The organism is Cutibacterium avidum ATCC 25577 (assembly GCF_000227295.1).
Taxonomy (GTDB): Bacteria; Actinomycetota; Actinomycetes; order Propionibacteriales; family Propionibacteriaceae; genus Cutibacterium; species Cutibacterium avidum.
The window spans coordinates 914,291-1,021,068 of sequence record NZ_JH165054.1 but is presented as its reverse complement, the minus strand read 5'-3'; the positions used below and the strand labels follow the sequence as shown (position 1 = coordinate 1,021,068).

Here is a 106,778-nt window from a genome sequence, read left to right as displayed (position 1 = left end):
GAACTTAACGGTATTGCCTCTAAACTGGATTTGATGACCGGCTCCGGAACCACCCCGACCCCGGAACCGCGCGCCGACTCTGGCCTCTGGCGCGGCGGTGGTTTCCTCGCTGCCCTGGTGGCAATGGTGTGCTTGGTCGCTGGCTGCGGATCATCCACGCCGGCAGTGACGACGTGTATCGATTCCGTTCCGGGCGCGGGTGATCTTCGTGCTCGTCATCGCTATCCCGTGACGTGCCCGACCGCTTCTCCCGAGTTGACGGCCAAGGCGTCCCCGAGTGAGGAGGCCCCGGACGGACCGACTGACAAGGACGGTGCCGACGAGCCCGAGGACTCCGCCAGTCCCCAGACCGACGAATCGAGGCCCTCGATTCCCGGCCCAACTCCACGTCCCGCATCCCTGGCGGTGGGTGAGAAATCCTCGGCAGGCGCTGGAACCTATGTGCTGTGGATCAAGGCGGAGAATCACGTCTACCTCGTTGAGGACGGTGTGGTGAAGCGCGCGATGCTCACCACCGCGGAGCCGTGGAAAACCCCGGTCGGGGACTATGAGATCGAGTACAAGGTTCAACATGCCGCATCAACCGAGGATGGCATTCGCTGGTACATCCCCAATTTTCTGGCTTTCTATCAACGCCCGGGAGCGATCGGCCACATTGGCTTCCACCAGATTCCGTGGGACGAGAAGACTAAGAAACCTGCTCAGCCTGTCTACACCCTGGGCATGCCGGGGTACTCGAGTCACGGCTGCGCGAGGTTGGCTCCGAAGGACTCGGAGGCCCTCTACTCCTTCGCTCACGAGGGTACGAAGGTGAAGGTGCGGTGAGCCGTCGGCGCGACGAGGAGAACACCCTCGACCTGAGAGCGCGGCTGGGCCACGACGTCGATCAGGGCGATCCAGACACCCTGGGGTCGACGACCGAATCTGCCCGGGTCGGTAGGTCTGCCGGTGCTTTTGTCGCGGTAATGGCCATCACCGGACTGGTGTGGGGTCTCAGCCTGGCGATATGGGCCGTCACACCTGGGGCCAATGGCACCAGCGGAACGATGCCGGTACGCGGCTGGTTCGGCAGCCTCCTCGTCGGTCTGCTCTACGCGATGGGCGTGGCAGTGATCCTCATCATCCCAGTCGTCCTGCAGGCAGCTTTGCTGGGTGCACGGCTGGAGCAGCGGAGGAGCCAGCGTCTTGCAGGTGGAATCGTCGGGGGAGCGACGGTCCTCCTGGGGGCAGCCGGTCTTTTCGCCTTGATACCGATGCTCTCAGCGGTGGCCGAGGTGACGTGGCCTGCCCTCCTGGTAGCGATCGGGCTGGGGGTCTGGTGGGGGCCGTGGGCCATAGAAGGGCACCGTTCGCGACGAGGTCGTGACGGCAGCGGTGGCCTACAGTGTGAGTCATGACACAGAACACCCCTGTCGTTCCCACCCCTCCCAAGGCCCTGACGATCTCTGCTTGGATCGCGGTCGCGTCCGTGATCATTCAGGCTGCGTTGGCCTGTTTCATGCTCTCCGGTGTTCACGGGCTCGGCGACGTGCACATGGGATTTGGAATTCTGACCTTGGTGGCCGCCATCGTGGCTGCGGTCCTCGCCGTCATGTGGAAGCGTCGCGGTGGGGCCTCGTCGATCGTTGGTCACGCGGTTGGTATGGCGGTGCTGATCCTTGTCCAGTACGGCCTCGGCGAGATGAGCAGCGGCGGTGCGGTCAAGTGGATCCACGTGATCCTGGGTGTCGTCATCGTCGTCGGGCTGCTCGCTCTGCCCCAGTCGATCGCCAAGTCTTCCCGGAAGTGACGCAGGCTGGCGTCAGCAGGTTATTCTCGCCGTCGAGGCCCCGGTGACAGCCATCAGGTCTGATGGTGACAATTCCACCGACAGCCCGCGACGCCCGCCTGACACCAGCACTCGCGGCTGCTCCATCACCGATTCATCGATGCACGTGGGCAGCCGCTTTTTCTGTCCAAGTGGCGAAATCCCCCCGACGATGTACCCCGTTGAGCGCTCGGCTGCCGCGGGGTCGGCCATGGCGGCTTTTTTCGCACCCATCGCGGATGCGAAGGCCTTGAGGTTGAGCTGGCCACTCACGGGGACGACGGCAACGGCGAGTTTTCCCGAGGGAGTGAGTTCGACGACCAAGGTCTTGAGCATGATGGCCGGGTCGAAGCCGAGCTTTGCTGCTCCCTCCTCGCCGAAGTGGTGGTTCGCAGGGTCGTGGTCATAGCTGTGCAGAACATGAGCCACCTTGGCCTTGACAAGGGCTTTGGTCGCGGGCGAGGCCGAGTCGGAGGCGGGCATCACTCCTCGAATCCGGCCCACACCCGCAACCGGTGGGTCATCTCGTCGTCCTGGGGAGCCGGGCGGCCGTCAATGCTCAGGATGGGGACGACGCCACGAATGGACGACAGCAGCCAGACCCCTTGGGAGCGCAGCACCTCGTCGCGCTTCATGAGACGGGTGGAAGTCTCGACCCCGTCGTCGTCAGCGGCTTCGAAGACGGTATTGACGGTGATGGAGCTGAGGATCCCAGTTGCGCCGGTGGGGGTTGTCCACAGTCCGTCGGCAGCCTCGACGACCAACCCAGAGGTGGCCCCTTCAAGCAGATAGCCCTCGGTCGAGGTGAAGATGACGTCGTCAGCGCCCTGGGACTTGGCATGACGCAGTGCCGCGACGTTGACGGCATAGGACAGGGTCTTGACACCGCCGAGAAGCCACGGTGCATCGGCGAAGGATTCGCTGGTGACCCCACGCGAAAGGCACAGCACGTCGATCCCTTCCCGCTCTTCCTTGTGGGTTTCGGAGAGGGGAACGATGATGAGGAACCCTCGTGGAGGTCCCGGGACCACCTCGCGACCGGTGGTGTAGACGAGTTTGAGGGCGGCCTCTCCGGGGATGCGCCAGCTGCGCGCAGCGTCCTCGATGAGGTGATTCCACGAGTCCATGTCGGGCGAGGGTCCGTCCACGCCGGAAATTGATCGAGCGAAGCGGGAAAGGTGTTCTTCGAGATGATCAATTCGGGACGTTCCATCCTGGGCGGTCACGATACGAGTCGTGTCGAAAACTCCGTCCCCACGTAGCAGTCCGAGATCGTCTCCATGGCACACCATGGTCGAGGGCGGTACGACCCCTTCGCCGAGTATGGCTAGTAGATATGGAACACTTGAACTCATGCGTTCAGCCTAGTTGAGTGGAAGTTGGGTGGTCACAGAGGTTGCCCTTCGCGACCACAGGAATGTCACGTATGGTTGGGCGTCGATATTCAGCCAGTTTGGCTGATGTCATATTACTAACGGACTGGGAGATCATTAATGACGGAGTCGTATCGCTCGTCGCAGACACGTCAGACCTACCATCACGGCCATCTGCGTGAGGCCCTTGTGGAAGAGGGCTTGGAGATGGCTCGCAGTGGTGGCGCCGAGGCGGTCGTGCTCCGTGAAGCGACTCGCCGAGCTGGCGTGTCACCCAACGCGGCGTACCGTCACTTCACGAACCGCGAGGCCCTTCTCGATGAGGTGGGCTTGGCGGCTGCCGACCAGATCGGCCGTAGGATGCGTGAAGCTGTGGCTGAAGCTCAGCCTGAAGACGATGAAGCTGAAGCAGTTGCCCAGCTGGTGGCTGCGTGCCGCGCGTACCTTGATTTCGCCCTGGCAGAGCCGGGATTTTTCGACGTCGCATACCGCATTTCGGATGCCGGCCTCGACATGATCGAAACGGATCGGTCGAAGGCACCGAATTTGCCCGACTCGGTCATCAGAGATGTTCTCGCCGACCCCGACATCAAGCTCTCGGAGCGAGTCGATGTGCGCGACCTCGCCATCCTGCTGTGGTCGTTGCTTCACGGGTTTGCCTCGCTGTCGACCTCCGGTCCGTTGCGTGGTGAGAAGGCCTCCGAGCGAGCCGAGAACGTCCTCAACATCATTCGTGCCTCCCTACGTGGTGCGATTGCTCGAGCCTGATGGCTCGAGCGAGTCGCAATACGGATTTCCAGGCTGAGACCGGGTATCGCCAGATCCTGAATCTGGCGATACCCGCTTTCTTGTCCTTGGTGGCTGAGCCGCTATTTCTCGTCGCGGATTCTGCGGTCGTCGGGCACCTGGGCACTGCCCAGTTGGCCGGCCTCGGTGTTGCGTCGGCAGCCCTGACGACGTTCACGGGTCTCTTCGTTTTCCTCGCCTATGCGACGACGGCCACCTCCTCGCGCCGGATGGGAGCGGGGGACCGCCATGGTGCGGCTCAGACCGGTGTTGACGGACTCTGGCTGTCCCTCATCATCGGAATCCTCGTCGCGATCATGCTGGTGGTCATTCCGACGACGGTTGCCGGGTGGTTCGGTGCCAGCGGCGTGGTCGCTGAACAGGCCGGACGGTATCTGCGCATTACTGGTTTTGGTGTGCCCGCCATGCTCGCAACGATGGCCGTCACCGGGGTACTGCGAGGATTCCAGGACACCCGGACGCCCCTGGTCGTCACCGTCATCACCTTCAGCCTCAACCTGGTGCTCAACCTGTGGTTCGTGCTCGGAATGGGTTGGGGGATCGAGGGATCAGCAATTGGCACCCTGATCTGCCAGATTGCCATGGCGGTGGCCCTGGTATGGGTGTTGTGGAGACGTACTCACGGTCTCGACCTGAGCCTCGTGCCTCATTGGGGCGGTATCGCCTCGAGCCTGCGCGATGGCATCCCGCTGCTCATTCGTACCCTCGCGCTGCGGGCTGCTCTCTACGTGACGACGTGGGTGGCGGCACGAGCGGGAGCTATCACCATGGCTGCCTACCAGGTGACGATGACGATCTGGAACCTGCTCCTCATGACGATGGACGCCCTCGGTATCGCTGGTCAGGCCCTGACGGGAGCGAGTTTGGGAGCTGGCGACATTCGCCGCACACGGTTGTTGACCGGCACCATGACTCGGTGGGGAGTGTGGGCCGGAGTTGTCATTGGGGCGCTTCTGGCGGCATCCCATCAGTTGGTTCCCGCCATCTACACGAATGATCCGGCAGTTCACCGGGCGGTGGCGGCTGGTCTTCTCGTCGTGGCCGTTGAGCAGGTCATCGCCGGGCCGGCTTTCATTCTCGACGGAGTGCTCATCGGAGCAGGTGACGGCCGCTGGTTGTCGAGAGCCCAGGTGGTGATGTTCCTGGTGTATCTGCCGATGGCATGGGCGGTTCATCTTTGGGCGCCAGCTGACCCGGCTGCTGCGGTCGTCTGGTTGTGGATCGCCTTTGGTGGGTTCATGGCCGTGCGCTGCGGGATTCTGGCCTGGCGGGCTCACGGGGATGCCTGGATGCGGACCGGGGCCTGAGCGAGCCTCGATTGGCTCGTTGGTCCGAGGTCGACGGGCTTCGGACCAGCCTCCCCACGCGACGGAACGGCTCAATCGAACCGAACCTGCTGGGCCCCAGGAACCGAGTCGTACCTCTCAGGAGCACTGGTGAGCACCACGATCTGACTCGTTCGAGCCCCTTGGGCAACCTCGGTGAGGATGTGCCTGACCCTCACTGGGTCCGAGTAGACCAAGGCATCGTCAAGGATTACGGGAACTCCGTCATCGGGGTCAATGAGGCGGGCCGCGGCCAGTCGGACCACCAGTCCCAGCTGTTCCCGGGCTCCCGATGACAGCTGATCCCACTCCAGGCGTGCGCCCCTCAGTTGGCGAGCCACCACCGTCAGAGTGGAGTCGATCTCGACGTGGAGGTCTTGACCAAACACGGCCCTGCCGATCCGGTCGATCTCGCTGGTGAACGGGGCCACGTAGGACTGACGCACTTGGTCGAGGTGACGGCTGAGGGTTTCGTACAGCAGCCTCGTCGATCGTGCTCGGCTTTCCAGCCCGGCGACACGTCGGGAGAGCTGGTGTTTCTTGCTGGCCAAGGTGTCGACGTCGGCCTGGCGTTCCTGGCGGCCCAGGCCAAGCAGCTGGCCCTTGAGCTCCAACTGACGGTCGGTGTCCTCCTTGAGACGAGAGGTTGCCTTGCTGAGGGCCAGCTGGCTTCCCTCTGCCTCGGCATGGACCTGGTCGGGGTTGCGTTCGGCAAGGGCAGCTGCGGCGCGTTCGGCGTCGGCCTTTGCGACGCGATCCTCCTCCTCGGCGATCGTGAGAGCCTCGGCCAGGTCGCCGTCCGGGATGGCCTCCCGTGCGGTGGCAAGCTCCTCGACGAGTCGGGCGACGGCCTTGGCCGCGCTGTCGAGGTCGATATTGGCGCGGAACGCCTTCTCATGGGTCTCGCCGCGACGTTTGTCCACCGCTTTGAGGCGGGCCTGGGCCTGGCGTTCAGAGTTGCGCGCTTCGTTGGCCTTGGCGACGGCGTCGTCCTCCAGCTTCTGGGCCTCTGCGGCCGTGAGGGTAACTTCCTCGCTGGCTTGATCGGCGAGCGCCTCGAGCTCCTGGATGGTGTTCTCGCCCTGCTCGCGCTCCAGCTGCTCTTTCCAGGAAGCGAGGTTCGACTGGAGGACCTTGCGCTCGGCCATGCGGGCCTCGGCCTGTTCCAGGCTGGCCACGCCGAGCTCCGCGAAGAGGGACACGACCGCTTGGTGCGCCGTCTCCGCGTCGCGTGCCAGGTTCATGACCTCGGAGGTGGGGGAGATTCTCAGTCGCCACGCATCGCCCATCTCCATGACGAGCTCACCGTCGATGCTGCGCTGGCTCGTCTGGCCGACAGGCAGATCAAGTGTGGCGCCGTCGATCCGTAGGGGATCTCCCTCGTCCCGATGCTCGATGATGAGCTGGGTGCTGGCCAGCGCCGCTGCTTCCTTGGCGATGGCGTCGGTTTTGGCGGCTTCCTTGAGTTTGGTCAGCAGCTGGCTCGTCACCTTCTCGGATTCGAGACGTTGCTGTCCGTCGGAGAGGCGCTCCCTGAGCTCGATGACGCGGTCCAGTTGCTTGCGCGCCTTTGCGGCCTCCTCACCGGCTCGTACAGCGGCGAGGGTACGTCGTGCTCCCTCCTCCGCAGTCTCGGCCTCGGCGACCTTGGACGCGGCGTCGTCGAGGGCGCTCTGGGTCTCCGCGAGTTCAGCGGCTAGCGCTCGGTCCTTCTCGGCATTCTCGACGGCCACCTGCTTGCACTGTTCATGCCTCTCGCGAGCCTCGGTGAGGCTCTCAACGAGTTTGACTCGCACCCCGTGAGCGGATGTGGCCTCGGCGTGATGCTGCGCCGCCTCCTTGGCAACGCGACTGGTGGTCTCAACCTCCTTCTCCAGCTCGGTGAGACTGTCGAGAGCAGCTTTGGTCTGCTGACACTCGGCCATCTTCGATGCCACGACGTCGTGGTCGTGGCTGATCTGCTCATTGATCCGAGTGAGAGCCTCGACGACCTCGTCAACCTCCTTGAGACGTGTCGAAGCCTCGTCGAGTGCATGGCTGACGGCCTCCAGCTGCTCCCGTTCCTGGAAAGCTCCCTTCCGTTCCTTGCCGGTGGTGGGTTGGTAGTACACCTCGTACTCGGCACGCACTCGGTCCATGAGACCGCCGATCGAACCCTCGTCGGGTTTCTGACTGCCTGTCTGCTCGAGCGCTGCTGTCAGAGCCTTGGAGGAGTCCAACCGCAGTGGCGACAGACTGCTGGCCTGCATGAGTCGCAGGGCATTCCACAGCGTCATGTCCGCTCCGGCCAGCAGGGTTTCCATCGTTTCGACGGCCTCGTCCCCGGTGACGATCTGTCCGGCCCGCGGACCTGAGATGAACCTCAACCAGGATTCCTTGTCCCTGAGGAAGCTCTTGCGGTGGGCAAAACGATGCTCACCGATCGTCATCTCGGCCTCGACGACCACCGGAAGTGAGGTTCCGTAGCGCTGGGCCTGTCGAACCTCCTGTGCCCGGGAGGAAGCCTTGTACTTGGTGCCGAGGACGAGGTCCAACGCTTCAACCATTGAGGTCTTTCCGACCTCGTTGGGGCCAGTCGCGACGACGATTCCAGTATCGGGCAGTTCAAGGGTGCGGTTCTCGATGGCCTTGAAGTTCTCGACGTGGATGCGATGCAGCTTCATCGTGTCACCTCCGCAGCGCGTGTCGACGGGTTCTTCGCGTTCACGAGCCGGTGCAGGAGGGTCAGGGCTGAGACGGCGTCCTCATTGGTGGCACACATGGCCGACAATTCCTCAGCAGCATCCCTCACCCAGCTCGGTAGGTCGGCATCGGCCAGGCTGGCGTCGTCTTCGACGACCGTGAGATCGTGGCGGTTCTCACTAGGCTCCAAACTGGCGAAGACCGTCTCGTGGTCGGCGATGATCTCGTCGAGCTCGGCCTTCTGGGAGATGGTGAGCTGGCCGTGCAGGTCATAGCGGATGATGGTGCGGTCCCGGTGATCGAAGGAATTGAACCGGTCCCTCAGAGCTTCCAGATCTGCCTCGCCTGCGACCTCCTGACTGACTCGCGCGTGCAACCAGGTGCCAACCTTGATCGTCTTGCAGGTGAGCGGGTCGTCGAGGTCTACGACGACTGCGGTGCCGACGGTGTCCTCGTTGAAGCTCGTCGTCTCCTGGGTGCCGCTGTAGCGAATTGCAGCGTGGTCATCGCCGACCGGCCATGCGATGTGGCGGTCTCCCAGAGCGACGTAGGTCAATGCGCCACGGGCAGTGGCATCGTCCAGGGGAGCCCGCGAGATGAGAGCCTCCCGGGTGTCACCGGACAATCCCTCCAGCTGGCCGTGGCCAACCAGGATGCGAGGGGTCTGAGTGGGCTCCAGGCTGGTGGCGAGTTCTGCCAGCGGATCCGTCGATGGATGCCGAGTTGTCAGGGGAGCGGCGACGATCTTCGCGATGACGGAGCCATTGGCGTCAGTGACGTCGACTTCTGACCGGTCACGCAGGACGCAGACATTGTCAGGGCAGCGACGGGTGAATTCCGTTCCATCCCACAGACATCCGGGCTCAAGGCTGTCGTGGTTTCCCGGTAGTAGATAAACAGGCAAGCCAATGGAGGCCATCGCCTCACAGCTGCGGGCGATGATTTGAGCAGAAACGTTCTGGGTCTCGAAGACGTCGCCGGCTACGACGACGAAATCGCACTCTTCCTGCCGGGCGACCTCGCCCAGCCTGCGCACCGTCTCGATGCGATCGGCAGTGAATCGTGCCTGCGGGTCATCATCGCCCCGCTTGGACAGGTAGTGCCGAGTCATCCCCAGCTGCCAGTCCGAGGTATGGAGGAATCTCGTCATGGCAACACGATAGGAGACGACCTGGACACTTCTGTGCGACGAATGTTCTGGCTTGTCAGGTGAGGATTTAGTGGAGTTCTGGCAATCAGTTCTGCTTGACAGCGTTGATGTCAGTCATGTGATTCTCCTTGTCCTCCATATGCTCCGGTTGATATGGCAACTCTCATGACACGAGAAAGGTGATACGTCAACACGGGACACTTTCGGTAGGCCCAAGGGTGCCTACCGGGCTCCTATACTCAGGAATGAAGGAGGCACAGTGACAGAGGATCGCACCGTTTGGCTGGATGACCACCAACAGCGGGTTTGGCGCCTGTGGTTGGAGGTGACGACCGCTCTGCCAGCCGTGCTCAATCGTCAACTGTCGCGCGACTCACAGCTGTCCGTGCAGGACTTTGAGGTCCTCGTCCGGCTGTCGGAGACCGACGACGAGGAGATGAGAGTCGTCGCACTGTCTGAGCACATGGGATGGGAACGGTCGAGGCTGTCCCATCACCTCACTCGTATGGAGAAGCGCGGTCTCGTCGAGCGTCGCATCTGCTGCTCCGACGGCCGAGGAGCCATCATCCACCTCACCGATCAGGGGAGGACAGCGCTGCAGCAGGCCGCTCCAGGTCATGCGGCCTTGGTGCGTCGGGTTGTCTTCGGTGGTTTGGATCATGGTCATCTCAACGACCTGGAGACCATTCTCAGCCGCATCTGCGACGGCCTCATCGAGGAGGAGAGGAACCAGCTGGCCGACCCCGAATGACCGCAGCAGATGTGTCGAGTCAGTCGTGCCCCGTCCCACCTACGGAAACAGCAATCTCCAGACAGTCGACCCGGCCTTAACATCAGCCCCACCCACACGTAGGTGAGGAGCGACCATGGCCACACAGATGACGGGCGTCACGCGGACGCCCACGGGCCCCGCAGAAGGCAAGCCCCGGATGAAGGGCCGTCATCTCGTGATGATGAGCCTGGGATCGGCTATCGGGACCGGGCTCTTCGTTGGCTCTGGCAAGGGGGTTGCGGCGGCCGGTCCGGCCACCTTGATGGCGTACGTCGTCGCCGGTCTGCTCGTGATCGCCATCATGTACATGCTCGGCGAGATGGTTGCGGCCCATCCCGATTCCGGTGCCTTCTCGGTCTACACCTCGCGAGCCATGGGCCCGGCCGCCGGATTCGCAATGGGCTGGGTCTGGTGGATCGAGTTGGTCATCGTCGTCGCGGCCGAGGCGATCGCAGCGGCGTCAACCCTCGTCGCGATGTGGCCGGTAGCACCGGTGTGGCTACTCACACTCATCTTCCTGGTCGTCCTGACGGCCGTCAACCTGCTCGGGGTCGACCGATTCGGGGAGTTTGAGTTCTGGTTCGCCCTGTTCAAGGTGGCCGCAGTCCTCGTGTTCCTCGTCGTCGGCGTACTGCTCATCTGTGGCGTATTGGCAGCCCCCGCGGCCGGAGCGTCCAACCTCGTCGGACACGGTGGATTCATGCCCAATGGGTGGTCCGGTGTCGCGGCCGCCCTCCTCATGGTGACCTTCAGCTTCGGTGGCATCGAGATCATGGCCGTGGCCGCCGCGGAGACCGAGGACCCGGCGCGCAATGTTTCCCGCGCGGTGCGGACCATCGTCTGGCGAATCCTGCTCTTCTACATGGGATCGGTGGCCGTCATGGTCATCGCAGTTCCCTGGGACGACCCCAAACTCGGCACCTCCCCCTTCGTCGCCGTGCTTGATCGCGCCGGTATCCCAGCTGCTTCCGAGATCATGACCCTGGTCATCGTGCTCGCCCTGCTCAGCTCCCTCAACGCCAACCTCTACGGCGCAGCCCGAATGCTCGGCTCCCTGGCTGAGCGAGGCATGGCTCCCCGCGCCGCGATGCGAACGAGGGGACGTTCGGTGCCTGCAACGGCCGTACTCGCCAGTGTGCTCTTCGGATTCTGCTGCGTGCTGGCGACCTTCAAGTGGGGTGACACCGTGCTCGACACCCTGCTCAACATCGTCGGCTCAACGATCATCGTCACCTACTTCTTCACCATTTGTTCCCAGTACGTGCTGCGTCGTCGGGTCGAGCGCGAGGGCACTCCGTTGCCGATGCGAATCAAGGGATTCCCAGTGGTGTCCTGGGTCTCGATGATTCTGTTGGCGGGCATCGTCGTGCTGGGGATGTTCGCTCCCGACGTGCGCGCCCAATTGCTGTCAACGGGGGCTCTCGTCGTCGTGCTGTACCTCGTCGGAATCGCCTGGTCGCGCCATGATGGACGCAGCCCGTTCCGCCCCACGACTGACTGAGATCAGACTGGCGTGCCGAGAACCGGCTTCTACGGCAGGGTGGTCGTCTTTCCGTCGGTTTTCTTGGTCGCCGGCTTCTTGATGGACGGCTTCGGGCTGGCCGCCTCGTCCTCGGACCTGGCTTCGGCCGGCTTCGTGACACGACCCATGGCGTGGACACGACGACCCTCCAGACGGTCCTTGAGCTGGGAGGTGTAGATCGAGGTGTCTCCGACGACCCGTCCAGCCACGGCGACGGCGATCATGCCGGGGGCCAGCATCGACAGGTTTCCGGTCATCTCGCCAACCATGAGAAGCATGCCGAGCGGGGCGTGGGCCACCGATCCGAAGCAGGCAATCATGCCGACGATGACGAAGCTCATCGGGGAGGAGGGAATGCCCGGAAGCCCCTCGAGAAGACGCCACAGCGCAGCTCCGGTAGCGCCGCCGATGACCATGCCGGGGCCGAAGACGCCACCCGAACCGCCTGAGCCGATCGACAGGGTCGTCGAGAGGACCTTGGCGAACGGGATGGCCAGCACCATGAGCAGGGGCATACGCATGAGGTTGTCGGCGAACATCTCCTGTTGTACCGATCCGTAACCGGTTCCCAGAGCAGCCGGAATGACCAGGCCGAGTAGGCCGACGCCGAGGCCACCGATGGCCGGGACGAGCCAGCCGGGAACCTTCTTGAGTCGGTCGAAGAACTTGGTGCCGCCGTAGAAGACGTTGACGTAGAACTTGCCCATGAGACCGGCAGCCAGACCGAGCAGGACGTACCAGATGAGCTGTAGGGGCTGGGAGAACTGCACCCCACTCAGCGATCCGAAGATTGGCTCGAATCCGTAGACCGATCCGAAGACGACGAAGGCGACGATCGAGGACACTAGGGACGGCATGATCGCGTCGGACTCCATGTCGTCGCGATAGAGCAGCTCAGCACCCAGCAGGGCGCCACCCAGAGGAGCGCGGAAGATCGCTCCGATACCCGAAGCGGTTGCTGCCGAGACGGCGATGCGGGCGTCCGGTGTGGCGATCTTGAGCTTCTTGCACAGCGAGGAGATGGCGGTCGCACTGATCTGGGCGGTGGGGCCCTCACGTCCACCAGAGCCTCCGGAACCGATCATGAGCGACGAGGCGATGATCTTGATGACCGCGACCTTGCCCCTGAGCGCCGTCGGGTCGTGATGGACAGCGTGAATGGCGTTGTCAGTGCCGTGGCCCTTGGCAGTGGGAGCGACGAAGTACACCAGGATGCTCGAGACCAGCGCGCCACCGGTGACGACCAGTGGGATGGCCCAGGGCCGGGTGAGGCCGGTTCCCGGATTACCGTCTCCCTCACCGAGGGTGCCCGGCGGGGTGTATCCGCCCAAGGTCTCCAGCAAGTAGTGGGTGCCGGTTTCCAGGCAGAAGAAGAAGATGATGGCACCGATGCCCGAGACGATGCCGATGACCGTGCCCATGAGCAGCCATCGGTTGAGGGAGTCTCGGAAGGCCTTGGGCCGGTGCGGGACGAGGGCACGGCGCAGACGTCTCAGACGCTTGGCCCACGCGGCCCGTGCCTCGGGATGGACGGCGGTCTCGGTCATTGCTGGCTGGAGTCCTCTGCACAGGAGCGGTTGGAAGTGGGAGTGCCGTGGCCACTGGCCTCGGCGGCGCGGGTGAACAGGGTGAACCCGGTGACGACGGTCTCGATCTCTCCCGGCTCCAGCTGGCTGAGCAGGTCAATGAGCTGACGTCGACGATGTTCGTTGACGTCTTGCACCAGCTTCGAGCCACGTGGGGTGAGGGAGAGCACGTTGGCGCGACGGTCATCAGGGTCGGGGGAGCGGTCGATGAGGTTCTTGGCGACGAGGCGTTCGACCATCCGCGCGATGGTCGAGGAGTGGACCTCCAGGTCGCGAGCCAGGTCGACCCCGCGTGTCACCCCTGCGTCGATGAGAACGAGAAGTCGGTACTGGGGGGCACTGACGTCCTCGGCAAGCTCGGCGAGGGACCGGGCCGCGACGTCGACGAGGGCCCATGACGCCTGCAGTGCCTTCTCGACATCGGCATGGTTGGGGTTCAGCCCCTCCGATTTCGTTGCACCCTGCGACATCTGCACAGCGGAATTGTTGCACACTGCATCAATTTGTGCGACGCCCTGTTTCGATGGGTCGTGTTCACCTACAGTGATGCCATGGCTCGCATCATCGTCACCGCACCGCAGCTCATGTCCGTTGTCAACGAGGAACTCCCCGGTCACGAGATCGTGGGCGGCGACCATTTCATGGATCGCCAGGAAATCGCCGACCAGATCGTCACCGCCGACGCACTCCTGACCAGCTTGTCCGACCCCCTCGACGCCGAGATGATCGGGAAGGGTGAGAAACTCAGGGTCATCGGACAGTGCGCCGCAGGGTTCAACAACATTGACCTTGACGCCGCCAGGCAAGCCGGAGTGGTCGTGACCTCAACCCCAGGTGTCCTCCATGAGGCCACTGCTGATCTTGCGTTCACCCTGCTGCTCGAGGTCACCCGCCGCACCGGCGAGGCGGAGCGTTGGGTGCGTGCCGGCAAGGCCTGGCGTTACGACCACACCTTCATGTTGGGCGCTGGTCTGCAAGGAGCCACCCTCGGCATCATCGGCCTGGGACAGATCGGCGAGGCGATGGCCCGACGCGCTGCTGCATTTGGCATGAACGTCATCTACAACGCCCGTCACGAGAAGGATGTCGCAGCGATCGACGCCGTCAATCCGAACACCCAGCCGACTCGTCGTGTCGAGCTCGACGAGCTCCTCGCCGCCTCTGACGCCGTCTCCCTGCACTGCCCGCTCACCGACCAGACCCGCCATGTCATCAATGCTGACGCCCTGGCCACCATGAAGGAGACCGCCTACCTCGTCAACACCGCACGTGGTGCCTGTGTCGACGAAGCTGCTCTCGTCCAGGCTCTCAAGGCTGGGTCGATCGCCGGTGCCGGCCTGGACGTGTTCGAGGACGAGCCGACGATCACTGGGGGTCTGATGACGATGGAGAACGTTGTGTTGTTGCCGCACATCGGATCAGCTGCCCTGCCGACCCGTGAGGTCATGAGCCGGCTGGCTGCGCGCAACATCGCAAAGGTGCTGTCGGGGGAGTCGGCCGAGACTCCGGTGGAGTGACCCGTTCGCTCACAGCGTTGCGGCAGCAAGCCCGATTTTCGGCGGCAGGACCCTGCTGTCGGGAGACCTGGCCCAACTCTGTCCCGTGACAGCGAGGAGACCACGTGATGACGCGGTAGGAATTGTCCCAAGGTGAGGATGGGTGGTTATTCACACAATTGTCCTTCTTGTCTTTCTGCTATTTAAACAAGTTATTTTTTGCCTAAATTGCGACGCTGGAGGCGAGGTGTAATCGGGTGAAAACCGCGCCATGAAGCCGTTTGCACGTCCGTTCCCAAGAGTCTGCGCGAACATGCACAAAAGCCGGTTCTGGTGGTTGTGGCCCATTGTTTTCCCTAACCTTGAGAAGTACCTGGCAACGGTGGCGGGGCACCGAGAACCCCTTGCGCCACACCCCACATGCCGGATGGTTTCGAAGGGAGCATTCAATGAGGACCATGGACGCAGACGTCGTCGTCATCGGTGGCGGTGCCACCGGTGCGGGCGTCGTGCGGGACGTCGCGATGCGTGGATACCGCGCCGTTCTGTTGGACAAGGCCGACCTCGGCCAAGGGACGACCGGTCGGTACCACGGCCTGCTCCACTCCGGTGGCCGTTACGTCGTGTCTGATCCCGGGTCGGCGACGGAGTGCGCCGAGGAGAACGCAATTGTCACTCGCATCCACGCCGACGCCGTGGAGAAGACCGGTGGACTCTTCGTGGTCACCCCGGAGGACGACCTGGAGTTCTCCGATCAGTGGATCGAGGGTGCCAGAAAGTCGAAGGTTCCCTTCGAGGAGATCTCCACTGCTGAGGCGCTGCGCCGCGAGCCCCGCGTGAACCCCGGCATCAAGCGTGCCTTCGCCGTTCAGGACGGTTCGGTCGACGGCTGGCAGATGGTCTGGGGAGCTGCTCACTCTGCCATCGAGTACGGCGCCAAGGTGATGACCTACACCGCCGTCACCGAGATCATCCGTGAGGGAGACCAGATCACCGCGGTCGTCGCACACGACCTCAAGCACGACGAGCAGATCCGCATCGACTGCAAATTCGTCATCAACACCGCCGGCCCGTGGGCCGGACGTATTGCCGAGCTCGTCGGCTGTCACGACGTCGATGTCGTCCCCGGCCGCGGCATCATGATCGCCATGAATCACCGTCTGGTGAACACGGTTGTCAACCGCTGCATCTACCCGACTGACGGCGACATCCTCGTACCGGTGCACACCGTGTCGATCATCGGCACCACTGACGTCAAGGCTGACGATCCAGAGCGTCTGTCCATCCCGCGCAACGAGGTGCAGCAGATGCTCGACTCCGGCGAGGCCCTGGTCCCCGGATTCCGCGAGGCCCGTGCCGTGCACGCCTGGGCCGGTGCCCGCCCGCTGTTCAAGGACAAGCGAGTTGCCGCTACCGATACCCGTCACATGTCCCGCGGTATGAGCATCCTCGACCACGGTTCCCGCGACGGTGTCAATGGCATCGTGTCGATCATTGGTGGCAAGCTCACCACCTACCGTCTGATGGCCCAGAACGTCGTCGACGTCATGTGTGAGCAGCTTGGTGACGACCGCCCCTGCCGTACCGCCGAGGAGGCCGTACCCGGTTCGACCGTCGGCAAGAACTACCTCATCACCCATCGTCTGGGTGAGAACGAGGAGCGTCGCGCCAGCACCGGCCTGGTTCGCGGTGGCGATCCCGAAGCCGTCCCGATGTCCGAGAAGCTCGACGACCAGATCATCTGTGAGTGTGAGCTGATGAGCCGCAAGATGTTCACCGACTTGCTGGCCGAGCAGCCCGACGCCACCTTCGACGACCTGCGTCGTCAGCTGCGTCTGGGCATGGGCCCCTGCCAGGGCGGCTTCTGCTCGATGCGCGCCACCGGCGTTGCCGTCGAGGAGGGTAACATCGACGCCGAGCGCGCCACCGGCCTGCTGCGTCTGTTCCTCAAGAACCGTTGGATTGGCCTGTGGCCGATCCTCTACGGCGAGCAGGTTCGTCAGACTGTCCTCGACGACTGGATCTTCCAGGGCACCTTCGACGTCGAGCACCTTCCCACCCCGCAGCAGGAGGTCGAGCTGTGAGCACCGCAACCGTTACCACCTCATCGCCGACCTCCGACCGCTTCAAGGCGCCGCACGTCGTCGTTGTCGGATCGGGCCTGGCCGGCCTGATCACCGCCCTGCGTCTTCGCCGTGGTGGCGCCCGTGTGACCCTCGTCACCAAGGGTGTCGGCGGCCTGCAGCTGGGCCAGGGCACCATTGACGTCCTCGGTTACACCCCTGAGCGCGTCGAGAAGCCTTACGAGGCCGTCAAGAAGTACGCCTCCGAGCACCCCGAGCACCCCTACGCCAAGATCGGCGTGGAGGCTGTCAAGGAGGGCATCGACTTCCTGCGGGAGGTCGTCGGTGAGTCCTTCCTGGTCGGCGACGCCGAGTCGACGATCAATTTGCCGACCGCTGTTGGCGCGATCCGTCCCACCGCCCTGGTCCCGCCGTCGATGATCAACGGCAACCTCAAGGACGGCGACAAGGTCGTCGTCATCGGTCTGGCCCAGTACAAGGACTTCCACGCAGGCCTCATCGCCCAGAACATCGATCGCACCGAGCTGCCCGGCGGTGGCCACGCCTCCGCCCGCGCCGTCGTCGTCGACTTCGAGCCCCGCAAGGGTGAGTATGACGCCACCGGCCTGAACATGGCGCGCTCCCTCGACAACGCTCGTGCCCGTCGGGTGCTGGCCGAGGGCGTCAAGGGATTCGTCAACCCCGGTGAGATCGTCGCCCTGCCGGCTGTCCTCGGCATCGACAACCACGCCGAGGTTCTTGCTGATTTCAGCAAGATCCTCGGAGCCAAGGTGTTCGAGATCGCGTCCCTGCCGCCCTGCGTGCCAGGCATGCGTCTCAACAACAAGCTCGTCGTGACCGCCAAGAACGAGCGCGTCGATTACGTGCTCGGCTCCAAGGTCACCGGTTGCAAGGTCGTCGACGGCAAGGTCGTTTCCGTGCATGTCGGCACTGCCGGCGCCGGCAAGGACATCAAGGCGGACGCCGTCGTCCTCGCTGGTGGTGGCTTCGAGTCCGGAGCCCTCAAGCTCGACTCCCACGGCAAGCTGCACGAGACCATCCTCGACCTCCCGGTCACCATGCCGGAGGGCGTCGAGGAGGAGGGCCTGGTCCACGGCGACTACTGGGGTTCCCCGCAGCCGCTCTTCTTGTGTGGCGTCGAGGTGGACGAGAACATGCTCGTCACCTACCAGGGCAAGCCCGTCCATTCCAATGTCTACGCTTCCGGTGGCGTGATCGCCGGCGCCACCAGGTGGCAGGAGAAGTCGGGTGAGGGCATCGCCCTCGGCTCGGCCATCAAGGCCGCCGATGCCATCCTGTCGTCGGTCGGGGCAGCTGCTGCGACCAAGGAAAGGAACTGATCATGGGTGTTATCGAGGAGACATTCGCCGGACACGAGGTCTCGCGCCAGTCGCTCGACGCCTGCGTCAAGTGCACGATCTGCGAGACGATGTGCCCGGTCGCCAAGGCCACCCCGCTCTACACCGGTCCGAAGTACAACGGCCCGCAGGGTGAGCGTTACCGTGACGGAGCGTCCGTTGACCACTCCCTGGAGTGGTGCAACTTCTGCGGCATCTGCACCCTGCACTGTCCGCAGGGCGTGAAGATCGCGGAGCTCAACGAGCAGGCCGCCATGAAGATGAAGCACCAGAATGGTGTTCCGCTGCGTGACCGCCTCATCCCGCTGACCACCCTTGAGGGACGCGTGCTGTCCCCGATCGCTCCGCTGGCCAACTGGGGCCTTAAGCAGAAGCCGATCCGTATCGCTGTCGAGAAGATCATCAAGGTCCATCGCGACGCCCCGATGCCGATCGCTCAGACCGAGACCCTCAGCAAGTGGATGCGCCACCACAAGCCGGCCAAGCCGGCCACCAAGGGTCCGATCGTCTTCTTCCAGGGCTGTGCCGGTGGCTACTTCGAGACCGAGACCTCCAAGAAGTCCATCGAGGTGCTCGAGCACCTGGGCTACGAGGTCCTCGTCCCGAAGCAGGGCTGCTGTGGTCTGGCGAAGCAGTCGAACGGCCTGTTCGAGGGTGCCACCAAGGACATCCTCAACCTGTGCGACAAGATCATCAGCCTCGGCAAGGGACTGACGATCGTGTCCTCGTCGGGTTCCTGCGTCGGCATGATGAAGCACGAGGCCCACGAGATCATGGGTGTTGACGATCCTCGTCTGCACGACGTGTCGGTGCGCTCCCGGGACTTCTCGGAGTTCCTCATGGACGAGTACCGCAATGGTGAGCTCGATGCCTCGCAGTTCCGTCCGATCGACATCACGGTTCCTTACCACCAGCCCTGCCAGGTCAAGAGCCAGGGCATGGGATTCCCGGCCGTGCAGCTCATGGAGCTCATCCCGGGTGTCAAGGTGCTGGAGTCCAACGAGCCGTGCTGTGGCATCGCCGGTACTTACGGTCTGAAGGCCGAGCGCTACGAGGTTGCTCAGAAGATCGGTGCAGGTGTGTTCAAGCACATGCAGGATCACAACGAGGGCATCGGCGTCTGCGACACCGAGACCTGCCGTTGGCAGATCTCGAAGTCCTCGGGAGTCAAGATCGTCCATCCGGTGTGGCTGCTTCACCATTCCCTCGGACTGTCGGACAACCTGCTCGACTGATCGAGACCTACTGAGTCGGACCGCTCTTCGATGGCGTGGGGCTCAGTTTCGCCGGACCTCCTGTGATCCGGAGTCGGCCGGGACCTGCTGTGGGGGCGGGTCCCGGCCTTTTACGTGCTCGTGGTGGTGACCTTGGTGTTTGGGATCGTGACTGGCGCGCTTCGTGCCCCTGGTGGGGCCGGTGTCCTTGACCCGCGTTTATACCCTGTGTCGAAAATTCCCGGCTCACGAAGGGTTCCATCACTCCAGTGATGAGGCCCCCGGTGGGTCGGGATTTTTGTCATCGTGACCGAGGACCGTGGGCTCGGGGTGGCCGACGGGCCCCGATCGCGGTAAGCCGCAGGCGGATTCCTACTTCCGAGGCCCAGAAACAGTGGGGTCCTCGGGGATCCACCACCGCCAGGGGGCGTCGACATTTCTGCTGATCCCCACCCGGGGGCCTTGACGAAATTCGACGGGGTGGTCCGCGGGTTGGAGCCGCCAGCCGGACGTCGATGTGGCGTCGGGGTCGATGAGTTCCACCGGATCCCCCGACTCCTCGAGGGTTGCTCCCAGGGCCGAGCCCATATTTCCCGGTCCGCAGGCGAGACGGTTCTCGGGGACCCCTCCGCGGCGAAGGCGAGCATCTTCCTCGCCGGCGATCACTCGTCCGCCGCGCAGCAGGACCGCCGAGGCCACACCGTCGGGGGAGCAGACGAGGTTCACGCAGCGATGCATACCATAGGACAGGTACACGTAGACGTGTGAAGGCGGTCCAAACATCACGCGGGCGCGTGGAGTCGGTCCACGGAAGGCATGGGACGCGGGATCGTCGAGCCCCGTGTACGCCTCGACCTCAGTGAGACGAACTGCCACCGGTCCGTGCCAGATCGTCGCCCCGAGGAGCAGCGGGGCAACGTCGGTGGCTGGGGCCGAGAGGTCGATCACTCCTTGGTGTCGCACAGGAAGTGGCAGGCGGTGCACGTGGCAGCAGTCACAGTGATGACGGCGGGCCATGCGCCGATCTTCTTCGCCAACCCGTGGGAGGCGCCAAAGGCACCCAGATAGGTCGCCCCCAGAACGCCGGCGATCGTCGGACCGCTCTTGGCGAGCCAGGTGCGTCCGGCCCAGCTACCGGCAGTTGCGAGCACCACTCCGCCGAGTCCTCGGACGCCGGTGGCGCGGGCGGTAAGCCAGCCTCCGACCAGTCCCAGGCAGGCGACCTCGGCGGTGTTGACGTCTTCAGCCTTGTTTAACTTCATAACCCGAGTCTAGGTACCGAACCGGGCGGTGCCACCCAGATGAAGATGAGAATGATATCCATCAAAATAGTTGTATATATAAATCTCCTGATATACAGTCGTGGACATGAGCAAGGACGTGGAATCGGGGGAATTCGACCCCGTCGTTCGGCTGTTCTCCGCCTTGGCGAATCCGATTCGGGCACGGATCGTCAATCGCCTCACTGATGGTGAGGCATCGGTTGGAGAACTGTCGGAGATCGTCGGCGTCAAGCAGCCGCTGGTCTCCCACCACCTCAAGGTGTTGCGAAGCGCGCATCTCGTATCTGCGCGTAAGGACGGGCAGAAAGCCATGTACTCGCTCATTGACGACCATGTGGCGTCCATCTTTCTGGACGCCTTCAACCACATGAAGGAGCACGACCATGACTGTCACCACTGAGCATCGTCCCGCTGAGACCCACCACCACACCCACGGCCCGAACTGCGGCCACGAGGCTGTCATCCACCACGATCACGTGGACTACATTCATGGCGGCCATGCTCACCATGAGCACGACGGCCACTACGACGAGTGCATCACCTGTCAGTGTGGTCACTGCGACGATTCCTGTGCCAACTGCACTTGTGAGGATTGCACCTGCCCGACCTGCGATCACAAGACGTGCGAGTGTGGCCATTGCAGCGATTCCTGCGCCAACTGCACCTGCGAGGATTGCACCTGCCCGACCTGTCAGCACGCTGCCTGAGTTCTTTTTCTCCAGTTACGCAAGTCAACTGAACCCCCGGTGAGCCGGGGGTTCAGTTGTGTTCTGAGCCATATGCAACGGTGCGAGTGACTCTCGCGGAGCGTCAGAGGGTGATGACGACCTTGCCGATCATGCCGCCGGACTCGACGATCTCGGTGGCCTCGCGGACGTGCTGAGCCGTCAGTCCCTCGATGTGGCGGGTCATCGTCGGGCGGATCTGGCCGTTCTCCACCAGCTGTGCGATACGAGCGAGAGCCTGGCCCTGCTTGGCGACGTCCGCGGTGCCGAACTGCGGACGGGTGAACATCGACTCGCTGGCCACCGACAGCGATTTCGGCTTGAAGGCCATGAGGTCGAAGGAATCGGTGCCGTCAATCATGACGAGGTGGCCGAAGGGGGCCATGATCTCGGCCAGGGCCGATGCCGGCGGCGTATAGGCCGACAGGATGCCGTCGAAACCGTCGATCCCGAGGTCCTTGACCTGCGGGGCCAGAGGCTCGCGGTGGTCGATGATCCCAGTGGCGCCCATGTCCTGACACCACTGGGCGGTTTCAGGACGCGAGGAGGTCGCGACGACCGGTCCGCTGGTGATGGCGCGGGCCAGCTGGATGGCCACGGACCCGACCCCGCCGGCCCCACCGATCATGAGAAAAGCCTTGTCGCTGCGCTGGTCAAGGGTCCCCAGGCCAATGTGATCGACGAGGGCCTCCCAGGACGTCAAGGAGGTCAGCGGCAGGGAGGCAGCCTCGGCGATCGTCAGGGACGACGGGCGCTTCGCGACGATCCGCGCATCCACCAGGGTGAACTGGGAGTAGGTGCCTGGAAGGTCTCGGTTCCCGGAGTGCCACACCTCGTCACCGACGGCGAAGTCGTGGACCTCGGAACCGACGGCACGCACGACGGAAGCGGCGTCGAAACCGAGCACCAGGGGCGTCGACGGGGTGCCAGCCCCCTTGCGCAGCTTGACGTCAATGGGGTTGACGGAGATCGCCTGCACCTCGACGAGGAGGTCGTGCGGGCCCGGTTCGGGCACCGGCAGGTCAATGTCAACGAAACACTCGGGATCGGTGACGGGGAGGGAGCGTGTGACGGCAACGGCATGCATGCTTTCCATGCCCCCACGGTAATGCCGAGCGGGTTGGCTGAGTACTGGGTTTCAACCGAGTCACGGTCTCAGCGCTGCATGTCGACGAAACGCGAGTAATGACCCTGGAAGACGACCGGAACCGTTCGCGTCGGTCCATTACGGTGCTTGGCGACGATGATGTCGGCCTCACCGGCGCGCGGGGACTCTTTGTCGTAGACGTCCTCGCGGTGCAGAAGGATGACGACGTCAGCGTCCTGCTCCAGCGAACCCGACTCACGCAGGTCGCTCATCATCGGCTTCTTGTCATTGCGCTGCTCAGGTCCACGGTTGAGCTGGGAGAGGGCGACGACCGGGATCTCCAACTCCTTGGCCAGTAGTTTGATCTGGCGTGAGAACTCGGAGACCTCGAGCTGACGAGACTCCACCTTCTTGCCGGAGGTCATGAGCTGCATGTAGTCGATGACGACGAGTTTGAGGTCGAACTTCTGCTTCATCCTACGGGCCTTGGCACGGATCTCCATCATCGTCAGGTTGGGCGAATCGTCGATGAAGAGCGGGGCCGACGAGATCTGCGTGGTCTTGTCGACCATGCGCTGCCAGTCCTCCTCGGAGAGACGTCCGGAGCGCATGCGCTGCAGCTCGATCCCGGCCTCGGCGGACAACAGCCTCATGACGATCTCGTTGCGCCCCATCTCGAGGCTGAAGATGGCTGCTGCCAGGTGGTTCCTGATCGCGGCGGCGCGGGCGAAGTCGAGGGCGAGGGTGGACTTACCCATGGCAGGACGGGCGGCGACGATGATCATCTGGCCGGGCATGAATCCATTGGTGAGCTCATCGAGGTCGGTGAATCCGGTGGGGATGCCGGCCATGGCGTCGCCACGGGCCTCGATGGCCTCCAGCTCGTCGAAGGTGTTCTCGAAGAGCTCCGAGAGCGGGTGATAGTCCTCGCTGGTCTTGCGGGTGGAGACGTCGTAGAGGGTCTGCTGGGCGGCGTCGACGATGTCAGCGACTTCTCCCTGGCCCTGGTAGCCCATCTGGGCGATTCGGATCGACGCCTCGACGAGGCGACGCAGCACGGCCTTGTCGGCGACGATCTTGGCGTAATAGGCGGCGTTGGCGGTGACGGTGACGTTGCTCAGCAGCTCGGCGAGGTACAGACGTCCGCCAGCGCGTTCGAGTTCCCCGCGCCGATCGAGCTCGTCGGCGGTGGTGACGGTGTCCGCCGGGTCGCCGCGACCGTAGAGGTCGGTGATGGTGTTGAAGATGAGCTCGTGTCCGGGCCGGTAGAAATCGACACCCTTGAGCTCCTCGACGACGTCGGCGATGGCGTCCTTGGAGGAGAGCATGGCCCCGAGGACGGATTTCTCGGCGTCGATGTCCTGGGGAGGGTTGCGGTCCAGGGATGGTCCGGGTTCGGCGGGTGCGCTGGACATGGTTGCTCCTTCAGGGTGACACGGCGTGACGGATGTGTCGACGTTCGTCGTCGGGATGGGGACAACGTTCCCACCACGGTCCGACACTTCCCCGAGCGGGAGTGTGCCACGATTCGAGATCGCCTGCAGAAGAGTTTTCCACAGCCCTTGTGGGTAAGGAGTGGATGTGTGGGGACTGCCTGGGGAGAACATGTGGATAACTCGGTGGATCTGGGGATACGGAGTGGAATATTCACCCAGAAACTGTGTTTGGCTAGGGGTTATGGGTGTGTTGTGAGGAATTGGACGAAAATTTTCGGCGTGTCGGGTTGGGGGATGGGTCACGTTACGGTTGTGAGTGACGGTGGTGTCACCCGCTCGGAAGTCCCCTCGAAGGTGAGTTATCCACAACGTCTGTGTGAATCGCCCCGGTGGGTCCGGGGACTCAGTGGTGTGACAGTTCCAGCTCCTTCTGGGGCTGGGTGTGGCCAGCGTAGTAAGTCTGTTCCAGTTCGGCGACCTTGACCATCGGGGGCCAATCTCTGTCATAGTTCGGGCGGGTTTCGTGATACATCCGCGCCGCCCGGGTCCTCAACTCGGCGGGGTAGCGCTTGTCTGTGTTGCCTGGCATGACTCCGCCCTTCCCCAAGTACGGAGTCTCCAGACATCTCGGGGCGATTCAGCGGATGGTGGACAGCGGTTTGTGGGGCCGGTCAGGGCGGCATTCGGGGCCACGGGGTAGTGGGCGTTGCCGTGTTGCGAAAACCCCTGATCCGGGAAATCGTGAGTCACGAGGGTGCCCCGGGGAAGGGCAGCCGACAAAAATGATCAGCTGGTGTTGAAGTGTCGTGGAGGCGGTCGACATCGTGTTATCCCTGGCGTCCTGAAATGGGAGGCTACCCTCTTGCCCCATATACCCCCAGAGGGTATATTTTCATGTGGAGGAGGACCTATGAACCACTCGGATGACTGCTGCCACGCCTCTGAGGCGCCCCCCGCTCATCCTGATGCCGAGAAGTCGGTGTCCAGCGAGGCGCGTGGAGCCTGCGGTTGCAATGACCATCCTCAACACGGGTATCTCGGTCACAAAGAGATGCACCTACGACGCCTCAAGCGGATCGAGGGGCAGGTGCGAGGCCTGGAGAGAATGGTCAATGAGGAAAAGTACTGCATCGACATCCTGACCCAGGTCTCGGCAGTCACCTCGGCCCTGAAGTCCGTCTCCCTGGAGCTGCTGGCCGAGCACATGAGTCACTGTGTGGTTCGTGCCGCACAGGCCGGCGGGCAGGAGGCCGAGGACAAGATCAGCGAGGCAAACCAGGCCATCGCCCGTCTCGTCAAGGCCTGATCCCAAGCACACTGGAGGAACAATGCACAAGACGTACACCATCAACGGAATGACCTGCGAGCACTGCGTCAAGGCCATCACCGAGGAGGTCTCGGTCATCGACGGTGTCGACAAGGTCACCGTCTCCCTGGAGTCCGGCTCCATGACGATTGACTCGGCCGAGGAGATCCCCTTCGGTCAAGTTGCCGACGCCGTTGACGAGGCCGGCGAGTACACCGTCGCCGAGGCTGCCTCCCTCGACACCGCCGGGCACCCCGGTGGTCAGTGCGGATGCGGTGGTCATGGACATGGCGCTCAGAAGGCCGAGGAGTCCGGTTGCGGCTGTGGAGGCCACAAGCACTCCGACGAGGCCGTCGCCAAGCATGCCCAGCACGCCGAGAAGGGCGGCTGCGGCTGCGGCGGACACCGGGCCTGAGATTGCTCGGCTCGTCGTCTCATTTGGGACGACATCCACTCGACCTCGGGCCCCGGGGTCTGATCGCACATCGCCGTCAGGTCCCGACCCCCGAGGCCGACCTCCCCCCCCACAGCCCGTCGGCCTCCGAAGCCACTCGAGCGGTCGGATGATCCCGCCTGCCCCCGACGCCCAGGACTCCGACGGGTGGTCCACGAAGGAAGAACATGTCCACCCTCACCCACTCGGGAACCACGCCTGAACCGGACGAGGAGACGGAGCCCACCTCCGTCGACCTCGACATCACCGGGATGAGTTGCGCTTCCTGCGCCGCCCGGATCACGAAGAAGCTCAACAAGGTTGACGGGGTTCAGGCCACCGTCAACTACGCCACTAGCAAGGCCCACGTCCTGACGACCGGGCCGGTCAGCGTCCACGACCTCATCGAGGTGGTCGAGGCAGCTGGATACGGCGCTGCCATGCCTGAGCCGGCAGCACCTCCCGAGGATCACGCGGCGAAAATCCGCAACAAATTGATCGTTGCCGTCATCCTTGCGGTGCCGGTGATGCTGCTGTCGATGATTCCCGCCCTGCAGTTCGACGGCTGGCAGTGGCTCGCGCTCGCGCTCACCCTTCCGGTCGTGTTCTGGTGCGGTGCCGGCTTCCATCGAGCGGCATGGACGAATCTGCGACACGGTGCCACCACGATGGACACTCTCATCAGCCTGGGGTCGTTGGCCTCTCTGGGATGGTCGGTGTGGGCCCTGGTGTGGGGCAACGCCGGCGCGATCGGCATGCGACATCACATGACGTGGGCACTGCAACGCCCCGATCCCTCGTCGGCCATCTACTTGGAGGCGTCAGTCGGCGTCATCACCTTCATCCTCGTGGGTCGTTGGATCGAGGCTCGGAATCGTGCCGAGGCCGGATCTGCCCTGCAGGCCCTGTTGCAGATGGGCGCGAAGTCGGTGCGTGTCGTCCGTGACGGCCAGGAGGTCACGGTTCCCATCGAGGCCCTCAAGGTCGGTGACCATTTCGTGGTGCGGCCGGGGGAGAAGGTGGCCACCGACGGCCGGGTGGTCGAGGGGAGCTCGGCCATCGACGCATCCCTGGTCACCGGCGAATCCCTGCCGGTGGAGGTGGCGCCTGAGGACGACGTCGTCGGTGCCACCGTCAACACGTCAGGGCGTCTTGTCGTGGAGGCCACTGCGGTTGGCACTGACACCGAGTTGTGCCGCATCGCTTCCCTGGTCGAGGCTGCTCAAACCAGCCGTTCCGAGACCCAGGACCTCGCCGATCAGGTCTCCTCGATCTTCGTGCCGACGGTTCTCGCCATCGCCGTGTTGACGATGATCGTGTGGGGTCTGTTGGGGCAGGGGGTCACTGCTGCATTCACCGCGGGTGTCGCAGTGCTCATCATCGCCTGCCCCTGTGCGCTGGGCCTGGCAACCCCGATGGCTCTGCTCGCCGGTACCGGTCGAGGAGCAAGGTTGGGCATCGTCATCAAGGGGGCCCGATCCCTGGAGAGGGCTCGCGACATTGACGCCGTTGCGATGGACAAGACCGGAACCCTCACCACCGGGCAGATGGCCGTCACCCAGGTGTGGGACGAGTCCGGACGCGCGGTGAGCATTTCCGACAACCCGCCCGTCCTCGGTGTCGCGGCTGCGCTGGAGGCTGGGTCGGAGCACCCGATTTCGCGGGCTGTCGTCGAGGCATGTCCCGGAATCGCCCCCGCAAAGGACTTCCGGGCCCTGCCAGGACTCGGTGTCAGCGGTGTTGTTGACGGGTTGCCGGCGAGAGCCGGCCGAGTGTCACTTTTCGACGCCATCCCCGACGAGCTGTCGAAAAATGTCGAGCAGGCCCAGGCGGAGGGTCGCACGGTGCTCGTCGTGGGCCGAGGTGACGACATTCTCGGCGCCATCGCGGTGAGCGACGAGATCAAGCCGGAGGCCGTCATCGCCGTCAAACGCCTCCTTGGTGCCGGTGTACGTCCGGTGCTGGTGACCGGTGACAATTCCGGCGCTGCCGCACGCGTGGCCTCAGAACTGGGTATCGACGAGGTCATCAGCGAGGTCATGCCCGAGGACAAGGTTGACGTCGTCAAGAGGCTGCAGGCTGACGAAACTCGCGTCGCGATGATGGGCGATGGCGTCAATGACGCCGCTGCCCTTCAGGCGGCAGATCTGGGGGTCTCCATGGGAACCGGGACCGACGTTGCCATCGCCGCCAGTGACATCATCTGCACCCGAGGAGACCCGAGGCTCGCCGTCGATGCCCTGTCCTTGGCACACGCCACGGACCGCACCATTCGGCAGAACTTGTTCTGGGCCTTCGCCTACAACGTGGTGGCCATCCCGGTTGCCGCCGTGGGCCTGTTGAGTCCCGTCATCGCTGCCGCGGCGATGGCCTTCAGCTCGATTTTTGTGGTGACGAACTCGATGAGGCTGGTGCGCTGGCACCCGGAAGTGAGCGATTCAAACTGAGAAGCTGAGACGGGTTGGCTGGGTGCGATCGCAGTGAGGCGGGGTCACAAAAACCGCTACATGACGCGGTTTTTCATGGGTATGCTTCGGCTCGTCGCCCCGCCTGGACCTTGCGAGACGCACGTGAGGAACGAGCGAATCTTAAGTTTCTCAGTAAATCTTTGGATTCTCCGGGGGAACTGTTCTAGGGTAAACCCCGTGCCTCCCACCGGTGGCACATTGGCGCATGTCAGATTTGGCTGACGCTGATCCCCGTACCGGGCCCTCGAGCCCCCGATACTGAAGTGGTCGAATGTCGAAAGTTGTAGCCTCCGCGATTGCCGGAGCCCTCAGCCTTACCTCGGCTGGCGGTCTCACGATGGTCCAGGCACTTGATCGAGACACCGTGACCTTCTCCGTGGACGGAGTCTCCGAGCAGGGCAAGGTCAAGCCGGGCACGGTCAAGCAGGCCCTCGCCCAGCATGGGATCACTGTTGGCCCCCATGACGATGTCCAACCCTCGCTGGACTCCGAGATCCACGACGGTCAGGTCATCACCGTCAACTACGGACGCCGTGTCGTCGTCACCATCGACGGCAAGAAGGTGGTCCGGTGGACCACCGCCAAGAACGTTTCCGAGGTGCTGGATCAGCTGAACCAGTCCGATCCGGACAACCTCGTCTCGGTGTCGCGCTCCTTGGACATTTCCCGCGCCGGTCTGTCCTTCTCCATGCAGACTGCCAAGGACGTCACCGTCACCGCTGGTGGCAAGACCCAGAAGGTCAGCGCGGTCGGGACTGTCGCCGATGCCCTCAAGGCGGCCAAGATTTCCGTCGACTCCAGTGACGTCAGCAAGCCGGGTCTCGGCACCCCGCTGGCCGATGGCATGAAGATCACCCTGACCATGGTTGATCAGAAGTCCCAGAAGCGCCGCGTGGCGGTTCCCTTCTCCACCAAGAGGGTTGAGACCCCCTCGATGGCCAAGGGTGCGACCGAGATCGCCACCAAGGGCGTCAAGGGCACCAACGAGGAGACCTGGATCGTCGTCTACAAGGACGGCAAGAAGGTTTCCGAGAAGAAGGTTTCCACCAAGGTCGTCAAGGCCCCGGTGACCCAGGTCGTCAAGGTTGGTACGAAGAAGGCTGAGTCCTCGTCCGCCTCTTCCCGTTCGAACGCTGGATCTCGTTCGAACTCCGGATCCACCTCGAATCCGGTGACCAGCGGTAGCACCTGTGTGGCCTCCACCTACGGCGAGGGAGACGGCACCGCCGGTGGCCCCACCGCTTCCGGTGAGACCTTCGATCCGTCGGCCCTGACCGCCGCTTCACGGACCCTCCCGCTGGGATCCACGATCCGCGTCACCAACGTCAACAACGGCCGTACCGTGACCGTGCGTATCAATGACCGCGGTCCCTACGTCGGTGGACGTTGCCTCGATCTCTCGACCGCTGCGATGAATGCCATCGCTCCCGGACAGGGTCTGGTGACCGTCCGCTACAGCTGATCCAAGGCTTCGTGCGAAAGGCCCCGTCATCTGACGGGGCCTTTCGCATTGGTTTTGGGCTCGGACGAGGATGCCCGTATCCGGGTGAGCCTCAGACGATGGGGAAGCAGACGTCGCAGACCGGATCTTCCATGCCGGTGGTGTCCCAATTGGCCCAGTAGACCTCGCGAGGGGCGTCAGTACGCACCATTCCGGCTTCCTCCAGCCAGGCGTCGAGGTCGTCGTAGATCTCGTCGATGTCGGGGTACTCGAGTTCGGCCTTGGTGACCGTCACCCAGGCCTCCCGATGGGTGTCCACGGTGCGTACGGTGACGTTCCCCGGCAGCACAGAGTCATCAATGGAGCCCTGAATCGGCTGGCACACCTCGACGGTGCCGTTTTTCTCGGCGGTGAGGCCGTCGTGGTAGATGACGAAGGGGGAGGCCTTGTCGAGAGTGGGATCGCCGGGGGCGAGACGTTCTAGAGCCTTGAAGGCCTCATCCATGAACGGATCGAGTTCGTCGATGGACACCACCCGGGTCATCGAGATGACCCGGCAGGCCTCGACCTCCCTGATCTTGACCGGTCGATCCATCATTGACCTTCATTCGGCTGAGATGACTCAGCCGTCGAGTCCTTGGTCTGGGACGTCGCGTGACCGCTCTCAGATGTTTGGCTCAAGGCGCGGTGGCGTCCGTACTCGTCGAGGGTGGGCATGCCGTAGGCGCGGGCGGTCTGGTCGTGCAGCTCAATGACCTGACGACGAATCCGCTCGGAGAACTCGTGAGCGATCTCCCCGGGGACGGGGTCCATCGGGTGTCCGATCGCGACGTGGACCGGGGGACGACCCTTGGGGAGGCCCGCCTGTTCGGAAGGCATGGCAGCCCAGGCGCCTACCAGGGCAATCGGGATGACGGGAACCCCGCGCGAAATCGCCAGCGCGGCAGCGCCCGGCTTGAAGGTACCCATCGCTCCGGTGCGCGACCTCGTCCCCTCCGGGAAGATCAGCAGTGGGACGCCGTCAGTCAGCAGGGAACCTGCCATGCCGCGATGGGAGCGTGGGTTGCGAGCCCCTTGTTTGGTCTTCCCCTTGCCTCGGTCGACCGGGAATGCGTTGAAGAAGAGCACTGGCGCGACGGCCTTCCACCATGCGGTGAAGAAGTAGTCGGCTGCGGCTCCGGTTGCCAGATACTTGGAGAGTCGCTTCGGCAGCGCCCCGAAGACCAGCGGGGCATCGAGGTGGGAGGAGTGGTTCGCGACGGCCACGTAGGCACCGTCGAGCCCGTCGAGATTGTCCGCACCGTGCACGGACACCTTGACCAATTTCCACACCAGTGGCCGCAGCAGGAGCATGTTCGCTGCCTGCCGCGTTACAGCGGAAAGATCGTTGGTGTACCGGCCTCGGTCCTTGGTGGGCTTGACGCTGGCCATCTCAGGCCTCGCCTCCCGACGTGTGCTGTGGGTGTTCGTCCTTGTCCCGCGATGAGGACAGGGTTCGTGACAGGAATCTCATGGCGGAGCGTGGGGTGTGAGTGGCGACTGCGATGAAGAACTTCCAGAGTGGGGTGGGGATGGACACCACCTTGCCATGATCGAGGTCATTGAGGGCTTCGCGCACCAGGGTCTCGGCGTCGATCCAGAAGAAGTCCGGCAGGTGGTTGGCGGTGACGTTGGCGCGGGAGTGGAACTCGGTGTGGACCCACCCTGGGCACAGGGCCATGGCCTTGACGCCGGTGCCGGCAAGTTCATTGGCGAGGCCCTCGGTGAAGGTGAGCACCCACGCCTTGACGGCCGAGTAATTGCCGGTGTTGATCCAGGCGCTCGAGGAGGAGACGTTGAGGATGGCTCCGTGGCCGCGGGACTTCATGGCTCGCCCGGCTGCGGCCGAGAGCACCAGAACCGCCCGAATCATGACCTCGAAGGCTCGGTCCTGCAGTTCGAGGGCGTCAGGATCGAGGATCTTGGCGTGTACCGCGAAGCCGGCGTTGTTGACGAGCAGATCGACGTGGTGGGCGGGATTCTCGAGACGTGCGGCTATCCGATCGACGTCCTCGCGCTGCGAGAGGTCCGCCTCGATCGTCTCGACGGACACCCCGTAACGGGCTTCGACGTCCGCCTTGATGGTGGCCATCCGCTCGGTGTCGCGGGCGACGATCACGATGTCGTCGCCACGGGCAGCCAGTTGGGTGACGAACTCGCGGCCAATACCTGATGTTCCACCCGTGACCATGCTCGTTGCCATACCTTCCAATCTACGGCACTCGGGGGACGGTCACCATCTTCAGATGGACTTTCGTTGGCGTTCCGCTAAAGCGAACAGCGTCAGTCACGGAACGGTCGGTTCCTCGTGGCACAGTGTTGGCATGACCAAGTGGATCATTGGCGGTCATGTCGACACCGCCGACGCCGTGGCACAGGCGGCAGCACGCGGAGCCGACATCGCCCAGATCAGCCTGGGGGACCCGCAGTCCTGGAAGAAGCCGGTCTGCGGCTTTCCCGGAGGTGCCCAAGCCCTCAAGGAGGCTGCTGAGGAAGCCGGGTTGAAGCTCGTGGTGCACTCGGCCTTCGTCATCAACGTTGCTTCCCTCAACAACCGCATCCGCATTCCCAGCCGCAAGCTGTTGCAGCAGACCCTTGACGCCGCCGCCGAGGTGGGGGCGACAGGCGTCGTCGTCCACGGTGGTCACGTACGCGCCGGGGAGCCGATCGAGAAGGGGCAGGACAACTGGCGCAAGGCCATCGACGGCTTCGAGTTCCCGGTGCCGCTCCTCGTCGAGAACACCGCTGGCGGGGACAACGCGATGGCTCGCTTCCTGGAGAGACTGTCAGGGACCTGGGAGGCCATCGGTGCCGCGTCAGGTCATGAGAATGTCGGGTTCTGTCTGGACACCTGTCACGCTTTCGCGGCTGGTCTCGACATGACGACGTTGGTTGATGACGTCCGTGGAATCACGGGTCGGATCGACCTCGTGCATGCCAATGACTCGCAAGGACCGGCTGGTTCCGGACGGGATCGCCACGCCAACCTGAGTGAGGGGGAGTGCGGGGCCGACGCCCTCGTCGACGTCATCCGTGCTGCGGACGCTCCGGTCGTCGTCGAGACACCGGGGGATGCCGAGGGTCAGGCGCGCGATATCGACTGGCTGCGGGAGCGCTTGTGAGGGCTACCTGCGTCGGACGATCAGAGAACATTACGATGGGGGTGTCAGGTCTACACCGGCGAGGGGGAACGGTCATGACATCGAGCACACATCAGTTCCACAAGGCTGAACGCGACCCAGCCGGGGAACTTCTCGGCCAGCCGACACCGGGCGAGAGTCTCGTCGAGAATCACCTTGCCCACATGTTCCGTGGCACGGTAGCGAACCATGGTTTTCGTCCCGCGACTCGGGTTCGTCAGGATGGCCAGTGGATCATTCGCACCTACGCTGAGACGGGTCGACGCGTTGCTGGTTTGGCGCGAGCATTCGTCACCCCCGGGGTGCTGACCGAGGATGGCTTGCAGCGGGGGGATCGTATTTCCCTGTTTGCCGGCAACTGCCCGGAGTGGATCGAGGCTGATCTTGCGGGCATGACGATCGGCGTCGTCCCGGTGCCGATCTACCCGACGTCAACTCCCGACCAGATCGTCCACATCGTCACTGATGCTGGAATTCGGGTCATCGTCACCGCTGGACCCAAGGAGCTTGATCGCATTCTCGAAGCACGGGACCAGATGCCCTGCCTGGAGACTGTCGTGCTGATCGACCCAGCTGATCGCGTTGGTGATCACGATGGGCTGACGGTGCTCTCCTTGGAACAGGTCCGCCAGGCTGGGGTCTCTGAGGAGATGCAGCCCGTCGTCGAGGAGCGCATGAGGCAATCATGCGCCGACGACGTCGCCGCCCTCATCTACACCTCGGGGACCACCGGGGAGCCCAAGGGAGTCATGATCAGCCATCGTGCAGCTCTGGCTGAGTTGCAGGCTCTTGACGCCTTCTTCGACTTCACCCCGGCCGACCACTCGCTGAGTTTCCTTCCCCTGTCGCACGCCCTGGAGTGGGGCTGGTCGATGGTGGTCATCCGACACGGCTGCCTCAACACCTTCGTGCCGAATCCCAAGACGATCTCGGAGATGCTGGCAGAGGTTCGTCCGACCCTCTTCGTCTCGGTGCCGAAACTCTATGAGCAGGTTATGAAGGTGGCGCGGGAGAAGGTCGCCGATTCGCCCGCCAAGCTCAAGATCTTCGAGTGGTCGCTCGAGGTCGGGCGCGAGTGGTGGCAGACCAAGCAGGACGGACGTCGTCCCAGCGTCTCGCTGGAAGCACGACACAAGGTGGCCGATCGTCTCGTCCTGAAGGCCATTCGTGACGCCGTCGGAGGGCCCAAGACCGTGCTGGCGGCCGGTGGTGCGCCATTACGCAAGGAGGTCGAGGAATTCTTCGCCGCGTGCGGTCTGCTGGTGTGCCAGGGTTATGGCCTGACTGAGGCATCCCCACTGGTGAGCTTCAATTCCCCTGGTGGGTGCAAGTTCGGCACTGCCGGTAGGCCGCTGGTGGGCAGCCGGATGTCGACGACTGACGACGGGGAGATCCTCTACCGCGGACCGAACATCATGAAGGGGTACTGGAAGGCCCCGGAGGAGACGGCTGCGGCGATCGAGGACGGTTGGCTGCACACCGGCGACATCGGGTACATCGACGACGACGGCTTCCTCGTCATCACCGATCGGCTTAAGGACATCATCGTCACCCTCAATGGCAAGAACATCTCTCCGCAGCCGATCGAGAACTCCCTCATGAAGGATCCGCTCTTCGAGCATGCGGTGCTGCTGGGCGACAATCGTCCGTGCCTGACCCTGCTCGTCAAGCCGTCTCTGCCTCAGGTGGAGGAGATCGCCGAGAGGCTGCACATCTCGTCGATGACCGGGCCGGAGATGCTGCGATCCGAGGAGCTGGCCGAGGAGATTCGGCGTCGTGTGGCCGAGATCACGGAGAAGCTGCCTCACCAGGAACAGATCCGTGACCTACGGGTGCTGTGGGACGAGTTCACGATGGACAATGGCCTGCTCACACCGACCCTCAAGGTGCGACGTCGTGAGGTGGAGAAGAGATTCACCGAGATCGTCGAGGAGATGTACAGCAGGATCGCGGTGCGTCGGAAGGCCGGTAAGGAGAACTCCAAGGACTGAGTTCTCCACAGCTCGCGTGGTAAATCGGTGTGACGAGCGGGCATGCTGTCCTGCCGGTGTTGGCGCGTGTGAAAAGACAGCGGAGGGAATAATGGCACCCCACGCATCGGCCAAGGGCAGCTCCAGGCCCTTCGTACGTCAGCGTCTGCCCTTGTCAGTGGTTGCAAAGTCGACAGGTGCAGCATGCAATCTGGACTGTGAGTACTGCTTCTTCCTGTCGAAGGAGTTGCTGTACGACGCGCCGCGTCAGCAGATGGACGACGACACCTTGCGCGATTACATCGTGGAGTTCCTGGCTGCCAGCAACGACGGTGAGGTCATGATGTTGTGGCAGGGCGGCGAGCCGACGTTGAGGGGGCTGCCGTTCTTCCGCCGGGTTGTTGAACTTGCTGACGAGTACAGGCGACCGCGTCAGAAGGTGACTCATGCCATTCAGACGAATGCCACCCTCATTGATGAAGAATGGGCGGCTTTCCTGGCTGAGCAAGATTTCTTGGTCGGTGTGTCCATCGATGGCCCGGCCCATCTCCATGATGCGTACCGCAAGAACCGTGGTGGACGTGGCACTTATGACATGGTTGCGCGCGGATACCGTCTTCTGCAGAGAGCGGGAGTTCTGACCAACATCTTGTGCACCGTCAATGCCGCCAATCAGCATTCAGGGGTCGAGATTTATCGGCATTTCCGTGATGATTTAGGGGCTCAGTACCTGCAGTTCATCCCCATCGTCGAGAGGGTGAACGACAAGGATCTTCCAGTTGCTGAGGCGGGATGGCGGACGGCGTCCGGCGAGCGGCTGCTCTATCGCCAGGAGGGGCCTATGGTCAGTTCCTCACCGAGATCTTCGAGGAATGGGTTCAGCATGACGTCGGGGCGGTGTTCATTCAGGATCTTGACGCTGCGCTGTCGGCCATGTTCGGCATTCACCCGGTGTGCGTTCATGCCCCGCAATGCGGCAACAACGTAGCCATGGAATTCAATGGAGACGTCTATGCATGCGATCACTGGGTTGAGCCTGATTGGCGTCTTGGGTCCATTCGAGAGAAGTCCTTCGCGGAGCTGGTCTCAACGGACACGATGCGAGAATTCTCCAAGAAGAAGAATCTTCAGCTGACCCAGCAATGTCGCAGGTGTCCGCACTTGAGAATGTGTCAGGGTGGGTGTCCCAAGAATCGTTTCATGACCTCGATTGATGGCGAAGAGGGGCAGAATTATCTTTGCCCTGGATACTTCCATTTCTACTCTTCAATTCGTCCTGACCTCGTTGTCATGGCGCGGCTGGTGCGCGCCAATCGAGCCCCCGCTGAGATTCTTGATCCGCAGGTGAGGAACAGGTTGCGCCCGTCGGCTCGGTGACCCTTTCATCGGGGCATATGTCACGATCATATTTCTGTGGGCCATTCGATTGCCGATTTTATCGCGTGATAATTTAGCTTGCGACGCGCAGCGCTGCGTATCTCTAGACGTGCGTATCTCGAGATGAAGGAGTCCATCCGCCACGAACCACAACTCGACCGGCGCGATCTATGTGGGTGAAGATCGCGCGAGATTCATCAAGAAGTGGTCGTCCCCTCTCATTGCATTCAGAGAGTTCATTGATGGCTATAACCTCTCCATTTTCAACGTGGCCATGGTGTTCCTCTCCGACACCTTTGCCCTTACCCCCAATGACAAGACCTCTCGTTGCCATCTCCTTCATCGGCGTCGCAATCGGCCTGGGCCTGTCAACCTCGTCGGTATTCCTGGCCCAGGACGCCCCAAGGCGCGCCGAGGACGTCTCGCGGGGTCCCTTCCCCACATCACCTTCATCCTTGGAGTGATTTTCTCCATCGTCCTGATGGTGAGAAAGGAGCTGCCAGAGTCGACGCGACATATGTCCAGAGGCCCGTGACCTCCGATCGCACCCGAAAGGGCTGAAGGTCACCAGCGGATCGGCAAGCCGTGATGGAGCCTGACCTATCCGTCGGTTCTCCTTGGCGTTTTTCGTCAGTACGGGCACGGACCAGGCACTCCAGTGCGTAGGTGCCTGGTGAGGCGGAGATTTTTGTCACCGGGAGGCTCTCACCGCGTGCTGGTGGGGTCCCGGGGGAACTCGGCTCGAGGACAGCTCAAGGTCGATGGGGATCGTGCAGGGGGCGGCAGGTAGCATGACCGAACGTGCCTGGTCTGGTGAGGAGATTCGTGGGAATCCGCTCGTTGTGGTGTGGAGAGCCCCAGTTGCCTGACGGATCTGATCACGTCGGACATTGGTGCCGACGACGATGTGTCATCCCAGTGCCCGACAAAGACGGGCGAGCGCACCCCCACATCAAGGAGAACGATGAAGAAATACATTGGAATCACAGCGTGTCCGACCGGTATTGCCCACACATACATGGCAGCCGAGAAATTGGAGGAGACGGCCAAGGAAGCCGGTGACCAGATCAAGGTCGAGACCCAGGGGTCGATCGGCGTCGAGAACGAGCTGACCGCCGAGGACATCCGTGAGGCCGATGCTGTCATCATCGCGGCTGACACCGAGGTCGACCTGTCCCGCTTCGACGGCAAGCGCGTCCTCGTCACCGGTGTTCAGGACGGCATCGCTCGTCCGGCCGAGCTCATGGAGAAGGCCCTGTCCGCCCCCGTTCGTGGCGGGGCCAAGGAGGACCTCGAAACCGAGCCCGCCGAGGTCTCCGCTGGAGTCACCCCTGCCAAGCCCGGCAAGGACGACAAGGGTTCCGTCGGGCATACCCTCTACGCCGCTTTGATGGCCGGGGTCTCCCACATGATCCCCTTCGTGGTCTGTGGCGGCATCATGATCGCCCTGGCCCTGGGCATCGGCGGCAAACCCACTGCTGGCGGCGTCGCCGTCCCCGAGGGCAGCTTCTGGCAGACCATCCTGCAGATTGGAACTCTGGCCTTTTCCCTCATGATTCCGGTGCTCGCCGGTTTCATCGCTCAGGCCATCGCTGACCGTCCCGGCCTCGTCGTCGGCATGGTGTCCGGTTTCATCGCCAACAGCGGCGACCAGTTCCCCTACCTGACGACGACTGCCCCTGACGGCGCCAAGACCGGCCTCAATACTGGTTTCATCGGCGCCATCATCATCGGCATCATCGCCGGTTACGTCGCCAAGTGGATGCGAAAGATCCCGTGGCATGAGTACGTCAAGCCAATCGTGCCGATTCTCATCATCCCGATCTTCGGCACCGCGGTCGTCTCGCTGCTCTACGTCTACGTGCTCGGCCGCCCGCTGGCGGCCCTGTTCAACGGCCTGACGAACTTCCTGGCCAGTATGACGACCTCCTCGATCGTCATCCTCGCCATCATCATCGGCCTCATGGTCAGCTTCGACATGGGCGGGCCGGTCAACAAGGTGGCCTTCCTCTTCGCCGGCGGCATGATCGCCGTCGACCAGGGCAAGGTCATGGGTCTGGCCGCAGCCGCCATCCCGGTCGCCCCGCTCGGCATGGGCCTGGCCACCCTCATTGATCGTCATCTATTCACCAAGCAGGAGCGTGACGCCGGTATTGCCGCTCTCTTCATGGGTCTGTTCGGCATCACCGAGGGTGCCATCCCGTTCGCCGCAGCTGACCCGGCCCGTGTCATCCCGTCGAACATGGTGGGTGGAGCCGTCGCCGCTGTGCTGGCCGGCATGTTCGGGGTGCACGACGTCGTCATGCACGGCGGACCGATCGTCGGCGTACTCGGCGCGTGCAGCCCCATCCTCGGCTTCTTCGCCGCGATCATCATCGGTGCCCTGGTGACGGCATTCATGTCCTTGGCCCTCAAGAAAGCAGCAGCTCGGAAGAAGGAACGTGCCGTCGCGGCGTGACCTTGACCCCACAACGACATCGTTAGGAGAAACAACATGGCAACGATTGCAGATCTGCTCGCCGAAGGATCGATTGATCTGTCCCTGAGTGCAGGGAACAAGAATGACACCATCGAGAGGATGGTTGACCTCATCGGTGCCAGCGGTGCGCTGGTCCACCGCGATGTGCTCCTCAAGGCCGTCCGCGCCCGTGAGGATGTCGGAACCACCGGTCTGGGTGACGGCATCGCGATTCCGCACGGCAAGTGTGATGGCGTCGATCGTCCGGCCCTGGCCTTTGCTCGCAGCGACGAGGGAGTGGACTGGGGAGCCCCGGACGGTTCCCTGGCCAACCTCGTCTTTCTCATCGCTGTTCCCGCGGCCGCAGCTGGTAACGAGCACCTGCGTATCCTGGCCTCCCTGGCACGGAATCTCGTCAAGGCTGATTTCCGCAACCGTCTGATGTCGGCTTCGACTCCGCAGGAGGTTCGCGCGGTACTGGAGGGCATCAACGCCTGAGCCACAGCCCGCTCGTCGACAGACAGCGTCGAGCAGAGAGTGACCATTTTCGTCAGCAGGCCCGGGGAACGCGCATTGACGCTTCCCGGGCCCTGCCATGCCGGGATTTTTCGCCATCGGGTGAGTCGCCACCCAGTACGAGACGGTGTGAATCACCGTTCGGTCACTTTTCCCTAGACTGTGCAGACATGGGACTGCGCGACCTGCTGATGAATCATGGAATGGCCGAGGGAGGCCTTGAGCTTCCCGACGTCCTCAACATCCTCGCCAAGGGAGGAGTTCTCGTCGACGTCAGGACTCCTCGCGAATATGAGGCCGGCCACGCCCCTGGGTCGCGGCTCGTCAGTCCCAAGGAGTTGATCGCCGACCCGTTCACCGCAGTCTATGGCGATGACCCGTTGGCTGAACCCGATCCGCAATTCGTCCTGGTGTGCGACACCGGTTTCCGATCCGGTCACCTGGTGGACCGGGTACGGGAGAAGGGCTACACCTGCGACTTCCTCGCATCGGGCCTGCGCGCATGGCGGGCTGGCGGGGAAATTCTCATTCCCGGCCCGCCGCGCGGCCGCTGACACGTCGCCGCTGCGGCGCACCGTCATCAAACCCCTGGCGGGACAGCCCCACGACAGGCCTCGATCTCAGCCCTTTCAATAACCCCCGCAACGAACGTCGCCCCCTCACCAACAGGTGAGGGGGCGACGTGTTGCCAGGCGTCAGCGACGCGACTTGCGAATGACTACAACTGCCATGCTGGCCAGCGCTCCCATCCCGACGAGTCCGGCGAGACCGGTCAGGCCAGTGGCGGGGTCACCACCGGTGGAGGGCAGCTGGTAATGGCGGTGTGGGGTCTTGGAACCGTTGTTACCCGGCCTGGTGCCATGACCCAGCTTGGTGTCGTGTCCCGGCTTCGTCCTGCCCGGGATGGTCGGCTGGGTGTCACCCGGGTCGGCCTTCGTGGCGACGAAGTTGAGAGTGATCTTCGACGGGGAGTTGAGGACGACCTTGCCGTCAACGATCTGACCCTTCGCGGTGCCGATGACCCTGCCATTCTCGAGAACGAGGATCTTGCGATCGGTCGGCACGTTCAGGGTGAGGGTTCCGGCGACGGCCGGTCCGGCGTTCTTCACGGTGACGATGACGTCTCCATTGTCGTCGGCGCGGCAGGTGATCGAGATCGAGTCACCCTTGGCGAAGCGGCCCCTCATCGTCCCGCACTCACCGGCCAGGGTCCGCTCCGGACGCTGCATGGTGATCTGCACGGTCTTGGTGACGACGTGGCCAGCCGAGTCGACCGCAGTGAGGACAACCGGGACGGCCTGGTCCATGACGAGCCCGCTCAGGTTGGCGTTGACAACGATGTTCTCGTCGAGATCGTCAACCACCTTGTAGGCGTCGCGGATCTGGTCGAGGACGTTTCCATCGGGGTTGACGACCAGGGCAGCCGGTCCCTCGATTCGAGGAGCAGCGTCCACCGTGAACGGCACGGCGACGTCGGTACGGCGGTCAGCGCGGTCGGTGGCGGTGACGGCCAGCTGGTGCGCGCCAGCAGACAGGTCCTTGGTCGATAGCTCGACCGTCAGCTGGGTGTAGCCCTCACCGGTCTTGGGCGGCTTGGCGTCACCCTTGGCGGCTTCCTCGTCGACAGTCTCCTGAGCAGCAGCGGCCTTGGCAGCGACCTTCTCAGCCTGAACAGCCGAGCCAGTGGTCGGAGCGCTGGCGGACGGAGCGGCGGAGGCCTCAGTCGACGGAGAGATCGACGGCGCGGTGGCACCGGTGTCGTCCGGCTCTCCCTCGAAGGCAACCTCGGCACCCTCGGCGGGAACCACCTTCGTGGCCTTGAAGGCGGCCTGCTTGCCGTCCAGAGTCACCTTCATGTTGTCAAGGTGAGCGTCAGAAGCCTTGACGGTGATCGTCGTCGGCTCGGACACCACGTCACCAGCTTTGACGCCAGCAACCTCGACGTCAGGGGCGTCGGCATCGCTGATCACCGGGATGATCTGCTCCAGGCGGTTGCCCATGAGGTCGTAGAGACCCAACAGGATGCGGTCGCCATCAGAGGCGGTGACATCCTCGGAGAATCCGCGCTTGTTGATGGTGGCGCCCGGATCCCAGATGTTGGTGAAGTTGCTGACGATGTTGCCGTTGATGGCCAGGTTGTAACCGAAGGCGTTGTCCCACACTCGGCCGGCGAAGGTGACGTCCTGCGACGGCTTGGTGACGTAGATGGCGCCGTCCTCGGCGATACGCGGACGATCAAGCTGGATACTGGGGATCCGGCTGTCGTAGAACACGCGCCATGCACTCTCGAGGGTCTTGGCTCCCCTGGTGGTGTCGGTGACGGTGTAGCCGATCTTGGTCAGACCCTGGTTGATCGGAACCTTGACGGAGAAGTGCAGTTTGGAATCGAGCTGGACTTCCTTGCCCTCGATGGTGAAGGACTTCGGAGCACGGTTGAAGGTGCCCGAGAGCGTGTAGGTACGAGGGCTCGTCTTGGTGCCAATGTTGGGGTCCTTGCCGTCCAGGAAGACGTTCTGCTGGCCGAACGGGGAGTTCGGATCAGCCATGGCCGGGTCGTCGAAGGTGATGTGCAAGGCGTTGTCCTCGGTGACCGGGCGGTCGAGAGGCAGGGCGACCGTGGTGACGTTCACCCCGTCATTGGCCGTCACGACGATCTGGGTGGCCGACTTGCCCGGTGTGACGGTCGCCTTGAAGGTGCCGTCGGCATTCGCCTGGACCTTCTTGCCGTCGATCATGACCGTCAGCGGGCGACGTTGGTCGCCAATCTTGGTCTGGTCGTCGGAGACGGCGCCGGAGACGTCGACGGTGCCGTCGTCCTTGACGGTGACGAGGCTCTGAGAATTGCGAGCGGCGTCAGCGGTCAGCTGCGGGCCCTTGAGGTCGACGTCGATCCACGTCGTGGAGCGGTCAAGGACTTTGCCGGCGGCGTCGTAGGCGACGATCTCGTAGGTGTTGTGACCCTCGGCCCATCCGACCATCGCGGTGAAGTGATGGTCGGCGTCGATCGTGGCGTCAATCTCGTTGACGGTCACCTTGGCGACCTCGGCCGAGACGACACCACGGACCGGCAGGGTCTTGTCCTTGCGCAGGAAGGGCTGGTTCTCGATCTGGAACAAGCTCGAGGAGTCGGGGGTCTCAGCGTTGACGACGGCTCCGTTGAGGATGGGGTCCGGGGTCGCCAGGGCCGTCTTGTCGAGCATGACGACGGAGGTCGTGGTGTTGAAGGCGCGGTCGACGCCAGTGATCTGCACGTACTTGGCCTCAGCCGGGTTCGAGACGGTGAGGACGGTCGAGCCGGGCACCGACGTGGTGTCGGCGGTCAGCATCGTGCCCGAGCCGTCGCGAGCGGCGACCGGGCCGGCGCCGGAACCGGCGTCAGTGACCTTGACGATGACCGAGGCGGTGCCGTCAGTGTTGCTGCGGACCGAGGTGGCCAGCTTCGGGGCAGTCACGTCGAGGACGAAGGGCATCTCGACTGTCTGCCAGCTGAAGTTCGGCGACAGACGGGCCTGCACCTTGAAGGTGTACTTACCCTCGGGGGCAGTGACGAAGGCACTCTTCTTGGCGTCCCACACCTTGCCGTCCCAACCCCGGTCGGGATCGCTGTCGGCGGCGTTGGTCGAGATGAGAGCGAGCTTGTTCAGCAGCATGTGCTGCAGGTCGCGGTCGGAATCAAGCTCGCGGACCGTCTTGCCGTTGGCATCGACGACGGAGAACTTGAGCTCCTGGGCGGAACGCAGTAGCAGGGTCTGGGCGAAAATGGTGTCGAGCATCCCATCGCCGTTGGGGGAGAAGAAGTTGTGCCCCACACCGCGCTCGACGGTCATCGAGCCGAGGGCCTTGCTGGCCAGCACGGTCTTGTGCGGGTTCTTCTCACCAAAGACCTGCGACATCACCGACGGGGTCTTGGAGTAGATCGGGGTGTCGATGATGCTCTCGGCGTTCCAATTGCCGACGAAGCCCATGTACGGCAGGGCCAGGTCAGGCTGCGACGGGTCGGTGGACGAGAACTTGAACCAGCCTTCGATCCAGTGGGAGTCACCGCTCTTCGGGGTGATGGTCCAGGAAACATTGGCGGTCCCGTGGGCAGGAACCGTCACGGTGCTGGTCTCGGCGGAGGCCTTCTCCCCGGTCGAGCACGAAGTCAGCGGGTTGTCGCCGCTGTGGTCTTCGTTGATGACGCAGGTCTGGCTGGTGGTGAAGGTCTGCGGCTTGTCACCGAGGTTGGTGAGTGCGATGTTGACCTTGCGGGCTGAGTTGACCTCCTTGAGAGCAGCGTTGGGTTTGCCGTCGACGGTCGCCAGCACATGGGTCTTGGTGGCGCGGTCAACCTGGGCGAGCCCAGCACCGATCTGACGCGGAGCCAGCGGTACACCGCTGGAGTACTTGAGGATCTCAGCGGTGTTCGACATCGCGGTGCGTAGGGTGGAATCCGCTGCGACGCGAGACAGGCCGGGGTTGGTCTTCCTGAGGGACTGCAGCATGAGGGCCGACAGTCCGGCGACGTTAGGGGTGGCCATCGAGGTACCCGACATGACGCCGTACTTGTTGTCGTTGAGGGTCGAGTAGACGGACCCGCCGACACCGGCGATCTCAGGCTTGAAGTTGAGGTCCGGGGTGGCTCCCCACGAGGTGAAGCTCGAGGCGAGCAGAGGGTCGGGGTTGTCGACCAGCTTGTTGGACGTGGTGAGCTGGATCGACACCTCCTTGCCGGATTGCATCACGTCGGCGAGCTTCTGTCCGTCGTCGTGGCCCATGCCGGAGACCGGAACCTTGGAGCCGTCGATGCCTGCCATGCCGGGGATGCCGTTCCCGCCATCGGCATTGTTGAAGATGATGACACCGGTCGCGCCCTTGGCGGTGGCGTTCTTCACCTTGTCGGCGAAGGAGATCTCACCGCGCTCGATGAGGGCCCAGTTGCCTTTGACCTCAGCCGGGACTTGGGCGGGCTTGCCGATGCCGGCAGGCCACAGCTTGTGGACCTCGAGGTCGGCGGGGCCAGCCTGCTGCTGATATCCGACCTCGGCCGAACCGCCCTCCCAGGTGGCTTTCGCAGCAGTGACGATCTTGTGGGCGTTGTTGATCGAGGCGACCGACCAGGCGGCCGGGGCAGCGGCGGAGCTGCCGAGGGCACCATTGTCGAGGAGCCCGAGGGCGTCGACCTCGTCACCCCGGGTGGAGGTCGACAGTCCGTCGTTACCAGCGGCCGCGATGACCTGAACCCCGGCATGCTGAGCGTTGGCAATGGCGAGGGCCTCACCCTGGTCGGCGGAGTCCACGCCGTCAGGAGAGCCGAGAGACATGTTGATGACGTCAGCCCCGCGTCGCACCGATTCCTCGATGGCAGCGACGATGTCATCGGTGTACGCCGATTCGGACTTGGCGGGATCGTTGGAGAACACCTTCATGGCGAGCAGCTGGGCCTCGGGGGCGGCGCCGTTGACGCGTCCATTGGTGACGGCGTCGGCGTCAGCCCCACCGTTGGCAGCCACGATGCCGGCAACGTGCATGCCGTGCTGGGAGGCAGTGGTGTCCTTGGCGTTGTTGTTGCGGTCGGCGAAGTTGTAGCCATAGGGCACCTTGTCGGTGAATCCGTCAGCAGCCTTGAGCTTGGCGGCGGCCTTGCCCTCGGCGTCGAGACGCATGTCCTGGTGCTTGATGTCGATACCGGTGTCGACGATGGAGACGACAGTGCCTCGTCCGTCGAGTCCGGTCTTGCGAGCTGCGGTGGCCCCGGTCTCCAGGTTGGCGTCGTCATCGACCGGCTTGTAAGCGCGCACCGGCTTGACGGAGGTGACGCCTGGCTGGGCCTCCAGAGTGGGGATGTCAGAGGTCTCCACCCAGGCCGAGAATCCCTTGAGGAGCATGCCGAATCGGCGGTCAACCTTGATCGGGGCCTTGGACTGAATGGCACTGATGGTGCGGCTCAGCTCGGCGAGATTGGTCTTCTCGACTCCGCGTCCGGAGGGCTGCCCCTTCAACAGCACCATGACCTTGACCTTCTCGGACTGTTTCTGAGCCGCGGGAGGGGAAGAGAGGGGCGGTGGTGTTGGACTCGGGGCGGCCATCGCGGCCGGAGTAGCTGCTAGCGCCAGCGCAACAATGCCTGCGAGCAGTCCTCCTCCTCGAGATGTACGCATGTGTGTGACCGTCTTTCCTTGACACTGCGGCCGGACCTCCCGGGCTCGCATACGTGGCAGACAGATTGTCCAAAGATCTGGCACAACAGACATGGTGCCCGTATGTCGGACCCTCGGGTGTAGTTCCGGCCGCTTTGGGGAGAACTCTGTCGGATCGCCCCGGTGGGCGCGAGACCTCGAAGAAGAAATTGATGAAATCGTTACCAACTACTTAGGGCAACCTAAGTGGCCTCGCGCTGCGCGGATCATGGATTTTGGGCGCCATGGGGGTAAGGCGGTCGGCGATGAGTCCCGAGGATTCGGAGAACGACGACCCAGCCGGTATGCTGTTTAATTGGCTGTCCACAGTGGCGGCTGGCCGGTCGGGCAGACCCCGACCGGTGGCATTCGCCCTCCTGCCACGGGATGTACTCGTGGCCGCTGAGACCAGAGGAGGTGGAGTCAGCGTATGCGTAAGTACGAGGTCATGATCATCATTGATCCGACCGTCGAGGAGCGTCAGGTCGATTCCCTCATGGAGAAGTACCTGAAGGTCATCACTGACGAGAAGGGCACCGTCGACAACGTCGACGTGTGGGGCAAGCGCCGCCTGGCCTACGACATTCAGAAGAAGTCGGAAGGCGTCTACGTCGTCATCAACGCGACCTGTGAGCCCGCGACCATCCAGGAGATGGATCGTCTTCTCGCCATCGACGAGAAGGTCATGCGCACCAAGGTCATGCGTCCCGAGATCCACTGAGGATCGAGGACCCGCGCTGTTCGCCTCAGTTCTTCGGGAGATTCCGAAGACTGTCCTAGGTGAGCGGCACACTGGAACCATTGATTCGCAAAACCCCGAACCGCGGAGAGTGACATGGCTGGCGAAACACCCATCACGGTGATTGGCAACTTGACTGCTGATCCTGAGCTGCGCTTCACCCCTAATGGGGTGCCTGTCGCGAATTTCACGGTGGCATCGACCCCGCGAACCTTTGACCGACAGACCAACGAGTGGCGCGACGGTGAGGCAATGTTCCTCAACTGTTCCGTGTGGCGCCAGTTCGCCGAGAATGTCGCCGAGTCCCTCTCCAAGGGCATGCGTGTCATCGTCAACGGCAACCTCAAGGCTCGCTCCTACGAGGACCGCGACGGCAACCGTCGCACCTCCTACGAGATCGACGTCAACGAGGTGGGCCCGTCGCTGAGGTTCGCCTCGGCCAAGGTGGCTCGCAACCAGTCCTCCGGCGGAGGCAACTGGGGTGGCAATGCTGGTGGCGGCCAGGGCGGCACCTGGGGCGGGAACCCCGGTGGCGGCCAGGGCAGCTGGTCCGGCGGCAATGGCGGCCAGAGTGGTAATTGGGGCGGAAACTCCGGTAACCAGGGGTCCTACAACAACGGTGATGCCAACCGCGGCGGCGGAGTCGATCCCTGGGCCTCGGCCCAGACCGATGAGCCCCCGTTCTGATCGGTAGGTCTCTGATCGGGAGATCCGATCCGCCGATCACCGGCATCATCGATACAAGAAACATCAGGTTCGGTGCCCCGCATGGGGCCACGGACAAGGCACATTCCGGCGAGAGCCGGGCTTTCACACGAAGGAGAGCACCACAATGGCCGGTCCACAGCGCAAGTCTGTGAACAAGAAGAAGGTCGTCCCCGTCAAGACCGTGCACATCGGCGCGGTTGACTACAAGGACACTGCCCTGCTGCGCAAGTTCATCTCTGAGCGAGGCAAGATCCGCGCTCGTCGCGTCACCGGGCTGTCGGTCCAGGATCAGCGCAAGGTCGCCATCGCGATCAAGAACGCCCGCGAGCTCGCACTGCTCCCGTACGCCTCGACGGCTCGCTGAGAAGGGAGAAAGACATGAAGCTCATTCTCACTGCTCCGGTGGCCAAGCTCGGTGTCCCCGGTGACATCGTTGAGGTCAAGGACGGTTACGGCCGTAACTTTCTGCTGCCGCAGAACTACGCCATCAAGTGGACACGCGGTGCTGAGGCCCAGATCAAGGACATCACCCGCGCCCGCGAGGCCAAGGAGATCAACTCCAAGGAGGAGGCCGAGCAGGTCCGCTCTCAGCTGGAGCACCTGGTCGTCCAGGTGACCGTCCAGGCCGGCGAGAGTGGTCGTCTGTTCGGTGCCGTCACCCCTGCCGACATCGCCCTGGCCGTCAAGAAGGCTGGTGGCCCCGCCCTCGACAAGCGGACCATCGAGATCAGCAAGCCGATCAAGACCATCGGCAAGCACACCGTCGGCGTCAAGCTGCATGACGCCATCAAGGGTCACGTCACGGTGGAGACCGTTCCTGCCGCGTGATCTGACGCACACGCAGACATGAGGGAGGGCACCCTGTGGGTGCCCTCCCTCATGTTGTGTCACCACCGGCGAAAGTCATGACGAAGCCTGACTCCATTGTGCGCCGCGCGGGGGCCACCGCATGGCCACTGGGGGTCAGCGGGCTGCCGGTGGGGGCGTTTCATCGTTGTGTGTCCAGGCGTGCCCCTGCTCGTGATCGAGATGGGTGGCCGTCTTGTTCTTGAGCCCGAAGACGTAGATCAAGGTCGAGATGAAGGTCAGGGTCGTCACGTAGACGATGAACCACGTCACGTTGCCATGTTCCTTGAAGGCCTCGTAGATGAGCGGGGCAGTGCCACCGAAGCAGGAGTTGGCGAGGCCATAGCCGAGGCCGACACCGAGGGCGCGAATCTTGGCCGGGAAGAGCTCGGACTTCACCAGGGCGTTGATCGAGGTGTAGCCGGTCAGGATGATGTAGCCGACGAACAGCAGGCCGAAGGCGCCGAAGGGATTGGTGGCCTTGGGGAGGAAGGTGATGAGCACCCACGTGTAGCAGATGGCGCCCACGCCGAAGAAGACCAACAGCGGTTTGCGGCCGATCTTGTCGGAGATGAGGCCGCCGACCGGCTGCAGGCACATGAGGAAGATCAGCGCGATGAGGTTGACGGTGGTCGCCGTCATTGCCTGCTCCTTGAAGGTGGACTTCACGATGGCGGGGGCATTCACCGAGTAGGTGTAGAAGCAGACGGTGCCGCCCATGGTGATGAGGAAGACCAGCAGCAGCGGCTGCCAGTGATCGACCAGCAGGGTGCGCATCGTGCCGGAATCGCGGTCCAGGCCGGTGCGGATGTTCTCCAGATGCTCCTCGGTGAGGGATTCGTCCATGGTGCGTCGCATCCAGAGCACGACGACGGCCGCGAGGCCACCGATACCGAAGGCGATACGCCAACCCCAGGTGGCGATCTGGTCGTGGGTCAATGTCGCGGTCTCGATGAGCAGGACGGCCTGGGCGATGACCTGGCCACCAACGAGGGTGACGTACTGGAAGGATGACAGGAAGCCGCGACGATTAGGAACAGCCGCTTCCGACATGTACGTCGCCGAGGTGCCGTACTCGCCACCGGTGGCGAATCCCTGGACAATGCGGCAGATGATGAGGAGCGCTGCGGCCCACATACCAATCTGGTCGCGAGAAGGAAGGATCGCCACAACCAATGAGGCGAAGGCCATCACCAGAACCGAGAAGGTGAGGGCGGAGCGACGTCCGTGCCGGTCGGCCCATCGTCCGAAGAACCAGGAACCCAGCGGACGCATGAGGAAGGTGATGGCGAACACGGCATAGACGTAGATGCGCGAGTTCTTGTCCTCAGGGCTGAAGAACTGGTTCTGGAAATATGTTGCGAAGACCGTGTAGGTGTAGACGTCGTACCACTCGACGAGGTTTCCCAGGCACCCTTTGAGGGTGTTGAGTGCAGCCCGTCCGAGACTGTGTTCTTCACGGACCAGTTGTGTTTCACTTGCCACCGTTGGCGCCTCCTTTGGCATCGTGATTGGAACTATGCCGTAAATGGATGAAAAGTGTGACATTGGTAACATATTTGTAACAAGATCGGGGTGAGGTATGACAGAAGATAGCGACTGGCAGCCCGGCGTTGTGTTCACTCACACGTTGTCCCTCACCCTCGATGACGAGGCCCAGGAGGTTCTTCGTGATGTTCGGAACCGGCTCATGGCAGCGGGGATTCCGGTGCTGCACGAGCCTGCCCACGTTACGGTGGCGGCGGTCTCGACCATGAACGGTGTCGATTCTGATCTCGTCGACGTCGGGTGGCCGGAGCGAGTGACGCTGACGACCTCGTGCCAATTACCGAATTCTGACGGTGTGGTGGCGCTGTGCCCTCACCACCCAACTCGCCCCGACGTCACCCGCCCTGAGGTCGCCTGGTCGGACACCAACGCCCCCGTCCCCGCCGCTGTCTCCGGCCCCCTCACCCCCACGACGATTTCTGACACCTCGCCGGGGGAAGGTGCCGAATCGTGCTCCTCTCCGGCGGCGGCTGACGTTTTTCGCGCCTCGCGGGTTCCGGAGGCGCTCCGGAGACCCCATGAGGCTCTGCATCGTCGGCTGGCCGAGGTGGGCGTCACCGCTTTCAACTATTACGGGCCACGGTGGTGGAATCCCCACGTCACGATGGGGTACCAGGTTCCGCCTGAGCTACGGGGCAGAGCAGTCGAGCTCCTGGCCGATGTCGTGCCTCTCGAGGTCGGGGTGATGGGGATTTCCGTCTGGTGCGTCGGGAATGGTCAGACGTACGCCCTGTGGTCTTGATCCGGCGGTGAAAATCGTCGAGGAGTGTCAGTCGTCGCCTTGGACGCCTTATCAGATGACATACCGGGGCAGGCCTCTCCCTGAGGGCTCTCACCGCCGAGAGCGGCAAGGGGGCCGGTCCAAGAGGCCGATTCATCCAGTCCGCGTGACCCGTGAGCACGAAAATTGTCGCGTCGGGTGGGGGAGATTCACAGCAGTGATGTCCCTTCATCTGGGGTGCCATTCTTCGTCACCCCGGAGTTTTTGGGTGCCCCTCGTAGGCTCGAGACATGAACATGTCCGATGACATCGTCAACGCCTTCAACGATCAGATCACCCTCGAACTCACCGCTGACATGAGTTACCGTCAGCTGGCCATCGAGGCCGACGCCCAGGACCTCTCCGGCGTGGCTACGTGGCTACGCCACCAAGCGGACGAAGAGATCGTTCACGCCAACAAGTTCATCGACCACGTCCTCGATCGCGGAAACCACCCGCGCATCGGCACCATCGAAGCTCCCGAGGTCGAGCCCGGTCTGTCCCCGCTCGAGATCTTCCAGACGGCCCTTGCCCATGAGGAGAAGGTCTCCGAGGCCATCCGTGAGCTCTACCGTTCCTGCACCTCAGCCGGCGACATCGACGCCATTCCGCTGCTCCACTGGTTCATTGACGAGCAGATCGAGGAGGAGTCGACCGTCGGCGAGATCGTCGGTCGGATCGAGCTCATCGGGGACGACGGCCCAGGCCTGCTTCGGCTGGACGCCGAGCTCGGCTCTCGCAATGTGGATTCCACCGAGAACGCTGAATGACGTCATGTCATACGGGGTTCGCCCGCATGACATGACGATGCGCGTGGGCCCATGCTGTTGCAGCTCATGGTCGCCACTGTGAGGGAGCTGTGCGCATGAGGACCGTGGTCGTAGTTGGGATGTCTCAGCCCCGACCACGGTCATTGATGTCAGGCGACCGGGTACTTGTACCGCAGAATTGTCGGTATCTCCGTCTATGGTGTGAGCCCGGATGCAGTGACGTGGATTAGCGCCTGCCGCATCCGCACGACCCCCAATCGAGAGGTTTTCATCCGTGAACTGGCTGCACGCCGTCATCCTTGGCATTGTCGAGGGCATTACCGAGTTCTTGCCTGTCTCCAGCACCGGCCATCTCCGTATCGTCGAGAAGCTGCTGGGGTACGACATTCAGGGCGCCGGGATCACTGCCTTCACCGCGATCATCCAGGTCGGCGCGATCATCGCCGCCATCATTTACTTCTGGTCTGACATCGTGCGTATCGTCGTCGCGTGGTGCAAAGGTCTGGCCCACAAGGAGGACCGCAGCGATCCGGATTACACTCTCGGTTGGGGCATCATCCTGGGTTCGATTCCGGTGGGCATCGTTGGCCTGTTGTTCAAGGACGCCATCGAGAACACCCTGAGCTCCCTGTGGGTGGTCGCCATTGCCCTCATCGTCTGGAGTGGCGTGATGTGGCTGGGTGACCGTCAGTCGGACCTCGACCGTGGCATGAAGAAAGTCGGCATCGTCGATGCCATCGTCATTGGCTGCTTCCAGGCACTGGCTCCGCTGTTCCCCGGTATCTCCCGATCGGGCGCGACGATTTCTGCCGGTCTGTTCCGCAAGTTCGATCGCGCGACCGCAACTCGCCTGTCGTTCTTCATGGGGATCCCGGTGCTCGTGGCTGCCGGCATCTACGAGACCATCTCGGCTGCCAGTGACATTTCCGCCGCTAGCGGAGGCGGCAATGCGATTGGTTGGGGGCCGACGATTCTGGCGACGGTGGTCTCCCTCATCGTGGCTTACGTCTCCATCGCATGGCTGCTGAAGTTCGTCTCCTCGAACAAGTTCACCGGCTTCATCTGGTATCGCATCGTCGTGGGTCTCGTCATGATTGGCCTCATTCTGACCAACGTGGTCACCGCCTGATCATCATCTGACGCATCGAGGGCCGGTCTGCTTCAAGCAGGCCGGCCCTCGACGCTGTGTGCGTAGATCACCCAGGTTGAACCTCCCTCAGTCTCCCGACTCAGCTTCCATCGAGCGGTTGAAGTCCTGCTTCATGGCGCGCCATCCGTCGGCGTCGTGCCCGGCGAACCAGTAGGCCGACAGCTGCACCCTCTCCCTGGGCAGTCCACGCTCGAGGCGCAGATGACGGCGCATGGGACGGACCATCGCGGCCTCTCCATGAACGAAGGTGTGGGCGTCGTCGGGTAGGGCAAGGCCTCGGACGGTGGCGACAATTCCCACGGGATCGCGGGGAGTCGGCACGATCGTGATGTGGTCGTTCTCGGGGAGGGGGTAATGGTGATGCCCGTCGACGAGGACGACGGTGGCGCGGGCCGATTCCGGCAGGGCAGCGAGGGTATTCGCCACTGCTGGGAGAGCGACCGCGTCGGCGACGGCGAGCAAGTGGGTGAGGTCCGAAGGCATCTGCCAGTGGCCTCCCGGTCCCCTCACTGCAACCTCGTCCCCGGGCTCGACGATTTTCGACCACTGGGATCCGGGGCCGTCATGGGCGTCCGCCTTGGTCTCGGGCCCGAACTGCAGGACATCTATGCCCCACGACCCGTCATCGGACCAGCGGCGGCGGGTATACGTGCGCAGCAGAGGATGGGAGTCGTTGCTGACAGGCGTGCGGAGGTCGGATCCATCGGACGGCAGAGCGATCTTGACGTGATCGTCGACCGAGGTGATGGGCGGCATGTCGCACGGCTCGAAGTCGATCGAGATGACGTTGGGAATGTCGTGGCGAACCTCGCGGACCCGCGCCAGACGCTGGACTTTGACCATGCGGCCAGGCTACATCAATTATGAAAATATGACGTTGCCAAATATGTGTGAGTTCGGTATCACGGAGTGAGAGGCCGTCATCGGGGGGTCCGACACCGGCATCCCCCGGGAGTTATCCACAGGTTTATCCACCAACTGGGGACAACTCACACAGGTGTAATTCGGCCAGTGTGGTTCGTCGTGGGCCTTGCCGAAGGTACGAAGACTGTCCTCCCGGACAAGGATCACAGCCCCGAGGCATCCCTTGCTTCCCAAAGCAGGCCCTTCGTTGCCAAGTGCGAAAAATGTCAGCCGAGATAGGGGAGGGAACACCGGAGTGCTTGGCCTGGACCCCGGCTGACAAAAATTACCGCGCAGTCAACGAGTGCAGGCAGTGGGCGTGACCACCTTGGGCAATTGACGCGCACGACGGGCTCGGGCAACCGACCCGTGTGACCAGCTCGTGCGAACAAACGGGCAACCGACAAGGATCGTCAGTCGCCCGGCGTGACGTCAGGACAGTACAGCGTCGGGGACCGTCTTGGTCGACACTGCCCGACTGTCGCGAGGATGAACCTCGGTCGGGGCTGGTTTCTTGGCCAGGGAACGCTGTCGAATGCGCGTCGCGATGTTCGTACCGGCCAGCACAACCAGGAACACCACACCGGAGACCGCCGACATCATGGACGAGGTCGCCAGGTCCCAGATCTTTGCCAGCTCGAATCCGACAACGGCCGAAACCACCGCCAGGACGATGGTCCACCCCACCATCCGACGCAGGGTCCTCGCCATCAAGAGTGCGGTGGCCGGCGGAGCAATCATGAGTGCGACGACGAGGATCGACCCCACCGCGTCGAAGCACACCACCACCGTGAGGGCGATGAGACACATGAGGATTCCGTTGGTCAGCCGGACCGGCAGGCCCATGGTGCGAGCCAGCTGCGGGTCGAAGGTCGCCACCGCGAGCACCCTCCGCATCGCGAAGAGGACGATCGTGGTGATGGCGCACACCACGATCTCCTTCCACATCGTGATGGGGCCGATGTCGATCGTCCCGAACACGATGTGATTCACCGATAGTGCCTGCAGGTTGATGTTGCCAGCGAGAATCGTCGACTCGTCGATGTGAACCTCTGCCAGCACCGTCGACAGCAGGATCACACCGATGGAGAACAGTACCGGGAAGATCAGCCCTTGGTTGGCATCGCCAGTGACCAGTCCGGTGCGGGCCAGGCACTCGGCACCAATGACGACCACCAACCCCATGAGGGTGGCGATGACAACCAGCAGAGGGGAGTTCAATGACCCTGAAAGCAGCGCCCCGATGGCGATACCCGGCAGCACCGCGTGGGACATCGCGTCGACGAGCATCGACTGGTGGCGCAGCACGAGAAAGATCCCGGGCACCGAGCAGGTGACAGCCGTGACGATGGCCAACAGTAAGATGGACGTGATGAGTGGCATGTCAGTTCCCCTCTGCCTGTGCTGCTAGTGCGCGGCGCCGCGACACCCGGATCTGGGTCAGCGACCGATGCGGAGAAAAGAGCATCGAGAAGGCGAACACGACGAACAGCACGACGACGATCACCGGTCCGGTCGGCACCCGGCCCATGCACACCGCCAGGTATGAGCCGGCAGCTCCGCAGACCGCTCCCAGGATCGCAGCGAGGACGATCATGGTGTGCATGTGTCGCACCCACAACCGAGCTGCGGCCGCCGGCATGATGGCGAAGGCGATCATGAGTACGAGTCCCACGGTCTTGACCCCGATGACGATGGATGTCGTCGTCACGAGGAACAGAATCGTCGAGACGGTCCGTCCGGAGTATCCGGACATCGTCGCGAAGACTGGATCGAAGATGAAAAGTGTCAGCCCACGCCAGGTGAATGCTGCCACTCCGACCGCGATGAGCCCGAAGACGAGGATGACGATGTTGTCCTCAGTCGTCAGAGTGGCTGCGTTGCCGAAGAGGTAGGTGTTGATCCCTTGGCGGTTGGGCAGAGTGGACTGGGCGATGATGCGCAGCCCGACCATGCCACCGCCGTAAAAAAGTGCCAGGCAGATTGCCATCGCCGCGTCGATACTCACCCGGGAGTGGGCGCTGATGACGTTGGCCAGCAGGGCTGCCAGGGCTGAGGAGATGACGGCGCCGATGGTCAAGGTGGCCATGGAGCGGCCGTTGACGTTGAACACCGCTGTCGACACGATGAAGGCTCCGACGACCCCGGCGATCGCGGAGTGGCCAATGACGTCGGCCAACAGGGACTGCTTGCGCTGGTAGAGCAGGCACCCCAGCCCGCCAGAGAACAATCCGATGAGGACCGTGCCGATGAGCATCGTCCGGTAGGTGTAGCTGCCGAAGAACTCCGAGGCAGGCACGATCTCGGCAAGAACGAGGGCGCTCATCGTGCCCCCGTGAAGATGTCGTCGCTGATGCCGTAGGCGGTGTGCACCGTCTCGGTGGTGAAGGCCTCGGCGAGAGGGCCGACCGAGACCACCTTCCCCTCGGCCAGCAGGCACGCCCAGGTACAGATGTCGGCCACACTGGCGAGATTGTGATGGACGATGACGAGTGTTTTCCCTTCCGAGACGAGCATGTCAAGAACTGACATCAGGGTGCGTTCGCTGGCGGCGTCGACCCCGGCGAAGGGCTCGTCCATGAACAAGAAGTCGGGATGCTGGGCCAGGATGCGTGCCATGAAGGTCCGCTGTTTCTGTCCACCGGAAAGTTCAGTGATGTGCCGGTCGGCATATTTCGCAATGCCGACGGTCTCCAGCGACTCCCGGACGATCTGCTTCTCTGCAGTTCCGGGACGTTTGAACCACCCGAGCCTCCCGAAGGTTCCTTGAGCCACGACGTCTCCCACCGTCGCCGGGTAATCCCAGTCGACGTCAGCGGCCTGCGGCATGTACCCGATGTGGCGACGCATCTGGTTGAGGGGCTTCCCAAAGATCTGGACGGATCCGGTGAGGGTGGGGATGAGTCCGAGAATGGCCTTCATGAGGGTGGACTTACCAGCCCCATTGGGGCCAAGGAGGGCCAAGGCCTCACCTGTGGGCAAGCTGAGGCTGGTGTGGGACAGAGCGATGTTGTCCTGGTATGCGACGGTGAGGTCGTCAACCTCGAGGGCTGCTGATTTGGGTGAGGACATTGGCTTCTCCTTGTGGACAGGTGCCGCCCACGTGCTCATGGGCGACACCGTTGCGCTCACTTGAGGGCGTTGGTGATGGTTTCGGCGTTGTACTGGAAGACGCCCAGGTAGGTGTCGACTGGGGCCTTCTCGCCGAGGGAGTCGGCGTACAGCGGCTTGTCGGAAACGGTCACGGATCCACCCTTGGCGGCAACGGCCTCCTTGAGGTGTTTGATGGCCTCAGGGTTCTTGAGGTTGTCCTGGAAGATTGTCTTGATCTTCTTGTCGGCGATGAGCTTGGCGAGGTTGTCCATCTGAGCAGCGCTCATCTCGGACTCCGAGGAGACGAAGTCGGTGGCGTGAATCTCGATGCCGTAGGTCTTGCCGAGGTAGTTGAAGGCGTCGTGACCGGTGACAAGGATGCGGCGATCCTTGGGGAGCTGGTTGAAGAGTTCGCCGGCCTTCTTCTTCCCCTCATCGATCTTCTTGTTGTAGGCCTCGCCGTTCTTCTTGTAGGTGTCAGCGTTGGTCTTGTCGATCTCGCCCAGTTTCTTGGCGGTGGCGGTCACGACGTACTTCCAGTTGTCGGGGGAGTTCCACACGTGGGGGTCGTGGCCCTCGATCTTGCCGTCCTCCTCCCAGGGGAGCAGATCAGACTTGGGGATGGATTCAGCGGCGGGGACCTGCTTGTTTCCGAGCTTGTCGAAGTGGTCCATCATGTGGTGTTCCATGTCATGGCCGGTCCAGACCACGGCGTCGGCCTTCTCGATGGCCTCGATGTCACCGGTGGAGAGCTCCTGGGTGTGGGGGTCGCCGCCGGGCTTGACGAGCACCTTGACCTTGGCGTCAGGGGCGATGTTGTGGACGGCGTCTCCGAGGTATCCGGTGGAGGCAACGACGTTGAGAGCCTTCTTGCTGGAATCGCCGGATCCAGAGTCGGACTTCTCGGTGGAACAGCCACCGATGCCGGCGGCCATGGTCAATGCTGCGACGACGGCAGCCGCCGATCGAAGGATGGAGGACTTCATGAGCCTGGCTCCTAGGTTGTGTGAGATATCTGCTCGTGCGTTTACATGAGCAGACGAGACTCTAGCAAAGGTAAGCCTTACCTAATAGCAGGGGGTGGGGGTTTCGTCAGGTAAGCCTCTGTTGTCGTTCGCGCTCGATGTCGTGGTGAGGGTGGACAATGGACCCGCGGCGACGACAGGAGGCCAGGTCAGTGACGGTTCCAGAGCTTTTCGGAGATCCGGATCAATGGCCTGACGATGACCTCATCGCGATCACCGGGGCTCTCAGTCCCCACCTGGTGCTGGCGGCACTCCATGAGGGTGTCTTTCCCATGCCCATCACTGACGAGGAGGTGCCCCCGGAGTTCCAGGGGGCGACAGCGTGGTGGTCTCCCATGTATCGAGGTGTTCTGATTCCCGGTCATCTCAAGGTCGCTCGCAGTTTGCGCAAGACGACCAAGCACCAGACGACGACCGTCGATCGCGCCTTTGGTGACGTCATCACACGATGCGCTGACCCGGATCGCCCCTACGCCTGGATCGATGACCGCGTCATCGAGGCGTATGGCTACCTCCATGAGCGAGGCTGGGCTCATTCGGTGGAAACCTGGGACGACAAGGGCCGCCTCGTGGGCGGGCTCTACGGCGTCAGTGTGGGCGGATTGTTCAGTGGGGAATCGATGTTCCACGACCCTCGACACGGGCGCGACGCCTCAAAGACTGCTCTGTTGAGGTTGGTGTGTGAACTCGGTTCGAGATTGCTGGACGTGCAATGGAGCACCCCGCACTTGGCCAGTCTCGGCGTCACCGAGGTTGACCGGGCGGAATACCTTGACCTTCTTGATGATGCCCTGGATCGTCCGGCTCCGCAGTGGACGAGTCCCGATGATCCGGCGTGGAATGGCGTCCAGCTCCTCGATCGGCTGCGAGAAATGCCCGCCTGACGGAGTCGGGGCCACTGTGACGACCACGTGGATAGTCTGACGGCGTGTACGGATATTTCGGCCCCGCAGGCACTTTCACCCATCAGGCCCTCAAGACTCTCGGCCGCGTCGACGCTCGCCCGTATGCGACGGTTGGCGCCGCATTGCAGGGCGTTGTCGATGGCGACGTCGAGGCGTCGTTGGTTCCCATTGAGAACTCCGTCGAGGGTGGTGTGAGTGCGACCTTGGACACTCTCGCTGCTCTGGGTGGTTTGCAAATCGTTCGCGAGGTCGTCATTCCGGTGCAATTCAATCTTTACGTTCGACCTGGGACGTCGTTGTCGTCGATCCGTCGCGTCGTGACCCACCCTCATGCCGCGAATCAGTGCCGGGACTGGCTTGCCGCCAACCTCCCGGAGCACGCCGAAATCACCCAGGGTGGGTCGACTGCCTCCGCGGCGAAGGAGGTGTCGGATCCACGGTCCCGTTTCGATGCCGCCGTCTGCGCCGAAGTTGCCGGAACGATGTACGGATTGACAGCTGTGGCACAGGGAATTGCGGACAATCCGGATGCCGTCACGAGATTCATTTTGGTTGCGAGAAGTGGGCAGATGATTGCTCGAACGGGGGATGATCGCACCACTGTTGTCGTCGTTCCCCCGAGCGATCACCCAGGTGCCTTGTTGGAGATCCTGCAGCAGTTCTCTTTCCGCAAAATTAATTTGTCGAGAATTGAATCGAGGCCAACCAAGGATCGTCTCGGTGAGTACTGCTTCTCCATTGATGCCATTGGCCACGTCGCGGATGGGAGGATGGCTGCTGCGCTCAAGGGATTGTACCGGATCAGCCGTCAGGTGATCTTCCTCGGGTCCTATCCAAACGGCTCTACAAGGGGTCTTGCGTCGCCTGAGGGCCCTGACGTCATCCGCGGCTTCAGCGATGAGGATTACGTGGCGGCGGAGAAGTGGTTCCAGGGGGTCATCGGGAAATGGTGACGTATGCGTCCTCGCCGCGGTCAGGGATCGTAACATACCTAGGTTGCCAGAACAAGAGTTTTGGTTAAAAGCGATTAACGCAACATGAGCCGGTTTGATTGTGGCCCTCAGGTTCGTATCGTTGAAGATATCAACCGATTCTGCTCGGCTCTCCGAATGGGATTTGGTAGAAATCTAAACGAAAGGAATTAAGAATGCCGACTGACAAGACGCCTACGAACGCCAATATCGACGCTCTTTACGACCGTACCGTTGTAGACCAGTCTGGTGACAAGATTGGCGAGATCGGCCAGGTCTACCTCGATGACGCCTCCGGCCAGCCGGCTTGGGTGACCGTCAAGACCGGTCTCTTCGGACGCAACGAGACCTTCGTCCCGTTCAAGGGCCTCGAGACCTCCGGTGACGAGATCCGCGCTCCTTACACCAAGGACAAGGTGAAGGACGCCCCGAATGTTGACCCGGACGGCCACCTCTCCGAGGATGAGACCGACGAGCTGTACCGCTACTACTCCGATGCCTTCGCCTCCGAGAAGGACACCACCAAGGACGCCAACCCGGGTTACGCGGGCAACGGTGTGTCCGGTGGAGCTGCTGGTGGCGTTGCCGGCCAGAAGGTCGTCGACAAGGAGGGCAACCCGGGCGTTGCTGGAAATGGTGTTTCTGGCGATCGTATTGCCGACGCCAAGACCGAGAAGGTCGCCGACACCACGCCGCAGACCACTGCTGACCAGAAGTCCCCGGTGGCCGAGGATGGCTCCGTCGTTCGCCACGAGGAGCGCCTCAACGTTGGCAAGGAGCGTGTCGAGACCGGTCGTGTGCGCATCCGCAAGCACATCGTCCATGACACCGAGACCGTCGAGGTCCCGGTCGAGCGCGAGGAGATCCACGTCGAGCGCGTTCCTCTCGACGAGAAGGTCGCCGGTGACGACGTCAAGCTCTCCGAGGGCGCCCAGGACATCGTGACCCACGAGGAGCGTCCGACCATCGACAAGGAGACCGTCGCCGCCGAGAAGATCAAGATCGGCAAGGAGACCACCCAGGACACCCAGACCGTGTCCGGCAAGGTCGCCAAGGAGCAGATCGACATCGATCAGGCCAAGCAGCCGAAGAACAAGTGACGTCGAGGACTCAGGCGATGGCGTGATCGCTTGACGACAACGTCGGCAGGGCCCGGGTGGAACCACCCAGGCCCTGCCGCGTCTCTTGGCCTCTGACTCCTCGCAGGCTCCCGACCGGTAGGATCGGCGACATGATCGATCCCAAGCTCCTGCGAACGGATCCGGATGCCGTTCGCCGCTCCCAGGTCGCCCGCGGCGAGGACCCCTCGGTCGTCGACGACATCGTCGCCGCTGACGAGGCTCGTCGTGAGGCCATCGCCGCCCACGAGAACCTGCGCGCTGAACAGAAGGGGCTGGGCAAACGCATTGCCAAGGCGTCCGGAGACGAGAAGACCGAGTTGCTGGCTCGCACCAAGTCGATTGCCAGTGAGGTCTCCGACCTCAAGAAGGCCGCTGACGAGGCTGACGCCAAATTCATCGAGCTCGCCAAGACCCTCGGCAACATCGTCATTGACGACGTTCCCGCTGGTGGCGAGGACGAGGGAGTCATCAAGGAGACCGTCAGCACCCCACGTGACTTCGTCGCGGAAGGATTCGAGCCCAAGGACCATCTCGAGATTGGCGAGGCCCTCGGCGCGATCGACATGGAGCGAGGCACCAAGATCGCCGGCTCTCGCTTCTATGTCCTCACCGGCGTCGGCGCCCAGTTGGAATTCGCCCTGCTGAACCTGGCGATGTCCAAGGCGGCGCAGTGGGGATTCACCCCGATGATCCCGCCGGCCCTCGTCAAGCCCTCGGCGATGGAGGGAACCGGGTTCCTCGGCCAGGCCGCCGACGACGTCTACTACCTGCCCAAGGACGACCAATACCTGGTGGGAACCTCCGAGGTTGCCCTGGCCGCGTTCCACTCCGACGAGATCCTTGACGACGCCGAGCTCCCGAAGCGCTACGTCGCCTTCTCCCCGTGCTACCGACGCGAGGCCGGCTCCTATGGCAAGGACACCCGCGGCATCTTCCGCGTCCACTGGTTCGACAAGGTCGAGATGTTCGTCTACTGCCTGCCCGATGAGGCGGAGGGCTGGCACGAGAAGCTGCTGAGCTTCGAGAAGGACTTCATCTCGGCCCTGGAAATCCCGTTCCAGGTGCTTGACGTTGCCTCCGGTGACCTGGGCCTCTCGGCTGCTCGCAAGTACGACTGCTACGGCTGGTTGCCGACTCAGAGCCGTTACCGCGAGATCACCTCGACCTCGAACTGCACCACCTTCCAGGCGCGTCGTCTCTCCATCCGCCATCGCGGACCTGACGGGGTCGAACCGCTGGCCACCCTCAACGGCACCCTGTGCGCGATGACCCGTATCATCATCATGCTGCTGGAGAACCACCAACAGGCTGACGGTTCGGTGCGCGTGCCCGAGGCGCTGCGTCCCTACCTTGGTGGGCGTGAGTTCATCGAGCCGCCGAAGTGAGCGACGAGCCGTACTACCGGGAACTGCCCGACGGCACCATCAAGCAGGTCAACCCGTTCACGGGTACGAAGGTGTGGACGGTGCCTGGTCGTGGGGCCCGCCCGCTGAGCAAACCGGCCACGCAGACCCGGGAGCTGACCGAGCACGATCGTCATGCGGCCTGCGCCTTCTGCCCGGACAACCTGCTGTCGACCCCTCCGGAGAAGACTCGGTTGGTGAAGCGGGAGGGCGGTCTGGTGCGGGGCCATGACCTCATGCGTCGTGTCTCGGCTGATCAGCTCGGTGACACCGTCCCGGAGTTCCGACGGATCCCCAATCTCTTCGAGATCCTGTCCTGGCAGTACTGGCAGCTCAACTGGGGAATGGACCTTCCACGGGCCTCGCGCGACTGGCAGGAGGAATACCTGTCAAACCCGGGGGGAGAGGCTCATGTCCGGTCGGTCCTCAACGCCGAGTTCAAGGCTGTGGGGTCGGACCAGCGCGGTGAGGACCTCGGCCCGAAAGAGCTGCGGGAGGCCTCTGCAGCCTTCTTCGCCGGGGGACACGACGTCATCGTCGCCAGGCGGCACTACACCGACGAGGGGACGACGACAGCCGACGTTGCCGGATCGGCGAGCCTGACCGTCGACGAACACCGGGCATTCATGGCCCTGACCGTCGACTCGATGGTCCAGCTGCACCGACACAACGAGCACGTCCGATACGTGGTGGCCTTCCAGAACTGGCTCAAGCCGGCCGGGGCGTCATTCGATCATCTGCACAAGCAGCTGGTGGCCATTGACGAAGTGGGAGCCGACAACGAGTCGGTGCTGCCCAAGGCCGTCCTAGACCCGGGCATCTTCAATCGCTGGGGGCCAGATTTCGCGGTCGAGCACGGACTGGTGCTGGCCCGTAACGAGGGCGCTGTCATGACCGTCGGTTTTGGTCATAGGTACCCCTCGGTCGAGGTGTGGTCGACGGGCCGCGCCGACCAGCCGTGGCGCGTCGACGATGACGGGATTGACGCCATGTCGGACCTGTTGCACGCTGCCCACGTCGCCGTCAGCGATGATGTGCCGGCCAATGAGGAGTGGCATTACCGTCCGATAGGGACCGGGGTACCGGTGCCGTGGCGGATCATCCTCAAGTTGCGCATCTCTACCCTGGCCGGGTTCGAGGGCGGGACGAAGATTTACGTCAACACCATCTCACCGACGACTCTGGCCGCGATGCTGTTGCCGAAGCTCTTCGAGGCGCGGGCGGCCGGACGGATTGCCCCGATGGACCTCGGGGCGGAGTGTCACGTCGAGCCGGGGGTGCTGCGGGCAGGGCGGATCGACTGAGGTCGGTTCCCGATGATCGAGGGCAGCCGGCCTGAGTGACCGGGAGACGATTTCAGAACCAGCGCTCCAGCTCAACCGCGGTGCCACCGTCGGCAAAGCAGGGAGCGACGTCATCGGCAATGGCCTTGACGGAGTCGGGCGCATCGCCGACAGCGACTCCGCGTCCGGCCCACTGCAACATCTCGACGTCGTTGTTACCATCGCCGATGGCCAGGACGTCCTTGGGATCGATGCCCTTGAGACGGCACAGGGTGTCAAGGGCAGAGGCCTTAGTCACACCCTCCGGAGTGATGTCGAGCCAGGCCGACCAGCCGATGACGTAGGAGACGCTGTGCAGGTCGAGGCTGTGGGCCAGGTCGCGGAAGGAGTCGGCATAACCGTTCGGATCGCGGATGATGACGCGCGGGGCCGGGCGGGAGCGCAACTCGTCAATGGTCTCAATGTGGAGTTCGCCCTGCAGTTCCCCGACGGGGAAGAGCTGGTTGAGGCGGTAACCGACGCCGACCTCCTCGACCGCGATGAGCGCCTGCGGGTAGACGTCCATGACGTGATCGATGATGGGTCGCGGATCAAAGGTGACTTGGGACTCGATCTCGACGGGGGACATCGTCGCGGTGACAGCTCCGTTGGACACCACCGCGTGTCCCCCCTGCAGACCGAGGGCTTCATGGACGGGGATCGCTCCGAAGAGCCCTCGCCCAGTCGCCAGGACGACAGGGACGTCGACCTTGGCGACCGCCTTACGGACCGAGTCCGGAAGTTCGCCCTCAAAATCGACGAGGGTCCCGTCGATGTCGAGGGCCACCATACGAGGATTGAATGTCATGTCAGCCAGCCTGCCACCGTGCGATGATCATGCGGTGAACAGAGCGTGACTTTTTCTCAGGCAGCCAACCTCGCGCGGCTCGGGTACGGGCGCCCGGTCACCGACTCGTATGCGGCGGCCAGGCTGGTTGTCTTGGCCTTCGCAGGAGTCTTGCGGCGCGGGGCCGAAGAGGTGTCGCGAGCCCGACGCAGGTGCCGCTTCACGGTGGACAGCGAGCAACCGAGACGGTCTGCGATGAAGCTCAGTGGCTGACCGGGGTGAGCCTGACGGAGGCTAACGACGTCCTGGGTGGCCACCTGATGCCCGCGAGCGATGACCCCGGCGAAGGATTCGAAGTCGTCGGGACGAACCCGAACTCCCAGGCAGGAGCGAATGCGAGAACGCTGACGCGGGGTTGTGCCAGCAGCGAATCCAGCGACGTCGTGGTCGAGGATGGCGTTCTCAAGGCACTGTTCGAAGAGAGGGCAGACGGAGCAAGCAGCTCGAGCGCGAGCCTGCAGAGTGCGTTCCAGGCGCTGTTCGTCGGGTGTGGCGGCAGTGCTGTCACCCTCGAGCAGGGGATGCTGGAAGACCGTTCTGAGGTTGGCGCAGGACGGGAGGGCGCAATCGTTCGTCCGATTCACGATGGCTCCTTTCCAATGGGCCAAGGCGGCGTGTTTCAACGTCAACTGGCTGTGATGTTACAAGTGCTTTTCAGGCCTCGATCTGACGTTGACGGTGACCAAATTGGACGTCAAAAAAGGCTTGTCAGGCGGATGTGCACGTACTCATTTCAGGGTTATTCGTCGTTGGGGATGGATCGCGGAGGAGATTTCCGGGACAGCCAGATCTGTACTTTCGGACAGCTTGTCGTCGATCCATTCGACTTTCGTCTACATCCCCACGGCATCCACGGAGTTGCTGGCCCCGGCGCTCAGTGCCCACGCTTCCCGCGTGGGAAAACCGGCACTGTGCCGGTTAGAGTGCCCGGGTGGATGCAGCAACATACATGGCGCTCGTACTCGCACTTGCGGTCGGTGCCCAGTGGCTCGGATGGCGTTTACGCCTACCCGCGCTGCTGTTCCTCCTGGTGATCGGTTTCGCACTTGGACAGTGGGTCACTCCCGATGAGATCTTCGGAAGGCAACTCCTGTTTGACGGTGTCAACCTCTCAGTCGCAATCATCCTCTTCGAAGGGTCACTCGGGCTCAAGCTCCGCGAAGTTCGTGACCTGGGACGGCCAATCCTTCGGCTGTGCACCGTCACCGCAGGGATCGCGTGGGTTCTCATCACCCTGGCTGCGATGGCATTGGGGTTCGACGGTCGAGTTTCCTTGCTGCTGGGCGCGATCCTCATCGTCACCGGTCCGACGGTCATCAACCCGATCCTGCGTCAGTTGAGGCCCACCCGACGGGTGAGCGCCCTGCTGAGGTGGGAGGGCATCGTCGTCGATCCGCTGGGCGCGATCCTGGCCCTGTTGGTCTACCAGGCCATCAGCAGCATCGGTGGGTCCTCGATCGGACGAGGTGTGCTGGACCTGGCGCTGACCCTATTGGTCGGGTTGCTGTTCGCAGCGCCGATCGGGTGGATCGTTACGGCCATGATGAGGCGTCACCTCATCCCGGACTTCCTGCAGGGCGTGATCTTCGTCGGGGTCGCCGTCGGTACCTGCGTCGGGGCGAACTTCCTGCGCGAGGAGTCCGGGCTGGTTGCCGTGACGATGTTGGGCATCTACCTGGCGAACCAGCGCAATCTCGAGCTCGAGCCCGTCATCGAGTTCAAAGAGCATCTGCAGGTGCTGCTCGTCGGGGTGCTGTTCATCATGCTGGCCGGACGAGTGACGCCATCCCAGATCGGCGACATCCTTCCCACTGGCTTGATCTTCGTCGCCCTGCTCGTGCTGGTCATTCGGCCGGTGTCGGTGATGTTGGGGCTGACGCGAACCGAGACGACCCGGCAGGAACGGATCCTGATGGCTTTCATGGCTCCGCGAGGAATCGTGGCTGCGTCGGTGGCGTCGATCTTTGCGATGGAGTTCAGCGAGTCCGCCAACCATGTGCGCGAGCAAGCCAAGGATATTGCTGGGTCCGACCCCGAGCGGGCCAAACAGTTGGCTTCGTTCGCCGACCAGATTGCGGGCATGGCGAGTCAGGTCGACCGGCTCGTGCCGCTGGTATTCCTCGTCATCGTCTGCACCGTGGCCATCTACGGCCTGGGCATTGGTCGGCTCGCCGAGAAGCTGGGGCTTGCGTCGGCAAGTCCGCGCGGCGTCATGTTTGCGGGGTCGCCGGCCTGGAGTATTGACACCGCGAAGACCCTGCGCGACTTGGACGTCCCCACCCTCATCGTCACCCGGAGGGCCTACGACCTCTACGCGGCCCGGAAAGCGGGGCTCCGGTGCGAGGCGGCGGACTTCTTGTCCGAGTACGCGACCGAGGACATGGACCTTGCGGGGATCGCGTCGATGGTGGCATGTACGCCTGACGACGACACGAACTCCATCGCGTCAGTGCATTACCGGCGCGCGTTGGGGCGGGCGAACGTCTTTCAGCTTGAGCGTCTGGATGAGGGTGACGCCGGGGACTCGACGACCGGCACCGCGCAGATCCTCAAGGCGAGGACCGCCTTCGATCCGCCGACAACCCACTCGGCGATGGACAAGATGTGGCGCAGCGGTAAGCGGGTGCGTCAGATTGAGTTGGACGAGAATCACCACACCTGGGAGCAGTTCCGTCAGGTCATGCCCGAGGCTGTCGTGATGTTCGTCGTCAGGCCGTCGTCGGTGAACGTCGCGAACGTTGACATGAACGAGCCGAAGGACGGCGACACGATCATTTACCTGGGCGACGAGTGGAAGGACACTCCGGAACCAGCTCCCGCCGAGGATGTGGAGCCGAAGCGCCAGACGATGTCTGTGCCGTCGTCGGAGGAAGCCGTCCGGGATCGCATCGACGCCGATCACAAGGCGGCCGTGGAGAAGGAGAAGGCGGCTTTGGGCGTGGACGAGGGCGTCCCTCGTCCTGCTGGTGCCGCAGCCGTTCATGCGGAGAGGGCTGGGCTCAAGCCAGAGGTGCGCGACGAGGAACCCGTTCGACCGCATTTCGACGAGCTGAGTCCGGGAAGGCCGTCGCCCATGTCGGCGGATTCGCCGAGCGAGTGGTAAGAGGAAGGGCCTGAAGGCGATGGTGTCGCTTTCGGGCCCTTCTTCGTTGTGGCGATTGCGTCAGCGAACCAAGCGATTACGCGGCCTGACGCTTCCGCACCATCCTGACCGTCGTCCACACGATCGCTCCGACGACGGCGCTGGCGATGCCAGCCACGAGGAACCCCCACTGCCACCCGTGAGAGTCCATGATGGCGCCGATCAACGGAGCGGCCATGGCCGTGCCGCCGTTGAGGCATGACCCCTGCCACCCGATGATGGTTCCTCGAGAATCCGCCGGCACCAGATCGGTCAGGGCGTCGATGGACGACGTGATCGTCGGGGCGCAGAAGACGCCGCCCAGGAACAGCAGGATGGCCGCCGAGCCGGGGCCGCTCGACAATGCCGGCAACGCGGTCAGCGCGCCAAGGAAGACGAGGAGAAGCGCCGTGGACGCCCCTCGCGGCAGGGCGCCGTACAGCACGCCACCGATGGCCGACCCCAAGCCGGAGGCTGCGAGCACCCATCCGATCATCTCGGGACGGCCCATCGACCTCATCGCGGCGACGGTCGTCAGCTCAATACCGCCCAGGCAGAATCCGGTCGCGATGACTGCTAACAGGATGGACGCCGACCGGGGAGACAGCCATGCCAGTTTCCGGTTGCGAGGGGCCTCGACGACCGGGGCCGCCGACGCTGGGGTATGTGTGGCGGGTGGCACCGGGTCGACTGCGGACGGCTCTGTGGTCGCCGGGTCCAGGATCATGAGCCCAGCCGCGCCGATGGCAGCGATGAACCCACACGCGGTGATGGTGATCCGGGTTCCGACGGTCGTCGCTGCGATGATGGCGACCGTCGGGCCGATCATGTAACAAATCTCCACGCTCACCGAGTCCAGTGACAGTGCGGCCCGACGTCGGGACGTGGGCACGGCGACCATCAAGACCTGACGTGGGATGGTGAAAATCGGGTAATTCCACAGGCCGCCTATGGCACACAGCACGAGCAGCGGGAAATACCCTAGCCAAGGCGATAATCCCCACGTTATCGTCGTAATGATCAGAGAGGGGAGCATGGTTCGCAGCAGCCCTTTGTGGTCGACCATGCTGCCTCGCCATGGCCCGGAAATCATGGTTGCGACGGTGACGACGGTCGTGACGGCTCCGGCTCGCACGTAGTCCAGATGCAGCGAACTGACGACGTGGACACTCATGACGATTCCGAGGCTGAAAATCGGAATCCGGATGAGAGCAGACAAGAGGAGGGTCGTCCACACCTCCCGGATGGCGATGACATCCCGGTAACCGCGCATTAGAGCAGTCTATAACGTCCTCGCTGGCTTGCAGCGGTTGCGAGTCCGGGCACGAAAAGGGCCGCATACCGTCAGCGATGTGCGGCCCGTCGAGGCTGAGTCAGCGGGTCAGCCTCTTGCGGAGGATGGAGGTGTTCTCACTGGTCTTGATGAGGGCGATGATGAACTCGATCTGCATCCTCACGCCAATGATGAACAGGAACGCCGGGATCCATCCCAGCAGGATTGCGAGCACGGCGAGCAATCCCTTGCCACCGGAATCGCCGCCGCCCAAACAACCAGCGATCATGCCTAGCCACATGACGGCGGCACAAATGATCGCGAGGATGTAGACGAACTTCGCAATCTTCGGCGTCACGTAGTAGTCGAAGGACATGTCAAAAAGGGATCCGAAGAATCCCTTCTTGTCGTCGTCGTACGGCGAGGGGCTGGAGTCGACAGACCCATAGGGGGACGTCGGCTCGTAGCTCTGAGGGTAGGACTGCGACGAGGGGCTCGTCGGCTGGTAGGGAGAGTCTCCGTCCGGGCTATTCCAGTCACTGGGCGGCGTCGTGTTGCTACTCATAGGAGCAGTGTGCCAGCACGCGAGGTCATTGTGAATAAGATCTCATTCTGCGCAACGGGTAACGGGAGGGGAACTCATTCGGGCCGCCCGGTGCATCCCGGGCGGCCCGAACTCAAGGACTGATGATCAGTCGACGCCGAACTCCATTGCGGCAGCGTCAAGAGCCTTCTGGCTGTCGTCATCGTCGTCATATCCACTCGACGCGATGGCCGCAGCACCGCCAGACTCCAACTGCCCGACGAGGTCGGCATGGCTGGTGAGCTGCCCCTGGTCGGAGTAGAGCTCCAACTTCTCGCGGGTGTCGGCGATGTCGAGGTTGCGCATGGTGAGCTGGCCGATGCGGTCGGTCGGGCCAAATGCGGCGCCTTCGACACGCTCCATCGACAGCTTCTCGGAGTGGTACGAGAAGTTCGGGCCGGTGGTGTCGAGGATGGAGTAATCCCAGCCGCGACGCAGCTTGAGGGTGACCGATCCGGTGACGGCGCTGGCGACCCAGTGGGTCAGCGACTCACGGATCATGAGGGACTGCGGGTCGAGCCAGCGGCCCTCGTAGAGCAGCCGTCCGAGACGACGCCCCTCGTTGTGGTAGGTCGCGATGGTGTCCTCGTTGTGAATGGCGTTGACGAGCCGCTCGTAGGCGATGTGGAGCAGGGCCATGCCGGGGGCCTCGTAGATGCCGCGGGACTTCGCCTCGATGATGCGGTTCTCGATCTGGTCGCTCATGCCGAGTCCGTGGCGGCCGCCGATGGCGTTGGCCTCCAGGACGAGGGCGACCTTGTCGTCGTATTCCTTGCCGTTGATGGCGACAGGCATGCCCTGCTCGAAGGAGATCGTCACTTCCTCGGTGTCGATCTTGACGTCGGGGTCCCAGAACTTGACGCCCATGATGGGCTCGACGGACTCCATCGAGACGTGCAGGGACTCGAGGGTTTTGGCCTCGTGAGTGGCGCCCCAGATGTTGGCGTCGGTTGAGTAGGCCTTCTCCTTGGAGTCGCGGTACGGCAGGTTGTGGGCGGTGAGCCAGGCGCTCATCTCGTCGCGGCCACCGAGCTCGGCTACGAACTTTTCGTCGAGCCAAGGCTTGTAGATGCGCAACTGCGGGTTGGCGAGCAGGCCGTAGCGGTAGAACCGCTCGATGTCGTTGCCCTTGTAGGTGGAACCGTCTCCCCAGATGGAGACGTCGTCGGTGTGCATGGCGCGCACCAGGAGGGTTCCGGTGACAGCGCGCCCGATCGGGGTGGTGTTGAAGTAGGGACGCCCGCCGGAACGGACGTTGAACGCACCGCATGCGATGGCGCTCAGGCCCTCCTCGACCAGGCCTGCCTTGCAGTCGACGAGACGCGAGATCTCGGCGCCGTAGTCGAGGGCGCGGCCCGGCACTGACGCGATGTCGGGCTCGTCGTACTGACCGATGTCGGCTGTGTAGGTGCACGGGATCGCGCCGTTCTCGCGCATCCACGCGACGGCTACCGAGGTGTCGAGACCCCCGGAGAATGCGATGCCGACGCGCTCGCCGACGGGAAGCTGAGTGATGACCTTGGACACGTCCTTCACTCTAGCGCATAGATATGCATGCGTACAAATGGATATTCGGTTCGGTGTGTGGTGGAGAGGTGCGTGGTGGAGATTCGGGTGCTGACGGTGGGTGGTGCCGCCCGAGATGGCAGGGCCCACACTCATGACCGCGATAACCACACGTGGAGTCGTTCGTCGGCAGGGGGGTGGATTGGGGTGGAGGCGGCACCACATGGCCGCGCGCAAGAACGACCTGCCGCGGCCGAAACCGAGACAGGTCGTTCTTGCGCCGAGGGGTCAGAGGGTCAGCGCGACCTTTCCGAGCACCTCACCGGACTCCAGGCGTGCGTGAGCCTTACCGGCATCGGGCATGGGGAAGGACTCGACGGGGGCGGGCTTGATACTGCCGTTGGTGTAGAGCGGCCAGGCGACCTCACGAACCCGCTGGCAGATCTTGGCCTTCTCCTCAAGAGGGCGGGGGCGGAGGCTCGTCGCGGTGACGAGGGCGCGTTTGGTGAGGAGCTTCCCGATGTTGAGCTCTCCCTTGACACCGCCCTGCATTCCAATGATGTCGAGGCGTCCACCGGTTGCGAGCACATCGACGTTGAGCCCGAGGTACTTCGCACCCATGACGTCGAGGATGATGTCGACGCCGCGGCCATCGGTGGCTTCCTTGGCGCCGGCAACCCAATCGTCGTGATAGTCGAGGGCGACGTCGGCGCCGAGGCTGCGGCAGAACTCCTGCTTCTCGGCGGTGCCGCAAGTCGTGATGACCGTGCAGCCGAGCGACTTGGCGTACTGGATTGCGAACTGTCCGATGCCGCCGGTGCCACCGTGGACGAGGAAGGTCTCGCCCTTGGCCAGGCCGACGTGATCCATATTGGAGATGACGGTCGCCGAGACCTCGATGAGGGTTGACGCCGTAACCGGGTCGATGCCGTCGGGGATGGGGAGAAGCTGGCCGGCTGGGACAATGACGTACTCGGCGTATCCGCCGCCGGCGAGCAGGGCGACGACCTCGTCACCTTCGGCCCAGCCATCGACGTCGGGGCCGAGGGAGGAAACGGTGCCGGTGACCTCGAGGCCCATGGTCTCGGAAACGCCCTTCGGCGGCGGATAAAGGCCCTGGCGCTGCAGGAGGTCGCCACGGTTGATGCCTGCTGCCTTCACCTTGACGAGGACCTCGCCCTGTCCGGGCTCGGGAGTGGGGATTTCGGTCCATTCGATGCACTCGGGACCGGGACGATGACGGCCCTTGGAGTCTGTCTTGTCGGTTGGGCGGACGGTGATCGCATGCATGCTTCAAGCCTGCCACAGGGCGGGAGTGATGCTGGGATTCCTCACATCACCCATGGGCCGTATCCACAGATTTTTGGGGTTATCCACAGATTTTGGATGCGGGGGTTCTCAACGGGTGCGCGGACCTTCAGGATGGTCGCCATGGTGATGAATGGTGAGCACGGCGGACGCTGTCGATGGTGTGTGGCGACAGCAACAGCCCTTGTTGTGGTGGTTTTAGGGGCGGCTGCGTGTGGCGGCGCTGGGGACACTTCTGGCTCGATGGGCGGAGTGACGCCAGCCCCGAGCGTGGTGACGACGAATTCGCCCGCGACTCCGAGTTCGGATGGGCCGAGGTTTGTGAAGGCGACGGCGACACCGGTCCCGGGGACGAAGGAGGATGCGTTGTTCCTGGAGGCGAAGAAGGTTTATGAGACGTACTTGGAGCAGTCGCTGCTTTTTGAGCAACAGGGTGGAGGGGAGGTTCTACCCGCGGGGCTGAAAGAAGTGATAGACGGTCTGTGGGAGGAAGTCCTGCAGGAGTACTACACCAAAGTCAAGAAGCGAGGCCACCATGTCACTCCGGAATCGGCTGGTTTTGGAGACGTGACTCTGTCTCGGATTAAGACCGAACCGGGGCACTTGATAACGATGAGGTCGTGTGCCGATCAGCGGCAGTTGGTCTTTGTCGATGACGCTGGCGAAGAGATGGCTGAAGGGACTATGCGTCGGAACATCGTTTCAATGGATCGAAAGAACGGCAGGCTTGTGATGACTGCCGCGAGTTCGAGGCGGGTCGACAAATGCGAAAAGTGATGTGTGCGTCTGTGGCCCTCGCACTTCTCCATGTTGGCTTCATGCCGATGCAGGCGTTCGCGGAGTCCGGGGCGGTTAACGATGACTGGGAACAAACTGGCAAGGTCACTGTGATCTATCACAGACAAGGCACCCACCGAAAACCCGGCATCAACCATCATCGGGGGCACAAGCACGGCACCCCAGGGCACAGGGGCTCCCATCACAAACACCGTCATTCCCATGCCGATCCGCACCGTGATCACGCGTCGCCAAGATCACCCGAACCGTCTAAGAGCCAGCCGGCTCCGGGTTTCAGTGATGCACCTGTACGGACCATCACCTGGTATCAGTACTTGCCGGGGCTTAATTCGCACGATCGCAAGTCGAAGCCCGCTCATCGAGCCCCACGCCCTGCACCGACGAAACCCGCCGGCCCCACACCTGAGCAAATTAGCGCTTGGTCCGTCGACATTGCGACGAGCATCCGATTGGCGAAACCCGTCGTCGACGTCCAACCGCGTCCCTCAGCCAACAAGTGGAACATCACGGCGGTAGGGCAGCCATTGTGGTTCCACAACCCGGGGGCTGGGCATCACACCGCGAGTGGATCTGCACATGGAATCGTCGTATCACTCGACGCACAGCGAGTGGATACCGTTTACGAAACCGGCGAGAAGACCATCCGCTGCACCCACTCGACCCCTCGTCCCGCAAACGCCGATCCGCGCGCCCAATCTCCACATTGCGGCTACATCTACCAGCATCCGGGCAATTACACCCTTCGCATGACTGAGGTCTGGAAGGTCGGATGGCAATCGGGTGACCAGTCAGGAGAGATCGTCACGACGCGGTCGTCCTCCAAGCCACTCAAGGTCAACGAACTCATTGGAGTGCTGACGAAACCGGGAGCGCAGTGAGGCCAGGACTCGGGGGCATGCGGCTTCGATCCTCGCGTGTTCCGATGGGTGGGTGCCGCCGGAGCTGGGCCTCACATCCCGCCCCTGGCCGAGACGGTGGATAATGCCGTTGAGTCATGGTCGAGAATCATGGCTAAGATGTGACCACCGGGCCGAGCCCGGTTGGCGAGATCGCATAGTGGACGAGTGCAGCCGCCTTGAAAGCGGCCGAGGGCAACCTCCGTGGGTTCGAATCCCACTCTCGCCGCCATGAGGTCAGCCCCTCAGGCCTGGCACCCGGGGGCCGAGCCCTCACAGATCAACCTTGCAGCGACGGGAGATGGGGATGGCCAAGAAGAACCTCACGGATCTTCCGCCTGGCACGACCCGGCACGTCATGTCGCCGGAGCCTCCGATCCGTGGCTTCGTCATCGCCGGCATCCTTTCGATCATTGGTGCTGTCCTCATGATCGTCAGCATCGCCAACAACTGGCATGAAGCCGTGACCATCCTCTTTATTGCCGTTCTCGCATGTGGCATTGCCCTCGCGGTGACGGCGGCCTGGTCGATGCTCCATATGAAGCTGTACGTCGACCTCGATGACACGGGCTACCACATCCATGGTGCTGGGCAGGATCGTCGCGGCACCTGGGACAAGGTCACCAAGGCAGCCCTCACGGAGTCGCGATCCCGTCTCACCCTCTACCACGGCCAAGTCGGGCGCACTCACATCGTTCGTCCCGGCGTCGGGAACCCTCAGGAAATGGATGATTTGGCCGTCGACGTCGCACACCGCCTCGACAACTCACGCGGTTACCGTCAAAGCGTCTGACCCCGATCACCGCCCAAGAAGGCCGTGGCATTCCAGAAGTAGTTCGGTATGCCGCGGCACTCTTGCGTGTTCAACGTGTATGTGGCGAGGAGGGGACGGGGACGTGCGATGCATGCCCCGGACCAGGACGGGGTCGGTGGTGTGCGAGGAAAGCGATGGTAAATGACGACGTGGCCGGACCGCGTCACCCACGGCCCGGCCACACCTCAGCACGAAGTTCAACCAGCTGGTGTCAGCTCTCCTCATGCTTGCCAGCATCTGCCTTGCTGAGATCCTCCGGCACCTCGATGGGGCGAACCTTCACCCACAACAAGAACGCTGCCCCGGCGATGAGCAGGCAGATCCCCGCCCAAACGTCAGCTCGAGCGTCTGCCCCCCTGACCAGACCAGTGATCGTCAGAATGGCTCCGTAGAGCGCAAGCAAGTCACCAATGACGGTACGAATATCCATCGCGCGGGCTACCTTGCGACGATTGCGACGGGCCGTGGAAGTTCCGTTCGGCATGACAACCTCCTCAGAAAATGATGTTGAGAACGACAGTGATGGCAAGCACGGTCATGCCGAGCGGAACCGTGCGTCGATACCACGGGAGGCTCTTCTCGTGCGGATCGACGAAGCTCTCCTTCGGCGTCTCCGAATACACCAGACCGACGAGTTCCGCAGCCGGCTTCGGCGTCGTGAACAGCGAAACCACAACACTGACGATGATGTCGGCGAGGAAGCCGACCGTGGCAGCAAGGAACGCGGTTCCCTGACCTGGCAAGGTGAACACACCAGTCAGGCTCATGACCCACACCGTCACGGCGCTGAGAGTACCGACGACGAGTCCCGACCAACCGGCGTGAGGTGTCGACTTCTTCCAGAACATGCCGAGGACGAACGTCGCGAACAGCGGAGCGTTGAAGAACCCGAAGAGGGTCTGGAGGTAGTCCATGATGTTGGAGAAGCCGGACGCCAGGAACGCGGTCCCAATCGCGACGACCGTGGCGACGACCGTGGCGATTCGGCCAACCTTGACGTAGTAGACGTCAGCCTTGTCCTTGATGACGTAGTGCTGCCAGATGTCCACGCTGAAGACGGTGTTGAACGCCGAGATGTTGGCGGCCATACCGGCCATGAACGCCGCCAGCAGGCCCGTGATCGCGACACCCGTCAGGCCGGTCGGCAACAGGTTGCGAATGAGGAACAACACCGAGTCGTTGTATTGGACGACGTTGCCCGACGCGCCACCGGCAATCTTCTCGCCCGCCTTCATCCGAGCGATCTCCGGCACGAGCACCGCAGCCAGCATGCCTGGCAGCACGGTGAGAAACGGCACCAGCATCTTCGGGAAAGCGCCGATGATCGGAGTCTTGCGCGCCGACGACAGCGAGTCGGACGCCATGGCGCGCTGCACCTCGACGAAGTTCGTCGTCCAGTAGCCGAAGGACAGCACGAATCCGAGGCCCAAGGTGATGCCGATGACCGACATCACCGGGTCGGTGAATCCCGACAGCGCCTGTCCAGGCCAGGAATGCAACTGTTGGGCAGCCGGGGTCACGGCGTCAGGATGGGCCTCCGCTGCGGCGGTGATCTTGGCCTTGAGTCCATTCCATCCGCCGACACGGTGCAGACCAATGATGACCAGCGGCAGCAGGGAGGCGACGATGACGAAGAACTGCAGCACCTCGTTGTAAATGGCTGCCGACAAGCCACCAAGGCTGATGTAAGCAAGTACGATCACCGCAGCAACGATGAGGGCGACCCACAGCGGCCATCCCAGTAGGGCGTGGACGATCGTCCCGAGCAGGTAGAGGTTGATACCGGCAATGAGCAACTGGGCTAGTGCAAAGGAGATCGCGTTGACCAAGTGCGCAGCCGGCCCGAATCGTTTGAGCATGAACTCCGGCACCGAGCGCACCCCAGAGCCGTAGTAGAAGGGCATCATGACGATGCCGAGGAAGACCATTGCCGGGATGGCTCCGATCCAGAAGTAGTGCACGGTCGGGATGCCGATCTGGGCTCCATTTGCCGACATACCCATGATCTCCACGGCACCGAGGTTGGCTGATACGAATGCCAACCCCGTTACCCACCCGGGCAGGCTTCGCCCGGACAAGAAGAAGTCAAGGGAGTCGGACACCTGGTGTCTGGCAGCCAGCCCGATTCCGAGAACGAACACGAAATAGATGAGCAGGATCAGGTAGTCAACGAATCCCGCGTTGATGAGCGTCTCCAACGGCATTGTGTGGGGTGGTCCTTTCTGTCATTACGAGGGCAGTGACGGCGTTGTGGGCACCGCCCCCTCGGGGAACCATAGGCTCCCGACGTGGCAGGGTCACACCCCGACCCGCTATTTTTGAGTACGTAAACATTATGAGTGAGCGAAGTGCCCACCGAGCCGTTGCCATCGTCGGCAGCGGCGGTACGGTCTTCCTCACTGACAACGGTTTTGACGGGCAAAGGAGCCACTTATGTCGCAGACAACTGACGCCTTCGCGGCGGATCCCGAGGCCACCACGATTGGCACGGCGTGGTCGACTGAGGATGGCGCAGGCCGCGCCCGTGACCTCTTCGCTGAGCACATCGGCGGCACTCCCGACGGCGTCTGGGCCGCTCCCGGACGTGTCAACGTCATCGGCGAGCACACTGACTACAACAATGGCTTCTGCCTGCCGATCGCCCTGCCTCACCGCACCTACGTCGCCGCCCGACGTCGAGACGACGACAAGGTTGTCCTCGTCTCCCAGCTTGCCGACTCCATCCTCTCCTGGGAGGGAACCCTCGACGAGATCGCTCCCGGGTCGGTCAATGGCTGGCAGGCCTACACCGCCGGCGTCGCATGGGCCCTGCGCGAGGCTGGCTACGGGATCGGCGGGTTCGAGGCTGCTCTCGTCACCTGCGTCCCGCTGGGGGCAGGTCTGTCCTCGTCGGCAGCTGTCGAGTGTGGTGTCGGGCTGGCTCTCGCGGATCTCTACGACCTCGGCCTGTCCGACTCTGACGCTGGCCGCACCGACCTCGTCAATGCCGCCCGCGCCGCGGAGAATGAGGTCGCCGGAGCTCCCACCGGGGGCCTCGACCAGACGGCGTCCCTGCGTACCACCGACGGCCACGCCCTCCTCCTTGACTGCGACGACTGGTCGGTTCGTCAGGTTCCCTTCGACCTCGACGCCGCCGGCCTGGAACTCCTCGTCATCGACACCCGAGCCTCCCACCGCCTCGTCGACGGTCAGTACGAGGCACGACGTCGCGCCTGCGAGAGCGCCTGCCGCATTCTTGGCGTCGCCAGCCTGCGTGAGGTCGGCGACCTCGGCGCCGCATTGTCAGCCCTCGACGACGAGGAGATGGCCAGCCGCGTCCGTCACGTCGTCACCGAAAATGACCGCGTCACTCAGTTCGCCAAGCTCGTCGACGCCGGACGCATCCGCGAGGTCGGACCGCTCATGGACGCCTCCCACGACTCCTTGCGTGACGACTACGAGGTCACTTGCCCCGAGCTGGACACCGCCGTTGACGCAGCCCGCGCTGCCGGGGTCCTCGGCGCGCGGATGACCGGTGGTGGATTCGGTGGTTGTGCCATCGCCCTGGTCGACCGCGACGTTTGCAACGACGCTGCCAGGCAGGTCGTCAAGGCCTTCCGTGACGCAGGATTCACCCACCCTGATCTCTATGTCGTCACCCCGGGTCCGGCCGCGCTCCGGGTGCAATGATGTGGGCCAGAATTCGCCAGTTCCACGCCCGTCCGACGGTGGACGCGGTGGCGAGCCGGATGCGGGCAGATGGCCCACTGTCGTGAAGGGTGTTGTGATGACCGAGCAACAGCGTCGTGGATCATCCCGACCCTCGATGGGCGATGTCGCCGCAGCTGCCGGAGTATCTCAGCAGACTGTGTCACGCGTCGTCAATCACTCTGACGCGGTCCGACCGAAGACCGTCGAGAAGGTTCTCCAGGCCATGGCCGAGGTGGGGTACTCGCCCAATTTCGCCGCTCGCAGCCTCCGCTCGGGGCGCACGAGTGCCATTGGCGTCCTTGCCACGGATCTTTCTCGCACCGGCGAGCTGCGCACTGTTCAGGCCATCGTCGACGCCACCCGGCGTAGTGATTTCGCCGTCGTCCTGGATCGCCTCGAGCCCACCGATGACCTCGTCGGGGCCTACGGGCACGCCATGAAGCGGATGTCGGGGCGGGTCGACGGTTTCATCATCGAGGGTCTTGAGCTCGATCGACTTGACGAGCTCGAGGTGCCGCCAGGCGCCCCGGTTGTCGTGGCCGGTCCGACGTGCAGCCGATTCTCGACCGTGGGGTGCGACCAAGCCGCTGGGGTGCGCGCTGCTGTCGACTACCTCCTGGCGTTGGGGCACCAAACCGTCCACCTCGTCAGCGGGCCGGCCTACTCCCGCCAGGCCGCGGTGCGTCGTCAAGCCTGGCACGAGTGTTTGGAGACCAACGACTGTGATGTTCCCGACGTCGTCGTCGGAGACTGGACTGCCTCGTCGGGATGCGAGGCCGCTCGCCACCTCAAGGCCGCCGGCGCGACCGCAGTGGTGGCCAGTAATGACGAGATGGCGGCAGGCCTCATCATCGGTCTGCTGGACATGGGGGTCCGGGTGCCTGAGGACGTGTCCGTGGTGGGATTCGATGACATCCTGGGCAATCTGGTGTGGCCGACGTTGACGACGGTGCGTCAGGATTTTGCCGCAATCGGTCAGCGTCTTGCCGAGGAACTCATGGCTCAATTGCAGGGGGCTCGTCATGAGCCCACCTCGGAGATGGTGTCGGCTCCGCTGGTCGTTCGAGGGAGTACTGCGGCCCCACACCACTGACGACGGCGGGCCTCACCTGCTCAGGTCACCCGCCTGCGAGGCTCTAGCCGACTCACCCGCCTGCACGGGGGCAGCCAGCGAGGTGTGCAACCCAGGGAGATCCTGCCCAAGCGCCGCTCGTCACGGCTCCTGAGGGTTGTAGGCGCAGGCGTCAGTCACCGACTGCGAGACGTCACGGTTGGTCGACGCGGAACTTGGGGTGGCGCTGTGCGAGGACTTCTTCGACTCGCTCCGGGTCGGTGTCGGTGTGGCCGTCTTGCTGGGCTTGGCTGCCGAGGCTCCCGTCACCGGCTTGTTCTTGTTCCTGGACTCTGAGACGCCGTGGATGGCGGCATCCACCTGCTTGCGGACGAGGTCGTAATCCGGATTGGCCGAGACGAACCCGTGCTTGCCATTGGTGAAGACGACGCGGTTGATGTTGGCGTCACGCATGTTGATGGCCAGGTCGACGAAGGCCGGCAACATGCCCTGCGGGATGTCGGAGACGACCATCTGACCGGAGGCGTCAGCAATCGACTCGAAGCGCGTCAGGACGGTCTGCGGGCTGGCCTGGTCGAGAACAGCCTTCATGAGGCAGGACTGACGTCCCATGCGGTCGTAGTCGGTGCTCTCCGACCGTGACCGGGCGTACCACATGGCGTGGTAACCGTCGAGGTGCTGGTCAGGGCCAACTTTGAGGTAGCCGTCGGGCTTCTTGCCCTCGGTGTTGCCAGCGATGGGCAGACGCTCGTTGACGTTGACGGTCACGCCGCCAAGGGCGTCAATGAGCTTCTGAAGGCCGTCGATGTCGAGCATGACGAAGTAGTCGATCTTGAGGCCGAGAGCCTCACCGGTGGCCAGCTTGAGGGCGTCAGCGCCGGGGTAGTCGGTCTCGCCCATGCGATCGACGTGGTGGGTCGACACCGTCGACCAAATCTCGTTGGCCATGTAGTCGGGGTTGCTGCCGTCGCCGTCCTTCCCGACAAAACCATCAGGGAAGTCCTGGTGGAGTGGCGAATCAGCCGGGAAGGGCATCTTCGCGGTGTTGCGGGGGATCTGGAAGATGGAGGTGTCACCGTTGGAGGTGTTGATCGACGCCACCATGATCGTGTCGGTGTTCATGGAATTATCGGCGCTGTAGTTGCGCGCCTTGGTGTCGTCAGCTCCGACGAGCAGAACGTTGACCCGTGGTTTGGAGGCCCAAATGGCCTTGACGTCCTGGTTGTAGTCGATGGAGGGACGAGTGCCGGAGCGCTGGTCGGTGAAGATCCGACCGAGCATGTGTGCCCCGTCGTAGGCATAGCGCCCGGCGACGGCCAAGGGGGTCGCGATGGTGGTACACAACGCGGTGACGAGGACGGTCGAGAGCCATCGCTGGCCCTGGGTGATACCGCGGGGGCGGAGGTCCAGGTGGGAGAAGGTGAGCAGAGCGACCAGGACGATGGCCAGGATCGGCAGGCCCCAGGTCAGCGCGGTCAGCAGCTTTGGACGTGCAACGACGGTTGCTGCGACCGTCGGGTTGGTCAGGATGAAGAAGACGGCGATGGTTAGCGCGATGAGGAGGAAGCCGGTAACCGTCAGTCCCGCGACCCGGCGACGTGGGGTGCGGCTGCGAGACAGGGTCAGGCCGGGAACGATCGCTCCGAGAACGGTCCATCCCAGACAGGTGCGGAAGGCATGATTGAGTCTGGCCTCCTCGTTCCACCGCAATGGGGTGTGCCGACCTCTACTCGCCGGTGATGACGACGCGGCGCGTCGGGCCGGGGTGGGACATGGTCTTGGCTCGCGGGGCGGCTGCGGGGCATTGATGGGGGGCTCGGTGGCTGAGCGACGTGGACGAGGAAAGGACACGGGTCCTCGCGCTGCGGCCTCGAGGTCCGCGCGACGCAGGACATGGGTGTCCTCGTTGGCCTCCGGGTCGTCCATCCAGTCCGGTCTGGCGGCGTGACGTGGAGACGGCGAGTTGGCGCCGTGTGACTCGTCAGCCATGCTCGTGCCTTTCCGCAAATGTCGATGGGGCGGACCCCATCGTAACCGCTGGCACCAATGGGACGTGGGACCGGCTGGCCAAGGGTCTGCAAATCGCGACACGCGGGGAGACAGCCGCGAGCGGCTGCTCTTGTCTGGGGCGCCGTGGTGTTGACGCGGATGCGAAAAGGGGCCGGAATTGGAGGGATGGGGGTTGAGACGGTAGGCTGACACGGCACTTGGAGGTGTCGCCTAGTCAGGTCTATGGCGCCCGCCTGCTAAGCGGGTTTGGGAGGTAATCCCATCGCGGGTTCAAATCCCGCCACCTCCGCGGATGCCCGGTGACTCCTTTTTGGAGGGCGCCGGGTGCGGTGCTTTCCTGGAGTGCTACTGCCAGGTGCCTATTGGGGCGCCAGACGGCAGTTCGGGTGCCGATGGCTCTCAGATCCGTTGTTTAAGCGGGTTGGATGGGGTTGGAGGTCCTCAAGTTTGCGTTGCAGGATCGAGCGTTGTAACGTTTAGCAACGCGCGCAGCGCCAAGCGCCCGTGGCTCAACGGATAGAGCATCTGACTACGGATCAGAAGGTTGGGGGTTCGAATCCCTCCGGGCGCGCAAGATCGAAACCCCGCCCTCGTGGCGGGGTTTCGTGGTTCTTGGAGGAGTGTGGCAAGGACGCCGGATCAATGCTCCACGGACGTCCATTGGCACGGCGTGTACACCATGTTCCCTGGTTGGGAACTCAGCTCAACGCCATGTTCTTCCCGGCGATGAACCACACGATCGGCCCGATGATCGGGAAACAGAAGCACACCACGATCCAGATCAGCTTCCCGGCTCCCGTCAGCATGTCCGAGCTGAGGATTGACAGCAGGGCGAGAATGAACAGCGCGAGTGGGACAGCGACGGCCAGGATGCACAGAATGGTGAACACGATACCGGTCATGACCATGCCATCCAGCGTACTGGCGCAGGCACCCTGGTCAATGCCCGTGGCATCATGACCACATGACCACCGTGTGGGCCCACCGCGGCTCGAGCATGCAGTTCCCGGAAAACACCCTTCCCGCCTTCCAGAACGCCATCGACCTCGACGCCGACGGCATTGAACTCGACGTCCAACTCACCAGCGACGGCCACGTCGTCGTCTGTCATGACGAAACCGTCGATCGCACCACCGACGGACACGGCCCCATCGTCTCCATGGCCCTTGACCAGGTCCGTTCCCTCAACGCGGCCGCCAACACCGACCACCCGCCCGCCCAGGTCCCCCTCCTCGACGAGGTCCTCGACCTGCTCGTCCCCACCACCCTCGGCCTCAACATCGAGCTCAAGAACAGCGTCGAGCGCTACCCGAGCCTCATCGAGGCCGTCGCCCGTGCCATCGACACCCACCACATGGCCGACCGCATCGTCATCTCCTCGTTCAACCACCGCTGCATGGCCGAAGTCGCCGAGCGCACTCACAACCGGGTCGAACGCGCCATCCTCTACGCCGACGACATCGTCGATCCCTGGGACTACGCCCGCCACCTCGACGTCCAGGCCGTCCATCCAGGAGCCCATCTCCTCGCCGACCGCGATGACGTCCCGACGTTCCACGACGCCGGCCTCACGGTGCGCACATGGACCCTGGACACCCCCGACCACCTGCGTGCTGCCCGGATCCTCGACGTCGACGCCGTCATCACCAATGACCCGGCAACTGCCCAGCGAGTCCTGGCGGAGGACTGACCCCAGCACCAGCGCGCCATAACCGAGAACCCCTCCGACACGTCACGATCCGCACACGGTTCGCAACAGCTCTGACACACGGCGGTGACAGAAAATCCGTAGTCTTTCCGCCATGACGCGGATCCTGGTCATCGTCCACGAGTCCTCCTGCAACCTCGGCAGGCTCGGACAGCTCTGGCGCGACGCCGACGCAGACGTCGTCGAGGTCAATGCCTGGGACCACCCGGTGCCACCCACCGTTGACGCCGACGCCCTCGTGGTGCTGGGCGGATCCATGGGCTGCCTGGATGACGTCCAGGCTCCTTGGCTCGCGCCCACCCGAGAACTCATCGTGCGCACCGTCCACGCGGGCATCCCCTTCCTGGGTGTCTGCCTGGGTCACCAGCTCGCCACCGTCGCCCTGGGAGGCCGGGTGTGCACCTCAGACCATCTCTGCCTCGGACCGGCCGAGATGCACCTCACCCCGGACGGGGAGAAGGACCCGTTGCTGTCGGTCTACTCCGGCCACCGTGGCATCCACTTCAACAATGACGTCGCCGTTGTCCTGCCCGAGGACGCCGTGCTGCTTGCCCGCGATCCCTCCGGACAGATCGAGGCGGTCCGATTCGCCGAACGCGTCTGGGGAGTCCAGTTCCACCCGGAATGCACCCCGGAGATTTTCGACGGCTGGACCATCGGCCACACCGAGAAGGAGTGGAAACAGCGTCTCCCCTGGTCAGAGGCCATCGCGGCTGCCGAAGCAGTGCGTCGTGACGAGGACGTCGTCACCGCCGAGAAGGCCTTCGCGGCGCGGTTCCTGGAACTCATCGCCCCCACAACGGCGTGATTCCCCTGGGGCCCTCGAGCCCCGGGAATCACACCGTCGTCAGCGCCGCCGGATCGTCACAGATCGACGGCCTCACCCATGACCACTGCACGGGTGCGCGGAATGCGGAACACTCGCGTCCGGTCGGCCTGGTTGCGTGCTAGACCCACGTAGAGCACCTTGCGCCAGGCGGTCATCTTGGCCCCCTGCTCCGACTCGGAGCGCTTCACGTCGACCAGCGACAGGTAATAGATCGCGTCGTCAAGGTGCTCCTTGAGCACCGGGCACTTGTCTGCCGCCAGGGCCAGTGCCTTCGGGACGTCCTGGGAGTCGGCGAATCCGACGTGGCAGGCGATGTAGACGATGCCGTCGGTCGGCTTGCCGAGATCGACCTTCTCGATGCGATTGACGTGACGCACGTGTGGGACGTTCTCCACCACCATCGAGATGATGACGTTGTGCTCGTGGAGCACATGATTGAACTTGAGGTTGTTCAGCATGGCCAACGGGGTCGTCGCCCGTCCCGGATGTGGGTAGATCGCCAGTCCGGGCACGCGGGTCGGCTCCGTCTCATGGACCCAGTCGAGGAAGTCGTCCAGCGGACCCTCGTCGTTCTGCCGCTGCTTGGCGATGTAGGCGGTACCGCGTCGCCAGGTCGTCATGATGGCGATGATGATGGCCGCGAAGACCAGCGGAATCCAGCCGCCGGACGCGATCTTCAGCAGGTTGGCGGCGAAGATCGACAGCTCGACGCCACCGACGACGACACCGAAGAGGATGAGAGCCCACATGGGCCAGTGCCACGCTCGGTGGGCCAGCACCAGGAACAGGCTCGTCGTCAGCAAGAAGGTGCCGGTGACGGCCAGGCCATAGGCGGTGGCCAGCTTCGTCGAGGTCTGGAAGATGAGGATGAGCGCCAGCACGCCGACGAAGAGGATCCAGTTGATCTCCGGGATGTAGATCTGGCCGCCCTCGGACTTCGAGGTGTGACGCACGCTCAGACGTGGCAACAGTCCCAGACGGGTCGCCTCCGAGCTCATCGAGAAGGCGCCGGAGATGACGGCTTGGGAGGCGATGACGGTAGCCATCGTGGCAATGACGACGAGCGGGATCGTCGCCCAGCCGGGTGCCAGCCGGAAAAAGGGATTGTCGATCCAGTCGGGATGCTCGAGGATCATCGCTCCCTGCCCCAGATAGTTGATGAGCAGACACGGCAGCACGACGGCGAACCAAGCCAGTCGGATCGACGGGGCGCCGACGTGACCCATGTCGGCGTAGAGGGCCTCGGCGCCCGTGATCGTCAAGACGACAGCGCCCATCGCGATGAAGGCCATCCCGGGTCGCTCGATGGCGAAGAGGATCGCCCAGTGCGGGGACAGGGCCGTGATGATGAAGGGCTTGCTGATGATCCACGGGATGCCCAGGGCGGCCAGGGTGAGGAACCAGATACCCATCACCGGCCCGAAGGCCTTGCCGATGACTGCCGTCCCTCGTCTCTGCACGATGAACAGGATCGTCAGGATGACGACCGAGGCTGGCAGAACGATCATCTCGGCGCCCGGATTGGCTACCGTGATGCCCTCCACCGAGCTCATCACCGAGATCGCTGGGGTGATGAGGGAATCTCCGTAGAACAGCCCGGCGCCGATGATGCCGAGCAACATTGCCGTCATGCCAGTGCCCTTGCGGCTGGCCATAAGACGACGCACCAAGGCCATAAGCGCGAGGATGCCGCCCTCACCGTCGTTGTCAGCACGCATCACGAAGATGACGTACTTGACGCACACCACCAGCAGGATCGACCAGAAGATCATCGAGATGATCCCCATGACGTCACCGTGGGTGGGGCGAACGGCATGGTTCTCCATCGAGAACATCGTTTGAAGGGAGTAGAGCACCGAGGTTCCGATGTCACCGAAGACGATTCCCAACGCAGCCAGGGCCAGCCCCGGCTTCATGGCTCGGATCGGTTCAGGATCACTGATCGGTTGGGTGGCCTTTGCCACTGCCTGCCGTCCATGTCTGCGACTCACTCCAAAAAGTATGGACCTCGTGGTCCCAACTACAAATCGAACAGAGAAGGAAGCTCGGACGCAAGAAGGGCAGGGAGAATCGTCGTGACGTCCCTCCGCCCCGGCGACGCTGTTGTCGTCGCACGTATCGGTGTGGTGACGGCCTTAATCGCGCGACAGGATGATCGCGCTGTACGGCGGCAGGACAAGGGTCGCCGAGGCCGGGTGGCCGTCGTAATCGTCCTCGACGGCGTCGAACCATTCGGGGACGTCGACCCCGTCGAAGGCGTCCGAGTACACCTTCGCGTCGGAATTGAACCTGGTCACCCAGCGGCCGGCAGCCGGCATCCCGATGGTGTACTCGCCCCAGGCCTTGGAGTCGAGGTTCACCGCCACCACGACGTCGTCGTGCGGACCACCGTCAGCCCAGCGGTGGAAGGCGTAGACGTGGTTGTCCGGGTGCAGGTGCAGGGTGTCGACGTTCTGTCCGGTGAGGCCCTTGGCGTGGCCCTCCTCGTTGAGACGCAGACTGACGAGATCGCGGTACATCCGGAAGATGCCCTTGAACTGAGCGCCCTGATCCCAATGCAGCGGGACGGTGTCGCGGAACCATTCGCCCTCCAGGAGCTCCTGGCCCTGGAAGATCATCGGCAGACCCGGCGAGGTCAGTACCAGGGCCGCTCCCAGGGTGGAGCGCTTCTGGGCGTAGTAGCCGGTCGGATCGTCGTCGTCGACCTCCTGGGGGACGCGGGCCGAACCGTTGGCGACCTCGTCGTGGGACTCGGTGTAGATGACGCGGGAGAAGGCGTCACCGTAGGAGAACTCGACGGCATCGCGCACGGCGTCCATGTCACGAGCCTCGTCGGAGGCGGTGATGACAGCAGCGCGGATCGGGTGGACGAAATGGTTGTCCCACTGGGCGTGGAAGGCGGCACCGTCGTCAGCGGTGGAGACGACCTTGGGCTCACCGTGCAGGTCCTCGGCGATGGTGATGGCGCGTGGGAACTTCTCGCGGATCTCGGTGTTGATCCAGTGGGTGAGGCTCCAACCGTCGGGGATGTTCATCTCACCGGCATCGACGCTGCGCATGTACGGGGTCATGTCGTAGCGCAGGCCGTCGGCGTGAAACTCTTCCAGCCACATCATGGCGTTGTCGCGAATGAACTCGCGGACCTCGCCGCGGCCGTAGTCGGGACGGGTGTCGCCCCACGGGGTCGAGGACTTCCAGTCGTTGTAGAAGTAGATGCCGCCCTTGTCGTTCTCGCTCCATCCGTCGAACTGCCACAGGTCGAGGTCCGAGGGGCCGAAGTGGTTGTAGACGACGTCGATGATGACCGCCAGGCCGTGCTTGTGGCAGGTCTTGACGAGGTCGCGCAGCTTTTCCGGGCCGCCGTAGGCGCTCTCGACGGCGAAGATGTGGGCCGGGTTGTAACCCCACGAGTAGTCCCCGGCGAACTCCATGAGAGGCATGAGCTCGACGGCGTTGACGCCCAGGTGGACGAGGTGGTCGATCTTCGACTCGACGTCGGCCAGGTCGGCGGGCTTGTCGTCGTCAGGATCCTTGTCGAAGAAGGTTCCGACGTGCATCTCGTAGATGACGAGCTCGTTCAGGGTCGGGGGAGTGAAGTCGTCACCCTCCCAGTCGTAGGCGCCGGGATCGGTGATGATGCCATTGCCGACCGAGCTCGTCACGTGGCGGGCGTAAGGGTCGATGCGGGAGATCACCTGGTCACCGTTGATGAGGACGAAACGGTACTCGTCGCCCACCGTGGCACCGGCGGCCTGGCCGTACCAGTAGCCGTTGTTCTCGCTGACGAGCTGGAACTTGGCCGAGCGAACCTTCTCGGCGTCGTCATTGTCTCCCCTGGGCTGGGCTGCCCAGTCGTCGAAGGTTCCGGTGACGGCGACTGTCTCGGCGTGCGGGGCCCACACGCGGAACGCGGCGCCACCGTCGATGAGCGAGACACCCATGCCCTTGGCACGGCCGGCGTAGTCGGTGGGAATTGGATCGTTGGCATTCGGGCGGGATTCGCCGGTCGCTTCCTTCGTATCGTCGGTCATCGTTCTCCTTGTCGTCGAAACAACCACGGTCAACGGTATCCGTCCGTGGTGTGAGAGGTGGTCCCATCGTGTGATCACGGTGACTACGGTGGGTCGCATGTACGACTCCGTTGAACACCTGCCTGCTGCCGATCACCCTGAGCTGCTGGCCGCGACGGTCGCCGGACGAGCCGCCGAGTTGCCCTCGGCAGTCGTCTTCAGCATTGATCCCGAGATCGCGGACACCGACGCCTTGTGCGAGGCCTTCGGTGAGGGTCCCGAGACGTGTGGCAACTGCGTCATCGTCAAGGGAAAGCGCGGTGACGTCGAGAAGTACGTCGCCTGCCTGGCCCTTGCCACGACGAGGGTTGACGTCAACAAGGTGGTGCGCAAGAAGCTCGACGTCCGCAAGGCGTCCTTCGCGCCCATGGACGAGGCCGTCAGCCTGTCCGGAATGGAGTACGGCGGGATCACCCCAGTGGGCCTGCCCGCTGAGTGGCCGATCTGGATTGATCCGCGCGTCGCCGAGGCCCAGGCCGTGTGCATCGGATCGGGGCTGCGCAGCTCAAAGCTCATCGTCAGTGGTGCTGATCTGGTGTCCCTGCCAGGAGCTGAGGTCGTCGAGGGACTGGCGAACTGAGTTCGCTCCCTGCCTCATGGGATTGCGGCCCAGGAAGTCCGAACGGGGCGTCTGGGTCAGAACTCCTCGAGGGCTGCTGTCGCGGTGACCGTACCGTCGGGGCGACGGACTTGGGTCTCGCCGTCCTCGATGCCGACCGTCAGTCGGGTCGGGGCGGTCACGGAGGCGCGGAAGCGGTAGGAGAACTCCTTCCCGACGAAGGTCTCGCATGGGAAGGCTTGCGCCATGAGGAGGGCCTGCAGCGGTCCGTGGACGACCAGTCCGTCGTGACCGTTGCGACGGCAGAAGTCGCGGTCCCAGTGGATGCGGTACGGGTTGGCCGTCAGGGCCGAGAAGGTCACCAACAGAGGCTCGGTGGCCAGGAACCCGTCGCCGTCGGTCTGCCCGGCACCCGCGGGTGAGGGATCGGAGGACTGGATTGGCAGGAAGACGTATTCCTGCTCGTCGACCAGGCAGTCTTGGCCGTCCTGTGCCCAGGTGGATCTCATCGTCACGAAGTGAAGAGGGCCGCGACGCCCCTGCCTGTCGGTGACCGAGGCGACCTCAGTGGTGCGGGTGGTCTCGCGGTTGAGGGCCAACGGGGCCGTGGTGCGCACCCGACCGCCGGCGAACATCCTCGTCATACCCGGTTTCGGGGTGATCGGGGAGCCGATGGTGTACCCGTCCTCGTCGAGGCTGGCGGGGTTGACCGGGTCGAGGAGGAGGACCCAGTGCCAGCACGGCGGGACGACCCTGTTGGGTTCGGGGGAACCCAGCAGGGTTGCCAGACCGCGCAGGTCGTCGGGGCGCAGTTGCGTCACTCGGCCAGGCCGTACAGACGGTCGCCGGCGTCACCGAGGCCGGGGACGATGTATCCGTGCTCGTCGAGGTGATCGTCGACGCCAGCCACGACGAGGTGGCAGGGGACTTCGAGATCGCTGACGAGCTTGCGGAAGTTCTCGATGCCCTCTGGGGCGGCCAGGATGCACAGACAGGTGATGTGGTCGGCGCCGCGGCGCACCAGGAACTCGACGGTGCCGCCCAGAGAACCACCGGTGGCCAGCATCGGGTCGAGGACGTAGCACTGACGGCCGGAGAGGTCCTTGGGAAGACGCTCGGCGTAGGTCATCGGCTGGAGGGTCTCCTCGTCACGGGTCATGCCGACGAAGCCGACCTCGGCCGACGGGACGAGGCGCATCATGCCCTCGAGCATTCCCAGGCCAGCGCGCAGGATCGGGACGACGAGCGGCTTGGGGCGGGCCAGGGCGACACCCTCGGTGGTGGTGAGCGGGGTGGTGACGGTGGTCGGCTCGATGCGCACCTCGCGGGTGCCCTCGTAAGCCATGAGGGTGACGAGCTCCTCGACGAGCTGGCGGAAGACCGGGCTGGGGGTGTCCACCGAGCGCAACAGGGTCAGCTTGTGGGAGACGAGGGGATGATCCATGACATTGAGTTCCACGAAACCAACCTTGGCACATGAGGAGTAACTGGCGGCACTCGGCCACCAGATTCGGGGGCCGAGGAGTGAATGGGTGGGGGATGTGTGGCGCCGGTGTACGGAAGCAGCTGCTGTCGGGGAGCCTGTCGGTAGGGGGTGACGCTGCCATGGCAAGATTCGGCCAATCCTCGGCGAATTTCGCCGATAACGGCAGGTACAACACCGTCCACACTGCCCCGGACCTTCCTTCCGTCGAGAAGTTCGCGCTCAAATCGGCCCTGCGACTGTTTCCGCGGCCAGATGTCTGCAACGATGGAGACGTTCGCCCCCAAGGAGGTCGTCATGTCCCGGTTCAGCGATGACGAGTTTGTTCCCGACGATGACGTCGATGACTACGACAATCTCGATGAGTACGACGAGTTGCCCGATGACGAGGACGACTACGACGACGATGATGACGATGACTATGACGACGATGATCTCGAGGACGCAGGCGAGGACGAGATCGACTTCGTCGTAGCTCTCTACAACGATGATGGCGAGCGGACCGCGGTCCCCATGGAGCCGATGCTCGCCAACGATCTCGACGAGCTCATCACCCAGCTGCGCCGTCTCCCTGGCGACGCAGGAGCCGTCGGCATGGTCTCGATCGACCACCAGTTCTACGTCATCGTCCGGGTTCGCGGCCGCAACGTGCAGGTCTTCCTGTCCGACTCCACCCAGGCCAATGACTGGCCGATTGCTCGCGACGTCGCTGACTTCTTGGGCGAGGACATTCCTGACCCCGACGACGACCCCGAGACGATGGGCGACGGCGACATGCTTGCCGACGCCGGAGTGGGTGAGTTCGACATGGAGGCCTTCGCCGAGGCCGACGAGGACTCCGACGAGATCCTGGCCGACATCGCCGCCCGGGTTCACTTCGGGCCGCAGTTCGAGCGGGCCTCCAACACCTCGGTGCGCTGACCCGTGGCTGGCCCGATGCCGGGTTGGCGTCAGGCCATGGCCCAGGCCCTCGCCGTGGCGCGTCGTGCGGCGCAGTGGGGTGACGTCCCCATTGGTGCGGTGATTCTCGGCCCTGACGGCGAGGTCCTCTCCGAGGCGGGCAACGAGCGTGAGCTCACCGGTGACCCGACCGCTCACGCCGAGGTGCTCGTCATCCGTCGAGCTGCGGAGGCCAGGGACGGGTGGCGTCTGGATGACTGCACCCTCGTCGTCACCCTGGAACCGTGCACCATGTGCGCCGGGACGATCATCGCCGCGCGGATCCCGAGGGTGGTGTTCGGAGCCTTCGATCCCAAGGCCGGAGCTGTCAGTTCCCTCTTCGACGTCATGCGCGATCCGAGGCTTCCGCACCGTCCCGAAGTGGTCTCCGGCGTCATGGCCGACGAGTCGTCCGCCCTGCTGCGCGAATTCTTCGGCGGTCATCGGGCCTGTACCGTGGACGGGTGACCAACACCCCAACGGAATCGACGCCGTCGGAATCCGGGGAGCAGACGCCTTCCGGAAATGCCGCGGCGGCCGAGGAGAAACGAGTGCGCTTCCCACGCGCTCACGCCTACATCCAGAGTCATGAGTTTCTCGCCTCGGTGACGAAGGTCATGAGCGGGACCGGCCTGGCCCAGTTGATTGCTGCCCTGGCTACCCTCTACGTCACCCATCACATTGACCCGTCTGACTGGGGCATTTATGGCGCCATCATGGCCGTCTCCCAGTTCGTCATCCCTGCTGCAGCCCTGCGCTACGAAATGGCCATCGTGCTGCCGCGGGACAACTCCGAGGCCAAACGGGTGCTCCGGTTGGCGACGCGGATCAATGCAGTCGTCTCGACGTTGGCGATGCTGTCGATGATTCCCCTGGGCGGATTCCTCAGTGGGCTGCTCGGCAAGCCGCAGGCCCGGTGGTGGTTGTTGGCGGTTGGCCCGATCGTCTTCGCCTACACGCAGGTCAACGTCGTCAATTACTGGGCGAACCGACGCAAGCAGTTCGGCATCATCGGCACCAACGCGCTGTGGTGCCAGTCGACGACGGCGGTCGGACGTATCACCTCGTGTGCCATCAATGCCGCCGCCTTCGGTCAGGTCATCGCGACCTTCCTAGGCAAGTGCTTGGCGCTCAACAACTTTCGACGCCGTTTGGGTCCTGACCTGCGCGCCATCGAGGAATCCGACATGCCGATGCGTGCGGTGATGCGCAAGTATCGGCAGCTCCCTCTGCTGACGGCTCCGAACGCCATCGTTGACGCCATCCGGCAGCAGGGCGTCAACATGATCATCATGGTGAAGTTCTCGACGGCTGGCTACGGTCGATTCAACATCGCCTGGACGTTGATGCAGATGCCGGCGTCCGTCATCAACCAGGCACTCTCCCAGGTGTTCTTCCAGAAGCTGTCGGTCTCCGACGCAGGGAAGTTCTACCAGACCGTCAAGAAGTCGGTGGTGAGGTCGTTCCTCGTCGGCATCGTGCCTTTCGGGTTGCTGTATGTGCTCATCCCGCCGGTGCTGCCGTGGCTGTTGGGCGCGAAGTTCCAGCAGTCGGCTGACATTGCGGTGGCTCTGGTGCCGTGGCTGTACGTCAACTTCGTCACATCGCCGATCTCGAACATGTTCATCGTGACCCGCAACAACGGGATCGCCTTGGTCTTCGCGATCATCTACGCGGTCGTGCCACTGACCTACCTGAACCTCAGCGACCTCTCGATGGTCGGGACGATCTACCAAATGTCCTTCATCATGGCTGGGCTGTTGGTGTTCTACATCGGGCTGGCACTCGTGGTCGCCAAGAGATTCGACAACAAGAACACGAAGGTGGACCCGGCGGTCGAGGCAGCCGAGGAGGCTGAGGTCAGCAGTGAGGACGAGGACAGCCGCCCCTGACACGCTCTGACACCTGATCGTCGTGTCCCCGACACTCGAATTTTGGCCAGAGGTGATGGATTCGCTACCCTTGCTCACGGTGACGTGTCTGAGCGGCCGAAAGTGCCCGCCTCGAAAGCGGGTGTAGCGAGAGCTACCGAGGGTTCAAATCCCTCCGTCACCGCCGAGAAGGTCCCGGGAGCTGGGAGGCTCCCGGGACCTTGTGTTTAGCGGGTTGGGGCATAGTCCGAAAGAGAGACCGCCCCGGTCGGCTTCGGGAGCAATCCAACACCGAGCAGTACCCTCCGGAGTTCACGACCGTCAACGGCCCCTCCGGATGTCCGCTTCTCGCGAGACGGCGTTCCCCATGGTGTCCAGATCCATGACGGACGTCGTCCTGCTGGAATAATGACCTCGTGCAACCCTCTGACCTCGCCCTGTTCATCGGCGCCGTCGTCGTGTTGCTGGCCGCCTTCGCGGCCCGGATCGGCACCCGTCTGGGACTGCCGGCGCTATTGCTGTTCCTCTTGGTCGGTATGCTGCTTGGCCCCATCGGTTTCGGCATTGACTTCAACGACCTGGGTGCCGCACACGCCATTGGTTTCGCTGCCCTCGTGCTCATCCTTGCCGATGGTGGATTATCGACCAACTGGAAAGACATCCGACCGGCCCTGGGCCCAGCTGCCTTGTTGGCGACCGCCGGGGTTGGCGTCTCCTTCGGCGTCATGGCTCTGCTGGGCCACTACGCGCTCGGCCTGCACTGGAGCGTTGCAGCCCTTCTCGGCGCGGCCACCGCCCCGACTGACTCTGCTGCCGTGTTCTCCGTGCTTCGGGGGGTCTCCCTGCCCAATCGGCTCAGATCCGTGCTCGAGGCTGAGTCGGGCCTCAACGACGCCCCGACTGTCCTCGTCGTCATCGCACTGACCGGGGTCGCAACTGGGGAGTCGACGATCGGCGTACTCCCTCTTCTTGGGTCCATTGCCCTTGAACTCATCGGTGGTATCTGCGTCGGTCTGGGCGTTGGGTGGGTGGCTGTCAGGATCGGGCGACGCATCAACCTGCCATCCGGAAACCTCTACGCCATCGCTGCGATGGCGTGGGCCGTGACCGCCTACGGTGTCGGTGTGTGGATCGGCGTGTCCGGATTCGCCGCGGTTTACGTCGCCTCCGTCATGATTGGCAATGGCGACCTGCCCTATCAGCACACCACCCGATCCTTCTCTGAGGGCATCGGCTGGATCTGTCAGATCGGCCTGTTCGTCATGCTCGGTCTGCTGGCCAACCCCGACCGTCTCACCTGGGTCTCCGTTGGCTCCGGTGTTGCTGCCGGCCTGCTGTTGACCTTTGTCGCGCGCCCCTTGGCAGTCCTCGCCTGTACGACATGGTTCGGGTTCCGCCGCAACGAGCGGTTCTTCCTGTCCTGGGCCGGTCTGCGCGGGGCTGTGCCGATCATTTTGGCGACGATCCCGATGGCGTCCCACATGGAGCGCGCCGACAAGTTCTTCGACGTCATCCTGGTGCTCGTCGTCGTCTTCACCTGTATCCAGGGCCCGACCCTGCCGGGCGCGGCGAAGCTCCTCGGCGTCGTCGATCCGCAGATGGCCAAGGACGTGACGATCGAGGTTGCGCCCCTTGACGAGATCGCTGCCGACCTCCTGCAGGCTGACGTTCCCGAGGGATCGAGACTGTCCGGGGTGACGGTCCGCGAGCTGCGGCTGCCGCGTAACTGCGTCGTCTCGCTCATCATCCGTGGCGACCGTTCCTTTGCTCCGCGCGCGGAGACCAAGCTGCAGCAAGGTGACGAGCTGCTCATCGTCGTCCCCCAGGGGCAACGGCGGTACGTTGTCGAGAGGCTGACCGAGATAGGCCGGGGAGGCCGGTTGGCGCGCTGGCACGGGCTACGCATTCAGGCCGAATAACCACGCGGACGGCGTCGCTGGACAAGCTGACCAGAACCCACTGAGAAGGCCACGGATGCACATGGATCCATGGCCTTGACAGGGTTGATGGTCAGGACTACTTTTCCCCCGGCGTCGCCAGCATCGATGGGGTCGGTGACGGTGACGGCAGGCACACGGGCCCACCAACCTTCACGAACTTCGGTGCATTCGTCTTGAAGTTCGGGTCACGATCGCCGAGCACCACTTCAACCTCATGGTCGACGCGTTTGGGATCCGACTTCAGCACTGCTGCCGGGAAGTAGCCGGCAACCAGCTTCACCTCAGGATCCTTGGCGTTGTGGCCGATGACCGTCACCCCCTTGACCATGGGCTCACGGTTGGCCACCGAATCAATGACGAACCCAACGTTGGCAAGCTGCTTCGACACGCTGCTCGCCAGCCCGCGGGTGTGGCCGGAATTGTACACCGAGACCGTGACATCCTTCGTCGTCAATGTGCCCTTGACGTCCTGATTGACGCAAGGGGTGATCGGTGGCGGGGGAACGGGGGCACTGACGGCCTTCCACCCGGCGCGGATGGCCACCGCGATGAGGATGACGAGGGCCAGCAGGGTGATCGGGGTGCCTGCCATCCTCAGATAGTGGCGACGTTCATCAGGAGTCATGACGGGGCATCAGTCCAGTTCGAGGACACGGGCATGGAGGGTTTGACGCTGCTGAAGGGCAGCACGAAGCGCGCGGTGCAGGCCGTCCTCAAGGTAGAGGTCGCCGTGCCAGGCCACGACGTGGGCGAAGAGGTCCCCGTAGAAGGTGGAGTCGTCTTCGAGAAGGTTGGCCAGGTCAAGGTTGCTCTTCGTCGTGACGAGCTGGTCCAAGCGCACCTGCACGGGCGCCAGCTGGGACCACTGCTTCTGCGTGTACCCGTGGTCAGGGTATGGGCGGGAGTCACCGACACGTTTGAAGATCACACGACGATCCTACAAGCTTCTCGACGGCAATCCCGGCAGACGTGCCCGGTGGTGTGTGACAAGCTGAGACGAAAGGGCATGTGGTTTCATGTCACCGACCTGCAGCCACATGCCCGGTGAACGGGCGTTGCACCGGGGCAACGCCCCGGTCGAGGACTATGGAAGGACGGCAATGACTGGTTTCGACTTCGACAGCCCTACTGTCGAGTGGTTGCGTTCACGCGGAACGGCCAGGTGGGAAGACGTCGCCGAGGGGGTCATCCCGCTGTGGGTGGCCGAGATGGACTTCCGGGTTGCCCCGCCCATCCAGCAGGCCATCGAGGACATGGTTGCGAAGCACGCCTACGGATATCCGCGCGACAACGGACTGCGGCACTCATGGGCGGCATGGGCGAAGAAGGTCCAGGGCCTGACGGTCGATCCGCTCAAGGTGCGTTATCTGCGCAATGTCCTGTCCGGAGTCCAGCTGGCCATCCGCACCTATAGCGCTCCCGGAAGCCCCGTGATCGTCCCTTCCCCGGCATACATGCCGTTCTGGAAGGTGCCGGGACTGGAAGGACGCGAGATCATCTCGGTGCCGATGGTCGACTCCGACCTGGGCTGGACCCTCGACCTTGACGGCATCGACGCGGCCTTCACCAAGGGTGCCGGGTCGATCATCCTCTGCCAGCCCTACAACCCGCTGGGTCGCGTCTTCACTGCGGACGAGCTGCGCGGACTGGCCGAGGTCGTCGAGCGTCACCACGGGTTCGTCATCTCCGACGAGATCCATGGACCTCTCGTCCCGGTCTGCGAGAAGCGCAAGGCCTCGGTGCCCTACGCCAGCATCAGCGAGCAAGCGGCCGCTCACTCGGTGCTGGTGTCCTCGGCGTCGAAGTCGTTTAATATCCCCGGGCTCATGACGGCCTTCATCTCCCTCTTCACCGATGAGCAGGCCAAGCTGTGGGATCAGAAGGTCCATCCGCTCGACGCCGAAGGGGCCACCACGATCGGCATGGCTGCCAACAAGGCCGCCTTCGACTCCGGTCAGGAATGGTTGGATGCCGCCAACTGCTACATCCATGACAACGCGGTGTGGCTGTCGGAAACCTTGGCCGATCAGCTGCCGGGAGTGTCCTACCGGATTCCGGAAGGCACCTACCTGGGCTGGCTCGACTTCTCCGCCTACGAGCTTCCGGCCTCGCCAGGGGAGTGGCTGCTGCGTCACGCCCGTATCCGTCTCAATGACGGTCCCACCTTCGGCCCCGGGGGTGAGGGGCACGCACGTATCAATTTCGCCACCCCACGCTATCTGCTCGAGGAGGCCGTCGACCGGATGGTCAGCGCGATCAACGACCGTTGACTCTCGGACTGCTGATCGTCAGACCATTGGCTTGACGAGCTCTGATCCTCAGGCCAAGGCATGTCGACCCGATCCGGCCAGGTGCTCAGTTCGAGACGCGCCCGGATGCATTGCGCCAGTTGGCGCCTGCACTGTGAAAAGCTGAAGCGAAGAGTGCGTGTATGCGCGTACGTTCCAGCCCCCTAGCGAGAGGTCGATACATGGACATCAGCGCCATGGATCCCAAGGACATCCCCGGACTGTTCGACGCCGAGGTCGTCGGACCGGATGGTGAGAAGGTCGGGACGATCCAGCAGATCTTTGCCGACGAGGTCACCGGTGCCGTGACTTTCGTGACCGTGCTTTCGGAGGGCCACGAGCACTTCATTCCGGTACGCGGCGCCGATTACTCCACGAGCCACGTCAGTGTGCCGTTCAACCGCGACATCATCGAGACCGCCCCTGAGGCGTCCGAGGAGGACGATCTCTCGCGTGACCGTGAGGCCGAGGTCTACGGCCACTACGGCATGGAGCCCGCTCGTCGTTCCGGACTGGAGATCGATGATGACGACATCATCATTGCCCAGCCAGGACGCGGTGCCGACAGCGATCCTGACATCGTCGACGCCGCAGAGGTTGACGACGACTCCCCCGAGGAGGTCGGCGAGACCCAGCCCGTCGACGATAACGAGGTCGGCAAGGACACCACCGTCACTCCGGTCATCGTTCCGGCGGCTCCCCGTGACGAGGACAACGTGGGCTTCCCGGTTGCTGAGGATGGCGAGGAGGACGACGAGAACCGTCCTGAGGCGCTCAGCGATGATCACTCCGAGGAACACTCTGATGATGAGGTTCTCCCGGTCGCCGAGCCCGTGCCCGCCATGGGTCTGCCGGCTGGTGCCAAGCTGCGCCGCTACGTCGTCACTGATCTGGTGACCGTGCAGATCCCGGTGCGCCGCGAGGTGGTGTGCTGGGAGGATGCCGAGGGCAATGTCCACGAGCTCGACAAGGTCGAGGCACCGGAGGAGGCCAAGAAGGCCGGAGTTCCCGGACAGGCCACCTGGTGGTTCAACGACGGCCCGGAGGCTCCTGCCGGTTGATTCCTGGGCCAGAGATCTTTGGCCTGGCCTGAGAAGTCTTGAACATGACGTCAGCCCCCGATCCGCAGTGGATCGGGGGCTGACGCTGTCATGATCGATGTCTGGTGAGCTCAGGAGACCTTCTCGTAGGTGACGTCGGCAACGCCAGCGCTGGGCGACGAGATCTGGTTGAAGGCGGCCGGAGTCAGGTCGAGGCAGCGACCGGAGACGTAGGGTCCACGGTCATTGATGCGCACGACGGTAGAGCGTCCGTTGGCCCTGTTGGTCACCTTGAGGCGGGTGCCGAAGGAGTAGGTCTTGGAGGCAGCCGTCATGGCCGAGGAGCTGAAGGGCTCACCGGAGGCGGTCTGCGAATCGGTGTAGAAGGAGGCCCCGCAGCTTCCGGCGACGCCACTGGTGGAGACGTCGGCGGCGCTACGGTCCGAGCGCTCGGAGGAACGGGAGGTGCGCGAGGACTCCTCGGAGTGACGCTGCGTCGGCTCCGGAGCGGCGGCCTTCTTCTGAGCTGCCTTCTCGGCCTCGGCGGCGCGCTTGTAGCTGGCCTTCGAGCGCAGCAGGCTCATGGTGACGGCGTCGGTGACGCCGGTCTGCTTGAGAGCATTGGCCTTCTGGAACACCTTGACGGCGTTGGTGGTGGATGGGCCGTAAGGCAGTCCGACCCACTTGCCCGGGAAGTAGCTGAGGGTCGAAAGGTCGCGCTGAACAGCCTTGGTGCGGGCATTGTGGTCGCCTCGCTGGGCGAAGATGCCGACCGGGCGGGTGACCTTGTTGATGTAGCGGGTGGCGACCCAGGAGGTCTTGCCGCGGTAGTTGACGGGGGTCCAGCCCTGGACGTCCTTGCCAACGATGAGGAGACGGTCGCCGGGGTGGATGAGACCGTGACGCTTGTACGCGGTGCCACGTCCAGAACGAACGTTGAGGTGGGCACGGGACTGCGCGAACTGGGTGGTGTACGGGGTGGCGCGCTTGGCCTGCTTGGTCGGCGCCTTCTTGGTCTGCTGGGTGGGAGCCTTCTCCGCATGGGCCCCAGGGGTACCGGTGGGGGCGGCGTGGGCCTCCTCGGCGATGGTGCCCATGACGGCGAGTCCGGCCGCAGCGGTCAGAGCGACGGTGCGCTTGAGAGCCGTCCCGGCGTTGGTCGAGGTGTTGGTCATGTGATGTTCCTTCCGAGCGTTGCCGCAGGTTCAGAGGCTCGTTGAACTGTACGTGTTCCTGAGAGATTCTCAAAATCTGTTCAGTATAGGTGAGTGGGTGTCACCTCGGGGATGCGCTGTTGATGGACCCCCAAATCTACGGGACAAGCCGTGACGATAGTTGCGGAGGATGGGGGAACATCATGGTAAGGCTGAGAAAATACTGAGGGTTCTGGATATGGCAAGCCTCGCGCCGCTGGGCGAGGAGTGACGGAGTCGACTCGGTTGGCGTCCGGACCTCGTAGGCTGATGCTATGACGTGGAACCGCAACATTCCTGGCCTGCTAACAGATGACATTCGCCTCAGGGTCCCGTTGGACCACAACAACCCCGAGGACCTGCGCACCATCGAGATTTATGCGCGTCTGGTTGCTGCTCCTGACGGCACCGACAAGCCGTACCTCGTCTTTTTGCAGGGCGGCCCGGGGTGTGAGTCTCCGCGGCCGACGCTGAGTGATCCCGGATTCCCGGGCTGGCTGGCCCGGGCCCTGCAGGACTACCAGCTCGTGCTGCTGGACCAGCGCGGCACTGGACTGTCCTCGCCAGTGAGCGAGCCGATGGGGGATCCGGCCAGCCAGGCGGAGTACCTCACTCACCTGCGTGCCGACGAGATCGTCGAGGACTGCGAGGACATCCGTCGTCACCTCGGTGTTCAGAGATGGGCGGTGCTGGGCCAGTCCTTCGGCGGATTCACCCTGCTGAGGTACCTGTCCACCTACCCGGAGTCGCTGTCGGCGGGTTACTTTACGGGTGGTCTGTCGGCGGTCGGACGTTCTGCTGACGAGGTCTACACCGCCTGTTACGACCAGCTGCGCGCAAAGTCGCTGGAGTACTACAAGCGATTCCCGGAGGATCGGGTGCGGCTCGCAGAGCTCATGGCGCTGGCCGAGAAGGGCGAGATCACCATTCCGAACGGTGACATCGTGACGCCGTCGCGGCTGCGGTCGTTGGGACACCTGCTGGGCGCCTCGGGTGGGGCTGAGAAGCTGCACTACCTGCTGGAGTATCCGCACACCTCACGGTCGTTCCGCCATGATCTTGCCGGGCTGCTGCCTTTTGGCGGACGTAACCCGCTGTACGCCGTCATCCACGAGTCATCCTATGCCGACGGTGTGGTCACCGACTGGTCGGCCGCGCGGATGCTGCCCGAGGACTTCCAGCAGGATCCGACCCTGTTGACCGGTGAGCACGTCATGCCAGAGTGGTTCGACACCGACCAGGAGCTGCGGCCGTGGAAGGAGGTTGCCAATCTCATTGCGAACCATCCGTGGCCGAAGCTGTATGACGCTGACGCCCTCCGGGCTGCCGAGGTGCCCTGTGCTGCGGCGGTGTACCACGACGACGCCTATGTGCCGCGCCAGTTTTCCGTCGAAACGGCGGCCTTACTGCCGCAGATGCATGCCTGGGTGACGACTGAGTACGAGCACAACGGGTCGAATGCCTCGGGTGGTGCGGTTCTCGACCGTCTCATCAAGCTCGTCAAGGGAGAGCTCGTCAGGTGAGGCTGAGGGGCGTCCGGGGTACCGGGCGCCCCTTCTTTCCGTGACCTTCATTGTCAGCTGTGCCAGCTGTGTCCCCCCTGTCAAGATCTCTGGCGCAGGGGACACAACTGGTACGGGTGGACGTGGCAGGGGCGGGGATTGGTCCAGGTGGCCCAACTGTGATCCCAGGGGCGCATTCCTCTCGCAGCCTTGCTGCACGGCCTCCACCACACGGAGCTGCCAAAAAACGCTCCGAAAACCCGATGGCAACGTCACCATCCCGGTTTTCTGGCAGCTCCGTGTAGTACTAGCCGGTATTCGAGGTTCAGGGGATGCCTTCATGCTCTCCCGATACCGTTGACCCCATGACTGACCACTTCGCAGGGGACCCCCGCACGAACCGGGAACGGATGCTCGCCGGGGACCTCTACATCGCCGACGACCCGGAGAACTCCCGGATAGCCGACCGCGGGGCCAGGCTGGCTGACGCCTACCACCGGGCCTTCCTCAACGATCCGGACAGCGCCAGTCCCCTGCTGGCCGAACTCCTCGGCGAACTCGGAGAGGATGCCGTCATCAAGCCGCCGCTGTACGTCGACTACGGTGAGAACATCCACTTCGGCGCGCGCAGCTTCGCCAACTACAACCTGACGGCTCTCGACGTCACCGAGATTCGCATCGGCACCGACTGCCAGATCGGCCCGAACGTCCAGTTGCTGACTCCCACCCACCCCATCGACCCGGACCTGCGTCGGGATCGCCTGGAGGCTGCCAAACCCATCACGATCGGCAACAATGTCTGGCTCGGCGGAGGTGCGATCGTCTGCCCCGGTGTCACCATCGGCGGGGACAGCGTCATCGGAGCCGGAGCGGTCGTCACCAAGGACATCCCGGCCGGATCCATCGCCGTCGGCAATCCGGCGCGCGTCATCGGATCGGTCTATGACAGGAAAGGCGAATGACCATGAACGACATCCCGGAGATCCCGGCCAACTGGTGCGATCCTGACTCTGTCGGCGCTGAGCTCCCGGAGGCCGACGACGTCGAGGCCGACCCGCAATCCGTGCAGATTCCGCCGGCCGAGTCCTTCGAGGTGTTGCGCCGGGCCAGCGAAGAGGAGCTGCGAGCCCAGGAGGGTGGTGAACAGATCGACCCACTCGAGTCCGGACGAGCCGCTATCGCCATCGCCCTCACCCCGCTCTGTCAGCTCGAGGGTGCGATCATGCTCGGTGTCAGCCTGCTCGACGCCGTGGTCAAGCGGGTCGAACAGGTCGACGACGACGCCGTCGAGGTGTACCTGCCCGACTGGCTCTTCGACCACAAGGGGCTCACCTCCGACGAGGTCCCCGGCCTGCTGGTTGAGCGGGTTCGTCGTGACATGGCCGACCCGGTCGTCGTCTCCACCATGGGGGAGGAGGCCGTTGAGCAGCTGCGCAGTGGTTTGTCGGCGATCCTGGCGGCCCAGCAGCACGACGCCGCCGAGTTCTCCCGTCACGTCAACCCGGGCGTCGACCCCGAGTGGATCATCGACGGCTGTCAGGAGATTTGCGTCGCCCTGGCCGCCCACGCCGCGACCATCGGCTGGCAGCGTCCCGAGGTGGATGTCTCCAACGTCTTCGCCACCCTTGACATGGCCGACGATCCCGACCGCGTCCGCACCCTGCTGAGGAAAGCTCGCCGATGACCGGGCCGCTGGCGACCGCCGCCCGGTGTGTGGAGGACCCGCCGGCAGACCTCACTCGGTGGCGATCGCCTTGAGGATGTTCGTGCGGGCGGCTCGGCGCGCCGGCCACAGCGCGGCGAGGACCCCGACGAGCGCCGCGGCCACGAGGAAGGCCACGAGTTGCAGCCACGGGATCGAGAGCTTGTCGATGCCCTGGTCGGCGAGTAGACGTTGCAGCACCATGCCGAAGACGGTTCCCAGACCGACCCCGACCACCGCACCAAGCAGGGCGATGACGACCGACTCCAGGGTGATCATCCGGCGCACCTGCGGGCGGGTGAGGGCGATGGCACGCAACAGGCCCAGTTCCCGGGTGCGCTCGATGATGCTCAGACCCAGGGTGTTGACGATGCCGAGCACGGCGATGACGATGCTGAGTCCCAGCAGTGCGTAGAGCAGCGCCATGGTCCGGTTGACGTTGACGAGGACCTGGTCGGTGTACTGGCCAACGTCCATGACGCTCACCAACGGCATGTCGGCCAATGCCGCGTCGAGGGCCCTGTGGGCCTGCTCGTGGTCGGTGCCCGCCTTGAGGTAGATCGACAGGAAGGCGTCCTTGTCGCCCAGACCGGCCGAGGTGAGGGTGCTCGTCGAGACCCACATGGTGGCGATGGGCTGTCCCTTGCCGGTCGTGTAGATGCCGACGACGGTGAGCGTCATGGGACGCTGGGCATCCACCGACCACAACCGGTAGGACGACCCCACCTTCAGGTGGTATTTCTCTGCCGTCTTCTCGTCGACGATCATCTCGCCGTTGGTGTGGAACATGCGTCCCTTCGTCACCTTCTGGGGGAACATCTTGTCCAGCGAGGTCGCCTCCATGCCTGCGATGGCGCGCATGTGACGTCCCATGGCGTCGGTGAAGTACTCCTTGGGCGGGGTCGCCTGACCGGCGGGGATCTCGAGCATCTGCGCCATCTTCATGGCGTGGACGTCCTTGACCTGCGGGACGGCGGCCACCTTGGTGCGGACCTGGTCGGGAAACCCCTCGAATCCCTGTCGGCCGACCATGAAGTCGCCACGGAGCGTGTCGGTGACTTGGCTGGTCACCGAGCGCGTCGAGGAGGCCCCGAAGACGGCCATGAGGGAGACCAGGGTGAGCCCGATCATGAGGGCCGATGCGGTCGCGGCGGTGCGTCGGGGCTGACGGATCGAGTTGAGTTCGGCCAATTTGCCGACCTCGCTGAAGATCGCTCGGTACACCTTGCCGACGATCCAGATGACCGGACGGCCGAGCAGGGGCGAGGCCAGGGCGACGCCGATCATCGTCAGGGCCATGCCGGCCCCGGCCCAGGCCACCGGCTTGGGAACGACGTCGAGCACCCCCACAACGATCCCCACGACGCCCACGGTGGCCATGACGGAGCCGATGACGGCCCGCTTGCCCAACCCGACCTCGGACTCGGTTCGGGCCGAGGTCATGGCCTGGACCGGAGAGATGCGGGTGGCCCGGGCTGCCGGCAGCAGGGCGGCGACGAGCGTGACGAGGATGCCGGTGATAAGTGAGGCCACGATGGCCTTGACGCCCAGGGTGAGGGTTGTCTGGCCGATGTCCCATCCGGTTGCGGCCATGATCGCCTTGATGGCCACGGCCAGACCGAGGCCGCCGAACAGCCCCAAGACTGACCCGACGGCGCCCACGACGAGGGCCTCGACCAGGACGGTCGCCCTGATCTGACCGCGGCTGGCTCCCATGGCCCTGTACAGCGCCAGCTCGGAGGATCGTTGGGCGACGAGGATGGTGAAGGTGTTGACGATGAGGAAGCTCGCGACGAGCAGGGAGATGCCCGCGAAGACGAGCAGGAAGATGTCGACGAAGCCGAGGGCCTTGCCGATGGCGCTCATCTGCTCATCGGCGACGACCTTGCCGTCCTTGGCCTGGTATCCCTTCGGCAGGACCTTCTGGACGGCCTTGGCGACGGTCGCCCGGTCGGCGCCCGGTTCGACGACCGTGGCCACACCGGTGAACGCGTCGTGGCCCTTGAGGAAGAGCTGCTGGGCGCGGTGCGTCGTGAAGAACACATAGCTGGCCCCGGCGGACCCACTCTGACCGACGGTGGCGGTGCCCACGAGCTTTGCCTGAACGGTGCCAGCTCGGCTCGTGATGACTTTGACCCTGTCGCCGACATGATGGCCGGATTTGTCGAGGGTTTGCGGATCGACGACCACCTCGTCGTCGGTACGCGGTTCGTGGCCCGACACGACGTGGACGCCCTGCTGGCCGCCGAGGGCCGGGGTCGTCTGCCAGCTGAAGCCCAACTGGGGCGGCCCGAAACTGGTGATGGCCTTGCCGTCGCGGTCGATGAGGACGGTTCCCGTCTCGGTGACGGTGCCCTGGGCGTCCTTGACACCGTCGACCGTGCGAATCCTGTCGACGACGGCCGGTGTCAACGGGTACGGTGTCGTCACGTCGCCCTGCACCGCGTCCTCGGTGTTCTTGGACACCTCGACGTCCGAGACGGACCCCGAGACGATGGAGTTGAAGGTGGACCGGAGCATGTCGCCGAAGACGAACGATCCCGAGACGAAGGCGACGCCCAGGACGATGGCCAAGGTGGACATGAACAGCCGCAGCTTGCGGCTCCACAGGGAGGTGAAGGTGGCCTTCCACATGGTGGTTCAGGGCCTTTCGACACGGCGGGCGGCCGGCACGTGCTCGCCATCGGTTGTCTTCGCCCGGCGCGGGTCCAGGCGGCTCATCGTCGTGAGCACGGCGTCATGGGTGGGGTGGCAGATGTCGTCGACGATGCGCCCGTCGGCAAGGAACAGCGCCCGGTCGGCATACGAGGCCGAGACGGGGTCGTGGGTGACCATGACGATGGTCTGGCCGAACTCGTCGACCGACCGGCGCAGGAAGCCGAGCACCTCGGTGGCACTCATGGAGTCCAGATTGCCGGTGGGCTCGTCGGCGAAGATGATCTCGGGCCGGCCCACGAGGGCGCGCGCACAGGCGACGCGCTGCTGCTGCCCACCTGACAGCTCGGAGGGCTTGTGGTCGAGCCGGTCGGCCAGGCCGACGACGTCGATGACGGTGTCCCACCACTGCGGGTCGGGCTTGCGTCCGGCGATGGCCAGGGGCAGAAGGATGTTCTCGCGGGCCGTGAGGGTTGGCACGAGGTTGAACTGCTGGAAGATGAATCCGACCCGTTCACGTCGCAGCAGCGTCAGCTTCCTGTCGGTGAGGGTGGCGACATCGGTCTGGCCGATGAAGGCGCGACCCGAAGTGGGGCGGTCGAGCCCGGCCATGCAGTGCATGAGCGTCGATTTACCCGATCCCGACGGACCCATGACCGCGGTGAGGGCACCGGCCTCGACGGTGACGCTCACCCCGTCGAGGGCCTTGACGACGGCATTTCCGGTTCCGTAAGTCTTGACGAGTTCATCGGCGGCAGCGGCGGTCGGCGCCATGACGGTCTCCTGTGACTGGATGAATGACGTGGAGTGACGTCAGGTCACAGTGTATACGTGTGTTACGATGAGCCCACGCATATCCGTGTTCACGCTCCCATCAACGCTGTTACTCTCGGCAAGAGCGGGGAGCGCAGTGGTTTCCAGCGTCAGGCCCAGGAGGGTCGTGGTGATTACTTGACGTCGCATGAGGGAACCTTTACTGAGTTGAATGCGATCATTTTGACGGTGCCTGCCTTGTCGCGGGTATACCAGCTATCGACATGGATGATGTGTCCATGGTCAGTCTTTCCGTGGCGGTCCACAGTCCGGATGGAGCTGTAGTCTTCGCACGATTCCAGGGCGATGGCAGCCTCAGGATGGGTGGTGTCACCCTTCTTCTCCCGCACCGCGGTAACGGAGGAGTTCCCTGATGTGATCTTGATGCCCAGCCCTGAGATCTTGTGGTTGAAGGTCATGTAGTCCTTGAGGGCTGACCCGCTGGCGTAGTTGGTGAGCATGAGCGGGGCCGGTTCGCCAGGGGCCAAACCTCCCATCTTCTCCAACTCGAAGTTATTTCTGTGGATGGTGCGGTAGACCTTTTCGGCTTCGGCGGCACTGACGGCCCCCGCCGATGGCGTTGGGGTTGCTGAGGGTGTTGACGAGGAGGAGGCGCTTACCGATGATGCCGATGTTGTGGTGGGGGTACTCGGTGTCGGCGTGGGTGCCGACGTTGATCCTGCTGAGTGGCAGCCGGTGAGGGCTGCTACGGCGGTGAGGGCAGCGATACCACGATGGTGCATAGGAACCTTCCTGACAGAGATGAGTGCAGAAGAGATCATGACGCTCTCCTGCCTGTATGGGTGACCGTATCGATGATCCGGGTGGTGTCCTCGTTGAGGTCGACGCCCAGCCGTCGCGCGGTAGTCGACAGGTGATCGACAGTTTGTAAACATGACAATCGAATGGTATATAGGAGTGGCCGAGTAGAACTATTTCGGGCATATGTAGTTGAACCTGAAAGGGCACACGGAGATGAATGGTGACCTCTTCCAGCGGGGGCAGCCCTCTCGGCGCTCTGTTGTCGCAGCATCGGCTTGGTCTGTGCCGGCGATCGTGGCGAGCAGCGCGCTATCAGCGTATGCGACCAGTGAGTGTGTAACCACTGTCGGCGTCTGGAGGCCGTCCTCGGCGCTCTCGGAAGGCGCTACCTACAACCTCGAGAAGACTCGAGATGTTGACACCTGGAAGGATAACAACGTCATAGCGGATTACTGGCACAAGATGCCGGACGACTATGACCTCACCCCAACCGATAAGGATACGCTCAAGTCCACATGGCTCAACCTTGCTCAGGCGGTCAGGGCCGATGACAAGGATGGCTTGGGGCAAACTCTGACCATTACTTTTTCAAGACCGGTGTACGGGCTTGCCTTTTACATCGGTCAGATAGATTCATCTCATGATGCTCCTGCATGGTATATCGATAAGGTGACCGTGACGGCCACTGGCGACGGAACGTCGCATCCTGTGTTCAAGACCCGTCATGACTACAAGTACGGAGCACTCAAGAATTCTCTGCAGGTTGATGGTGAGGGAACCAACAGGGTGACAGCGGTGTCAGATAGCCGCGTCGCACAGTTTACGGATAATGGAGGCAACCACCGTGGAACGATACGGTTCGAGACGTCCGCAACTGAAGCGGTGACGCAGATCACCGTCTTCTACGGGGATACCCAACCGGGTGGCAACGCATCCAAACATGGCATGGGTAGACAGTACGTCTCGATCAGCCCCATGCGTTGGAGCACCTGTCCTCAGTGAGCCTGGAATTCCATGTAGGCCACTCGAGTCGGCTTCATGTGACGTGTCAAGGCATAGGTGATTGATGGGACGATCAAGTTGTCGGGGTCTTTCCATGAGGGAGATTTTGTGTCGATCCTCATGGAAAGCCCCCCGATTTGTGTCACGCCACGATGAGGCTTGAACCTGATGAGCCTCCTTGCGGTATTACGGGGATCATCTGGTCGTTGACGCAGCGCGAGCCTGTG

General features: G+C 63.5%; 96 protein-coding genes, 4 tRNA genes and 2 pseudogenes. 60 read left to right on the top strand and 42 right to left on the bottom strand.

Features of this window, described 5'->3' with window-relative positions; translation table 11 throughout:
• The first annotated feature begins 33 nt into the window (after positions 1-33).
• From HMPREF9153_RS12690 to HMPREF9153_RS04595, 3 genes are read left to right on the top strand one after another with little or no spacing between them, the layout of a single operon-like run.
• Positions 34-825: a L,D-transpeptidase gene (locus HMPREF9153_RS12690; protein WP_023032096.1), complete on the top strand. Its 792-nt coding sequence runs from the start codon at positions 34-36 to the stop codon at positions 823-825.
• A complete protein-coding gene (locus tag HMPREF9153_RS04600) occupies positions 822-1,397 on the top strand; it encodes a hypothetical protein (protein WP_004809854.1) in 576 nt (191 codons plus the stop codon). The genes HMPREF9153_RS12690 and HMPREF9153_RS04600 overlap by 4 nt, the downstream gene beginning before the upstream one ends.
• Complete coding sequence (locus HMPREF9153_RS04595; protein WP_004809852.1) at positions 1,394-1,789, top strand: hypothetical protein; 396 nt, start codon at positions 1,394-1,396, stop codon at positions 1,787-1,789. The genes HMPREF9153_RS04600 and HMPREF9153_RS04595 overlap by 4 nt, the downstream gene beginning before the upstream one ends.
• Before the next feature lie 12 nt (positions 1,790-1,801).
• Here HMPREF9153_RS04595 and ybaK read toward each other — a convergent pair whose 3' ends face one another.
• Both ybaK and HMPREF9153_RS04585 read right to left on the bottom strand, forming a co-directional pair.
• On the bottom strand, positions 1,802-2,290 hold the full coding sequence (gene ybaK, locus HMPREF9153_RS04590) for a Cys-tRNA(Pro) deacylase (protein ID WP_004809850.1): 489 nt from the start codon (positions 2,288-2,290) through the stop codon (positions 1,802-1,804).
• Complete coding sequence (locus HMPREF9153_RS04585) at positions 2,290-3,162, bottom strand: aminodeoxychorismate lyase (RefSeq protein WP_080564859.1); 873 nt, start codon at positions 3,160-3,162, stop codon at positions 2,290-2,292. Before HMPREF9153_RS04585 ends, ybaK begins: the two co-directional genes overlap by 1 nt.
• Before the next feature lie 138 nt (positions 3,163-3,300).
• On the opposite strand from HMPREF9153_RS04585, the gene HMPREF9153_RS04580 reads away from it, so the two are divergent.
• Positions 3,301-3,948, top strand: coding sequence for a TetR/AcrR family transcriptional regulator (locus HMPREF9153_RS04580; RefSeq protein ID WP_004809847.1), 648 nt, complete (start codon positions 3,301-3,303; stop codon positions 3,946-3,948).
• On the top strand, positions 3,948-5,294 hold the full coding sequence (locus tag HMPREF9153_RS04575) for an MATE family efflux transporter (protein WP_004809845.1): 1,347 nt from the start codon (positions 3,948-3,950) through the stop codon (positions 5,292-5,294). The genes HMPREF9153_RS04580 and HMPREF9153_RS04575 overlap by 1 nt, the downstream gene beginning before the upstream one ends.
• A gap of 71 nt (positions 5,295-5,365) precedes the next feature.
• On the opposite strand, the gene HMPREF9153_RS04570 is transcribed toward HMPREF9153_RS04575, so the two are convergent.
• Entirely contained in the window at positions 5,366-7,975 is a 2,610-nt protein-coding gene (locus HMPREF9153_RS04570; RefSeq protein ID WP_004809843.1) for an ATP-binding protein, read from the bottom strand.
• Positions 7,972-9,144, bottom strand: a complete 1,173-nt coding sequence (locus tag HMPREF9153_RS04565) for a metallophosphoesterase family protein (protein WP_004809840.1) — start codon at positions 9,142-9,144, stop codon at positions 7,972-7,974. The genes HMPREF9153_RS04570 and HMPREF9153_RS04565 overlap by 4 nt, the downstream gene beginning before the upstream one ends.
• 259 nt (positions 9,145-9,403) lie before the next feature.
• On the opposite strand from HMPREF9153_RS04565, the gene HMPREF9153_RS04560 reads away from it, so the two are divergent.
• Together HMPREF9153_RS04560 and HMPREF9153_RS04555 are read left to right on the top strand one after the other, a co-directional pair.
• Positions 9,404-9,895, top strand: coding sequence for a MarR family winged helix-turn-helix transcriptional regulator (locus HMPREF9153_RS04560; protein WP_004809838.1), 492 nt, complete (start codon positions 9,404-9,406; stop codon positions 9,893-9,895).
• A 115-nt stretch (positions 9,896-10,010) separates the two neighbouring features.
• Positions 10,011-11,417, top strand: a complete 1,407-nt coding sequence (locus tag HMPREF9153_RS04555) for an amino acid permease (protein ID WP_004809837.1) — start codon at positions 10,011-10,013, stop codon at positions 11,415-11,417.
• A gap of 29 nt (positions 11,418-11,446) precedes the next feature.
• Here the strand turns inward: HMPREF9153_RS04555 and HMPREF9153_RS04550 are convergent, their stop codons facing one another.
• Positions 11,447-12,985, bottom strand: a complete 1,539-nt coding sequence (locus tag HMPREF9153_RS04550; RefSeq protein WP_004809835.1) for a chloride channel protein — start codon at positions 12,983-12,985, stop codon at positions 11,447-11,449.
• Positions 12,982-13,500, bottom strand: a complete 519-nt coding sequence (locus HMPREF9153_RS04545) for a MarR family winged helix-turn-helix transcriptional regulator (RefSeq protein ID WP_004809830.1) — start codon at positions 13,498-13,500, stop codon at positions 12,982-12,984. Before HMPREF9153_RS04545 ends, HMPREF9153_RS04550 begins: the two co-directional genes overlap by 4 nt.
• 75 nt (positions 13,501-13,575) lie before the next feature.
• Between HMPREF9153_RS04545 and HMPREF9153_RS04540 the strand changes: the two genes are divergently transcribed.
• The 4 genes from HMPREF9153_RS04540 to HMPREF9153_RS04525 all read left to right on the top strand — a co-directional run bounded on the left by HMPREF9153_RS04540 (position 13,576) and on the right by HMPREF9153_RS04525 (position 19,197).
• Positions 13,576-14,541, top strand: a complete 966-nt coding sequence (locus HMPREF9153_RS04540) for a 2-hydroxyacid dehydrogenase (protein WP_036902110.1) — start codon at positions 13,576-13,578, stop codon at positions 14,539-14,541.
• Between the two features lie 428 nt (positions 14,542-14,969).
• Positions 14,970-16,604: an anaerobic glycerol-3-phosphate dehydrogenase subunit GlpA gene (gene glpA / locus HMPREF9153_RS04535; protein WP_004809824.1), complete on the top strand. Its 1,635-nt coding sequence runs from the start codon at positions 14,970-14,972 to the stop codon at positions 16,602-16,604.
• Positions 16,601-17,944 carry a glycerol-3-phosphate dehydrogenase subunit GlpB gene (gene glpB, locus HMPREF9153_RS04530; RefSeq protein ID WP_004809823.1) on the top strand — a complete coding sequence of 448 codons (1,344 nt, stop codon included), beginning with the start codon at positions 16,601-16,603 and terminating at the stop codon, positions 17,942-17,944. Before glpA ends, glpB begins: the two co-directional genes overlap by 4 nt.
• A gap of 2 nt (positions 17,945-17,946) precedes the next feature.
• The gene (locus tag HMPREF9153_RS04525; RefSeq protein ID WP_004809821.1) at positions 17,947-19,197 is read left to right on the top strand and encodes an anaerobic glycerol-3-phosphate dehydrogenase subunit C; all 1,251 of its coding nucleotides are present in this window, start codon (positions 17,947-17,949) and stop codon (positions 19,195-19,197) included.
• A 351-nt stretch (positions 19,198-19,548) separates the two neighbouring features.
• On the opposite strand, the gene HMPREF9153_RS04520 is transcribed toward HMPREF9153_RS04525, so the two are convergent.
• Positions 19,549-20,124 (bottom strand): DNA-3-methyladenine glycosylase, encoded by a 576-nt coding sequence (locus tag HMPREF9153_RS04520; RefSeq protein ID WP_004809819.1) that lies wholly within the window; start codon positions 20,122-20,124, stop codon positions 19,549-19,551.
• Complete coding sequence (locus HMPREF9153_RS04515; RefSeq protein ID WP_004809818.1) at positions 20,121-20,438, bottom strand: hypothetical protein; 318 nt, start codon at positions 20,436-20,438, stop codon at positions 20,121-20,123. The genes HMPREF9153_RS04520 and HMPREF9153_RS04515 overlap by 4 nt, the downstream gene beginning before the upstream one ends.
• Positions 20,439-20,544: 106 nt before the next feature.
• Here HMPREF9153_RS04515 and HMPREF9153_RS04510 point away from each other — a divergent pair, with 106 nt between their 5' ends.
• Together HMPREF9153_RS04510 and HMPREF9153_RS04505 are read left to right on the top strand one after the other, a co-directional pair.
• The gene (locus tag HMPREF9153_RS04510) at positions 20,545-20,859 is read left to right on the top strand and encodes an ArsR/SmtB family transcription factor (RefSeq protein WP_036901520.1); all 315 of its coding nucleotides are present in this window, start codon (positions 20,545-20,547) and stop codon (positions 20,857-20,859) included.
• Positions 20,843-21,166: a hypothetical protein gene (locus HMPREF9153_RS04505; protein ID WP_021108079.1), complete on the top strand. Its 324-nt coding sequence runs from the start codon at positions 20,843-20,845 to the stop codon at positions 21,164-21,166. Before HMPREF9153_RS04510 ends, HMPREF9153_RS04505 begins: the two co-directional genes overlap by 17 nt.
• A 103-nt stretch (positions 21,167-21,269) precedes the next feature.
• Here the strand turns inward: HMPREF9153_RS04505 and HMPREF9153_RS04500 are convergent, their stop codons facing one another.
• The 3 genes from HMPREF9153_RS04500 to HMPREF9153_RS04490 form a co-directional block, all read right to left on the bottom strand.
• Positions 21,270-22,280 carry a zinc-binding alcohol dehydrogenase family protein gene (locus HMPREF9153_RS04500; protein ID WP_004809815.1) on the bottom strand — a complete coding sequence of 337 codons (1,011 nt, stop codon included), beginning with the start codon at positions 22,278-22,280 and terminating at the stop codon, positions 21,270-21,272.
• 59 nt (positions 22,281-22,339) lie between these two features.
• Complete coding sequence (gene dnaB / locus HMPREF9153_RS04495) at positions 22,340-23,686, bottom strand: replicative DNA helicase (RefSeq protein ID WP_004809813.1); 1,347 nt, start codon at positions 23,684-23,686, stop codon at positions 22,340-22,342.
• Between the two features lie 424 nt (positions 23,687-24,110).
• Entirely contained in the window at positions 24,111-24,296 is a 186-nt protein-coding gene (locus tag HMPREF9153_RS04490) for a hypothetical protein (RefSeq protein ID WP_036979600.1), read from the bottom strand.
• A 321-nt stretch (positions 24,297-24,617) separates the two neighbouring features.
• On the opposite strand from HMPREF9153_RS04490, the gene HMPREF9153_RS13025 reads away from it, so the two are divergent.
• The 4 genes from HMPREF9153_RS13025 to HMPREF9153_RS04470 all read left to right on the top strand — a co-directional run bounded on the left by HMPREF9153_RS13025 (position 24,618) and on the right by HMPREF9153_RS04470 (position 29,376).
• On the top strand, positions 24,618-25,013 hold the full coding sequence (locus tag HMPREF9153_RS13025) for a metal-sensitive transcriptional regulator (RefSeq protein WP_024049411.1): 396 nt from the start codon (positions 24,618-24,620) through the stop codon (positions 25,011-25,013).
• A 22-nt stretch (positions 25,014-25,035) separates the two neighbouring features.
• Positions 25,036-25,428 carry a heavy-metal-associated domain-containing protein gene (locus tag HMPREF9153_RS04480; RefSeq protein WP_004809808.1) on the top strand — a complete coding sequence of 131 codons (393 nt, stop codon included), beginning with the start codon at positions 25,036-25,038 and terminating at the stop codon, positions 25,426-25,428.
• Between the two features lie 206 nt (positions 25,429-25,634).
• Complete coding sequence (locus HMPREF9153_RS04475) at positions 25,635-27,893, top strand: heavy metal translocating P-type ATPase (protein ID WP_004809806.1); 2,259 nt, start codon at positions 25,635-25,637, stop codon at positions 27,891-27,893.
• A gap of 292 nt (positions 27,894-28,185) precedes the next feature.
• Complete coding sequence (locus tag HMPREF9153_RS04470; RefSeq protein ID WP_004809804.1) at positions 28,186-29,376, top strand: septal ring lytic transglycosylase RlpA family protein; 1,191 nt, start codon at positions 28,186-28,188, stop codon at positions 29,374-29,376.
• A gap of 91 nt (positions 29,377-29,467) precedes the next feature.
• Here HMPREF9153_RS04470 and HMPREF9153_RS04465 read toward each other — a convergent pair whose 3' ends face one another.
• From HMPREF9153_RS04465 to HMPREF9153_RS04455, 3 genes are read right to left on the bottom strand one after another with little or no spacing between them, the layout of a single operon-like run.
• Complete coding sequence (locus tag HMPREF9153_RS04465; RefSeq protein WP_015583627.1) at positions 29,468-29,950, bottom strand: GyrI-like domain-containing protein; 483 nt, start codon at positions 29,948-29,950, stop codon at positions 29,468-29,470.
• Complete coding sequence (locus HMPREF9153_RS04460) at positions 29,950-30,786, bottom strand: lysophospholipid acyltransferase family protein (protein WP_004809801.1); 837 nt, start codon at positions 30,784-30,786, stop codon at positions 29,950-29,952. Before HMPREF9153_RS04460 ends, HMPREF9153_RS04465 begins: the two co-directional genes overlap by 1 nt.
• Position 30,787: 1 nt before the next feature.
• A complete protein-coding gene (locus HMPREF9153_RS04455) occupies positions 30,788-31,597 on the bottom strand; it encodes an SDR family NAD(P)-dependent oxidoreductase (RefSeq protein ID WP_004809800.1) in 810 nt (269 codons plus the stop codon).
• A 121-nt stretch (positions 31,598-31,718) separates the two neighbouring features.
• Here HMPREF9153_RS04455 and HMPREF9153_RS04450 point away from each other — a divergent pair, with 121 nt between their 5' ends.
• The 8 genes and pseudogenes from HMPREF9153_RS04450 (at position 31,719) to HMPREF9153_RS04420 (ending at position 39,409) form a co-directional block, all read left to right on the top strand.
• A complete protein-coding gene (locus HMPREF9153_RS04450) occupies positions 31,719-32,516 on the top strand; it encodes a deoxyribonuclease IV (protein WP_004809799.1) in 798 nt (265 codons plus the stop codon).
• A gap of 74 nt (positions 32,517-32,590) precedes the next feature.
• Positions 32,591-34,525 carry an AMP-dependent synthetase/ligase gene (locus HMPREF9153_RS04445; RefSeq protein ID WP_004809798.1) on the top strand — a complete coding sequence of 645 codons (1,935 nt, stop codon included), beginning with the start codon at positions 32,591-32,593 and terminating at the stop codon, positions 34,523-34,525.
• A gap of 157 nt (positions 34,526-34,682) precedes the next feature.
• Entirely contained in the window at positions 34,683-35,492 is an 810-nt protein-coding gene (locus HMPREF9153_RS12685) for a radical SAM protein (protein WP_238993164.1), read from the top strand.
• Positions 35,438-35,686: pseudogene (locus HMPREF9153_RS12680) on the top strand (SPASM domain-containing protein); the annotation flags it as partial. The gene HMPREF9153_RS12685 and the pseudogene HMPREF9153_RS12680, both read left to right, overlap by 55 nt.
• Before the next feature lie 18 nt (positions 35,687-35,704).
• Positions 35,705-35,881 carry a hypothetical protein gene (locus tag HMPREF9153_RS12675; protein ID WP_238993165.1) on the top strand — a complete coding sequence of 59 codons (177 nt, stop codon included), beginning with the start codon at positions 35,705-35,707 and terminating at the stop codon, positions 35,879-35,881.
• Positions 35,882-36,845: 964 nt separating this feature from the next.
• Positions 36,846-38,339, top strand: a complete 1,494-nt coding sequence (locus HMPREF9153_RS04430) for a PTS fructose transporter subunit IIC (protein WP_004809789.1) — start codon at positions 36,846-36,848, stop codon at positions 38,337-38,339.
• A 36-nt stretch (positions 38,340-38,375) separates the two neighbouring features.
• Positions 38,376-38,837 carry a PTS sugar transporter subunit IIA gene (locus tag HMPREF9153_RS04425; protein ID WP_004809787.1) on the top strand — a complete coding sequence of 154 codons (462 nt, stop codon included), beginning with the start codon at positions 38,376-38,378 and terminating at the stop codon, positions 38,835-38,837.
• A 188-nt stretch (positions 38,838-39,025) separates the two neighbouring features.
• On the top strand, positions 39,026-39,409 hold the full coding sequence (locus tag HMPREF9153_RS04420) for a rhodanese-like domain-containing protein (protein WP_004809785.1): 384 nt from the start codon (positions 39,026-39,028) through the stop codon (positions 39,407-39,409).
• A gap of 141 nt (positions 39,410-39,550) precedes the next feature.
• On the opposite strand, the gene HMPREF9153_RS12940 is transcribed toward HMPREF9153_RS04420, so the two are convergent.
• Positions 39,551-44,995 carry a S8 family serine peptidase gene (locus HMPREF9153_RS12940; protein WP_370882826.1) on the bottom strand — a complete coding sequence of 1,815 codons (5,445 nt, stop codon included), beginning with the start codon at positions 44,993-44,995 and terminating at the stop codon, positions 39,551-39,553.
• Positions 44,996-45,443: 448 nt separating this feature from the next.
• On the opposite strand from HMPREF9153_RS12940, the gene rpsF reads away from it, so the two are divergent.
• From rpsF to rplI, 4 genes are all read left to right on the top strand, one after another.
• The gene (gene rpsF / locus HMPREF9153_RS04410; protein WP_004809781.1) at positions 45,444-45,734 is read left to right on the top strand and encodes a 30S ribosomal protein S6; all 291 of its coding nucleotides are present in this window, start codon (positions 45,444-45,446) and stop codon (positions 45,732-45,734) included.
• Between the two features lie 114 nt (positions 45,735-45,848).
• The gene (locus tag HMPREF9153_RS04405) at positions 45,849-46,439 is read left to right on the top strand and encodes a single-stranded DNA-binding protein (protein WP_004809779.1); all 591 of its coding nucleotides are present in this window, start codon (positions 45,849-45,851) and stop codon (positions 46,437-46,439) included.
• Positions 46,440-46,584: 145 nt separating this feature from the next.
• Positions 46,585-46,824 (top strand): 30S ribosomal protein S18, encoded by a 240-nt coding sequence (gene rpsR / locus HMPREF9153_RS04400; protein WP_004809778.1) that lies wholly within the window; start codon positions 46,585-46,587, stop codon positions 46,822-46,824.
• Between the two features lie 14 nt (positions 46,825-46,838).
• Positions 46,839-47,288 (top strand): 50S ribosomal protein L9, encoded by a 450-nt coding sequence (gene rplI, locus HMPREF9153_RS04395; protein WP_004809776.1) that lies wholly within the window; start codon positions 46,839-46,841, stop codon positions 47,286-47,288.
• Between the two features lie 135 nt (positions 47,289-47,423).
• Here rplI and HMPREF9153_RS04390 read toward each other — a convergent pair whose 3' ends face one another.
• Positions 47,424-48,791, bottom strand: coding sequence for an MFS transporter (locus HMPREF9153_RS04390; RefSeq protein WP_154647470.1), 1,368 nt, complete (start codon positions 48,789-48,791; stop codon positions 47,424-47,426).
• Between the two features lie 97 nt (positions 48,792-48,888).
• Between HMPREF9153_RS04390 and HMPREF9153_RS04385 the strand changes: the two genes are divergently transcribed.
• The 3 genes from HMPREF9153_RS04385 (at position 48,889) to HMPREF9153_RS04375 (ending at position 51,513) form a co-directional block, all read left to right on the top strand.
• On the top strand, positions 48,889-49,596 hold the full coding sequence (locus tag HMPREF9153_RS04385) for a hypothetical protein (RefSeq protein WP_004809770.1): 708 nt from the start codon (positions 48,889-48,891) through the stop codon (positions 49,594-49,596).
• Between the two features lie 269 nt (positions 49,597-49,865).
• Complete coding sequence (locus HMPREF9153_RS04380) at positions 49,866-50,384, top strand: ferritin (protein ID WP_004809767.1); 519 nt, start codon at positions 49,866-49,868, stop codon at positions 50,382-50,384.
• Between the two features lie 274 nt (positions 50,385-50,658).
• On the top strand, positions 50,659-51,513 hold the full coding sequence (locus tag HMPREF9153_RS04375; RefSeq protein ID WP_004809763.1) for an undecaprenyl-diphosphate phosphatase: 855 nt from the start codon (positions 50,659-50,661) through the stop codon (positions 51,511-51,513).
• Positions 51,514-51,600: 87 nt separating this feature from the next.
• On the opposite strand, the gene HMPREF9153_RS12665 is transcribed toward HMPREF9153_RS04375, so the two are convergent.
• The 6 genes and pseudogenes from HMPREF9153_RS12665 to HMPREF9153_RS04350 form a co-directional block, all read right to left on the bottom strand.
• On the bottom strand, positions 51,601-52,017 hold the full coding sequence (locus HMPREF9153_RS12665) for a siderophore-interacting protein (protein WP_231097140.1): 417 nt from the start codon (positions 52,015-52,017) through the stop codon (positions 51,601-51,603).
• A gap of 66 nt (positions 52,018-52,083) precedes the next feature.
• A pseudogene (locus HMPREF9153_RS12660) lies at positions 52,084-52,290 on the bottom strand (siderophore-interacting protein); the annotation flags it as partial.
• 579 nt (positions 52,291-52,869) lie between these two features.
• Positions 52,870-53,820, bottom strand: a complete 951-nt coding sequence (locus HMPREF9153_RS04365; protein WP_004809759.1) for a metal ABC transporter permease — start codon at positions 53,818-53,820, stop codon at positions 52,870-52,872.
• A gap of 1 nt (position 53,821) precedes the next feature.
• Positions 53,822-54,763: a metal ABC transporter permease gene (locus HMPREF9153_RS04360; RefSeq protein WP_004809755.1), complete on the bottom strand. Its 942-nt coding sequence runs from the start codon at positions 54,761-54,763 to the stop codon at positions 53,822-53,824.
• A complete protein-coding gene (locus HMPREF9153_RS04355) occupies positions 54,760-55,509 on the bottom strand; it encodes a metal ABC transporter ATP-binding protein (RefSeq protein ID WP_036979597.1) in 750 nt (249 codons plus the stop codon). Before HMPREF9153_RS04355 ends, HMPREF9153_RS04360 begins: the two co-directional genes overlap by 4 nt.
• A gap of 56 nt (positions 55,510-55,565) precedes the next feature.
• Entirely contained in the window at positions 55,566-56,516 is a 951-nt protein-coding gene (locus HMPREF9153_RS04350) for a metal ABC transporter substrate-binding protein (protein ID WP_004809753.1), read from the bottom strand.
• A 191-nt stretch (positions 56,517-56,707) separates the two neighbouring features.
• Here HMPREF9153_RS04350 and aat point away from each other — a divergent pair, with 191 nt between their 5' ends.
• The 5 genes from aat to HMPREF9153_RS04325 all read left to right on the top strand — a co-directional run bounded on the left by aat (position 56,708) and on the right by HMPREF9153_RS04325 (position 62,259).
• Positions 56,708-57,439 (top strand): leucyl/phenylalanyl-tRNA--protein transferase, encoded by a 732-nt coding sequence (aat, locus tag HMPREF9153_RS04345; protein ID WP_036979596.1) that lies wholly within the window; start codon positions 56,708-56,710, stop codon positions 57,437-57,439.
• Positions 57,440-57,483: 44 nt separating this feature from the next.
• Positions 57,484-58,413: a prephenate dehydratase gene (gene pheA, locus HMPREF9153_RS04340; RefSeq protein WP_004809749.1), complete on the top strand. Its 930-nt coding sequence runs from the start codon at positions 57,484-57,486 to the stop codon at positions 58,411-58,413.
• Positions 58,414-58,607: 194 nt separating this feature from the next.
• On the top strand, positions 58,608-59,531 hold the full coding sequence (locus HMPREF9153_RS04335; protein ID WP_004809748.1) for a DUF2382 domain-containing protein: 924 nt from the start codon (positions 58,608-58,610) through the stop codon (positions 59,529-59,531).
• A gap of 131 nt (positions 59,532-59,662) precedes the next feature.
• Positions 59,663-60,937 carry a serine--tRNA ligase gene (gene serS / locus HMPREF9153_RS04330; protein WP_004809744.1) on the top strand — a complete coding sequence of 425 codons (1,275 nt, stop codon included), beginning with the start codon at positions 59,663-59,665 and terminating at the stop codon, positions 60,935-60,937.
• Positions 60,934-62,259, top strand: coding sequence for a DUF4921 family protein (locus tag HMPREF9153_RS04325; protein WP_004809743.1), 1,326 nt, complete (start codon positions 60,934-60,936; stop codon positions 62,257-62,259). The genes serS and HMPREF9153_RS04325 overlap by 4 nt, the downstream gene beginning before the upstream one ends.
• A 52-nt stretch (positions 62,260-62,311) precedes the next feature.
• Here HMPREF9153_RS04325 and HMPREF9153_RS04320 read toward each other — a convergent pair whose 3' ends face one another.
• Together HMPREF9153_RS04320 and HMPREF9153_RS04315 are read right to left on the bottom strand one after the other, a co-directional pair.
• The gene (locus tag HMPREF9153_RS04320; protein ID WP_004809741.1) at positions 62,312-63,067 is read right to left on the bottom strand and encodes an HAD family hydrolase; all 756 of its coding nucleotides are present in this window, start codon (positions 63,065-63,067) and stop codon (positions 62,312-62,314) included.
• A gap of 74 nt (positions 63,068-63,141) precedes the next feature.
• Complete coding sequence (locus tag HMPREF9153_RS04315) at positions 63,142-63,708, bottom strand: WhiB family transcriptional regulator (protein ID WP_021108053.1); 567 nt, start codon at positions 63,706-63,708, stop codon at positions 63,142-63,144.
• Positions 63,709-64,073: 365 nt separating this feature from the next.
• Here HMPREF9153_RS04315 and HMPREF9153_RS04310 point away from each other — a divergent pair, with 365 nt between their 5' ends.
• Positions 64,074-66,227, top strand: coding sequence for a cation:proton antiporter (locus tag HMPREF9153_RS04310; RefSeq protein ID WP_004809737.1), 2,154 nt, complete (start codon positions 64,074-64,076; stop codon positions 66,225-66,227).
• 76 nt (positions 66,228-66,303) lie between these two features.
• Here HMPREF9153_RS04310 and HMPREF9153_RS04305 read toward each other — a convergent pair whose 3' ends face one another.
• From HMPREF9153_RS04305 to HMPREF9153_RS04290, 4 genes are all read right to left on the bottom strand, one after another.
• Positions 66,304-67,518: an MFS transporter gene (locus tag HMPREF9153_RS04305; protein WP_004809735.1), complete on the bottom strand. Its 1,215-nt coding sequence runs from the start codon at positions 67,516-67,518 to the stop codon at positions 66,304-66,306.
• A 100-nt stretch (positions 67,519-67,618) separates the two neighbouring features.
• The gene (locus HMPREF9153_RS11605) at positions 67,619-68,083 is read right to left on the bottom strand and encodes a DUF4282 domain-containing protein (protein ID WP_004809733.1); all 465 of its coding nucleotides are present in this window, start codon (positions 68,081-68,083) and stop codon (positions 67,619-67,621) included.
• A gap of 126 nt (positions 68,084-68,209) precedes the next feature.
• Positions 68,210-69,637: an argininosuccinate synthase gene (gene argG / locus HMPREF9153_RS04295; protein WP_004809731.1), complete on the bottom strand. Its 1,428-nt coding sequence runs from the start codon at positions 69,635-69,637 to the stop codon at positions 68,210-68,212.
• 258 nt (positions 69,638-69,895) lie between these two features.
• Positions 69,896-70,897, bottom strand: a complete 1,002-nt coding sequence (locus HMPREF9153_RS04290; RefSeq protein ID WP_004809729.1) for an NAD(P)H-quinone oxidoreductase — start codon at positions 70,895-70,897, stop codon at positions 69,896-69,898.
• 141 nt (positions 70,898-71,038) lie between these two features.
• Between HMPREF9153_RS04290 and HMPREF9153_RS04285 the strand changes: the two genes are divergently transcribed.
• The 4 genes from HMPREF9153_RS04285 to HMPREF9153_RS04270 all read left to right on the top strand — a co-directional run bounded on the left by HMPREF9153_RS04285 (position 71,039) and on the right by HMPREF9153_RS04270 (position 73,402).
• Entirely contained in the window at positions 71,039-71,692 is a 654-nt protein-coding gene (locus HMPREF9153_RS04285; protein ID WP_023032071.1) for a hypothetical protein, read from the top strand.
• A 431-nt stretch (positions 71,693-72,123) separates the two neighbouring features.
• Positions 72,124-72,591 (top strand): hypothetical protein, encoded by a 468-nt coding sequence (locus HMPREF9153_RS04280; RefSeq protein WP_036902108.1) that lies wholly within the window; start codon positions 72,124-72,126, stop codon positions 72,589-72,591.
• Positions 72,592-72,755: 164 nt separating this feature from the next.
• Positions 72,756-72,841: transfer RNA gene (locus HMPREF9153_RS04275), tRNA-Ser, on the top strand.
• 75 nt (positions 72,842-72,916) lie between these two features.
• Positions 72,917-73,402 carry a hypothetical protein gene (locus HMPREF9153_RS04270; RefSeq protein ID WP_370882825.1) on the top strand — a complete coding sequence of 162 codons (486 nt, stop codon included), beginning with the start codon at positions 72,917-72,919 and terminating at the stop codon, positions 73,400-73,402.
• Between the two features lie 232 nt (positions 73,403-73,634).
• On the opposite strand, the gene HMPREF9153_RS04265 is transcribed toward HMPREF9153_RS04270, so the two are convergent.
• Together HMPREF9153_RS04265 and HMPREF9153_RS04260 are read right to left on the bottom strand one after the other, a co-directional pair.
• Positions 73,635-73,907 carry a hypothetical protein gene (locus tag HMPREF9153_RS04265; RefSeq protein WP_004809721.1) on the bottom strand — a complete coding sequence of 91 codons (273 nt, stop codon included), beginning with the start codon at positions 73,905-73,907 and terminating at the stop codon, positions 73,635-73,637.
• A gap of 10 nt (positions 73,908-73,917) precedes the next feature.
• On the bottom strand, positions 73,918-75,627 hold the full coding sequence (locus tag HMPREF9153_RS04260) for a sodium:solute symporter family protein (RefSeq protein WP_004809715.1): 1,710 nt from the start codon (positions 75,625-75,627) through the stop codon (positions 73,918-73,920).
• 229 nt (positions 75,628-75,856) lie between these two features.
• Between HMPREF9153_RS04260 and galK the strand changes: the two genes are divergently transcribed.
• Together galK and HMPREF9153_RS04250 are read left to right on the top strand one after the other, a co-directional pair.
• Complete coding sequence (gene galK, locus HMPREF9153_RS04255) at positions 75,857-77,092, top strand: galactokinase (protein WP_004809713.1); 1,236 nt, start codon at positions 75,857-75,859, stop codon at positions 77,090-77,092.
• A gap of 136 nt (positions 77,093-77,228) precedes the next feature.
• Positions 77,229-78,206, top strand: a complete 978-nt coding sequence (locus HMPREF9153_RS04250; RefSeq protein ID WP_036909920.1) for a LacI family DNA-binding transcriptional regulator — start codon at positions 77,229-77,231, stop codon at positions 78,204-78,206.
• A 120-nt stretch (positions 78,207-78,326) separates the two neighbouring features.
• Here the strand turns inward: HMPREF9153_RS04250 and HMPREF9153_RS04245 are convergent, their stop codons facing one another.
• Positions 78,327-80,174: an LCP family protein gene (locus tag HMPREF9153_RS04245; protein ID WP_016666413.1), complete on the bottom strand. Its 1,848-nt coding sequence runs from the start codon at positions 80,172-80,174 to the stop codon at positions 78,327-78,329.
• Positions 80,175-80,394: 220 nt separating this feature from the next.
• Between HMPREF9153_RS04245 and HMPREF9153_RS04240 the strand changes: the two genes are divergently transcribed.
• Both HMPREF9153_RS04240 and HMPREF9153_RS04235 read left to right on the top strand, forming a co-directional pair.
• Positions 80,395-80,484 (top strand) — tRNA-Ser (locus HMPREF9153_RS04240).
• A 209-nt stretch (positions 80,485-80,693) separates the two neighbouring features.
• Positions 80,694-80,766, top strand: a tRNA-Arg gene (locus tag HMPREF9153_RS04235).
• Positions 80,767-80,893: 127 nt separating this feature from the next.
• Here HMPREF9153_RS04235 and HMPREF9153_RS04230 read toward each other — a convergent pair.
• Entirely contained in the window at positions 80,894-81,103 is a 210-nt protein-coding gene (locus HMPREF9153_RS04230) for a PLDc N-terminal domain-containing protein (RefSeq protein ID WP_004809707.1), read from the bottom strand.
• Positions 81,104-81,159: 56 nt separating this feature from the next.
• Here HMPREF9153_RS04230 and HMPREF9153_RS04225 point away from each other — a divergent pair, with 56 nt between their 5' ends.
• Both HMPREF9153_RS04225 and HMPREF9153_RS04220 read left to right on the top strand, forming a co-directional pair.
• Positions 81,160-81,885: a glycerophosphodiester phosphodiesterase gene (locus tag HMPREF9153_RS04225; RefSeq protein ID WP_004809706.1), complete on the top strand. Its 726-nt coding sequence runs from the start codon at positions 81,160-81,162 to the stop codon at positions 81,883-81,885.
• Between the two features lie 112 nt (positions 81,886-81,997).
• Positions 81,998-82,711: a type 1 glutamine amidotransferase gene (locus HMPREF9153_RS04220; RefSeq protein ID WP_004809705.1), complete on the top strand. Its 714-nt coding sequence runs from the start codon at positions 81,998-82,000 to the stop codon at positions 82,709-82,711.
• Between the two features lie 56 nt (positions 82,712-82,767).
• Here the strand turns inward: HMPREF9153_RS04220 and HMPREF9153_RS04215 are convergent, their stop codons facing one another.
• Both HMPREF9153_RS04215 and HMPREF9153_RS04210 read right to left on the bottom strand, forming a co-directional pair.
• Positions 82,768-84,648 (bottom strand): potassium transporter Kup, encoded by a 1,881-nt coding sequence (locus HMPREF9153_RS04215; protein ID WP_036910099.1) that lies wholly within the window; start codon positions 84,646-84,648, stop codon positions 82,768-82,770.
• Between the two features lie 219 nt (positions 84,649-84,867).
• Positions 84,868-86,763, bottom strand: a complete 1,896-nt coding sequence (locus tag HMPREF9153_RS04210) for an alpha-amylase family glycosyl hydrolase (protein WP_004809700.1) — start codon at positions 86,761-86,763, stop codon at positions 84,868-84,870.
• A 97-nt stretch (positions 86,764-86,860) separates the two neighbouring features.
• Between HMPREF9153_RS04210 and HMPREF9153_RS04205 the strand changes: the two genes are divergently transcribed.
• Positions 86,861-87,382, top strand: coding sequence for a YbaK/EbsC family protein (locus tag HMPREF9153_RS04205; RefSeq protein ID WP_021108043.1), 522 nt, complete (start codon positions 86,861-86,863; stop codon positions 87,380-87,382).
• Positions 87,383-87,438: 56 nt separating this feature from the next.
• Here HMPREF9153_RS04205 and HMPREF9153_RS04200 read toward each other — a convergent pair whose 3' ends face one another.
• Positions 87,439-88,182: an HTD2 family dehydratase gene (locus HMPREF9153_RS04200; protein WP_004809695.1), complete on the bottom strand. Its 744-nt coding sequence runs from the start codon at positions 88,180-88,182 to the stop codon at positions 87,439-87,441.
• Positions 88,179-88,805: a uracil phosphoribosyltransferase gene (gene upp / locus HMPREF9153_RS04195; protein WP_016666407.1), complete on the bottom strand. Its 627-nt coding sequence runs from the start codon at positions 88,803-88,805 to the stop codon at positions 88,179-88,181. The genes HMPREF9153_RS04200 and upp overlap by 4 nt, the downstream gene beginning before the upstream one ends.
• A gap of 336 nt (positions 88,806-89,141) precedes the next feature.
• Between upp and HMPREF9153_RS04190 the strand changes: the two genes are divergently transcribed.
• The 5 genes from HMPREF9153_RS04190 (at position 89,142) to HMPREF9153_RS04170 (ending at position 93,573) form a co-directional block, all read left to right on the top strand.
• A complete protein-coding gene (locus tag HMPREF9153_RS04190; RefSeq protein ID WP_004809692.1) occupies positions 89,142-89,765 on the top strand; it encodes a tRNA adenosine deaminase-associated protein in 624 nt (207 codons plus the stop codon).
• Between the two features lie 36 nt (positions 89,766-89,801).
• Positions 89,802-90,251 (top strand): nucleoside deaminase, encoded by a 450-nt coding sequence (locus HMPREF9153_RS04185; RefSeq protein WP_171048652.1) that lies wholly within the window; start codon positions 89,802-89,804, stop codon positions 90,249-90,251.
• Entirely contained in the window at positions 90,248-91,675 is a 1,428-nt protein-coding gene (locus HMPREF9153_RS04180) for a lipopolysaccharide biosynthesis protein (protein WP_004809690.1), read from the top strand. The genes HMPREF9153_RS04185 and HMPREF9153_RS04180 overlap by 4 nt, the downstream gene beginning before the upstream one ends.
• 78 nt (positions 91,676-91,753) lie before the next feature.
• A tRNA-Ser gene (locus HMPREF9153_RS04175) sits at positions 91,754-91,838 on the top strand.
• 232 nt (positions 91,839-92,070) lie between these two features.
• Positions 92,071-93,573, top strand: a complete 1,503-nt coding sequence (locus HMPREF9153_RS04170; RefSeq protein WP_004809689.1) for a potassium/proton antiporter — start codon at positions 92,071-92,073, stop codon at positions 93,571-93,573.
• Between the two features lie 97 nt (positions 93,574-93,670).
• Here the strand turns inward: HMPREF9153_RS04170 and HMPREF9153_RS04165 are convergent, their stop codons facing one another.
• Positions 93,671-94,219 carry a LytR C-terminal domain-containing protein gene (locus HMPREF9153_RS04165; RefSeq protein ID WP_004809688.1) on the bottom strand — a complete coding sequence of 183 codons (549 nt, stop codon included), beginning with the start codon at positions 94,217-94,219 and terminating at the stop codon, positions 93,671-93,673.
• Between the two features lie 9 nt (positions 94,220-94,228).
• Entirely contained in the window at positions 94,229-94,522 is a 294-nt protein-coding gene (locus HMPREF9153_RS04160; RefSeq protein WP_004809687.1) for a type II toxin-antitoxin system VapB family antitoxin, read from the bottom strand.
• 88 nt (positions 94,523-94,610) lie between these two features.
• On the opposite strand from HMPREF9153_RS04160, the gene HMPREF9153_RS11805 reads away from it, so the two are divergent.
• Complete coding sequence (locus HMPREF9153_RS11805; protein WP_238993145.1) at positions 94,611-95,864, top strand: MalY/PatB family protein; 1,254 nt, start codon at positions 94,611-94,613, stop codon at positions 95,862-95,864.
• 200 nt (positions 95,865-96,064) lie between these two features.
• Positions 96,065-96,943 (top strand): PRC-barrel domain-containing protein, encoded by an 879-nt coding sequence (locus tag HMPREF9153_RS04150; RefSeq protein WP_004809685.1) that lies wholly within the window; start codon positions 96,065-96,067, stop codon positions 96,941-96,943.
• Between the two features lie 110 nt (positions 96,944-97,053).
• Here HMPREF9153_RS04150 and HMPREF9153_RS04145 read toward each other — a convergent pair whose 3' ends face one another.
• Positions 97,054-98,097, bottom strand: coding sequence for a septal ring lytic transglycosylase RlpA family protein (locus tag HMPREF9153_RS04145; RefSeq protein WP_004809684.1), 1,044 nt, complete (start codon positions 98,095-98,097; stop codon positions 97,054-97,056).
• 293 nt (positions 98,098-98,390) lie between these two features.
• Between HMPREF9153_RS04145 and HMPREF9153_RS04140 the strand changes: the two genes are divergently transcribed.
• The 3 genes from HMPREF9153_RS04140 (at position 98,391) to HMPREF9153_RS04130 (ending at position 101,301) form a co-directional block, all read left to right on the top strand.
• Positions 98,391-99,638 (top strand): alpha/beta fold hydrolase, encoded by a 1,248-nt coding sequence (locus tag HMPREF9153_RS04140; RefSeq protein ID WP_004809683.1) that lies wholly within the window; start codon positions 98,391-98,393, stop codon positions 99,636-99,638.
• Between the two features lie 344 nt (positions 99,639-99,982).
• Entirely contained in the window at positions 99,983-100,579 is a 597-nt protein-coding gene (locus HMPREF9153_RS04135; RefSeq protein WP_138237715.1) for a sugar O-acetyltransferase, read from the top strand.
• The gene (locus HMPREF9153_RS04130; protein ID WP_004809681.1) at positions 100,576-101,301 is read left to right on the top strand and encodes a hypothetical protein; all 726 of its coding nucleotides are present in this window, start codon (positions 100,576-100,578) and stop codon (positions 101,299-101,301) included. Before HMPREF9153_RS04135 ends, HMPREF9153_RS04130 begins: the two co-directional genes overlap by 4 nt.
• 51 nt (positions 101,302-101,352) lie before the next feature.
• Here HMPREF9153_RS04130 and HMPREF9153_RS04125 read toward each other — a convergent pair whose 3' ends face one another.
• From HMPREF9153_RS04125 to HMPREF9153_RS12655, 3 genes are all read right to left on the bottom strand, one after another.
• Complete coding sequence (locus tag HMPREF9153_RS04125) at positions 101,353-103,953, bottom strand: ABC transporter permease (protein ID WP_004809680.1); 2,601 nt, start codon at positions 103,951-103,953, stop codon at positions 101,353-101,355.
• A gap of 6 nt (positions 103,954-103,959) precedes the next feature.
• Positions 103,960-104,748: an ABC transporter ATP-binding protein gene (locus HMPREF9153_RS04120; protein ID WP_004809679.1), complete on the bottom strand. Its 789-nt coding sequence runs from the start codon at positions 104,746-104,748 to the stop codon at positions 103,960-103,962.
• Positions 104,749-104,921: 173 nt separating this feature from the next.
• Positions 104,922-105,530, bottom strand: coding sequence for a hypothetical protein (locus HMPREF9153_RS12655; protein ID WP_004809678.1), 609 nt, complete (start codon positions 105,528-105,530; stop codon positions 104,922-104,924).
• 232 nt (positions 105,531-105,762) lie between these two features.
• Here HMPREF9153_RS12655 and HMPREF9153_RS04110 point away from each other — a divergent pair, with 232 nt between their 5' ends.
• Complete coding sequence (locus HMPREF9153_RS04110) at positions 105,763-106,551, top strand: hypothetical protein (RefSeq protein WP_004809677.1); 789 nt, start codon at positions 105,763-105,765, stop codon at positions 106,549-106,551.
• Positions 106,552-106,778 lie beyond the last annotated feature (227 nt).

Coding starts and splice junctions, on each gene's coding strand:
- HMPREF9153_RS04475 (WP_004809806.1), top strand. CDS start 25,635: ATGTCCACCCTCACCCACTCGGGAACCACGCCTGAACCGGACGAGGAG.
- HMPREF9153_RS04265 (WP_004809721.1), bottom strand. CDS start 73,907: ATGCCGAACGGAACTTCCACGGCCCGTCGCAATCGTCGCAAGGTAGCC.
- HMPREF9153_RS04120 (WP_004809679.1), bottom strand. CDS start 104,748: ATGGCGCCGACCGCCGCTGCCGCCGATGAACTCGTCAAGACTTACGGA.
- HMPREF9153_RS04290 (WP_004809729.1), bottom strand. CDS start 70,897: ATGCATGCGATCACCGTCCGCCCAACCGACAAGACAGACTCCAAGGGC.
- HMPREF9153_RS04350 (WP_004809753.1), bottom strand. CDS start 56,516: ATGAAGTCCTCCATCCTTCGATCGGCGGCTGCCGTCGTCGCAGCATTG.
- HMPREF9153_RS04430 (WP_004809789.1), top strand. CDS start 36,846: ATGAAGAAATACATTGGAATCACAGCGTGTCCGACCGGTATTGCCCAC.
- HMPREF9153_RS04245 (WP_016666413.1), bottom strand. CDS start 80,174: ATGGCTGACGAGTCACACGGCGCCAACTCGCCGTCTCCACGTCACGCC.
- HMPREF9153_RS12690 (WP_023032096.1), top strand. CDS start 34: ATGACCGGCTCCGGAACCACCCCGACCCCGGAACCGCGCGCCGACTCT.
- HMPREF9153_RS04135 (WP_138237715.1), top strand. CDS start 99,983: ATGACTGACCACTTCGCAGGGGACCCCCGCACGAACCGGGAACGGATG.
- HMPREF9153_RS04455 (WP_004809800.1), bottom strand. CDS start 31,597: ATGGCAACGAGCATGGTCACGGGTGGAACATCAGGTATTGGCCGCGAG.
- HMPREF9153_RS04425 (WP_004809787.1), top strand. CDS start 38,376: ATGGCAACGATTGCAGATCTGCTCGCCGAAGGATCGATTGATCTGTCC.
- HMPREF9153_RS04575 (WP_004809845.1), top strand. CDS start 3,948: ATGGCTCGAGCGAGTCGCAATACGGATTTCCAGGCTGAGACCGGGTAT.
- HMPREF9153_RS04130 (WP_004809681.1), top strand. CDS start 100,576: ATGACCATGAACGACATCCCGGAGATCCCGGCCAACTGGTGCGATCCT.
- HMPREF9153_RS12665 (WP_231097140.1), bottom strand. CDS start 52,017: ATGCCTTCGGACCTCACCCACTTGCTCGCCGTCGCCGACGCGGTCGCT.
- HMPREF9153_RS04565 (WP_004809840.1), bottom strand. CDS start 9,144: ATGACGAGATTCCTCCATACCTCGGACTGGCAGCTGGGGATGACTCGG.
- galK (WP_004809713.1), top strand. CDS start 75,857: ATGTCGCAGACAACTGACGCCTTCGCGGCGGATCCCGAGGCCACCACG.
- HMPREF9153_RS12940 (WP_370882826.1), bottom strand. CDS start 44,995: ATGCGTACATCTCGAGGAGGAGGACTGCTCGCAGGCATTGTTGCGCTG.
- dnaB (WP_004809813.1), bottom strand. CDS start 23,686: ATGTCCAGCGCACCCGCCGAACCCGGACCATCCCTGGACCGCAACCCT.
- HMPREF9153_RS11605 (WP_004809733.1), bottom strand. CDS start 68,083: ATGAGTAGCAACACGACGCCGCCCAGTGACTGGAATAGCCCGGACGGA.
- HMPREF9153_RS04445 (WP_004809798.1), top strand. CDS start 32,591: ATGACATCGAGCACACATCAGTTCCACAAGGCTGAACGCGACCCAGCC.
- HMPREF9153_RS04550 (WP_004809835.1), bottom strand. CDS start 12,985: ATGACCGAGACCGCCGTCCATCCCGAGGCACGGGCCGCGTGGGCCAAG.
- HMPREF9153_RS04470 (WP_004809804.1), top strand. CDS start 28,186: ATGTCGAAAGTTGTAGCCTCCGCGATTGCCGGAGCCCTCAGCCTTACC.
- HMPREF9153_RS04230 (WP_004809707.1), bottom strand. CDS start 81,103: ATGGTCATGACCGGTATCGTGTTCACCATTCTGTGCATCCTGGCCGTC.
- HMPREF9153_RS04365 (WP_004809759.1), bottom strand. CDS start 53,820: ATGCCACTCATCACGTCCATCTTACTGTTGGCCATCGTCACGGCTGTC.
- HMPREF9153_RS04480 (WP_004809808.1), top strand. CDS start 25,036: ATGCACAAGACGTACACCATCAACGGAATGACCTGCGAGCACTGCGTC.
- HMPREF9153_RS04580 (WP_004809847.1), top strand. CDS start 3,301: ATGACGGAGTCGTATCGCTCGTCGCAGACACGTCAGACCTACCATCAC.
- HMPREF9153_RS04270 (WP_370882825.1), top strand. CDS start 72,917: ATGGCCAAGAAGAACCTCACGGATCTTCCGCCTGGCACGACCCGGCAC.
- HMPREF9153_RS04335 (WP_004809748.1), top strand. CDS start 58,608: ATGCCGACTGACAAGACGCCTACGAACGCCAATATCGACGCTCTTTAC.
- HMPREF9153_RS04540 (WP_036902110.1), top strand. CDS start 13,576: ATGGCTCGCATCATCGTCACCGCACCGCAGCTCATGTCCGTTGTCAAC.
- HMPREF9153_RS04490 (WP_036979600.1), bottom strand. CDS start 24,296: ATGCCAGGCAACACAGACAAGCGCTACCCCGCCGAGTTGAGGACCCGG.
- HMPREF9153_RS04110 (WP_004809677.1), top strand. CDS start 105,763: ATGAATGGTGACCTCTTCCAGCGGGGGCAGCCCTCTCGGCGCTCTGTT.
- HMPREF9153_RS04205 (WP_021108043.1), top strand. CDS start 86,861: ATGTACGACTCCGTTGAACACCTGCCTGCTGCCGATCACCCTGAGCTG.
- rplI (WP_004809776.1), top strand. CDS start 46,839: ATGAAGCTCATTCTCACTGCTCCGGTGGCCAAGCTCGGTGTCCCCGGT.
- HMPREF9153_RS04210 (WP_004809700.1), bottom strand. CDS start 86,763: ATGACCGACGATACGAAGGAAGCGACCGGCGAATCCCGCCCGAATGCC.
- HMPREF9153_RS04585 (WP_080564859.1), bottom strand. CDS start 3,162: ATGAGTTCAAGTGTTCCATATCTACTAGCCATACTCGGCGAAGGGGTC.
- serS (WP_004809744.1), top strand. CDS start 59,663: ATGATCGATCCCAAGCTCCTGCGAACGGATCCGGATGCCGTTCGCCGC.
- HMPREF9153_RS04460 (WP_004809801.1), bottom strand. CDS start 30,786: ATGGCCAGCGTCAAGCCCACCAAGGACCGAGGCCGGTACACCAACGAT.
- rpsF (WP_004809781.1), top strand. CDS start 45,444: ATGCGTAAGTACGAGGTCATGATCATCATTGATCCGACCGTCGAGGAG.
- glpA (WP_004809824.1), top strand. CDS start 14,970: ATGAGGACCATGGACGCAGACGTCGTCGTCATCGGTGGCGGTGCCACC.
- HMPREF9153_RS12675 (WP_238993165.1), top strand. CDS start 35,705: ATGACCTCGATTGATGGCGAAGAGGGGCAGAATTATCTTTGCCCTGGA.
- HMPREF9153_RS04385 (WP_004809770.1), top strand. CDS start 48,889: ATGACAGAAGATAGCGACTGGCAGCCCGGCGTTGTGTTCACTCACACG.
- upp (WP_016666407.1), bottom strand. CDS start 88,805: ATGGATCATCCCCTCGTCTCCCACAAGCTGACCCTGTTGCGCTCGGTG.
- HMPREF9153_RS04360 (WP_004809755.1), bottom strand. CDS start 54,763: ATGAGCGCCCTCGTTCTTGCCGAGATCGTGCCTGCCTCGGAGTTCTTC.
- HMPREF9153_RS04525 (WP_004809821.1), top strand. CDS start 17,947: ATGGGTGTTATCGAGGAGACATTCGCCGGACACGAGGTCTCGCGCCAG.
- HMPREF9153_RS04500 (WP_004809815.1), bottom strand. CDS start 22,280: ATGGAAAGCATGCATGCCGTTGCCGTCACACGCTCCCTCCCCGTCACC.
- HMPREF9153_RS04260 (WP_004809715.1), bottom strand. CDS start 75,627: ATGCCGTTGGAGACGCTCATCAACGCGGGATTCGTTGACTACCTGATC.
- HMPREF9153_RS04465 (WP_015583627.1), bottom strand. CDS start 29,950: ATGGATCGACCGGTCAAGATCAGGGAGGTCGAGGCCTGCCGGGTCATC.
- HMPREF9153_RS04250 (WP_036909920.1), top strand. CDS start 77,229: ATGGGCGATGTCGCCGCAGCTGCCGGAGTATCTCAGCAGACTGTGTCA.
- HMPREF9153_RS04595 (WP_004809852.1), top strand. CDS start 1,394: ATGACACAGAACACCCCTGTCGTTCCCACCCCTCCCAAGGCCCTGACG.
- HMPREF9153_RS04220 (WP_004809705.1), top strand. CDS start 81,998: ATGACGCGGATCCTGGTCATCGTCCACGAGTCCTCCTGCAACCTCGGC.
- HMPREF9153_RS12655 (WP_004809678.1), bottom strand. CDS start 105,530: ATGCACCATCGTGGTATCGCTGCCCTCACCGCCGTAGCAGCCCTCACC.
- HMPREF9153_RS04140 (WP_004809683.1), top strand. CDS start 98,391: ATGACGTGGAACCGCAACATTCCTGGCCTGCTAACAGATGACATTCGC.
- HMPREF9153_RS04510 (WP_036901520.1), top strand. CDS start 20,545: ATGAGCAAGGACGTGGAATCGGGGGAATTCGACCCCGTCGTTCGGCTG.
- HMPREF9153_RS04215 (WP_036910099.1), bottom strand. CDS start 84,648: ATGAAGCCGGGGCTGGCCCTGGCTGCGTTGGGAATCGTCTTCGGTGAC.
- HMPREF9153_RS04225 (WP_004809706.1), top strand. CDS start 81,160: ATGACCACCGTGTGGGCCCACCGCGGCTCGAGCATGCAGTTCCCGGAA.
- HMPREF9153_RS04285 (WP_023032071.1), top strand. CDS start 71,039: ATGGTGATGAATGGTGAGCACGGCGGACGCTGTCGATGGTGTGTGGCG.
- HMPREF9153_RS04165 (WP_004809688.1), bottom strand. CDS start 94,219: ATGACTCCTGATGAACGTCGCCACTATCTGAGGATGGCAGGCACCCCG.
- HMPREF9153_RS04555 (WP_004809837.1), top strand. CDS start 10,011: ATGGCCACACAGATGACGGGCGTCACGCGGACGCCCACGGGCCCCGCA.
- ybaK (WP_004809850.1), bottom strand. CDS start 2,290: ATGCCCGCCTCCGACTCGGCCTCGCCCGCGACCAAAGCCCTTGTCAAG.
- HMPREF9153_RS04310 (WP_004809737.1), top strand. CDS start 64,074: ATGGCGCTCGTACTCGCACTTGCGGTCGGTGCCCAGTGGCTCGGATGG.
- HMPREF9153_RS13025 (WP_024049411.1), top strand. CDS start 24,618: ATGAACCACTCGGATGACTGCTGCCACGCCTCTGAGGCGCCCCCCGCT.
- HMPREF9153_RS04380 (WP_004809767.1), top strand. CDS start 49,866: ATGAACATGTCCGATGACATCGTCAACGCCTTCAACGATCAGATCACC.
- HMPREF9153_RS04505 (WP_021108079.1), top strand. CDS start 20,843: ATGACTGTCACCACTGAGCATCGTCCCGCTGAGACCCACCACCACACC.
- HMPREF9153_RS04150 (WP_004809685.1), top strand. CDS start 96,065: ATGGACATCAGCGCCATGGATCCCAAGGACATCCCCGGACTGTTCGAC.
- HMPREF9153_RS04305 (WP_004809735.1), bottom strand. CDS start 67,518: ATGCGCGGTTACCGGGATGTCATCGCCATCCGGGAGGTGTGGACGACC.
- HMPREF9153_RS04125 (WP_004809680.1), bottom strand. CDS start 103,953: ATGTGGAAGGCCACCTTCACCTCCCTGTGGAGCCGCAAGCTGCGGCTG.
- rpsR (WP_004809778.1), top strand. CDS start 46,585: ATGGCCGGTCCACAGCGCAAGTCTGTGAACAAGAAGAAGGTCGTCCCC.
- HMPREF9153_RS04190 (WP_004809692.1), top strand. CDS start 89,142: ATGTCCCGGTTCAGCGATGACGAGTTTGTTCCCGACGATGACGTCGAT.
- HMPREF9153_RS04320 (WP_004809741.1), bottom strand. CDS start 63,067: ATGGTGGCCCTCGACATCGACGGGACCCTCGTCGATTTTGAGGGCGAA.
- HMPREF9153_RS04355 (WP_036979597.1), bottom strand. CDS start 55,509: ATGTCCTCACCCAAATCAGCAGCCCTCGAGGTTGACGACCTCACCGTC.
- HMPREF9153_RS04185 (WP_171048652.1), top strand. CDS start 89,802: ATGGCCCAGGCCCTCGCCGTGGCGCGTCGTGCGGCGCAGTGGGGTGAC.
- HMPREF9153_RS04450 (WP_004809799.1), top strand. CDS start 31,719: ATGACCAAGTGGATCATTGGCGGTCATGTCGACACCGCCGACGCCGTG.
- HMPREF9153_RS04515 (WP_004809818.1), bottom strand. CDS start 20,438: ATGAAGTTAAACAAGGCTGAAGACGTCAACACCGCCGAGGTCGCCTGC.
- HMPREF9153_RS04420 (WP_004809785.1), top strand. CDS start 39,026: ATGGGACTGCGCGACCTGCTGATGAATCATGGAATGGCCGAGGGAGGC.
- HMPREF9153_RS04145 (WP_004809684.1), bottom strand. CDS start 98,097: ATGACCAACACCTCGACCAACGCCGGGACGGCTCTCAAGCGCACCGTC.
- HMPREF9153_RS04405 (WP_004809779.1), top strand. CDS start 45,849: ATGGCTGGCGAAACACCCATCACGGTGATTGGCAACTTGACTGCTGAT.
- HMPREF9153_RS11805 (WP_238993145.1), top strand. CDS start 94,611: ATGTCACCGACCTGCAGCCACATGCCCGGTGAACGGGCGTTGCACCGG.
- HMPREF9153_RS04570 (WP_004809843.1), bottom strand. CDS start 7,975: ATGAAGCTGCATCGCATCCACGTCGAGAACTTCAAGGCCATCGAGAAC.